This window comes from Paenibacillus sp. MCAF9, from assembly GCF_052114265.1.
In the GTDB taxonomy this organism is placed as follows: Bacteria; Bacillota; Bacilli; order Paenibacillales; family Paenibacillaceae; genus Pristimantibacillus.
This window is the reverse complement of the sequence record NZ_JBFREL010000009.1, coordinates 1-115,343: the sequence shown is the minus strand read 5'-3', so window position 1 is coordinate 115,343 and position 115,343 is coordinate 1. Positions and strand designations below refer to the sequence as shown.

Below are 115,343 nucleotides of genomic sequence, written 5' to 3'. Positions count from 1 at the left end.
GAACAAAGCGATGGAGCTGGGATTGCCTCATTACTCCATCTACAGTCTAAAAGTAGAAGAAAATACGTTGTTCCATAAGCTCTATGAGCGCAACGAGCTGCCTTTGCCTCCAGAGGAAGAAGAGTTTAATATGTTTATTTTGCTAATGGACATGTTGAAAAAAAATGGATACGGACACTATGAGATTAGCAATTTCGCCGAACCAGGTTATGAGAGCCGCCATAATTCCACTTACTGGCGCAATGAGCCGTATTACGGCCTCGGAGCGGGCGCGCATGGCTATGTCAATCGCATGCGTCATGTCAATTTAAAAGGGATTACACCGTATATCGATGCGGCTTCAAGCAAGCTTCCGCGCCTTGAAACGTTTGAAGTTACTGAAGCTGAAGCGATGGAGGATTTAATGATGGTTGGGCTCAGGCTGCTAAGCGGAGTTCCGGCATCACGCTTCTCGAATCAGTTTGAAGGCCAGAAGCTGGAGGACAAGTTCGGTGATGTTATTCATAAATTAATGAAGGATGGCCTGCTCGAAGCTGAGCAAACGGAAGACGATATCATTTATCGGTTGACTGACAAAGGTGTGCTTCTCGGGAACGAAGTTTTTGGTGCTTTTATCGGATATAACGGCTAAAATACTCTTGAGAAAAAATTCGTTGTGGTGTATATTTATTCATATTGATTTTGATCTTGCACCGGGTGGAGGCGAATGCACAAATGCAGGCAGTACAGGTCGTATGTCGGAAAGCAACGTCTAATGATATCGAGACTTTGTTTGAATTAATTAAAGGTTATGCAGAGCAAGGCATTATGCTGCCTCGCACTCGGGAAGCGCTCGAATATATGATAGATACATTCGTCGTCGCGGAAATTGGGGAAGAAGTTGTCGGCTGCGGTTCACTGCTGCGGCTCGGGAAAGAATTGGTTGAGATTCGCTCGCTTGGCATGTCGGATGGCTACAAGGGCGTAGGGATCGGCAGCAAGCTGGTAGAAGCGTTGATCGAACAAGCTAGAGAGCAGCAAATTCCGAAGGTGATGGCTTTAACTTATGCCGTGTCCTTTTTTGAGAAAAATGGCTTCAAGGTCGTTGATAAGGAAATTTTCCCGGAAAAGGTTTGGAAGGATTGCATCAACTGTCCAAAGCAGCTTGCTTGCGATGAAATAGCTGTTCTGAGAATGCTGAATTAAAGCACAATTTCCGAACGTTCCTACTTTTATTGAAAATAAACCACTCTCCTTTAGCGCTTGCATTAGGACTATTGGGAAAGTGGTTTTTTTGTTTCATTCAACTAATATGTTAGTTTGTCCGAACTCGTTGATAGTAATGCTGCGCGTTTTGGTATATAGTCAAGGTAGATGTTTATTGTCATATAGAGGAGAAATAAAAATGAGCCAAAAAAAAGATCAAATTGTAGCAGTAGAGGATAAACTAAAGCATGTAACGACAGTGCTTTTGAAGAAATGGGCAGGATTTAGCGGGTTTTATGGTTTTAAAGCAATGGGTTACGATGAACTGTTCGCTATGCTAAATACAAATGGCTGGAAAGTTATTATAGATGACTCCGTTTCACCTTATCGTATTGTAGAGCTATACCAAGGTGAAAATCGCGTGAGAAGAGAAAAGTTTGCAACAGATGAAGCAGGAAGAGTTCATAAAGTGTAATTGATTGTAGAATAAGCCGCTGTGCCAACATATATTGCTGGCACAGCGGCTTTCTTTAAGCCACAGCGGAGTTTCCTTGTGTCATTAAATCGTTTATAAGATGTTTAAATTGAATTAGGCGCATGAAAAATGCCGAACTGACTTGACAATCGACAAGCTGGTTTGGTATTTTTGTAGTAATGATTAGCACTCGATTGGATTGAGTGCTAACGAAGGTACATCGAAATAACGGATTTGACATTTACGTAGGGGGAATTCGAATGCTGACGGAGAGACAACGGATGATTTTACATGCAATAGTGGATGATTATATTCGCTCGGCTGAACCAGTAGGCTCACGCAGTATTTCGAAGCGCGGCGACGTTGGCTTTAGTCCGGCAACCATTCGCAATGAAATGGCGGATTTGGAGGAGCTGGGCTTCTTAGAACAGCCGCACACGTCAGCAGGGCGTGTTCCATCAACGAAAGGTTACCGTTATTATGTCGACCATTTAATAAAGCTTAGCGAAGTAGATGAGAAAGACATTGGTGTGGTTCGCTCGTTCGTAACGGACAAAATGAATCAAATGGAGCAGGTTATTCAACAAACGGCGATGATTCTCTCCAATTTAACCAATTACACATCTATTTTGCTTGGACCTGAAATGTTCAGCACATCGCTTAAGCATTTTGGCCTTGTGCCGCTTGATCAAACATCAGCAGTTGCTATTATTGTGACGAACACTGGACATGTTGAAAATCGGACGATTTCAATTCCTGACGGCCTGAAAATGGACGATATGGAAAAGGTCGTTAACATTTTAAACACAAGATTGGTTGGCGTTCCGCTGATTCGTCTAAGGTCGAAGCTTTACACTGAAGTTGGGCAAGAGCTTGAAAGGCATGTTGATCATTATGAACAGCTGCTGCAGGTACTGGATCATGCATTGCAGAATGAGGATGAGCACCGAATCTTCTTAGGCGGAACAACCAATATGCTGACACAGCCTGAATTCAAGGATGTAGACAAAGTAAAAACGATTTTGGATTTGCTTGATGAGACACCAGCCATAATGAAAATGTTTTCCGGCCTTCCGTCAGGTATACAAGTACGTATCGGGACAGAAAATGACCATAAGGCAATTAGCGATTGCAGTCTTATCACAGCAACCTATGCCATTGATGGCCAATCGCTGGGAACGATCGGCATTCTAGGACCAACGCGAATGGAATACGGCAAAGTCATTAGTTTGTTGGATATTATATCCAAGGATATGGCGGTTCTTCTTGGCCGCTGGTATAAGTAATTAATGATATTTTGCCAAGTTTACTTCGTAAACTTTTTTAGGAGGTGATTGCATGAGTACGAAAGAACAACATAATGAGGCAGCCGAGGCTGTAGAAGAAGTGGTATCTGCTGAGCAATCAGATCAAGCAAGCGAGGATACTGTAAACGAGGCTGTGGAAGAAGATTCGCGTTATGCGGAGCTTGTGAAGCTGGCTGAGGAGAAAGAGCAGCGCTTCTTGCGCGCACAAGCGGATTTCGATAACTTCCGCCGTCGTACAATGAAAGAAAAAGAAGAACTCGGACAGTACGCATCGATGAAGCTAATCGGTCAACTGCTTCCGGTTGTAGATAATTTTGAGCGCGCTGTTGCAGCCGCATCTGTCAACGGTGATTTTGAATCACTTGCGAAGGGTGTAGACATGATTTTTCGTCAGCTCGAGTCAACACTTGAGCAGGAAGGCCTTAAAGCTATGAACGTAGTTGGCGAGCCTTTTAACCCTGAATTCCATCAAGCGATTATGACTGTAGATTCCGATGAGCATGAAGAGGGTATCATTGTTGAGGAAGTTCAGAAGGGCTATATCTTGAAAGACAAGGTATTGCGTCCAGCGATGGTTAAAGTAAGCAGTTAAACGGTAAAACTTTTGCTCAATAAATGAGACAAAGCAAGCTGTTATTAGGATAAAATATAAAAATTGTAGGAGGAACTATAGCTATGAGTAAAGTAATTGGTATTGACCTTGGTACAACAAACTCTTGCGTAGCAGTAATGGAGGGCGGAGAAGCAGTTGTTATTCCTAACCCGGAAGGCAACCGCACAACTCCTTCCGTAGTAGGTTTCAAGAAAGATGGCGAGCGTGTTGTTGGTGAAACAGCAAAACGTCAAGCAATCACAAACCCTGATCGTACAATCAGCTCGATTAAACGCCACATTGGTACGAACCACAAAGAAAAAATTGACGATAAAGATTACACACCACAAGAAATTTCTGCAATCATTTTGCAAAAATTGAAAGCTGATGCTGAAGCTTACTTGGGTCAAACGGTAACGCAAGCCGTTATTACGGTTCCTGCTTATTTCAATGACAGCCAACGTCAAGCGACTAAAGATGCTGGTAAAATTGCTGGTCTTGAAGTTCTTCGTATTGTCAACGAGCCAACAGCTGCAGCACTAGCATACGGCCTTGAGAAAACAGAAGATCAAACGATTCTTGTTTATGACCTTGGCGGCGGTACATTTGACGTTTCCATTCTTGAGCTTGGCGATGGCTTCTTCGAAGTTAAAGCGACAAGCGGCGACAACAAACTAGGCGGAGATGACTTTGACCAAGTTATCATCGATCATCTTGTTGCTGAATTCAAGAAAGAGCAAGGCATTGATCTCTCCAAAGATAAATCAGCTGTTCAACGTTTGAAAGATGCTGCTGAGAAAGCGAAAAAAGAACTTTCCGGCGTATTGACTTCAGCTATTTCTCTTCCGTTCATTACAATGGTTGACGGCGTTCCTCAGCATTTGGAGCTTAGCCTTACTCGCGCGAAATTTGAAGAGCTTGCAGCTTCCCTTGTAGAGCGTACGCTTGGACCTACTCGTCAAGCGCTTAGCGATGCGGGAATGTCCCCAAGCGATATCGATAAAGTTGTACTCGTGGGCGGATCGACTCGTATTCCAGCGGTACAAGAAGCAGTTAAAAAATTGATCGGCAAAGAACCGCATAAAGGTGTTAACCCGGATGAGGTTGTAGCTCTTGGCGCAGCTGTACAAGCGGGCGTATTGACTGGCGATGTGAAAGACGTTGTATTGCTTGACGTTACTCCATTGTCGCTTGGTATTGAAACAGCTGGCGGCGTGTTCACTAAGATGATCGATCGCAACACTACGATTCCTACAAGCAAATCGCAAGTGTACTCCACATATGCGGACAATCAACCGGGCGTTGAAATTCACGTCTTGCAAGGTGAGCGCTCGATGGCGGCAGGCAACAAAACGCTTGGTCGTTTCACATTGAACGATATTCCTCTTGCACCACGCGGCGTTCCGCAAATCGAAGTTACTTTCGATATCGATGCGAACGGTATCGTAAACGTGTCTGCTCTTGATAAAGGAACAGGCAAGAGCCAAAAAATTACGATTACATCTTCAAGCGGTCTCAGCGATGATGAAATCAACCAAATGATGAAAGATGCTGAGCTTAACGCTGAAGAAGATCGCAAACGTCGCGACCTTGTTGAAGCAAAAAACAGCGCTGACCAATTGGTTTACTCCGTTGACAAAACAATTAAAGATCTTGGCGATAAAGTTGATGCTGCTGAAATCGAAAAAGCTAACGCTGCAAAAGAGAAAGTAGTTGCAGCACTTGCAACAGACGATCTTGAGCAAATCAATGCAGCTGCTGAAGAGCTGACTGAAATCGTTCAACAGCTTTCAGTTAAGCTTTATGAGCAAGCTTCACAAGCAGCTGAAGGTGCTGGCCCAGAAGCTGGCGGCGCTGCAAAAGGCAAAGACAATGTAGTAGACGCCGACTATGAAGTGGTTGACGATAATAAATAAAGTGTAGCGAGCGAGAGGTCAAAGACAGGCGCTACCTGGCTTTGACCTCCTTTCGTGCTTATAGAGGAATCATAGGATATATAGCGGAGGTGAGAACAGGTGGCAAGCAAACGCGATTATTATGAGGTTCTTGGTGTTGGCAAGGATGCATCAGCAGACGATATTAAAAAATCATACCGTCAGCTAGCACGTCAATATCATCCCGATGTAAATAAAGCTGCAGATGCAGAAACGAAGTTCAAGGAAGTTAAAGAAGCTTACGATGTACTAAGTGACGATGGAAAACGTTCAACGTATGACCGGTTCGGCCATGTTGATCCAAACCAAGGTATGGGCGGCGGAGGCGGCGCTGATTTCGGCGGAGGCTTCGGCGATATTTTCGACATGTTTTTTGGCGGCGGAGGCGGCCGTCGTGATCCGAATGCACCGCAGCGCGGAAACGACCTGCAATATACAATGACAGTTGAGTTTAAGGAAGCAGTATTCGGCAAAGAAACCGAGATTACGATTCCTAGAACAGAAACTTGCGATACCTGTCATGGTGATGGAGCTAAGCCGGGCACGAAGCCGGAGAGCTGTTCGGTTTGTAAGGGCAGCGGACAGCAGGAGGTTGTTCAAAATACGCCATTTGGCCGTATGGTCAACCGTCGTGCTTGTACGAATTGCAGCGGCACAGGCCGCGTAATCAAAGATAAATGTACAACTTGCCATGGCGCGGGTAAAGTGAAGCGTCAACGCAAAATCAACATCCGTATTCCAGCCGGCGTAGATGACGGAGCTCAAATCCGTATGTCTGGCGAGGGTGAGGGCGGTCTTCGCGGCGGTCCTGCGGGCGACTTGTACATTGTTATCCGTGTGAAGCCGCATGAGTTTTTTGAACGTGAAGGCGATGATATTTATTGCGAAGTTCCGCTTACATTCGTGCAAGCAGCACTTGGCGATGAAATTGAGATTCCTACGTTAACGGAGAAAGTGAAGCTCAAGGTGCCAGCTGGCACACAAACAGGCACTTACTTCAGACTCAAAGGCAAAGGTGTTCCTAAGCTGCGTGGATACGGTCAAGGCGATCAGCATGTGAAGGTTACTATCGTAACACCAACGAGCTTGACGGATGATCAGAAGGACCTGCTTCGTCAGTTTGGCGGGCTAAGCGGTGATTCCGTATCGAATGATCAAGAACATCATGAATCTATATTCGAAAAAATGAAAAAGGCGTTCCGCGGTGAATAACCCGGCACGTCTTTTTTTTTTTTTTTTCTTCCCGCGGCTGTATAGAATACGGTGGATAAACATACTCTATTCGGGTAGGAAAACCATACATCAACACACAACCGGAGGGAACTAATACGATGACAGACAATAACAACAACAATAACAGCTTGGAGAAAACAAACTTTGGCAACCTGCCTGTAGGCGAAAACGAAGATGTGGAATTTTCTGAAGAGCTTGCAGACGAAGCGGATCGCAAAGCTGCTCAGCGTGCAGCTGCAGCTGATGAGCGCAACGAGCAGGCATAATGAGCCATATTGAAATCCAAGCGACCTTCGAGGGTGAGGGTGCTGCTCAGGAGACGATGCGGAAGCTTCAAGCGCTGCGTGCAATTGAAGTGAACGGGTTGATTGACAGCGGATTGCTGACGGCAACCGTAGATGATGAAGTCGCCGAACGAGCGCTTCATCTTATTAAACAAATGGGCGGCAACGCAAATACAAATATTACTTAAACAAAAAAAGGGACTGTGGGCTAGTATAGCCTTCAGTCCCTTTCATTCGTTAGACCATTAAATATGAGCAGCTTCTAGAAGCTCCAACTGTGCAGGGCGCAGCGATTGGACGAGAATGTCACGCCATTCGCTGTACTTGTTATGCTTTCGAACCGCAGCGAATGGTTCAGTTCGTTTCGTTAGCGGATTTGCCAAATCCAGCTCAATTCTGCCAGGGGCGCCTTGCATCGTTATGATTCTTGTGCCAAGCAGCAAAGCTTCGTCAACATCAACTCTATGCATTCTTTTTGGACGCTTTCTACCAGCGCTTGGAATATGTCCTCTTTTGAGCGAAAATATTTATAAACGTTGCCAACGCTAATGCCGGCCGTTGCAGCAATATCAGCTATCTTGGTTGCTGCCAAACCTCGCCGTGCTATAACATGCATCGCTGCTTCTAGTATTGTCGCTGCCGCTCATCACGCAGCTTCTGATCTTTTTCAATATTTCTAGGTGACATAATTGCAGTAAACCTCCCGACGATAAAAAGCTTGCTGGAATTGTAATTATCCTCTTCCTCATTCCGTAACGATTGTAGCATAAATACAGCAGTCGGCCTCTTGTGTCATTTTTTTGTGCAAAGGCACTACTCTGGTGTACAATAGATGTTAGGTTTTTAAAGCGAAACGTTTGTCTAGTCGACCGCGGTCGGCGATAGCCGTTTACGATTGGCATTGGAGGATATTACATATGAAATGGTTTGAACTTACAATTTCTACAACTGAAGAGGCGCAAGAGATGATATCCAACTTTTTGCATGAGATGGGAGCAGGAGGCGTATCCATTGAAGAATCGGGTACACTCAGCAAACAGCGTGATACATCATTTGGACAATGGTACGAAACGCCGCTTAACGATATTCCAGAAGGCCAAGCGATCATCAAGGGCTATTTTGGAGAAGACACCGATACCGATGCGCTAGTTGCAGCGATTAGACCTCGTGTCGAAGAGCTTCGTGAATATGATATTGATCCCGGAACTGTAGAATATATCGTTGCAACTGTAGATGATGAGGATTGGGCTACTGCATGGAAGCAATATTTCAAGCCGATTCGCATTTCAGATAAGTTAACGATTAAGCCAACTTGGGAAGAGTATGAAGCAGGTCCGGATGAGCGCATAATCGAGTTGGATCCAGGAATGGCTTTTGGAACAGGGACACACCCAACCACCTCATTGTGTCTGCAAACGCTCGAGTCTGTCATTCGCGGCGGAGAAGAAGTCATTGATGTCGGCACAGGCTCGGGAATACTCGCTATTGGAGCTTGTCTGCTTGGAGCGAAGAGCGTACTTGCAGTTGACCTTGATCCCGTCGCTGTTTCCAGTGCCAAAGAGAACGTGTCGCTAAACAATCTTTCCGAGAAAGTTGAAGTGCGGCTTAGCGATTTGCTTGGTGTAATTAAGGAAGAATCTGCTGGAGGAGAACAAGCAGCTGCGAATGGCGCTTTCAGAGTTACCGTGCCTGTAGATCTTGTTGTTGCTAATATTTTGGCAGAAATCATCCTGATGTTTGTGGACGATGTATATGCGGCATTAAAACCAAACGGAATTTATATTGCTTCCGGCATTTACAAAAATAAAGAAACCGATGTAGAAGAAGGATTAATTCGTCATGGATTTGAAATTATTGAGAAGCGCCGCGATGAGGATTGGATCGCAATCGTAGCGAGAAAGCCACAGGTGATTTAATGGACTTGCAAAGCTTTTTGCGATTTCCGCTGGAGGATTTGCCATTTATCGTATTGGCTTTAATTATTGCATTTACCGTGCATGAGTTCGCTCATGCTTACAGCGCTTATAAATTCGGTGATGATACTGCTTATAATGCTGGACGTGTAACCCTAAACCCGCGTGTGCATTTGGATGTACTAGGGACGCTGTTGATTCTCATTGCCGGATTTGGATGGGCGAAGCCCGTACCGGTAAATCCAAGCAAATTCAAAAGCCCGAGAATGATGAGCATTGTAGTGACCGCAGTAGGACCGTTAAGCAATTTGCTCATGGGTACGATAAGCATTTTTATTTATGTTGCGATTTTGGCTTCAGATATTTTAAGCGGAGCATCTGTCGGTGTGGATGCAGCTGTACATCGATTTTTTGATTATTTTATTTGGTATAATTATTTGTTGTTTATTTTTAACCTTATTCCGCTTCCTCCGCTTGACGGCTACCGGATCATCGCAGATCTGTTGCCGCTAAAGCTTCGTTACAAAATGGATCAAAATGTGCAGTGGGGAATGTTTATCTTTTTATTAATCGTATTTATTCCACCGCTTCGTAAAGTAACACTTGATCCTGTACTTGGGTTAGGCGCAGATCTAATGAACAATACGTTTAAGTGGGTTTACCAGATTTTCTTATAGAGGCTAGGCGGCCGTTCGCAGGCTGCTGGCAACGGTTTCTGATAGATTTAGTGAAGACAAACATGTTATTATGAAGGATGGAATTTGTTTAAGGGTGGTTGGAAAAAGATCATGCAACGATATTTCATAGCGGCGGAGCAATTTAGCGACTCTGAAATCCGCCTAATCGGCGACGATGCGCATCACGCCGCAAGGGTTATGCGCACGAAGCCAGGCGATAAGTTTATTGTCAGCGATGGGGAGTCGCGCACGGCGCTTGTCGCTGTGCTTGAAGCATCTGCAACACTCGTAACAGCAGAAATTGTTGAGATGCTAGGCAATGATAGTGAGCCGAAATGGGCAATAACGCTCGCTCAGAGCTTGCCTAAAGGCGACAAAATGGAGCTTGTGATACAGAAAGGAACGGAGATCGGCGCTTATGCATTTGTTCCCTTTCAGTCCGAGCGCATGGTCGTTCAATATGATGCAAAAAAGGAAGCAAAGCGCATAGAGCGTTGGAGTAAAATTGCGAAGGAAGCGGCAGAGCAGGCACATCGCAACCGTGTTCCGGCGATTGAGCCGCTGCATAGCTGGCGTGAGCTCATAAAGTCTATGTCCAATTACGATTTGGTTTTATTTTGTTATGAGCGTGAAGGACATCTTGCCCATGGCAGAGGCGTTCGCACAGCGATTAACGAATGGACCGAACAAGCAGGCGAAGTGAGCTCGCCGAAAGTGCTGCTCATTATTGGTTCTGAGGGCGGCTTCACGGATCGTGAAGCGGACGAGGCAGAAGCAGCTGGTGCTGTGCTGGTTGGACTAGGCAGAAGAATATTACGAACGGAAACAGCGGGCATCGTAGGATTAACCTGCTTATTATATGAATCCGGAGAAATGGGAGGAGCGTAACAACTATGCCAACAGTCGCATTTTATACGCTGGGCTGCAAAGTAAACTTCTATGATACAGAAGCGATATGGCAGCTATTTAAAAACGAAGGTTATGAACAGGTCGATTTCGAATCGACTGCTGATGTTTACTTAATTAATACATGTACGGTAACCAATACGGGAGACAAGAAGAGCCGTCAAATTATTAGACGGGCTGTTCGTCGCAACCCCGATGCTGTCATTGCGGTCACGGGCTGTTACGCTCAGACCTCTCCAGCAGAGATTATGGCTATTGAAGGCGTTGATCTTGTCATCGGGACACAGGACCGGGAGAAAATTATGACGTTTGTGAATCAAATTCACGAAGATCGCCAGCCGGTTAACGCCGTCCGCAACATCATGAAGACTCGCGACTTTGAGGAACTGAATGTACCGGACTTCTCGGAGCGGACGCGTGCGTTCTTGAAAATTCAAGAGGGCTGCAACAACTTCTGTACGTTTTGTATTATTCCATGGTCACGCGGTTTATCCCGCAGCCGTGCTTCAGAAAGCGTGCTAGAGCAAGCTAGACAGCTCGTTGCATCCGGCTACAAGGAAATTGTGCTGACGGGCATTCACACTGGCGGCTATGGCGATGATATGGAAAATTACAATTTAACAAGTCTGCTATGGGACTTGGACAAGGTAGAGGGACTTGAGCGCATTCGAATTAGTTCGATCGAAGCAAGTCAAATCGACGATGCGATGATTGATGTGTTGAACCGTTCCAGCAAAATGTGCCGCCATCTGCATATTCCACTCCAAGCAGGTGAAGACTCCGTATTAAAGCGGATGCGCCGTAAATATACGACTGCAGAATTCGCAGCAAAAATTAAAAGATTGCACGAGGCAATGCCTGGCGTTGCCATTACAACGGACGTTATTGTCGGTTTCCCTGGAGAAACGGAAGAAATGTTCGAAGAGGGCTTCCGCTTCATGGAAGATTTGAAATTTGCTGAAATGCATGTGTTCCCTTATTCGAAACGGACAGGTACGCCTGCTGCTCGAATGGACGAGCAAGTGGATGAAGAAGTGAAAAATGAGCGCGTGCATAAGCTAATTGATTTGTCTGAGAAAATGCAGCTTGCGTACGCAGAGCAGTACGTTGGCCATGTTCTCGATGTTATCCCAGAGCGCGATTACAAGGGTGCCCCGGGTACTGGACTTGTTATGGGCTATACGGATAACTATATCCAGGTCGTATTTGACGGCACAGAATCGCTGATCGGCAAGCTTTGCCGAGTGAAAATCACGGAAGCAGGAGTCAACGAATGTCGCGCCAAGCTTGTTCGTGTGATGGAAGATCATCCTGCCGCAGCGAGCAGCATGGAGCAGCACACCTTCGTGCTGGAGCGTCCGGAAGCGATAAGAGCCTAGCTATAGCTTGACAAAATGCGGGGATTCCTTTGCTTATCGATTCCTTTTGTGGAAAAGATGGAGGAATCCTTTGCTGCATATACAATCTGTTTAATGCTGCAAGGGGGAAACGGACATGAAGGAAATTTCAGCAGGCGGTGTCGTTTATCGCCGCACCGAGGAAGGAAAACTGCAAATCCAGCTCATTCAGGATCGTTACGGAAAAGTTTCGCTGCCAAAAGGAAAAATGGAGCCCGGCGAAACGATTGAACAAACCGCTTTGCGTGAAATCGTCGAAGAAACAGGTCTTGAAGGGGTGATCATCGCTCCGATTGATCAAATTAAATATAAATATGAGCATGAAGCCTTCGGGATGGTCGATAAAGAGGTTCATTATTATTTAGTTGAGGCTGTTGGAGGATCTCTGCATGCGCAAGTAGAAGAGATCCGCGGGGTCGATTGGTTTGAGCCTGGGGAAGCTTGGAGACGTCAAAAGCAATCCGGATACGATAACAATCATCGCATCGTTGCAGGAGCATTCCAGCTGCTTGGTTTGCAAACGGATTAGTGCTAAGTAACGGGATCAAGGCGCCTAAATGTGGGCAGATAGCAAAATGGCAGAGCGATCAATGAGCTTAGAATGTTGAAAATTGTTTGCGTATGAGCGATTTGCCCTGCTGCAGACGAGGATATCCATTCCGATATCGTCGCAAGCTCGCCGATGAACGGCATAAACAGCAATGCGCCTCCAGCGTTTAAGATGACATGCGACCAAGCCACATACTGCCCTGCCTTAGTCCCGCCTATAGAGGCTAACAATGCTGTCGCACAAGTCCCGATGTTTGCGCCGAGAACGACGGCGATACCAAGTTCAATGGGCATTGCGCCTATAGATACGAAACCCATAATGATACCAATAACGGCTGCGCTGCTATGAACAGCAGCTGTAAGAAGCGCACCCGCTGCGAGCCCCCACCATAAGCTCTCATTTGCTTTTCCAAGAAACCAGCTGAACATGGGGCTGTCTTGGACGGCAGAGCCTACGCCTTGCATCATCGTCATTCCAGTAAGGAGCAGAGCGAAGCCGCACAGCACGACAGAGGTCGAACGAACTGCTGGAAGCCAGCGCGCGTTCCGAACAGCAGGAAACAGACGTAATTCTCCTAGTAAAGCCGTTGCCAGCCACATTCCGATCGAGAGGATGAGCAAGGGAACGGCAAGTTTATTTAAATTTAGACCGATTAGCTCTGTCGTTATGCAGGTGCCAATATTCGTACCGAGTATTATGCCTAGTGTACGCGGGAATGTAAGCAAGCCGGCATTGACCATTCCAATGGCAATAACCGTTACGGCTGTGCTGCTTTGTAGAAAAGCAGTCGTGACCGTACCGATTGCTAGTCCGTGAATCGGGGTTGCAGTTGATCGTTTTAGGATTCCGGTCAAATAGGGACCGGCTAATCGATGCAGCGCCAGCTCCATCAGCTTCATGCCGCACATGAAAACAGAAAACCCAAGCAGCATTGGGATGAGTATAGTCTGAACCATGGTTTGGACTCCTTATTATTTATTTCAATTTTTGATTCGTAAATATACATATGCTGCAAGCAAGACAAGCATGACTAGCAAGTCCAATGAGGGGAAGCGAGATAAACGTGAGCAATCCAAAAATATTTCTTCTAAAAGCAAGGAAAAAGAGGCTGGAGCAAGGACATCCATGGGTCTATGCGACAGAAATTGATCGTTTGGAAGGCGATGCAGTGCCGGGTGATTTGGTTGATGTGGTTAACCATCAAGGACGTTATTTAGCAACAGGCTATTGGAATCCAAAATCACAAATTACAGTAAGAATCGTAGCACATACACCAATCGCTGCGATGGATGCAGGCTTTTTCCGTGATCGCCTTCGGCAGTGTCAGGAGCATCGCCGTCGCTTCGTTGCGGATGCCGATTGCCGCTTAGTTTACGGGGAAGCGGATTTTCTTCCTGGGCTTGTTGTTGACCGTTTCAACAATGTGCTGGTGCTTCAGCTTTTGACTCTTGGAATGGATGTAAGAAGAGAAGCGTTGATTGAGGCGTTGATTGACGTATTTCAGCCTGTCGGCATCTATGAGCGCAGTGATGTAGGTGTTCGAGTGCTTGAAGGATTGGAAGAGCGGACAGGCGTGCTTTACGGCGATTGCCCATCCATTATTGAAATTGAGGAAAATGGCTTGAAGCTTGAGGTTGATATTGTTGAAGGCCAGAAAACAGGCTATTTCTTCGATCAACGTGAAAACCGTGCTGCCATTGCTCCGCTTATGAAAGGCTGGGGAGGCCGGAGCGGTATTCATCTCGTAGAGCGTGAAGCACTGGAATCAGGCTCTATTCCAACCGAGGCAAGCGTTGTAAGTAAATCAGCTGGTACATCCGATTTAGTGCCGGTGAACGCGAATGGCAAAGTGGTTACTTTTCCTTTCTGGGATGGTGCATCGGTGCTTGAATGTTTTGCCCATACAGGAAGCTTCACACTGCATGCTTGTAAATATGGCGCCAAGAAAGTAACATGCTTGGATGTTTCGGAGCACGCCATCGAAACCGCAAAGCGCAACGTTGAGCGCAACGGGTACTCCGATCGGGTCGAGTTTGTTGTCGCAGACGCTTTCGATTATTTGCGCGTTCAAGTGAAAGGGCTCGACGAGAGAAAGCAGCGTGCTCTTGGGGGCGTGGATACGTCTAAGAAGATGGAAGGCGGAGCGGGACGGACCTGGGATGTTGTTATTCTTGATCCGCCGGCATTTGCAAAAACGAAAAGTGCAGTAGCAGGCGCATGCCGCGGCTACAAAGATATCAATTTACAAGGCTTAAAGCTTGTGAATGAGGGCGGATATTTAGTTACGGCGAGCTGCTCGTATCATATGCGTCCTGAGCTGTTTTTGGAAACGATCCAAGAAGCGGCTGTAGATGCAGGCAAGCTTCTTCGTTTGGTTGAATGGCGCGCGGCAGGCAAGGATCATCCTCAACTGCTCGGCGTAAATGAAGGGCATTACTTGAAATTCGCAATATTTGAAGTACGAAGCAAATAATTGATTTAAACGAATAGACGGGAGAGTTGCACATGTCGCTTCGCTTTGTCATCGGGCGTTCGGGAGCCGGAAAAACATCCTATTGCTTGAATGAAATAAGAAAGCAACTGCAAGGTCAACCGGACGGACCGCCGCTCGTCATGCTTGTACCGGAACAGGCTACCTTTCAAACCGAATATGCGCTGCTGCAGAGCGGTGAATTAAACGGGACGATCAGGGCACAGGCGCTTAGCTTTCGGCGCCTTGCCTTTCGGGTCATGCAGGAGACGGGCGGAACGGCGCTCGTTCCGATTAACGATACGGGGAAGCATATGCTTCTCTACAAGATCGTACATCGGCTAGGAAAGCAGCTTGAGCTGTTTCAAAACGGTGCGGAACAGCCTGGATTCATCGATAGGCTTGCAGAGCTTCTAACAGAGTGGAAAAGGTACGGAATAGATTCCGAGCTCTTACAGGGCAAGCAGGACGCTTCTAAGGCAGAAGCAGGCCAATCAACATTGCTAAAGCGCAAGCTGCATGATTTGCAGCTCATTTATAGTCAGATGGAGCAGGAACTCGCGGGCATGTATATTGACGCCGAGGATTATTTGCGTTATTTGCAAAATGGTTTTGCTAATGCCTCTGCTATGAACGGCGCGCATATATGGGTGGATGGATTTTATGGATTTACGCCAACGGAATATGAAGCGCTAGGAACGTTGATCGGTTCATCCGCTCAGGTGACGGTCACACTTACACTAAATAGAACTTATGGAATAGGTGAGCTGCCGCATGAACTGGATCTGTTTCATCCAACAGCCGAAACCTACAATAAGCTGATGGAGCTGGCTGCTCAATATGAGGTTGAGGTCGTTTCTCCCATATTGCTAGATGAAATTCCTCCTGTTCGGTTTAAAAGCAGTCCAATGCTTGCTCATCTCGAGAAGCATTATAGCGAGAGAATACCGATGCTTATTGCTGACAAAACGATATTGGACGAAGAAGATGCACGCTGCGGCTTATCGCTGCATGCCGCTGCGAATCGACGTGCCGAGGTTGAGGCCGTTGCACGCGATATCGTTCGCAGAGCACGTAAAGAAGGGCTGCGCTGGCGGGATATTGCAGTTATGGTACGAAATGCGGAGGATTATACCGACTATATCGGACTAGTCTTTGCTGATTACGGCATTCCTTATTTTGTCGATCAGAAGGAGAAGGCGGTCCATCATCCTTTGATTGAGTTTATTCGGTCTGCGCTTGAAACCGTCTTGTTTGGCTGGCGATACGATGCGGTGTTCCGCTGCATTAAGACGGAGATGTTGTTCAAGGTTGACGGAAGTTTGCCTAGAGACTGGTTCGATATGCTGGAAAACTATGCGCTCGCTGCAGGCATTGATGGTTGGAAATGGCTTGATCATAAGCGGTGGCATCCGTTAGTTCCTGTTTCGCTTGATGATGACGAGGATATAGAGACCAAAATCAGCGAAAAGGCGCAGCGTGAATTCAATATCGTACTTGCTGCCAGAGAGGTTGTTGTTCCTCCTCTTCGCCGCTTCTCTGATGCACTGAATATGGCCGAAAATGTTCAAGGGATGTGCGAGGCTTTATATCGTTTGCTGGATGAATCCGAAGCAGCAGATAAGCTCGAGCGCTGGAGCATTCAAGATACTGGAGCAGGGAAAACACAAAGAGCAAGAAGCCACAAGCAGCTTTGGGACAGTGTCATGCAGCTTTTGGATCAATTAGTTGAACTGGCTGGAAAACAGACCGTAACACCAGAATTGTTCGCCGGCATGATTGAGGCGGGGCTTGACAGCTTGAAGCTTGCTGCGGTACCTCCAGCGCTGGATCAAGTATTGATCGGCAGCATGGACCGAACAAGGTCGGGGCATATACATGTATGTTACGTGCTAGGTGCAAATGACGGCATCATGCCAATGCGTGTGAAAGAAGACGGCATTCTTACCGAATCGGAGCGGGAACGTTTGGCTGATGATGGAATCGTAATGGCCCCAGGGGTGCGCAGGCGCCTGCTTGATGAGCGATTTATGATCTATAACGCATTGACCACGCCAAGCAAGCATTTATGGCTTAGCTGGGCACAAGCCGACGAGGAAGGGAAAAGCTTGCTGCCTTCGGAGATTGTAAGGCATGTCCGTCAGTTGTTCCCGGGCATAGCCGTTCAAAGTATCGCAGCAGAGCCATCGCCAAGCTTGCCATTGTCCGAGCAAAGAAAGTTCGTATCGCAGCCGCAGAGAACGATGTCCTATTTGATAGGAGCTATTCGGAAATGGCAGCAGGGAGCAGTTATTGCGCCTTTCTGGTGGGATCTATACAATTGGTACGCGGTTCGTCCGGAGTGGCAGCAGAAGCTTCAGCTGCTGACAAGCTCCTTAACTTATGAGAACCAAGAGCAGTTCCTTTCTAAGGATACAGCACGAGAGCTTTATGGAGCGAGGCTGCAAGTTAGCATATCGCGCATGGAACGGTTCGTATCGTGTCCATTTCAGCATTTTGCCATACACGGCTTAAAGCTCAGGGAAAGAAAGCTTTACCGGCTGGATGCCCCTGATGTTGGTCAATTGTTTCACGCTGCTCTAAGTAAGGTGGCGACGAGCTTTGGTGGACGCTGGGGAAAAACATCGGAAGCGGAGCTTAAGGCGGTCGTCTCGCAAACGGTCGATGATTTAGTTCCTAAGCTGCAATCACAAATCTTGTTAAGCAGCAGTCGTTTTCAATATATCGCTCGCAAGCTGAAGGAAATTGTTGGCCAAGCAGCGCTTATGCTGGGTGAACATGCGCGAAGGGCGCAATTCCATCCCGTAGGGACCGAGGTCGATTTTGGCCCTGATGGGAAGCTGCCTGCACTCCGCATTCCGCTTGAGGCGGGCGGTGAGATAGAGATTATCGGCAGGATCGACCGTGTTGATGCTGCAGAAACGGAGGAAGGTCTGCTGCTGCGCGTGCTTGATTACAAATCGAGCTCGACGCATCTAAGACTTGAAGAAGTCGCCCATGGGCTTTCCCTGCAGATGCTGACTTATTTGGATGTACTGGTTACACATGCATCGGCATGGCTTGGTCGACCTGCTTCTCCGGCCGGTGTACTTTATTTTCATGTGCATAATCCAATTCTGGCGCTGACCAACAGCATTAGCCCTGCTGAAGCAAGCGGTCAGCTCTTAAAGCGATTCAAAATGCGTGGACTGGTTACGGCTGATTCGGAAACCGTTAGACTGATGGACGATGAGCTTGACACTGGCTATTCAGAGCTGCTGCCCGTTGCTTTGAAGCGGGATGGAAGCTTTTATAGTAGCTCTTCGGTCGTCTCGAATGAGCAATGGGATGTGCTTCGCCATTCTGTCAGAAATACAATCAGCCGAATTGGCAGCTCGATACAGTCAGGTGATGTTTCAATTGAGCCTTATCGTATCGGAACAAAAACACCTTGTCAGTATTGCGATTATAAAGCGGTTTGTCAGTTTGATGCTCAGTTCGACGGAAACGAGTATAGGAAGCTGAGCAAACCTTCTAAGGAACATATATGGCAGCAGCTAGAGGGGGAGTAATGGATGATGCACACTGCAAAGGATTCGCCCAAGCCGGAAAATAGTACATGGACCGATGATCAATGGGATGCAATCGTTACAAGCGGCTCGAACATCCTTGTAGCTGCTGCAGCGGGTTCTGGTAAAACAGCCGTTCTCGTTGAGCGAATCATCCGTAAAATATCAGCGAACGCCGATGTTGACCGTCTGCTCGTTGCAACCTTTACGAAGGCGGCTGCAGCGGAAATGAAGGATAGGATTCGAAACGCTTTAGAGCTTGAATTGGAAAAGCAACCCGATTCGGAGCATTTGCGACGACAACTGGCTTTAATGAATAGAGCGTCGATTACGACACTACACTCGTTCTGTATGGACGTCATTAGGCGTTACTATCCGTTAATCGGGCTTGATCCTGGCTTTCGTATTGCAAACGAGACCGAAAGCGAGCTAATGCGCCTTGACGTTCTCGATCAGCTATTTGAGCAAAAGTATGAAGGGGCTGGCGACAACGGCGCTTTTCTAAGGCTTGCCGATCGTTATGGCGGTGAGCGCGGCGATGAGCCTTTGTATAGGCTGGTTCAACAATTGTTCGACTTTGCGCAAAGCCATCCATGGCCTGAATATTGGCTTAGGCAAACCGCAGATGCCTTTAATATCGCGGATGTCGCAGCGCTGCAAAACAGTACGTGGGTTGTCAGTTTAATAGGCGACATTGAGATGGCTTTAGAAGGAGCGAGCTCGCTGCTGCACCAAGCCTTAGAGCTAACACGACAACCTGCTGGCCCAGCACCTTATGCGGCTACCTTTGATGATGATTTGCAAATCATTAGAAGTCTCTCGGAACTGGTACATTCCATGCCCTGGGAATGTTGGATAGCGCCTTTTCAGTCCATCGAATTCGGCAAGCTGAAGGCGATGCGCGGCGATGAATATGACAAGTCCCTTCAGGAGCAGGCGAAGGAGCTGCGCGATCAAGCGAAGAAGCTGATCACTTCACTTTCTGATGAGTTATTTGGCAGAACTGCGGAGCAGTTTTTGGAAGAGCTTCAGGAGCTTGCTCCTCTGATGAAGGCATTATCCGAGCTTGTTATCGAATTTGGCCAAGGCTATGAAGCGGCTAAACGAGCGAAGGGAATGCTCGATTTTGGTGATTTGGAGCATTATTGCTTGCGTATTTTGCGTGATCCGTCTTCTACACCAGAGCAAATGCTGCCTTCGATTGCAGCGATTGAATTCCAGCAGCAATTCGATGAAATATTGCTTGATGAATATCAAGATACGAATATGGTGCAGGAAGCAATCGTTTCGTTAATTGAACGGCCAGGTGCTGGCAACCGGTTTATGGTTGGCGATGTTAAGCAAAGCATTTACGGCTTCCGCCTTGCTGAGCCGAAGCTGTTTTTGCAAAAATATAAATCGTATCTGTCTCGTCATGAGATGAACAAGCGATCGGAAATAGATGAGTCTGACGCTCTGCGCATCGATTTGGCGCGCAACTTTCGCAGTCGATCGGAAGTTGTTGATGGCGTGAATGCGGTTTTCCGCGCCATCATGCGCGAGACTGTAGCTGAAATGGATTACGATGAGCGAGCAGAACTCGTATGTGGCGCTACCTACCCAGATCCAGTGCCAGCCGATCGTTGTCAAGTTGAGTTTGCCGTATTGAATAAAGCGGATGCAGATGACGAAGAGACAGCTGATGCCGATAACTCAGAGTCATCAGAGGGACAGGGTGAGGGAGAGCAAGGAGAAAATGGAACGCTCCTCGAATCAGCTTCCGAGCTAAAGGCGGCGCAGTTGGAGGCGCGCTGGATCGCTCAGCAGCTGCAATCTCTTATCGACAGCGGATTCCAGGTTTATGATGGCAAACGGCGTGAGAATCGACCTATGCAATGGCGGGATGTCGTTATCTTGTTAAGGGCGACCCAGCAGTGGGCGCCAATTATCATTGAGGAGCTGCAAGGAAGCGGTATTCCTGCGTATGCGGAGCTGAGCAGCGGCTATTTTGAAGCGACGGAAGTCGAGACGATGCTTTCCTTGTTAAGAGTTATCGATAATCCGTATCAGGATATACCGCTTGCGGCTGCATTGCGATCGCCATTATTTGCATTAAACGGTGAGGAACTTGCAAGAATACGCATCCAATCTGCGAAATCAACGTATTATGATGCGGTCCTTCAAGCAGCAGGCGATTTGTTTATGGATGAGGACACGCGCAGGAAGCTTTCGCTTTTCTTGGACAGCTTGGACCGCTGGCGTGAGGAAGCAAGGCAGGGCTCGCTTGCTAATTTGCTATGGGAAATCTACCGCGAGACCGGGTATTACGATTTTGTAGGCGGCTTGCCGGGAGGGACGCAGCGCCAAGCGAATTTGCGTGCGCTGCATGACCGGGCTCGGCAGTATGAAGCGACCTCGTTCCGCGGTTTGTTTCGATTTCTAAGATTTATCGAACGTATGCGCGATAGCGGCGGTGACTTGGGTACTGCAAGAGCGCTCGGCGAACAAGAGGATGTCGTTCGCATCATGTCCATTCATAAGAGCAAGGGGCTTGAGTTTCCCGTTGTATTCGTAGCAGGTCTAGGCAAGCTGTTCAATCAGCAGGATGTGCGAAGTGCCTTCTTGAAACACAAAGAGCTCGGTTTCGGACCTCGTTTTGTTGATCCTGCTCTTCGCATTAGTTATCCTACACTTCCTTATTTGGCTATCCGAAGAGCCATGCGTAAAGAAATGCTAGCAGAGGAAATGCGTATTTTGTATGTTGCGCTAACCCGTCCAAAGGAAAAAATGTTTCTCGTCGCGACTGTAGCGGATGCCGAAGCCAAGCTTAAGCGATGGCTTTCTTCCGTCGATGCTTCAGGTAAAATGTCTGATTTCCGGGTTGCTGCAGCACGCTCATTTATCGATTGGCTAGGTCCGCTAGCGGCTAGGCAAATCAATGACAGTCAGCTGGCTGACTATAATGCTCCGAACTGGCATGCTGGTGTTGTTTCTGCTTCTATATTCGGCACTGAAGCCGCAGCAGCGTCAGAGACGGAGCTGCAGGACCAGGACAAGGAAGAACGGCTTCAAGCGGTTACTTCACTTTCGCTTCTTGAGCATGTAGAAGCAGATGATGAGCTGCGTGAGCGGTTGGATTGGCATTATCCGCATCAAGAAGCGGCGGCACTCGCTGCCAAAACATCGGTTACGGAAATGAAGAGGTTATATTCGGAAGAGCAGGAGGATGCTGTTCCATTGGACGAGCTGAATCAGCATCAGGCGAATACACATCTTCAAGAAGCTGCAACTGCTCCAGAAGCATCGTATACGTTCCGACTGCGCCGTCCAGCCTTTATGGAGGAAAAGTCGCTTACAGCAGCTGAGAAGGGCTCTGTTAATCATTTGCTTATGCAGCTTGTCTCCCTCACTGAGGAAATAGATGAACCGTTGCTTAAACAAACGCTTGATCATATGATTGAACAGCGTTTATTAACAGTAAAGCAATCGGAGGCAATTGATTTGCCGAACGTCGCAGCTTTTTTCCGAAGCGAGCTTGGACAGCGGTTGTTAAACGCTGACTGGGTGCGAAGAGAGGTTCCGTTCAGCTGCATGTTCCCTGCTAAACGTGTTTATCCGAATTCAGATCTAGATGAGCCGATATTGATTCAAGGGGTAATAGATTGCTTGTTCGAGGATGCTGCTGGAGTCGTACTGCTCGATTATAAGACGGATCGCATTTATAAGGAGCAATGGGTGGAAGCAGCGGAGCGGCATCGTTTCCAGCTGGAGTTGTATGCCGAAGCAATCGAATCTGTTCTCGGGAGAAAAGTGGATGAGAGCCATGTCTTTTTCTTTGACGGGGGTCAATCCGTTCACCTTAAGAGAACAAACCAAATCTAAAAGGAGGCTGTGAAGTTGGAACCACAGCAAACGGGCAAACGCTCTATCGCGCTGCCGATAACTCTCGTTATTCTTGTATTCAGCTTAATCGGCAATGTTTTTTTGTACTCGCAATTTTTACAAAATAAACAAGAAAACAATTATGTAAAAGGCCAAAAAATATTTAAAGCAGCGATTGGTTCTAAAGATTATGTAGAAAAAATGCTCCCGCAGCTGGATGCTTTGCTTCAAAGTAAAACTTTAGACGAACGGTATGCCATTGCATTTCTTTCAGGTCAAGCAGCTGCGAGCGGCCATGCTTTGGTGGAATTTACTGCAGAAGCAGCAAGCGTGATCGCAGAGCCGGAAAAAATCAACAACGAGCTTACCTTGGCCTATGTAACTGATGTCGACAAAGGCTTGCAAACGATTGGTCACTATGATGGTGCTTTGAACGAAACCGATGCCGCGTACATTCAGGGATTAAAAAGCGCGTTTGAAACCATATCAGGTATATTGAGTGGTTTTAATACAAATATAGGGGAGAGCCGCATTGCAATTATTCGGTTGTCCAGCGGGCTTGAATGGGCTCGGCTTGTTGAACAGATGCAGGCTGTTATGAAGGAAAAATCAGCTGAGATTTCGAAGTAGCAGCTTGGATTCAGTCGCTTTTTTGGAAGGGCACCTTCGAAGTTTTTGCGGGTTATCTTTAATGATTGGACTAGCGGCTAAAATTTCGGTATGATATGGTAAGGAAAGCGAATAGGGGGTGAAACCTATGGACTGTATTTTCTGTAAATTAATCGAGGGTGCAATACCGTCGAAGAAGGTATTTGAGAATGACAGAATTCTCGCATTCCACGATATACAGCCAGCTGCTCCTGTACATATTCTTATCATTCCTAAGAAGCATATCGCAACGATGAATGATGTTACCGATGAAGATGACGAGGTCATAGCCGAGATGTTCGCGGTAGCTCGTAAAATCGCAAAGGAACAAGGAATTGCGGAGTCAGGCTATCGACTGGTCAACAATGTTAATGCCGACGGAGGACAGCTTGTTTATCATCTGCATATCCATGTATTGGGGGGAACGAAACTTTCTTCTCGGGTTGTAGATATCTAAAGTTGACACTGCCTTTTGGTTTGACATATAATGAAATTTGATAAACCGTGTTATAGCTCTGGACGGTCTGTTTCGGAGGGAGGGAAAACTGGTGTCTGAAACTAAAGTTCGCAAAAACGAAACTATTGATGCTGCGCTTCGCCGCTTTAAACGTTCCATCGCTAAAGATGGTGTTCTAGCTGAGGTGAAAAAACGCAAGCATTATGAAAAGCCAAGTGTAAAGCGCAAGAAGAAGTCTGAGGCTGCGCGCAAGAGAAAGTTTTAGGAGGATCCTTCCATAATGAACCTGAGCGAAAGATTGACCGATGATATGAAGCAAGCCATGAAGAATCAGGACAAGTTTAAACTTTCCGTTATTCGTATGATGCGCGCGTCAGTGAAAAACTTGGAAATCGATCTCAAGCGTCCATTGGACGATAACGAAGTGCTTGATATATTGAGTCGCGAAATCAAACAACGTAAAGATTCCCTCCAAGAATTTAAAAAAGCCAGCCGCGATGATTTAGTAGCGGGTCTTGTGGTCGAAATTGAAATTATTAGTCAATACCTTCCCGAACAGCTGACTGAAGAAGAGATTCAAGAGATAGTAACGCAGACCATCCATGAACTCGGTGCTTCTTCCAAAGCCGATATGGGAAAAGTTATGAGTGCCCTTTTGCCTAAAACAAAAGGACGCGCTGACGGTAAACTAGTAAATCAGCTCGTTCAGCAACATCTCAACTAACTAAACATACGGACTCACAAAACACCCCTTAACGGGGGTGTTTTTTTGTACGTTTCAAGAGTAAATGGTATGATGTGGAGAAGGCTGCCTGAAACGTTTTCATTTGTCAAACGTAGTAGAAAGCAAACATGAAAAAAAGGAGGAACCTTCTTGCACATGAATCGATGGCGAAGAAGTATGTCCGCCACTCCAATCGCATTGATCGCAGCGGTGTTAATGGTGACGCTTGCAGCATTATTTGGTTCACCGGGGGAGAAAGCAAAGGCAGCAAATGAAGTTGGCCCAGCAGTGTATGTGATTCCCGTTAAACAAACGGTGGAATCGGGGCTTCAATCCTTTTTGGAGCGAGCCTTTAAAGAAGCTGAGGAAGCAAAAGCTGAGCATGTGATTCTCGTTATTAATACGCTTGGCGGGAAAGTCGTAAACGCAGAGGAAATTGGTCATCTTATAAGGGAGAGCGCCATTCCTACTACGGCTTTTGTAGAGGGGAAAGCCGTATCAGCAGGCACTTATATTGCTTTAAATGCTGATAATATCATCATGCAGCCGGGCAGTACGATTGGTGCAGCTGCTGTAGTGGATGGCTCAGGGACATTAGAGGATAATCCCAAAACGATTTCCTATTGGACCTCTGAAATGAGCGAGTCAGCAGGATTGCAGGGTCGCGATAAGAGTATCGCTGTCGCTATGGCGGATCCGAATGCAATGGTGGAGCTGAAAGACAAGCTTGGCAGAGATAAGCTAAAGGGAGAAATTCTTACCCTGTCAGCAAGTGAAGCTGAGAAAGTCGGATACTCTGAGCATACAGCAGCGAACGTTGATGAAGCAGTCAAATGGCTGGGCTTGGAAGGCAGAACACAAATTGAGGTTGTTCCGTCACTTGCGGAAAATGTAGCTAGATGGCTGCTCAATCCAATCGTTATGACGATTTTGCTCATACTTGGCATTGCAGGTATCGTTATTGAAATGATCATTCCAGGCTTTGGAGTACCGGGCGTTGTCGGAATATTATCGTTTGCCCTTTATTTCTTTGGCCACTATGTTGCAGGATTTGCCGGAATGGAATCGGTCGTGCTGTTCGTAATTGGAATAGCCTTGCTCATAATCGAGGTGTTTGTACCAAGCTTTGGGATTTTGGGCTTGCTCGGCAGTGCTGCGTTGGTAGCAGGAGTCGTTACCGCTGCTTCAGACCCAATGACGGCTTTCATATCGATCGTCATTGCGTTAGTTGTTGCCACCATTCTAATCGTTATTTTTATTAGAATGAACAAATCCAGAGGTATTTGGAACAAATTTATATTGCGCGAGAAGCTGACAACGGAGCAAGGTTTTGTTTCTGCGGATATAAAGGATTCACTGCTCGGATTGCAAGGGAAAACAATTACTCCGCTGAGACCGGCAGGAACAATTGTTATTAATGACAAGCGAATTGATGTCGTTACCTCTGGAGAGTTTATCGATACGAACCGAACGGTGACCGTCATTAAAGCGGAAGGTACTTGGGTCGTTGTCAAAGAAGTAACAAAATAGAGAAAACGAATATACAAATGGAGGTTGGAACAAATGGATCCTATCGTATCTTTTTTAATTTTGGCTGTCGTTGTTATTATCGTACTGTCCGTATTCTTAAGCTTTTTCCCGATTATGCTATGGGTATCTGCATTAGCATCGGGCGTTAGAGTTGGAATTATTACGCTCGTTGCCATGCGTCTTCGCCGCGTCGTACCAAGCAGAATCGTCAACCCGTTAATTAAGGCAACAAAAGCAGGTCTGGGACTTAACATAAACCAGCTTGAGAGTCACTTCTTGGCAGGCGGTAACGTCGATCGGGTTGTCAATGCGTTGATTGCAGCGCAACGTGCGAACATTCCACTTATATTCGAACGTGCGGCGGCTATCGATTTGGCTGGTCGTGATGTACTACAAGCCGTACAAATGAGCGTTAATCCGCGCGTCATTGAAACACCAATCGTAGCTGCGGTTGCGAAGGATGGTATTGAAGTGAAAGTAAAAGCTCGTGTTACGGTTCGTGCCAACATTGAACGCCTAGTCGGTGGTGCGGGTGAAGAAACAATTATTGCTCGTGTTGGTGAAGGGATTGTAACGACTGTAGGTTCTGCTGGCTCACATAAAGACGTTTTGGAAAACCCGGACATGATCTCTCGCACTGTGCTTGGCAAAGGGCTTGACGCAGGTACAGCGTTTGAAATATTGTCGATCGATATCGCGGACGTTGATGTAGGCAAAAACATTGGTGCACATCTTCAAACGGAACAAGCGGAAGCGGACAAAAAAATCGCTCAAGCAAAAGCCGAGGAGCGCCGTGCGATGGCCGTTGCTCACGAACAGGAAATGAAAGCAAAAGTCGTAGAGATGGAAGCGCGCGTAGTAGAGTCGGAATCACAAGTTCCACTTGCCATGGCTGAAGCGCTTAGAAGCGGGAAAATTGGCGTTATGGACTATATGAACTTGAAAAACATCGAAGCGGATACCCATATGCGCAGCTCTATCGGCAAGCAGGACAGTTCTACGGACATTAAAGACGGCCGATAAAGTCGATGGCCCAGTTATTTGGTTGGATCAAGTTGGATCAACGTAACTGAGCCTTGGAGGTGAAGGCAAGTTGAAGATTATAGAATTTCTGATGAATAACATATTTATCGTAGTCGTTATACTGGGTGCGCTGGCTTCGGTATTCGGCAAATCCGGCGCGAAGAAGAAGCCTGGTCAAATGCCTGACTTTGGCGGCGGAGGGCTGCCGCGTTCATTGTTCCCGCAGTCCGGAGAACTGGAGCAAGAGGTAGAGCGACCGCAACCGCAACCGCCGCAGGCAGCTGGAGGAACGGTTTATCGCTCTGTAACTGAAGTTGAGCGTTCTTCTGATATGAATTCGACGCTTTATAGCAGAGAGAGCGCAGAAGCGCCGCAAACAGCTTCTCTGCAGCGCGCGCTTCAAAGAGCAGCAGCTAACAAAGAAACAACACAGGCTGCAGCACAGCGCAATTATGGAAGCCAGAGCATCAATGCAGCATCCATTCGATCCGATGATTTGCGGAAAGCAGTTATTTGGGCCGAAGTATTAGGACCGCCGCGCTCGAAAAAACCTTTTCGAAAATAAATTTAAACCGCCTAAGCGCTGCGCTTAGGCGGTTTTTTTATTTTGGAGCCATAATTATAGAGTGGTTCGCATATTTTGGTACAGTACATGAAAATCGCCATTCCTTTGCTTTACTTTTAGCAAACCTTGAAGGAGGCAAAGAATCGTACATGCGCCACATAAAAAAGAGATTTCGCAAAATGACAGCAGAGCTGCTTGATATGCCGCATGATGTCGTATTTGATTTGCCGCGATTAACAATGATTGGAGACTGCCAATTATATATCGAGAACCATCGTGGTGTTGTTCATTTCTCTAGTGAGCGATTGAGACTCGCGCTAAGCAAAGGCCAGTTGGAGGTTACGGGAAGCTCTCTAGTTATCCGCACCATTTGGACAGAAGAAGTGTTTATCGAGGGACAAATTACGAATATTCAATTGATTCCATGAAATAGATAAGGCGATTTTCTTTATCAATAGCTGAGGTAATGGAGGGGAATGGACGTGAGCGGACAAGGTGCAAATTGGTTAAAGGGTATGGTCACCATTCATATTCGGGGGGGACAACCTGAGCAGCTCGTCAACCGAGCGCTGGCTGGCGGCTTGCAGCTGTCTTCCATCAGATGGACAAGCAGCGGCTTGCTTGAATGTGAGCTGTCAATCAGTGATTTTTTTGGCCTTCGTCCGTATTTAAAAGAGACAGGCTGTCGTGTTCATGTAACGAAGCGAAAAGGCTTGCCTTTTCTGCTGGTAAAAGCAGAGCGCAGAAAGCTTTTTGCGGCTGGCATCGTGTTGTTTTTTGCGATTATCTTTATGCTCTCCTCGCTTGTTTGGAGCATCGAAGTGCAAGGCAATGTCAAGCTCACAGAGGATCAAGTACGGGCTGCAGCCAAAGAGGAAGGCTTATATCCTATGCAGTGGTCATTCCGTTTAACCGATGCTGATGTGCTGTCCAAGCAGCTTGTTCGCAAGCTTCCAGGCTCAACCTGGGTTGGCGTGGAAAAAAAGGGGACAAAGGTTATCATTCAAGTGGTTGAATCAACCATACCGGATAAGGCTTCCTTGAATACCCCTCGACATCTGGTCGCATCTGATGATGCTGTTGTTACGGAAATTATAGCGGAGGCGGGACGGCCCGTCGTTCGGAAAAATACGAAGGTGAAAAAAGACCAAATTTTGATCTCGGGAACGATTGGGGGAGAAATGAATTCACGCACTGTCGTTGCCAAGGGCAATGTTCGTGGGCTTGTTTGGTACGAATTTGAAATTTCTTCACCGCTTGTTCAACAGGTTAAGGTGTATACTGGAGATAAAGAGACGAAATGGTTTGCAGTCATCGGCTCAAGAGCTCTTCAGCTTAGCGGATACGGTGATTCTGCTTTCGGAAAATCCGAATCGATTAAGCATGAAGAGAAGGTATCCTGGCGCAATTGGTCGCTGCCAATTGGTAGAATGAAGGAGACCATAATGGAAACCCGAATGGAAGACCGCACGCTTACTGAAGAAGAAGCGAAGAACGTCGGTATTCTGCAGGCTAAAGCCAAATTGCTGCTTAAAACAGGCAGCGACGCAGTCATCCGCGATGAAATTGTTTTGCATGAAAAGGCGGACAATGGTAAAGTTTATATGAAAGTTCTTTTTGAAGTCGAGCAATCTATCGTTAAGGAAATGCCACTAGTCCATATGCAGGGAGAATGAGGATTGTTGCAAATTGAAACGAAAGTAGTAAAGATACCGCTCGGCAACGCAGCGGAAGGACTTGGAGTATTCGGACCACAGGATAATTTTTTGCGTCTTATTCAAGCGCAAGTAGAGTCTTCGATTACATCGCGTGAAGCGGAAATTGTCATATCAGGTCCTGTAGAAGAGGTTGATTCGTTAGAACAACTATACAATGTGCTCTTACAGCTCGTTCGCGGGGGCTATAAGCCATCAGAGCGTGATGTTGCATATGCACTAGAGCTTGCCAGATCGATGCAGGCAGAAGAGCTGTTGGACTTGTTTAAGAAAGAAATTACAACTACCTTCCGTGGTAAGCCGATTCGGGTAAAGACGATCGGTCAACGCCATTATGTAAAGACGATACGCAAGAAGGATATCGTGTTTGGAATAGGCCCAGCCGGAACAGGTAAGACATATTTGGCCGTTGTGCTCGCTGTCGCTGCTTTGAAGGAAGGCTCGGTAAAAAGAATTGTTCTTACGAGACCTGCCGTAGAAGCGGGAGAAAATCTCGGCTTTTTGCCAGGCGATTTGCAGGAGAAGGTTGATCCTTATCTTCGTCCTTTGTATGATGCGCTGCATGATGTGCTTGGACCTGATCAGACGGTCAAAGCGCTCGAGCGCGGTATGATTGAAATTGCTCCGCTTGCTTATATGCGCGGCAGAACGCTTGACGATGCGTTTATTATTTTGGATGAAGCACAAAATACGACGCCTGAGCAAATGAAAATGTTTCTAACAAGACTAGGATTTAGTTCTAAAATGGTTATAACAGGAGACGTTACGCAAATCGATTTGCCGCGGGGCAAAAACTCCGGCTTAATTGAAGCTCAGCGGATTCTGAGAGACATAGAGGAAATTGGCATCATCCTTTTCTCAGAGCAGGACGTCGTTCGTCATTCGCTCGTTCAAAAGATTATTGTTGCCTACAACTGGGATGCTGAAAACAAAGCCTAGAAAGGGATGTCTGCTGCATGAACCAAAACCAGACCGGAAAACAAGGGAACTTGCGGCCGTCCAAAACGGCGGGTTGGAAGCAGAGTGCAGCCGTTCGCTGGGTGCTGATGTTGATGTTTGTGCTGCTATTCTATTTCAGCTTAGCTCCGCATCTCGTTCCTGAAACCTATGATATTCAGGAGGGCGCTGTAAGCGAGAAGGACATCAAAGCGCCCTTCCAAATTAAAGACGAGAAGGCCACTAGACAAGCGGAAGAGGATGCAGCCGAGAAAGTCGATGTCATCTATTCGATAGTACCGCTACGCAACGAGGTGCTGGTCGACCAAATCTTTGTTCGAATAGAGCAGCTGAATCAGGACGATCAAGTAACCTTGCAAAATAAGATTGATATTTATCGCAATGAAATTCCAGGCCGTTATTCGGAGTATATTGATACCTTTGTTAAGCTGAATAAAGGCCGTGGAACGTATAACAACACGCTGCTTGAGGAAATGGCGCTTATAGCAAAGGAGCAGCAATACACCATTCCGGAAGAAACCTTTTACAAGATGCCCAATCTAACAGCAGAAACGCTAACCGAGATGCGCGATGTAGCTCGGGATATTGTGCGTAAACTGACAGTAGAGCAGCTTCGTGATGCGGAAACCGCTCGAACACAGGTTGCGGAACTTGTTAATGCAAGCTCGCTATCAAGCCGGACAAGCAGAGAAATTGTGCAGGAGCTTGCGAGATTTGCCATCATGCCAAACAAGTTTCTGGATAAGGAAGCGACGGACGAGGCTAAAGTGCAGGCTAAGCAAAACACGCCGCCTGTCGTAATTAAAGAAGGTGAGCTGATCGTGAAGCGCGGTCAGACGATTACTCCTGAATTGTACAAGCTGCTCGTTGATTCTTCGTTGCTGCAGGATCGTAAGACTTATTGGCCGCAGTTCGGATTGCTAATCATGTCTGTGATGTTTATCGTCGTCATTTACGCGTATTTGCATCAGTCTGGAAGTATCAATGGGATTAAGCCCAAATATAACAACTCTTCTCTTTTGATGTTATGGCTCATCTTTCTGATCAATATTATTACGATGGAGATTACTTCGTTGACGCAGACGGATGCTGCCCCTTATGCGGGTTATTTGGCTCCTGCTGCTCTCGGGACGATGCTGATTACATTGCTGCTAGATATGCATCTAGCCATGATCAGCTCCATAATATTTGCAATAATGGGCAGTATTATATTGAACACGAGCCAGCATCAAATTTTTGATTTCCAGTACGGCTTTGTCATTATTGTCGTTTCGTTTGCTGCCATCTTCTCGATTCATAGAGCGAGTCAGCGATCAACAATATTGAAGGCCGGAATAATGGTGAGCTTATTCGGCTCCTTGTCTGTTTTATCCATTTTACTGCTGTCTGAACAGCTGGAACGGGCTCATTTCATCTATTCTGTTGCTTTTGCGTTTGCTAGCGGTTTGATTACTGCGGTGCTTGTCATTGGACTGATGCCGTTCTTTGAAGTTACATTCGGCATTTTATCTGCGCTTAAGCTTGTAGAGCTTTCGAATCCCAATCACCCGCTGCTTCGCAAGCTGTTGACTGAAACGCCGGGAACCTATCACCATAGCGTAATGGTGGGCAATTTGTCAGAAGCGGCAGCAGAAGCAATTGGGGCAGACGGCTTATTATGCCGGGTTGGTTCGTTTTACCACGATATTGGAAAGACGAAGCGGCCGAATTATTTTATCGAAAACCAATCCAATATTGAAAATCCGCATGATACGATTGATCCTAAGTTAAGCAAATCAATCATTGTTGCTCATGCGAGAGACGGCGTCGATATGCTTAAAGGGCACAATATCCCTAAGCCGATTCGCGATATTGCAGAGCAGCACCATGGAACAACATCGCTGAAATTCTTTTATTACAAAGCGATAAAACAAGCGGAAGAACAAGGTGTCGAACCTGCGTTTACGGAAGATGATTTTAGGTATCCTGGTCCGAAGGCACAGTCAAAGGAAGCGGCTGTTGTTGGCATTGCTGATTGCGTGGAAGCAGCGGTTCGCAGCCTTCGCAACCCGACAGTAGAGCAGGTAGAAGCAATGATTAACAAAATTATTAAAAGCAGGCTGGATGACAATCAATACAATGAATGTGATTTAACGTTGAAGGAGCTGGACAAAATTGCGCATTCACTTAAGGAAAGCGTAATTGGCATCTTCCATTCACGTATTGAATATCCGGATGATGTGAAAACAAAGGAGCGTTTGTCATGAGCTTGCAACTCGGTTGGAGCAATGAGCAGGAAAAGCTGGAAATACCCGAGGATTGGATTACAAAAATAGAGCAGTTGCTGCAATTGGCTGGTGAAGCGGAAGGCATTTCCGATGGTGAGGTATCTTTAACATTCACAAACGATGAGGAAATTCATCAGCTGAATCGTGAATATCGCGGAATTGATCGTCCAACCGATGTATTGTCATTCGCTATGCAAGAAGACGGCGTAGATGAGCTCGATATTATTTTTGAAGTGGACAGCGAGGATGAGAAGGACCCGATCTCAGGCATGCTTGGCGATATTATAATAAGCGTGGATACGGCTCTTGCTCAAAGCGAGGAGTACGGTCATTCCTTGGAACGTGAAATCGGCTTTTTGTTTGTTCATGGGTTTTTGCATTTGATCGGTTACGATCATCAGGATGATCAAACCGAAGCCGAAATGACCGCTAAGCAAGAAGCGATTTTGCAGCAGGCTGGCTTAACTCGTTAATGCGAAAAGTTATATCTAGTTTCGCAGTTGCAATATCCGGCATAGGTTTTGCTCTTCGGACTCAAAGTCATATGCGGTTTCACGCGATTGCCGCCGCTGTGGTGTGCTGTTTAGGATTTATGCTATCACTTAAGCCGCTTGAATGGGCGATTATTTTAATGGCGATCGCCCTCGTGATAAGTGCTGAAATGATAAATACGGCAATTGAACAGGCGGTTGATCTAGCAAGCCCCAATATTCATCCAGTAGCTAAAGCTGCTAAGGATGTTGCTGCTGGGGCGGTGTTAGTTGCTGCTGCAATTTCTGCAATTATAGGGCTGCTCATCCTTGGGCCGCCCTTATGGCATTTAATAATGGATTAAAAAACGGGGAATGGCGGGATATTTATGGTGGTTTTTGAAGGTTTGTCGGAGTCTTACACTTCGCTAATGAATGCGGCTAAGGAAGCGATGTCAAGAGCATACGTTCCTTATTCAAATTTCCAGGTTGGAGCAGCACTGCTTGACGATGAGGGCCAAGTCCATTATGGTTGCAACATAGAGAACGCAGCTTACAGTCCAACAAACTGTGCGGAGCGTACCGCATTATATCGCGCAGTAGCGGATGGTAAGCGACCAGGACAATTCCAAGCAATAGCTGTTATTGGCGATACGGATACTCCAATCGCGCCATGCGGCGTTTGCCGCCAAGTTCTAGTTGAGCTATGTCCGCCAGAAATGCCTGTCATTATGGGGAATTTAAAAGGTCAATGGACGATCTCAACCGTTTCAGGCATATTGCCGGGTGCCTTCACGCCGGCTTCATTAGATAATAGGGAGCGTTAAACAAGAATATGAATCAAAAAACATCAAATGAACGCAGCAACAAAAAATTTCGGTCCGGTTTCGTAGCTATAATCGGCAGGCCAAATGTTGGTAAATCAACGCTGATGAACCATCTTATCGGCCAAAAAATTGCGATTATGTCAGATAAGCCGCAAACGACACGGAATAAAATTCATGGTGTTTATACGACAAATGACACACAAATCGTGTTTCTTGATACACCTGGTATTCATAAACCACAATCCAAGCTTGGAAATTATATGATGCAAACCGCGGAAAGCGCGCTTCGTGAAGTGGAAGCAGCGCTCTTTCTGATCGATGCGTCAGAGGGACTTGGCGGCGGTGACCGTTTTATTATTGAACAGCTGAAAAAAGTGAAAACACCTGTTTTCCTAGTAATGAACAAAATCGATAAAGTAGAGCCTGAACAGCTTCTGCCGATGATTACACAATATAATGCATTGCATGAATTTGCGGAAATTATTCCAATTTCAGCGCTTAAGGGCAATAATGTGGAAACCTTGCTTGAACAGCTGACTCGTTATTTGCCAGAAGGACCACAGTATTATCCAGCTGATCAAATAACTGATCACCCTGAGCAATTTGTTTGTTCGGAGCTTATTCGCGAGAAAATATTGCATATGACGCGTGAGGAAATTCCGCATTCAATCGCAGTAACAATTGAAGATATGCGTGTAAAGGAAAATGGAGTCGTGTATATCGGCGCGGTTATTTTTGTAGAGCGTGATTCTCAGAAGGGGATCATCATTGGCAAAAAAGGCGATTTGCTGAAGGAAGTTGGCAAACAAGCGCGAAAAGATATCGAAGCGCTCCTTGGCTCACGCATCTTTCTCGAGCTGTGGGTAAAAGTGAAGAAGGATTGGCGCAATCAGGAGCGTGTGCTGAAGGATCTTGGTTACCGGAACGAATAAGCATAATTGACGTATTTTGTTAAGGATAGACATGAGCGGTTTATCGCATCCTATTAACGTCTGAAGCAGCATTTCAGGGGACGGAAAGGGATGAATACGTATGCGGAATTTTTCGTGGAAGTATTTTACGTTGACCGGGGATGTCGAGTCTTTCATGTTATACAAGGAAATAAACCAATACGGAGCAGAGGGCAGCTCCGATGCGTTAGTAGGAAATCAGGATGAGCTTGCCGAGCTGGACCTCGAGGACACATCTGTCTAACGTATCAATGGCATTATTTGAATCGGTTGATCAAGTATTGAAGGTTTTTTGTTTCTAACAGCTAAACGTATGTTTGCCGCCATGGGACGGTAAACATACGTTTCTGCTTTCAGGGGAGAGTTTGCATTATGTTGTATCGTGTCGAGGGAATTGTACTGCGAAGCATGGATTACGGGGAAGGCAATAAAATTGTTACACTGCTGACGAAGACAAATGGAAAAGCGGGTGTACTTATACGCGGAGCGAAAAAGGTGAAAAGCAAACATTCTTCGCTCGCGCAGCCGTTTACATATGGAGAGTTTGTTTATTTCCGAAGCAGCGGGCTTGGCACGCTTAATCATGGTGAGATTATTGAATCTCACCATGTTTTGCGTGAGAAGCTTGATTTAGCTGCTTATTCCTCTTACGTAGCAGAATTGACGGATCGTTCCATACAGGACGACGAGGCAACGGGCTTTCATTTTGAGCAGCTAAAAGCATGTCTTTCAGCACTTCAAGAAGGCAAAGACCCGCAAATCGTTTCTCATCTTTATGAAATGCGCATTTTGGACTTGTCTGGTTATGCTCCTGCACTTGATGAGTGTGTAAGCTGCGGAAACGTTGTAGGTCCTTTTAAACTTTCTCCCTATGCGGGTGGAATATTATGCTCACGATGTACCGGCAAAGATCCTCATGCGGTTTCGCTAGGGGAGGGTGCTTATAAGCTGCTTCGTTTGTTCCGCAGGATGGATATGAGAAGACTTGGTTCAATTCAAGTGAAGCCTGAGACAAAAGCAGAGCTTAAAATTGCTATGCGTAAGCTGTTAGATACTCATTTAGGAATGCAGTTGAAATCGCGTAATTTTCTTGACCAGCTCGATAAATTGATGTAAAGAAATTCATTTCTTGAAATGGGTGCTTTTGGTTTGTTATCGGTCTCAAGACGGAGGGAAGGCTCATTCCTCTGCATGATTTCATCATCTAAGAAATTGATTTATGATAGATGAGGTTGTTTGAGATTCATAGTAATTGGAGGGGTTGACCTGATGTCTACAGGACAAAATAGACTGGGCTTTGTCGTGGCCGGACTTTTGCTTGGTATACTGGTCGCATCAATCGATAATACGATTGTATCGACCGCAATGGCAACGATTGTATCCGATCTTGGCGGCTTGGACAAATATGTGTGGGTTACATCTGCATATTTGGTAACAGAGATGGCAGGCATGCCGATTTTCGGGAAATTGTCTGACATGTATGGGAGAAAACGTTTTTTCGTTTTAGGTATCTCTTTATTTTTAATCGGCTCTGTTCTTTGCGGAACGGCTGAATCGATTACGCAGCTGACTATTTACCGTGCTATTCAAGGTATTGGCGGCGGTGCGATGATGCCAATTGCTTTTGCAATCGTATTTGACATTTTTCCAGCAGAGAAACGCGGTAAAATGGGTGGATTGTTCGGTGCTGTATTTGGTACCTCAAGCTTGTTTGGACCGCTTGCAGGCGCATACTTAACGGAATATATCAATTGGCGCTGGATCTTTTACATCAATGTACCCATTGGTCTTGTGGCACTTGCTTTTATCGTTATTTATTACAAAGAGTCGCTTTCTCATTCCAAGCAAAAGATCGACTGGTGGGGAGCAACGACACTTGTGGGCTCTATCGTCTGTCTCATGTTTGCACTCGAGCTCGGTGGAACTGAGTTTGCTTGGGATTCAGCGCAAATTATTGGTTTATTTGCTGGCTTTGCCGTTTTACTCGGCATATTTCTTTTTGTGGAAACGAAGGCAGCAGAACCAATTATTTCGTTTAATATGTTCAAACAAAGACTGTTTGCAGCAAGCACGGGAGCAGGCTTATTCTACGGAGCGGCGTTTATTACAGCAGCTTTATATATCCCGATGTTTGTCCAAGGCGTATTCGGCGGAACAGCGGTTAGTGCAGGTTTAACTTTGCTGCCTATGACCTTGGGATCAGTTATTGCGGCGCAGCTCGGTGGTTTATTAGTCAACAAAATGTCCTACCGCAGCGTCATGATGATTTCAGCTGTTATATTTATTACAGGTATTTTCTTGCTATCCACCATTACGCCGGAAACTACAAGGTTTATGTTGTCCGTGTATATGTTCTTAACTGGATTTGGTATCGGCTTCTCATTCTCTGTGCTTGGAATGTCCTCCATTCATGGATTCGATATGCGGCAAAGAGGTAGCGCCACATCTACGATGTCCTTCATTCGTTCATTAGGCATGACAGTAGGGATTACGGTATTCGGCATTATTCAGCGCAACCACTTTACTAAGGGGATGACAGATGCTTTCGCAGGTGGAGAAGGAGCGGCTCCGATGACGGAAAATGCACGTGAGCTGTTATCACCGGAGAAGCGTGCGGAAATACCGGCTCCAGTCATGGAGAAGATTGTTGCCGCTTTGTCAGATTCAGTATCAACCACGTTTGTTTGGTCTATTGTTCCCGCAGGCTTAGCATTAGTTTGTGTTTTGATGATGGGGAATACGGGTATGAAAGATATTATCGGCAAACGTGATGGAAAAACGGCTAATACAGATGAGATTCGTGCACATTAGCGGCTTTACTATGATACCTAGGAACTATGTTTGACAATTGGCATAAAGAAGCATAAAATAATGCAATATGAATATTGGGCAGTGATGGAGAAAGTAATCGTTTTAAGCCGACTTGGTTAGCGAGCTGGGGAAAGTGAAAGCCCAGACGGTCAAAACGATGAAAAGGCACTCCGGAGTCGTATACAAGCAAAGAGGGTTTGCTCTTAAGGAGCTGACCAAGTAGGGTGGAACCGCGGGATTACAACTCTCGTCCCTACGTCTGGGAGCAGGCGTAGAGACGGGAGTTTTTTGCGTATAAACACCTTTGCCTGCTTCGCTTTTACGGACACAAAACAGAGGAAGAAGGAGAGGGTCAGTTATGAATTTTCAAAAAATGATTTTGACTTTGCAGCAGTTCTGGGCTGAACAAAATTGTATTCTCGTACAGCCTTATGACGTTGAGAAGGGTGCAGGAACGATGAACCCTATGACGTTTCTACGCTCGATTGGTCCTGAGCCTTGGAATGTTGCCTATGTGGAACCATCAAGACGTCCAGCGGACGGTCGATACGGTGAGAACCCAAACCGTTTATACCAGCATCATCAATTCCAAGTTATTTTGAAGCCATCGCCTGACAATATACAGGAGCTTTATTTGGAAAGCTTGAAGCAGCTAGGCATTGATGCACTTGAGCATGATATCCGTTTCGTTGAGGATAACTGGGAATCGCCAACTCTTGGCGCTTGGGGTTTAGGCTGGGAAGTATGGCTGGACGGCATGGAAATTACGCAATTCACATATTTCCAACAGGTTGGCGGCATTGATGCTAATCCTGTCGCTGTTGAGATCACATATGGTATGGAGCGTTTGGCTTCTTATATTCAACAAAAAGAGAATGTTTTTGATTTGGAATGGGTTGAAGGAGTAACCTACGGTGACGTCTTCAAACAACCAGAGTATGAGCATTCCAAATATACATTCGAGACATCGGATACAGCAATGCTGTTCTCTTTATTTAACATGTATGAGCAGGAAGCTCAAAAAACGATGGAGCATCATCTTGTGTTTCCAGCGTACGATTACGTATTAAAATGCTCGCACACCTTTAACCTGCTCGATGCGCGCGGCGCAATCAGCGTAACGGAAAGAACGGGCTATATTACACGGGTAAGAAATTTAGCGCGTGCTTGCGCATCGACATACTACGAGGAAAGAGAACGTCTTGGATTCCCTTTGCTGAAGAAAGGAGTGGAGCAGCATGACTAGAGATTTGTTGCTTGAAATCGGACTTGAGGAAGTGCCTGCTCGGTTCGTGCGCGGTGCGATGAACCAGCTAAAGGATAAAATGGTGAAGTGGCTTTCGGACTCAAGAATCGAACACGGCGCTGTAAATGTGTATGCTACACCACGCCGAATTGCTGTTCTAATCAACGACGTAGCTGAAAAGCAAACGGATATGAATGAAGAAGCCAAAGGCCCTTCTCGTAAAATTGCTCAAGACGACCAAGGCAATTGGAGCAAAGCTGCTCTTGGATTTGCTAGAAGCCAAGGCGTTGAGCCTGAACAGTTGTATTTCCAAGAACTAGCTGGCGTTGAATATGTTTATGCTACCAAAAGCAGCATCGGTACAGACACAGCAGCGGTACTGCCAGATGGCTTGCTCAGCTTGATTACTTCGATGTCTTTTCCGAAAAACATGCGTTGGGGCAATCATGAGCTAAAGTTTGTTAGACCGATCCGATGGTTGGTTGCACTATTTGGTCAAGATGTGATTCCTTTTGAAATTACAGGGGTACAAACTGGCAATACAACACGCGGACATCGTTTCCTTGGCAATGATGCTACTGTACAAGAGCCTGCTCAATACACTCAGCGCCTGCGCGAGCAGCATGTTCTTGCTGATGTTAGCGAACGTGAAGAGCTGATTGTAGCTCAGATCGATCGTCTAGCCAAAGAAAAAGGCTGGGAGATTGCAATCAAGGAAGATTTGCTTGAAGAGGTTGTTTTTCTAGTTGAATATCCAAACGTATTGTTTGGCGGCTTCGACCCAGCATTTCTACACATTCCGCAGGAAGTGCTTATTACATCTATGCGTGAGCATCAACGGTATTTCCCGGTATTCAACAGCGAAGGTGAGCTTCTTCCGTTTTTCGTTACGGTTCGCAACGGCGATCTTAAGTCGATCGAGCTAGTATCGAAAGGCAATGAGAAAGTACTTCGCGCAAGACTTTCGGATGCCAAATTCTTTTATGAAGAAGATCATAAGCTGACGATAGAGCATGCTCTTTCGAAGCTTGAGAATATCGTATACCACGAAGAGCTAGGCTCAGTAGCTGACAAAGTAAGACGCATTCGTGCAACAGCTGATCTTCTGAGCAAGCATTTACTGATTGATGAGCAAACGTCCAGCGACATTAGCCGCTCCGCTGATATTTGCAAATTCGATCTCGTATCCCAAATGGTTTATGAATTTCCTGAACTGCAAGGCATTATGGGCGAAGATTATGCTCTTAAAGCAGGAGAGCGAGCTTCAGTGGCGAAAGCCATTAATGAACATTATCAGCCGCGTTTTGCCGGAGATCTAGCTCCATCTGAATTAACAGGAGCAATCGTAAGCTTATCGGACAAAATCGATACAATCGTTGGTTGTTTCTCGATCGGCATCATTCCGACAGGCTCGCAAGATCCTTATGCCCTTCGTAGGCAAGCAGCAGGTATTGTTCAAATTATTTTGGCGCACGGCTTGAAGCTGGAGCTAAACGATTTGTATGATGCGGCACTATCCGTACATGAGAACCGCGGCCTTAAACGCGGCGCTGCTGAAATCCGCAAAGATCTTTTTGATTTCTTTGCGCTTCGCGTTAAGAACGTATTGTCCGAGCAAGGCGTTCGTTATGATGTTGTAGATGCCGTTATGGCTTCTGGTTTTGCAGATCTGAAATCGACCATCGAGCGTGCGAGCGTCGTTCAAGCGCTTGCTGCAAGCAGCGATCGTACTGAATTTAAGCTAACTGTCGAGCAGTTTAACCGTGTCAGCAATCTCGGTTCCAAAGCTGCTGGTGCAGCGGTTGATCCAGCTTTGTTCACAGAACAGGTGGAAACAGAGCTGTATCAAACATGGCAAGCGCAGCGTCCAACGTTTAAACAAGCGATTGAAGAGGGAGATATTTCAAGAGCGGTACAATCTTTATCATCGTTGAAGCCGTTTATTCATAACTATTTTGAGAATGTTATGGTCATGGCGCCTGATGAGGCTGTTCGTGCGAATCGATTGTCAACGCTTGCTGGTATCGCAGAAGATATTGCGATTATCGCAGATTTCTCGAAGCTCGTTTGGTAATTGAGTCCGTAAGGAGGATGATAGATCATGTCTCGTTCTAATCCCGAAGTAATCGTATATGTCGTCTCCGATGCAGCTGGTGATACAGGGGAGCTTGTTGTACGCGCAGCAATCGCGCAATTTCATCCACTTCATACCGATATCCGCAGAGCCCCTTTTGTAACGGAAGAGGCAGGCTTGCTGCGAATTATTGAGCAGGCGCAGCAAGTTGATGCAATAGTGATCTATACACTCGTTATTCCGCATCTTCGCGACAGCATGAAAAAGTTTGCAGAGGCATACAGCGTTACCGCGATCGATCTTTTGGGATCTTTTATCGAGACGCTGGAGAAGCGGACTGGGCGGAAATCGCGTCAAGAGCCTGGTCTTAATCATGTGCTTGATGCCAATTATTTCAAAAAGGTAGATGCTGTAGAATTTGCGGTAAAATATGATGACGCGAGAGATACATCCGGCGTACTAAAAGCGGATATTGTACTCGTTGGCGTATCACGCACGTCAAAAACTCCATTATCGATGTACCTCGCGCATCAGAAGTTCAAAGTTGCTAATGTGCCGCTAGTCCCTGAGCTAAAGCCGCCAGACGAATTGTTTAAGCTGCCAAAACGCAAAATAATTGGGCTTACAATAGGTGTTCCATACTTAAATACAATACGGAAAGAACGCCTTAAAGCACTTGGCCTACCGAATAATGCATCTTATGCGACTCCTGATCGTATTGAAAAGGAACTGCTTTATGCCGATACTATTATGAAGCAGCTAGGCTGCGTTGTGATTGACGTATCACATCGAGCCGTAGAAGAGACAGCAAGTTTGATTATGGAATATGTACGTTTGCCATAATGTCAAGCAGAAGGATTTTTTAGAGTTATGCCGTATATAATAGTATAGGAAAAGAATTTGAAACCGAGCGGTGATTTTCTATTCGTCAACAAAAACCTACCATTGTGGTCGATGCGGATGCATGTCCGGTAAAAACGGAAATAGGTGAAACGGCAAGACTCTTTTCTGTAGCAGTGCTTATGGTTGCTTCTCACGACCATCGGCTGGAGCCTCAGCCAGGAGTGGATATTGTACAGGTAGACCGAAGCAATCAATCTGTCGATCTATACATTGTGAACCATATTGTGCGTGGTGATATTGTCGTTACACAAGATTTTGGACTGGCATGCATTGCAATCGGCAAAGGCGCTGTCGTATTGTCTCCTCGCGGAGAACAATATACCGATGAGAACATTGATTATTTGATGGAACGTAGACACGAACTTGCGAAACGTCGCCGTACCGGAGGCAAAACAAGAGGGCCAAAAGCGATGAACAACGACGATCGTGCACGGTTTCAACAAAAGTTGACAAAAGTTTTACGAAATGAGCAGGAGAACCATGACGTATAGCGAATATTATTTACGTGTTACTAGGATGAAGGTGATGAACGATGACATACGGTAATAAAATACCGGAAGAGGTCATTGATGCGGTTCGCAAGCATTATGACATCGTAGAGACGGTCGGGAAATATGTTCATCTCACGAAGCACGGCAAATATATGAAGGGGTTATGTCCGTTCCACTCGGAGAAGACTCCCTCATTTACAGTGACGCCGGAGCTCCAAATTTACCATTGCTACGGCTGCGGTAAGGGCGGCAACGTTATTCGTTTTTTTGAGGAAATGGAAGGTTATTCGTTTCCTGAAGCTGTTCGAGTGCTGGCGATGGATGCGGGAATGCCTGTAACCTGGGCATCACCAGATGGAGTGAAATCCACGCCGCATGATGCAGACCGAGCCAAGATCATTGAGGCGCATGAACTGACAATTAAGTTATATCATCATGTGCTGAATAACACGAAGCAAGGACAAGAGGCAAAGCAATATTTGCGCGATCGCGGACTTAGTGATAAGCTGATTGATCATTTTATGATTGGTTACGCTCCTGAGGAATGGGACTTGCTGGCCCGGTTTTTAACGAATCGTGGATTTGATCTTGCATTGATGGAAAAAGGCGGATTGCTTTCGGCTAAATCTGACGGGAGTGGATATGTGGATCGGTTTCGAAATCGCATTATGTTTCCGATATGGGATCGAGACGGCAAAGCTACCGCGTTTGCGGGTCGCATTATAGGCGAAGGACAGCCGAAATACTTGAATACCTCGGAAACGATGCTGTTTACGAAAAGCAGAACACTTTACAATCTGCACTATGCGCGGCCATCTATTCGAAAGAGTAAGCAAGTTGTATTGTTTGAAGGTTACATGGACGTCATTAAATCATGGAGCGCTGGCGTGAAAAATGGAATTGCTACGATGGGAACGGCTTTGACCGAAGAACATTGCGCTATTCTAAAACGACAAGCCGAAGAAGTCATTGTATGTTATGACGGTGATGATGCAGGACAAGCAGCAGCATTCAAATCAATTCCGATGCTTGAAAGCGCAGGCCTCAAAGTATCGGTGGCGATGCTTCCGAAAGGAAAGGATCCCGATGATTATATAAGCGAATATGGTCCGGAGTATTTCTTGCGAGAGATAATGGATCAACCGGTATCGGTGACAAAATTTAAGCTTATATATTCAAGGAAAAACCATATACTGCTAAAAGAAGAAGGTAGAAAGAACTATCTGCTTGAAGCGGTACAAATTGTTGCAGAGCTTGATTCTTCAACAGAACGCGAGGTCTACCTGAAGGAAATTTCACGAGAGTTCGAAATCTCACTGGATGCTTTGAAACAGGACTGTCATCAAATTAGACAGGAGCTGCAAAAAAAGAAACCGCAAGGGGATAATAACGACAATTCGTGGAATAATGGTAGGAATGAAAAGCCCCGAAAGTCTGGACCACCTACTCTTATGCCTGCTTTCACACATGCAGAACGAAGGTTGCTGCACGTTATGATGCGGGATCGAGAGGTAGCGCAATCGGTTCATGAACGACTCGGCGATGCGTTTAATGTAGAGGATCACGCAGCTCTTGCTGCTTATTTATACGCTTATTTTGCTCAAGGCTATGATCCGGATGTTAGCCGCTTTATTGCAACGCTGCATGATGACCGATTAGAACGTACAGCTGCATCGATTTTGATGATGGACGGTGACTTTCCGTTCGATGATACGATGATGGACGCATATATCCAGGACATTATTAAAGTACCGCAGTATCGTGATATTGAACGCAAGAAAGAAGAAATGGTGCGTGCTGAGCGTACCGGAGATTTTTTGGCAGCAGCACAAATAGCAAGTGAGATTATAACCCTAGAGAGACAGCTCAAAGGACGACAGGAAGATCGTTTCTAGGGGGGAGGGAGTCGGAATATGGCGAATGATCAACATACTGAACTAGATACCGAACAAAAACTGGATCATGTGAAGGACCAATTGATTGAGCAAGGCAAAAAGAGGTCATCTTTGACGTATAAAGAAATTATGGATAAGTTGGCTCCGTTCGATCAAGACCCTGAACAAATTGATGAATTTTTCGAACAGCTCGATGATTTTGGGATTGAGGTACTGAACGAAAATGACGAAGAAAATCCACTCGCTGCCCAAGGGGAAGAGCAAGAGCGCGAACAGGACGACTTTAACTTTGATGATGATCTAGCTTTGCCGCCGGGTATAAAAATTAATGACCCGGTACGTATGTATTTAAAAGAAATCGGTCGGGTTCCACTTCTTTCTGCAGATGATGAGGTTGAACTTGCACAACGTATCGAGAATGGTGACGAGGAAGCAAAACGTAGACTTGCGGAAGCGAACCTGCGGCTTGTTGTCAGTATTGCTAAACGTTATGTAGGTAGAGGCATGTTGTTCCTTGATTTGATTCAAGAGGGCAATATGGGACTTATTAAAGCAGTTGAGAAGTTTGACCATCAGAAGGGCTTCAAATTCAGTACGTATGCAACATGGTGGATTCGTCAAGCGATTACTCGCGCCATTGCCGACCAAGCACGAACCATTCGTATCCCGGTTCATATGGTGGAAACGATTAACAAGCTAATTAGAGTATCACGTCAATTGCTCCAAGAACTTGGACGCGAACCGACACCGGAGGAAATTGCTGCGGAGATGGAGCTAAGCACCGAGAAGGTTCGCGAGATTATGAAGATCGCACAAGAACCGGTATCGCTTGAAACTCCAATCGGGGAAGAAGATGATTCTCACCTAGGTGATTTCATTGAAGACCAAGAAGCTCTTGCTCCAGCAGATGCTGCTGCGTATGAGCTGCTTAAAGAGCAACTGGAAGACGTACTCGATACATTGACTGAAAGAGAAGAAAATGTACTTCGTCTTCGCTTCGGACTTGATGATGGACGCACGAGAACGCTTGAAGAAGTTGGCAAAGTATTTGGTGTTACGCGTGAGCGTATTCGTCAAATTGAAGCCAAAGCACTTCGCAAGCTGCGTCATCCAAGCCGCAGCAAACGTTTGAAAGATTTCCTCGAATAAAAAAACTTGATGTTTAGTATATTGACCTTTCTGCTCGTGCAGCGAGGTCTTTTTTCTAAAATGCCAACCTCATACATACGGACTTGTGCAGACAAGTCGACCGAAAGGATAGCGGGATTTTATGAATCAGGATCGTCGGCAAATTATCGTGAAAGAAATTGATCATTGGCGCCGAAGCAAGCTGCTGCCAGATCAATATTGTGACTTTCTGCTGAATTTGTATGCTGATCAAGATACGATCCAAACAACTAAAGAACAGCATCATACAGTTGGAAAAGCAATCGCTGCAGTACAACGAGCAACAGGTATGCAATGGCTACTTACATTTGGAACTTTTACCTTAATTTCCTTTGTTGTGCTTTATTTTAACGAATTTCATCCGTTATTGCAAATGGCTGTTGTGGTCGGCGCGGTGGCTGTTTTTTTACTTACGGGACAGCGACTTCGCAGCCGCAATGAGTCAGCTGGATTGGCAATAACAAGTACGGGAATGCTCCTCCTTCTAGGCGGGGGATTGTATATGTTGAATTTGCATGCTATTGATCATTGGGGCTGGAAAACAAGCTTATTAGCCTTTTGTTCGATCTTTTGGGTTGTTTACGGAATTAAGGCTCGCATTCCTGCCCTTCATTTAAGTGGATGGTTGGCGGCTATACTTGTTTATGCGTGGCTGCTGTCACAATTTATGCTGGATTCGAAATGGTATGAGGTGCAGCTGTACTGGCTGCCTATCGCTTGTTTATTTGGCTGGAGCAGTTGGTTTGTACATCGCTGGTCGAAGCCGGTATCTGCTGTTCTGTTTGCAACCTGCGCGCTCGTGTGGTTTATGCCTGAGCTATACTCGGTCATGTTCGTAAATGACGCGATTCTGTTGCAGCTGCAGCTCATTGTCAAAATAGCGATAGGCGGCATAATATTATTTTCAATGCGAAAACAATGGATGGTGTGGGTTGTATAATGTTAAAACTATCAAGGCGTCTGCAGAAGATTGCAGATTACGTAACCACGGGCTCGCGTGTAGCTGATATTGGCTCGGATCATGCGATGCTCCCCGTATATTTGCTGCAAATCGATAAGTGCCCTACAGCGATCGCAGGAGAGCTGAACCTCGGTCCCTATGAGGCAGCGAAGAAGCAAGGTGCTGCTGCTGGAATGACTGCTCGTTTGACAGTCCGACAAGGCGATGGCCTGAACGTGCTTCAGCCTGGTGAGGCTGACACAGTCACAATCGCCGGTATGGGCGGCAGCCTTATGAGCGATATATTGGAGGCAGGCCATGCGGCGGGCAAGCTAGAAGGGGTTGTAGAGCTTGTGCTGCAGCCTAATGTAGGTGAAGAAGTCGTACGCGAATGGCTATTGAAGCATAATTGGTATTTAGCTGCAGAAAGCATTCTCGAAGAAGACGGAAAAATTTATGAAGTGATGCACGCCATACGTGCATCGGATGCTAAAGCGCGCAATAGCGAGCTTTATGATGGCAGCTTCTTGAATGTTAAGCTTGCGGCTGACAAGCTATTTGGTGTTTTGAAGCAAATGGGTCCGCATTTGCTTCGCGAGCCTCAGCCTGTATTACTTAAAAAATGGCGTCATGAGCTGAATAAACTTGAGCGTATTTGTGATCAGCTGGCTGGATCAGAACTTGCAGAATCAGCGAGTAAACGCGAGCAGTTTCAGTCGGAGATGAACGTGATTGAGGAGGTTTTACAATGCTTGCCAATGGACAAACCGTGATCCAGTTAATGGAGCAGCTTGCGCCTAAGCATTATGCGGTTGAGAATGACAAAATCGGCTTGCAGCTTGGCACATTAAATAAACCGATTAAGAAGATCCTCGTTGCATTGGATGTGACGGATGCTGTTGTTGATGAAGCGATCGAGCAAGGTGCTGAGCTTATTATCGCTCATCATGCGATCATATATCGGCCGCTTGCCAAGCTGGATACATCAACTGCGGCAGGGCGCCTATACGAGAAGCTTATCAAAAACGACATTGCCGTTTATATTTCACATACCAATCTTGATGTGGCAGATGGCGGAATAAATGATTGGCTCGCTGATTTAATCGGTATCGTGCCGGATAACCGTCAGTGTTTGGAGGAAGTACATACGGATAAGCTGTACAAGCTTGTTGTATTTGTACCAGAGAGCCATCACGAGCAAGTACTTGAGGCTATGTGGCGTGCAGGAGCAGGTAAAATTGGCAGCTACAGCAACTGCAGCTTCAATATAAAGGGGACAGGAACATTTATTCCTGGACAAGGAACGAACCCGTTCATTGGCGAGGAAGGAAAGCTGGAGCATGCTGATGAGATTCGGATTGAAACGATCGTGCCTCACAGTGTCCACCGTAAAACGGTCCAATCTATGCTCAAAGCACATCCGTATGAAGAGGTTGCTTATGATTTATATTCAGTCGATTTAAAGGGCAGATCATTTGGACTGGGCAGAGTCGGCAAGCTAGCCGAGCCGACGACACTGGGTGAGCTTGCAGAACAAGCGAAGCAATTGTTTGATGTTCCAGCAGTGAGAGTAATTGGAGCACTCGACCGAGTCATTCGCAAAGCCGCTGTACTCGGAGGAGCAGGCGGCAAGTATGTACGCCATGCTGTATTTTCCGGTGCTGATGTGCTTGTTACTGGAGATATTGATTATCACACGGCACATGATGCGCTGGCTGCAGGAATGACGATCATCGACCCTGGTCATAACATTGAAAAAGTGATGAAGCAGAAGGTTGCAAATTGGTTGAATGAACAGCTTGTGAGCAGTAAATATGAAACGACAGCGGTTGCTTCTTCCTTGAGCACAGAACCGTTTACTTTTGTATAGTTAAATTATTGTTAGATTGGAATGACATTGAGGGTTGAGCTTTTATGAAATACCTTGTATACTTAACGATGCCACGGAAAGTTTGACAGACAATCGCTGGCGGCCTTGTTGCCGCGAGAGGAAAGTCCGGGCTCCGCAGGGCAGGATGCTGGATAACGTCCAGTCAGCGCGAGCTGAAGGATAGTGCCACAGAAATGGACCGCCGATGGCCGGCTTTTAGCCGGAACAGGTAAGGGTGGAACCGTGGTGTAAGAGACCACGAGGAGCATAGGTGACTACGTTCCTGGTAAACCCCATCTGGAGCAAGACCGAGAGGACGCCGCAGCCCCTAAGCTGCAGCCTTAGCCTGAGGCGCGTCCGGGTTGGTTGCTGGAGCCGTATAGCAATGTACGGCCTAGATAGATGATTGTCGCTTCATCGTGGGAGGGTCGTTCCCGTTTGGACCACCAGAAGTACAGAACCCGGCTTACGACAAACTTTCCGCACGACCTTACACTTACAAACAAAGAGCACCCATCGCATGCGATGGGTGCTTTATTGTGTTTGCTGAATTACTTCCCGTACTTATTCATAATCCGATCAAGCCTTCTTTTTACCTGATCGGGATAAGTTTGCAGCGCTCCACCGTATTTTGAAGCAGCTTGCAGCGCTTTATCAACATCGATTTCTCCATAGCCAAAAAAATCGTCTTTTCCTTTGGCGCCTAAATCAATAGCTGATTTTCTCATAATTTCCATAACCTCAACGTTGGATAGCTCAGGATTAATGGACCGAATCAATCCTGCCAATGCCGCAACATGGGGACTTGCCATAGATGTGCCGGACAATGCCGCATATTGACTTCCAGGATAGGTGCTCGCAATACTGTCGCCAGGTGCAGCAACGTCTATATAGTCGCCATAGTTAGAAAATGAAGCTTTTTCTTTGCTGCTGTTGGTAGCCGCAACAGCGAATACTTCCGGATATGCGGCTGGATAACCCGGTCGATCCGTATTATCGTTGCCGCTGGCTGCAATCATGACGACGTCATGGTCATAGGCGTATTTAATCGCGTCGTGAAGAAAATCTGCCTGCGCATAGTTGCCTAAGCTCATATTAATGACCTTGGCTCCATGATCGACGGCCCAAATAATACCTTGAGCAACGGAATAAGTGGAGCCTGCACCGCTGCTGTCCAATACTTTAACAGGCATAATTTTGTTGTACCATGATAAACCGGCAACACCTTCATTATTGTTAACGGTAGCGCCAATGATGCCAGATACATGGGTTCCGTGGCCAACATCATCATCGGGAGCCGCATTTTCATCTACAATATTTTTGCCTTCAGCAAGCTTACCCTTCAAATCCGGATGATTGCTTTGCACGCCGGTATCAAGCACAGCAATAATAACCTTGTCGCTGCCTTTAGATAAACTCCAGCCCTTTTCCGTCTCAATTGAAGGCAAATTCCATTGATACTCTGAGTACAAAGCGTCATTTGGAACGATTGCGGCTGAGCTCTCATTTGTCATATACAAATAATGTGGTTCTGTATATTCGGTATTCCACGTTTGCTTGAAATAACGGACGAGCTGATCCGTTTCAATATTTCTTGAGCGGAAAATAAAAGTATCCCCGACTTGTTTAACCCACTCCGCATTTATATCGCGTTTTACCTGTTCAAGCTCGCTGCCCGAAAGAGGCTTAACGAAATGGACAACAACGTCGCGAACATGATAATGACTGGCATTTCCGTTATCCTCGCCAGTACGAACAGTCGTATCGATCGTTGAGTTTGGTTTCACTGATTCGATTTTGTAATTTCCTTCAGCCGGATAAGGTACAAGTCTAAGGTTGCGCTTTTGATGATGCTCTACGGATTTCAAAATATCTTGTTTGATTACACCGACAACACCGATTCCACTATGCTTGGAGTCTGGCACACCCAGCACCATATAACGGCTTCCATTTTTGGCCGTGAAAGAAGGGGATTCAAACTTGGCTCCTTTGCTAACTTGTGATTTTGCTTCAGAAACATAAGATTTGACTTTCTGATCCTCTGTTTGTGGAAGGGCTCCTCGATCAACGCTGCGATTGCCCGAAATCCAGCTAATATAAGCCATGTGCGCATGCTCATGCATCATATGCTTGATTTGTTGATCAGCTTCGTTTTTTGATCCCATACTGGAGCTCATCAGCTTTTGAAAATCTTTGGAGCACTCCGTGGAGCAAAGCATCGCTGTCGCTTTCATATCGGATTGCAGTGCAGCAATTTTGAGCGTATGCTCGCGTTTTGCAGAAAAACTAGACGTTTGCGGCGGTTTTTTCACGTCTTTAGGGGCAAATATCGGCGTCATTGGTATAAGCAGAGCAGCTAAGGCTAAAATTGTAAGGCCACCAATCCATTTTCTATGCATGCCTGAAACCCTCCATTGATCGTTCTAAATTAGAGCTAAGTCTAATCTATAGGTTCGGATTCCAAGGCTTAAAATATGCGAACGAAAGCGTGAATCGCCAGTACCACTTAAATGTAATTTGTGGTACGATAGTGATGATTGTAGTTTTTACGTGTGTTTGGATTATGAAAGGGGAACTACCTATATGCCAACTGCCAACGTCAAAGCACTAACGGAATCAACTCGCACAAAGCTAAAGGATGCGTTAAGCCAACTGGAACCGTTTCTGAATAACAATTCCTTGCCCCAATTAACCGGCGAAGATGATGGAGAAGAAGCACATACTTTTTACAAAGGCCTTTTATCCGATTTGAGACATTTATTGGTCTTTTCTGAAGTCTCGGTTGAAAAGCTGGGAGTATTGCTCAGACGGCCCAATTTTGATACAGATTATGCGGAACGCGTGCTGTATGAGGTTTACCATCAATGCGTAAGCGCGTTTTTCTATCCGAAGAACGAATGTTATTCTGAAGATGGCCGTTATGCTTATACTGGCCAAGATGCGATTCGTTTCCGCTTTAAACCGAATCGTGATTCTCGTGGTATCGTACTTAGTGTTTCCAAGGTTTTTGAAGAACTGCGTGATGAATTAGCGTATTACGAAAATGATTACATGACTCAGCGTCGTATGCAAGGACAAAAATAAGGCAGAATGAATCACCTCCGGTCAGGGAAACTTGATAGTGGAGGTGATTTTTTTATGCCAAAAGGCGTGTCTTGTAGTGTCGCTAACTGCAACTTCTGGAAAGATGGCAATAATTGTGGAGCTAGTGAAATCAACATCGAAATCGATCAACATGCAGGCGCCAATTTTAAAGAAGAATTTGCTGCGGATGACCTCGGACTATTTCATCAAGATCAAGCTGAACAATCAAAGTCAACATGCTGCCTTACCTTTAAACCAAAGGAGTGAAGGTCGATGGGTAAATATGAAGACGATTATAAACAATTGTTGGATGATCGAGATCGATCGGAACGAACAAGCCATCCAGTTGTGGGGACGGATCGCTTGATTGATGTAAATGAAGAAATGGCTGCTGATTTTGCAATAAGCAATCCAGCGGTTCATACGGAGCGCAGAGAAGACCGTTATGAGGAGAGAGAAGAGCGGGCACATGCAGATGCCGAGTCCGGAGGTTATGCTCTTGGATGGGTATCACTTGTGTTTGCAATTGCGTCTTGGTTTCTATGGCCTGTACTCATTGGTGCAACATCAGTCGTACTTGGCTTTATAGCATACCGACAAGGCGCACGCGGACTAGGCGGTTGGTCTATGGCGATCGGAGCTATTGCATTAATGTTAAATTTAATTATCGTCCCTTTTTATTACGCGATCACCTAACCGAATAAAAAAAAGCTCCTTCCCGGTAAATCGGGATGGAGCTTTTTTTATTTTAGAGCTTGCTCACGGTGCTTTTGTACTTCCACATTCAAAGCAAGCATCTCCCGATCCAAGAGATGAATCATATCGGCAGAGCCTTTGAGCTGCTGTTGTATATGTAGCGGAATTTGCTCATTAAATTTATAATAGATCTTATGCTCGAGACTTGCCCAGAAATCCATGGCAATCGTTCGAATTTGAATTTCTACAAGCACATTTTCGGTTCGATCGGTAAGGAAGACAGGTATTTCAATTAGCAAATGAATGCTCTGATAACCATTTGGCTTCGGGTTGATGACATAATCCTTGAGCTCAACGACGCGCACGTCGCTTTGCTTGCTAATCATGTCGACGATTTGATAAATATCGGTAGAGAAGGAACAGATTACGCGCACACCAGCAATATCCCGAATATGCTCTTTGGCATCCTCAAGAGTAATAGGGAGTCCTTTACGCTGAAGCTTCTGCATGACGCTCTCTGGCGCTTTGATTCTGGTCTTCATATGCTCGATCGGATTGTAATCATGAATAAATTGAAATTCTTCATTTAGAATGTTAAGTTTTGTTTCTACAGCATCGAGCGCAAATTTATAAGTTAGAAAAAAATGAGCCCATTGCTTTAGTTGATTCGTTTTCATACGCAGATCACTCCTGATATAACAATTATATATATGTGATTATTAGCTGGAACGGTTTCGACTTAAGCGAGAATCGTTGTATTATTATAATGGTCGATATTATATGCCAAGTCAAATTTATAGCATACTTAAAAGTCAACAGACGGGAGAGTTAATCATGATCATTGACATTCATAACGTATCGTGGGAACAAAATAACAATAAAATTTTGGAACAAATAAGCTGGAAAGTAAACGAAGGAGAGCATTGGTGTTTGCTTGGACTGAACGGGTCTGGCAAAACAACATTGCTGAATATGATTAACGGCTATATATGGCCTTCTGAAGGCAGTATGGCGGTTCTTGGAAAAAAATTCGGAGAATTTGATTTGCGCGAGCTGAGAAAAAGCATTGGTTGGGTTAGTACTTCATTGCAGCAAAAGCTATATGGCTCTGAGACTGCTCTGAAAATTGTTCTTAGCGGCAAATTTGCAACAATTGGACTGTATGATCAAACCGATTCTGCTGACATGATCCAAGCAGAAGAATTAATGAGAACACTTGGCTGTACAGCTTTAATGGAGCGAACCTACAACACGCTGTCACAAGGAGAGAAGCAGCGAGTGTTGATCGCAAGGGCGCTGATGGCTTCTCCGAAGCTGTTAATACTGGATGAGCCGTGTACAGGCCTTGATGTATTTGCACGCGAGCAGCTGCTCCAGATGATAGCTGGTGTGGCAGGCGAGCAGAATGCTCCTACCATTATTTACGTGACCCATCACGTGGAAGAGATATTGCCTTGCTTTGCAAAAACGCTTTTAATTAAGAAGGGAAAGGTATTTGCAGCAAATGACACTTCTGAGGTGCTGACATCCGCACTTATGAGTGATTTTTTTGGAGTGCCTGTCCATATCGAGAAGCGTCATAGCCGAAACTGGATTACTGTTGAGGGGGATTTATGGAATTAGTATTGCAAGAGCCGCAGTTTCAGCTGCAGCAGCCTCCTGAGCCAAAAAGATGGAAAAAAATAATGGCTTGGTTAAAAAACCGATTCGAGCTTAGAAATGAACGAGATCATTATATAGCGAGAATTGCTACAGGAAGCACAGCTCTATTTGCGTCACTAGCGATGACGGCAGCCGCCCTTGGCATGCCGACTGGACTTGGTACGACAATTGATATTTTACTTTTTTTAATTTTGAATATCGTTGCTATGAGTCTAGCAGCGAACTTGCTATCATTTATATATTCAATGTTGTATTTACCTATACCGCGCAGACTTGCGGCTGTATGGACATACGCTTCGATAGAGGCTTATCTGATTTTGTATTATGCTGAGCTAGGCATACTCATGTCGATTATCATTGCGTTAGCTTTCACCATCATAGGGGCTGCTGCGGGCTGTTTGCTCGGTATCCTCTTAAAGTTGAAAATAAAGCGACGGAGCAAATTTTTGATTATGGTGGGAGCAGCTTCTGTTGCAGCGATCAGCTATCTGTTTGTTTATTGGCCAGGAACTGCAGCTATGTCTCAAACGGCTGACGCCTTGCTGGACAGTGATTCCATTCGCAATACAATAAATGCGCCTGATCCAGCTGAGAATGGGAAGTTTGCATTTCAGGCTTTCACTTACGGAAGCGGGCTGGATAAGCATAGAGTCATTTTTGGCAAAGAGGTTGATGTTCGATCTACGGCAGTTGATGCTTCAGCTTATATTACAGAATGGTCAAAACTGAAAACAAAATTTTGGGGATTTGACGAGCATGCTCTGCCTTTAAATGGGCGTGTCTGGATGCCGGAGGGTGAAGGACCATATCCAATTGCACTTATCGTACATGGCAATCATTTGATGGAGGATTTCTCTGATGGGGGTTATGGCTATTTGGGAGAGCTGCTTGCTAGCCAAGGCATAATAGCCATTTCAGTAGATGAGAATTTTTTAAACTATTCCGTTTGGTCAGGTATACCTAATAATGATATGAAAGTACGCGCTTGGGTACTTCTTAAGCATTTGCAGCAAATTAAACAGTTGAACGAAGAAGTCGGCAATCCTTTTACCGGAAAAGTTGACTTAAGCAGGGTTGCATTAGTTGGTCATTCTCGCGGCGGCCAAGCAGTAGCTATGGCTTCTGATGCGGATCGCTGGTTTAAAGACGACAAAACATTAGAGAGCTTAAATGATGTTGTAATCGAGTCTGTTGTGGCAATCGCACCAACAGATAAGCAAGTCGATAATAAATCGGCTCAGCTGACAGATGTAAATTACTTGACGCTTCAAGGGGCGCGAGATGCGGATGTAAACAATTTTTACGGTGATCGACAGTACAGCAGAACGAAGTTCCAAGAGTCAACAGATAAGTTTAAGGCAGCTCTTTATATCGCGGATGCTAATCACAGTCAATTTAATTCTGATTGGGGGAGAATGGATGAGCGTCCGCCGGGAGGCCTGTTTTTGAGTCGTAAGGAGCTGCTTGCAGCTGAGGATCAGCGTCAAGTTTCCAAAGTGTATGTATCCGCATTTTTGCAAGCTACTTTGCTAGGAGAAAACAGCTATAAGCAGCTTTTTGAAGATTATCGGTCTGGACTTGATTGGCTCCCAAATACTGCGTATACCAATCGATTTGAATCGTCCGATTTTACAGAGATTGCTAGGTATGATGATGGCAAGCAAAAAACAGCGCTGAAGAATGGCGGCAAGGCGAGCGTTGCTGGAATGATCGATTGGAGCATCGCATCAGCTGAAGACCGCGATGGCAAAAACAAAGGTACAAAAGGAATTGAGCTGGAATGGTCGGAGCCTGGGGCGGAATATGCTTTGGAATTATCGCCAAAAACGATTGATCAAGCCGCAGAAATAACGGAGGGCAATCTTGTATTTTCGATGGCAAATCTTGAACGTGACTTGCTTGCTGTAGAGGATAAAGACAAAGCGGATGCTGCTAATAACGCATTAGAACTCACTGAACCGCCGCCGCTGCCGGTCATAGAGATTGAGCTTACGACGACTGAAGGCGAGAGTATAGAGCTAGGCTTAGATAAAGTTATGCCTGTGGCGCCGCCAACGTATACTGCTTTTATGGCTTTCCCTTGGCTGGAGGAGCGCATTAAGGATGAGAAATACAAAGAATCTTCGGAGCCTATATTTCAAACCTACACGCTGCCGCTTGAGCTGTTCAGCTCAGACGGATTAGCGATAAAAGCGGATGAGATTAGCCGAATTACGTTTCGTTTCGTAAGTGGATCAGGAAAAGTAATGATAGATGATATTGGGTTTACATCATAGTGAGTTAATAGGAAAGCGGGATGCCTGGCAGTTGGCATCCCGCTTTTACAACCTTATATGAATCATAAGTTACGAGCTTGTCCAGATGGCATCAGACCGGAAGACTTTCCTTTTCTTCTTTAAAGGTAAAGTTTCTTGCAGCATATAAGAATGGTGTCGAACAAAGGGATACGATAAATTTGATGACATAAGTCGATAAGAAAATAGAGAGCCAAAGCTTGCTGCTATAGCCTGGTGCGCCTGCAAAAGCAATGGTGCAAAATATGAATGTATCGACTAGCTGACTTACCATAGTACTCCCATTATTACGAATCCAGAGCTGATTAGGAGCCGGACATAAACGTTTTAAAGTGGAGTAAATTTTGACGTCCAAAAATTGGCTCACAAAATATGCGCATAAGCTTGCTAGTGCAATTCTTGGCATTAGTCCGAATAACGTTTCCATAGCACCTTGAACCTGCAGAGGAAATTCTTCATTTAACGGATTAAAAAGAAGCGCCATCTGCATAATAATGGTCGAAGTAATAAGCGTGAAGAATCCGAACCAAACGGCTCTTTTGGCCGCTTTTTCGCCATACTTTTCATTAAGAAGATCTGACGCCAAGTAGATAGTTCCGTACATCGTATTGCCAAGCGTTATAGCAATAATCATGCCGAAGGCATGGATATCGATTGTTTTGACGACTTGAATGTTGGCTAACACGGTAGCCATTCCTATCCAAGCGTAAATGCCTACCCGGCCAAAAAAACGATACGAAAGAAGAAATAACGAAAAATGCACGAGCATGAAGATCGCGCCAAACCATAAATTAAACATGTTTCTTGTTACCTCCTAGTTTTGATAACGCGGGAGTTTTCGAACCGCGAATTGCTTGACTAATAAGACTTCTGAGTTGTTTTTCTGCCTTTGTCATTATAAACGCTTCTTAGGAGCGGAGCAATAACTTTTGATTGTTGTTTCATTTAGGCGGCAGAAGATGGTAAAATGGATGTTACGTTTTAAAACATGGTATGCCAAAGACTTGGTTAACCTTACTAATAGTTAAGGAGTGGTAAAGTGACTAATTCTAACGAACAATTGGAACAAGAGCAGCAGCGTGTCATTGACGTGACGGATCTCATCCGCACTCGGATAGAACAATTCAACAATCAGCTTGGCGGCATACGCGAGGATATCGTTGATTTCCGACGTAATTTTTGGGATGATGTAACACTAAATTTTGAGGATGCGGCGGAATCAGCAGAGTCGCATGCCAGCATGAAGCAGCAAGCAGAGGTACTCTCAGAGCGTGAAAGAAGCCATCGCCATGCTGAGGAACAGCTAAAAACACTTTATAAGCTTGAGCATTCTCCATACTTCGGTCGAATTGATCTCCAGGAGGAGGGGCAGTTCAAATCAGAGCCGATTTATTTAGGTGTAGGCTCCTTGCTGGATGAAAGCGGATATGAGTACCTTATCTATGACTGGCGGGCTCCCGTGTCGAGTCTTTATTACGATTATGGCCCGGGTCCTGTGCAGTACGAAACACCAAGCGGATCGATTAAGGGCGAAATGTCGCTTAAGCGTCAATTTATTATACGTGATGCTGAAATTCGCAGTATGTTCGACACAGGTGTCACAATCGGGGATGAGCTGCTTCAGGAAGTGTTAGGCAAGCAGTCTGATGCCCAAATGAAAAGCATTGTAGCTACGATTCAGCGCGAGCAAAATCGCATCATTCGCAACGAGCGCGCAAGGCTTCTTATCGTTCAAGGAGCTGCGGGCAGCGGAAAAACGTCAGCCGCGCTTCAACGAGTGGCCTATTTGCTTTATCGGTATCGCGGCTGGTTAAATGCGAACCAAATCGTTTTATTCTCACCAAACCCAATGTTTAACAGTTATGTGGCGACCGTATTGCCTGAACTTGGCGAGCAAAATATGCAGCAAACGACCTATCAGCAATATCTCGAGCACAGGCTAGGACAAACGTTTGCCCTGGAGGACCCATTCTCACAAATGGAATATACGCTCGCAGCGGTTAATGAACAAGGCTATGATGCGAGAATAGCTGGAATTACTTATAAATCAAGCAATTCGTTCATGCATTTGATTGATCATTATGCTGCCGAGCTTGGTCAAGAGGGGCTAGCTTTTAAAGCAATTACGTTTATGGGACGAAAATTGATTTCTGCAGCAGCAATCTCGGAGCAGTTTTACAGTTTGGAGCGCTCGTCTTCCATTGGAAACCGGATACGCCTTACGGCGGAATGGATTCTGAAAGAGCTGACGAGGTTAAGCCGTGAAGAACGGGATCAGGACTGGGTTCAGGAACAGATCGAGCTTCTGGATCAAGAGGCGTATGCGAAGGCGTTTGAAGATCTGGAACGGAAAAAACATTTTGCAGGAAACACATTTGACGATTTTGACGCCGAACGTGATTATTTAGCCGCGATGGTTGTGCAGAAAAAATTCAAGAAGCTGCGCAGACGAGTGAAGCAATTATTGTTTTTGGATGTGCCGGGGATTTATAAGAGACTATTCGAGGATAATGCGAATATATTGGATCGATTTAAAAACAGCGATCATCAAGTACCTGAAAAATGGAATGAAATTAGTGAGCAAACGATTGCAAAGCTCAATCAGAAAGAGATTTATTATGAGGATGCTACTCCATATTTATATTTAAAAGAAAAGCTTGAAGGATTTCAAACGAATACATTGGTTAAACATTTATTTATTGATGAAGCGCAGGACTATTCACCTTTTCAGTACCACTATTTAAAACGTATTTTTCCAAACTGCAAAATGACCGTGTTGGGTGATCTCAATCAGTCCATATTTGCTCACGCTGTAACAGGTAATGGTTTTGAGCCGTTATCTGAGCTCTATAGCGAGGAGGAGACGGAGCAGATCATTTTAACAAGAAGCTATCGCTCGACGAAGCCGATTGTGTCATTCACCAGCCGAATGATTGAAGGCGGTGATCAGATAGAGGCCTTCAACCGAGATGGCGCTGAACCAACAATCACTAAAGCAGATAGCGAAATGCAGCTCATAGAGGTAATGCAGGAGAGAATGAATCAGCTGCTGCTGGGCGGTTATCAATCGATTGCGGTCATATGTAAAACGGCGGAAGAAAGCAAACGCATGCATGCGTCTTTGCAGCCATACTTTCCAAAGCTCCGCCTTGTAGAAAAGGAAACCGTTACGTTTGAAAAAGGAATTATTGTGATTCCTACTTATTTAGCCAAAGGCGTCGAGTTTGATGCAGTTGTCATTAGCAATGCTAGCTATGAGATCTATTCACGTGAAAGCGAAAGAAAGCTGTTCTACACGGCGTGTACGAGAGCGATGCATGAGCTCCATATTTTCCATACTGGTGAGCTCACGCCGTTCATCAGTTAACCTTATTTTCTAATCTCTGACCAAATTTCATGAACATCCACTTGAAGCTCCGAAGCTATCAGCTCTGCTGTAAGTCTTTGGGGCTTCAATATTTTCCCGTTGCGGAGCTTGGAAATGGTTTGAATGGAAATACCGGTTGATGAGGATAGATAACCGACGGTTATATCTCTTTTGGCCATCCATATGCGCAGTTTCATCGAAGCTTCGATACAATCATCGATAGGACGCAGATCCCAGATGACGAATGCAAACTCAAGTACGTCGCCAAATCCGTCAATAATGGGTGTAAACGAAACGGACAACTCAAACTCGATTCCGCTTAGCTTGCTTGTCTTAATCGTAAGACTGCGCTCTTTTTTTTGCAGGTGAGCCTCTTGTATTATTTTTAAAATTTTACCATGATCCGTTTCCGCAATAAATTGCAGCAGCGTTTCGTCCTGCATTTGCTGGTTAGGCTCAATTTGAAAGGGAGCAAGCCTGTCTCTTAGAAAACGCACATGATGATGTCTATCAATAATTCCGCTGATCAACACTTTATTTCTTTCTGCTTGCTGTTCAATCCAATTGTATGGTGATAGATCTTCGAATATAATGAAGGCATAAAGGAGTTTATTATCAATGCTCCTTGGCAAAGGCTGCAGGTCAATGCGTACAGAAATTTTTCGTTTCGATTTGGTGTAAATAATAACTTCGCTTCTCATCACTTGCCTTGAAATGTTGATCTTGTATTTATGAAGCAAATAGCTGCTTTTTTTGGATTGCAGCTCTTTTAGCGTATAACCGCATAATCTAAGGAAAGCTTGGTTCGCATCCTCTATGCGCACCTCTATTTCATTTTGACTCATTAGCAGCATAGGCTGATTCATGATCTGAAAGATATGATGGTAAACCGACAATACGAAACACTCCTCTTAAACCCATTCCACGACCCTATAATCAAATAAAAGTATAAAATAGTCGTTCTAAACAAACAAGTCAATGAATTTGGCATTTCGTATTATGTTTCAAAAGTGTTTCATAAGTTTAATTAATTAAACTTGATCGCTGAAACGATACCTTTATGGTGCAAATAGTCATAAGTTGAATCTAAATCAACTGTAACACTCCGCCAGCAGGCTTTATTCTCATTCCGTTTCCCGATAATATGAAAGCAGACAGCCTCAAGTGGAAAAAATGAGCAGAAGGCTAACACACAGGGGAGACAGAATATGAACCATTGCATCATAGAAAACTGTACGAAGCCGATCAAAGCCAAAGATTTATGTGCAATGCACCATCAACGTTTGCTGCGTCACGGTGATCCTTCCATTGTAAGACCGCGCAGAGTGAAACAAGTTACCAATTGCAAATGGATTAAATGTACTCAACTCTCAAAAACGAAAGGTTTTTGTGCTAAACATTATTACATACAGCGAACGCTGAGTCCTGAAAAAGATTGATGTTACGTAATCTGACACGGATTAATTATTATTGTCGAAATCTATGAAAACGACTGTGTTTTTTTTCAAAACCATGTATAATGTGGATAAAGTGATTCGTGTTTAGATGATTAAAGTACTTGTAATTAATCATCCAACAGGGGGTGAAAGCAAGAATGGTTCAAACGGCACCTATCGGATTATCCATGAAGGATCTCTATTTATTCAACGAAGGAAGTTCATACCACAGTTACCGTTTTATGGGTGCCCACCGTGTTGAAATGGATGGTAAAAAAGGTGTTCGATTTACGGTTTGGGCACCAAACGCAGCTGAGGTTCGGGTTATTGGCAAATTCAACAAATGGATTGGCAATCGTCATGCAATGGCAAGGATCGGAACGACTGGCGTCTACAGCTTGTTTGTCCCTGGCATTGGTGAAGGCGAATTATACAAGTATGAGATTGTAACCATAGAAGGCAAAACCATTAGAAAAGCTGATCCGTACGCTTTTTTTGCAGAGCGTCGGCCTGGAACGGCATCCATTGTATCGCATTTAGACGGCTACAAATGGGATGATGCAAAATGGCAGGAGAAAAAGCGCGAGCTTCCTCCATACACGAATCCGCTGCTCATTTATGAGGTGCATGCAGGTTCGTGGAAAATTAAAGGCAAAGAGGATTATTACACGTACGAGGAATTAGCAGATGACTTGATCCCGTATACAGCTGAAATGGGTTATACGCATATCGAGCTTATGCCGCTGTCTGAGCATCCTCTAGATCAATCTTGGGGCTATCAGATTACGGGCTTTTATGCAGCGACGAGTCGTTACGGATCTCCGAAGCAGCTGATGCGATTTGTAGACAAATGCCACCAGCATGGACTCGGTGTTATTTTGGATTGGGTTCCCGGACATTTCTGCAAAGATGATCATGGGCTGCGTCTCTTTGATGGAACACCTATTTTTGAAGGGGCAGATGCCAATCGAGCGGAGAAGCCGCTCTGGGGGACGCTTGCCTTCGATTTCGAGAAAAAAGAAGTCGTCAGCTTTCTTATTTCAAATGCCATCTACTGGATGGACTTATTTCACATTGATGGGTTGCGTGTTGATGCTGTCGCCAGCATGATCAATTTACACATGGACAAACCGCCGGAAATGCATACTTACAACTATCTGGGCGGCCCAGACAACCTAGATGCTCTCCGCTTCCTTAAGAAGCTTAATGAAACTGTGTTTCATTATTACCCCGATACCTTGATGCTCGCAGAAGATTCTTCCGCATGGCCCGCTGTTACATCACCTACCTACAAAGGCGGCCTCGGATTTAATTTTAAATGGAATATGGGCTGGATGAACGATATGCTGCGTTATATGGCACTGGATCCGGCTGAACGTTCGCATCATCACCATCTCATTACATTCTCACTCCTTTATGCTTTTTCGGAAAACTATGTATTGCCTCTATCGCACGATGAAGTTGTCCACGGCAAACGTTCTCTGCTAAACAAAATGCCTGGAAGCTACGAAGAGAAATTCGCACAATTACGTTTGTTCTACGGCTATTGGATTACGCATCCTGGTAAGAAGCTGTTGTTTATGGGCAGTGAATGGGGGCAGTTCGATGAATGGAAGGACGCCGACATGCTGGATTGGATGCTGCTCGAATATGATATGCATCGCAGCATGCACCATTATGTGAAAGCTCTTAATCATATCTATACTGATCAGCCTTCATTATGGGAGAGAGACAGCCAGGCGGATTGCTTCGAATGGATTGATGTTCATAATGCAGCACAATCCGTCATATCCTTTATCCGCCGCGGAAATACTGATTTCTCCGTTGTTATTGCTAATTTTTCTAGAAACGATTATAAACAGTTCCGTATTGGTGTTCCAGAGCCAGGTTTCTACAGCTCTTTAATAAATAGCAATGAGAAGCCATTTGGCGGAACGGTAACACAGGCACAACAAGGCTACACTAGTGAAAACGTCGCTTGGCACGGTCACAATCAAAGCATTACGCTTCACTTACCCCCCCTGACATTCCAGATCTTCAGCTTAGATCCGGGGAACACAATTTGAGAGGGAGTTGGTGTCCATGGGCCGAAAAGAAATGATCGCTATGCTGCTTGCAGGAGGCGAAGGGAAAAGGCTGGGCGTGCTGACAAAGGATTTAGCTAAGCCTGCAGTCTATTTTGGCGGCAAATACAGAATAATTGATTTTACGTTAAGCAATTGCGCACACTCGGGAATTGACACTGTGGGCGTACTGACGCAATATCAACCGCTGGAGCTCAATCGTTATCTTGGCATTGGCAGTCCATGGGGACTTGACCGCCGCGATGGCGGCATGACCATTTTGCCGCCATTTATGAAACAAAAAGGCGGCGTATGGTATAAAGGCACGGCAAATGCAATTTATCAAAATATGTCCTTTATTGAACCTTACAATCCTGAGTATGTACTTATCATTTCAGGAGACCACATTTACAAAATGGATTATGATTTAATGCTCCAGCATCATAAGCGTTCAGGAGCAGACGTGACGATTGCCGGGATTGAGGTAGATTGGAAAGAAGCAAGCCGTTTTGGTGTTATGCACATCGATGATGAGGATCGAATTACGGCTTTTGAGGAAAAACCGAAAAACCCGACTAGCAACATCGCTTCCATGGGCGTTTACATTTTTACATGGTCCGAGCTCCAAAAGTATTTGATATATGACGAAGCAAGCCGCAGCTCCAGCCACGATTTTGGCAAGGATCTTATTCCAGCCATGATGAGAGACGGAAAACGGCTGCATTCTTATCCGTTCAAGGGCTATTGGAAAGATGTTGGTACAATCGAGAGTCTTTGGGAAGCGAATATGGATTTACTCGCCGATGAGCCTCCGCTTGAGCTTGCCGATGCCGATTGGCGCATTTATTCGGTAAATCCAAATCAGCCAGCACAACATATTGGCGCAAGTGCACAGATATCTTCTTCTTTAATAACAGAAGGGTGCATGATTGAAGGGGTTGTTGATCGCTCGGTATTGTTCTACGGCGTCAAAGCAGCCAAAAACACAGTCATTACGGAATCAGTCGTCATGCCTAATGTAAGAATAGGCGAAGGCGCACGCATTTATAGAGCGATTATTGGCGAAGGAGCCGTCATTCAAGCGGGTGTAACGATTGGAAGCCCAGATGATGATGCCATTACCGTTATTGCAGTGGATCAATATGTAACGAACGAACATTTGCTGCAGGAGGTGGAGCACTCATGAAGCATAAAGTCATGGGCGTCATCAATTTAATTCATGAAACTGATGAGCTGGAGCATTTAACACAAAGCCGCTGCCTTGCTACTGTCCCCTTTGGCGCGAGATATCGTTTGATTGATTTTGTACTGTCGAGCATGGTTAACTCCGGAATCTCCAAGGTTGCCGTTTTTGCGCATACGAAATACCGCTCACTTATGGATCATTTGGGTTCAGGAAAGCATTGGGATTTGCAGCATCGTCAAAGCGGATTATTTGTGCTCCCGCCAGCAACTGACGACATTCAGGAAATTAGCCGTGGAGATTTGTACCATTTCTATCAACAGCGTGATTATTTTAATCGGTCATCACTCGACTATGTTGTCATTACACGCAGCCACATGGTTTGCAATATCGATTTCGAGAAGGTTATCGATTTTCATTTGGAGCGGGAAGCTGACATCACCGTTGTGTGCAAGCAGCAGGCTGATATATTAATGGGCAAAGCTCGTAAAGTGAAGTTGAATGACGAAGGCAGAATCACTGCCATTCAAGATCACTATGGCCGGATGTCTAGTGACATCAATTCTATGGAAATGTACGTTATGCGCAAAGAGCTGCTGATGGAACTAGTAGAGACCTCGCTTGCTCAAGGCCAGGATCATCTGGTTCGCCACGCGATATTCTCTAGATTGAATCAGCTTAATGTATATGGGTATATGTATGAGGGATATTTGGGTGTAGTTAATACGCTTAGCAGCTATTATCGCAATAATATGAATTTATTAGATCCGGATGTTTGGAAGGAACTATTTTATCAGCCGGGTTCTATATTTACGAAGGTTAAGGATGAGCCGCCTGCCCGGTATTTGGGTAATTCCAAAGTTACGAATTCGTTAATTGCAAACGGCTGCCGTATTGAAGGTACCGTAGTGAACAGCATTATTTTCCGCGGCGTACATGTACAGAAGGGCGCTATCGTAAGCAATAGCATCGTTATGCAAAATGGCGTTATCGGAGAAAATAGCTTTTTACAGCACAGTATTTTGGATAAAGACGTTCGCGTTGAAGCGGATCGTGATATTAGGGGAGCGGCAAGCTCGCCATTCTTAGCAGGAAAACGGAAAATTATTTAATATAAGCAATCGTTACGCTCATCCTATTCAAGCTTTTATTTGCCGCGAAAAAATGCAATTTACCACGATCGGAAAATAAAATCAGATTCCAGTTGGGTTCATGCATTGCTGATGCGGCGTCCATGAGAAAGGAGAATCCTATGAACATTTTGTTCGCAACCTCAGAAGCTGTACCGCTTGCGAAGACTGGCGGTCTCGCCGACGTTGCAGGGGCGCTCCCCAAGGCGCTGAATAAGCGGGGCGTTGATACCAGAGTTGTATTGCCGAAGTATGCACAAATTCCTGCTGCACTTACCTTGCAGTTTGAGCTTGTCACTCATTTTAACGTGTCGTTTGGCTGGCGCAATCAATATTGCGGTTTGCTTAGAGCGGAGTTTGACGGCATTACTTATTATTTAATCGATAACGAGTTTTATTTTAAAAGAGATGGGCTTTATGGTTACGGGGATGATGCGGAAAGGTTTGTATTCTTCTGCTTTGCTGTGATGGAAGCGGTACGGTATATGGAATTCCATCCGGATATCGTTCATTGCCACGATTGGCAAACGGGACTCATTCCGTTTCTCCTAAAGACAAGATATTATTATGATCCGGCTTGGGCGTATACCAAATCCGTATTTACGATTCACAACTTAAAATATCAAGGTTTATTTGGAATTGATCTCCTGAAGGATTTGCTTGGAGCCGGTGATGATATGTTTCTGGAGGACAGCTTGGAATTTCATGGAGCAGGCAGCTGTATGAAAGGCGGCCTCGTGTATGCCGACAAGCTGACGACTGTGAGCGGTACGTATGCTCAAGAAATTCAAACCGATTATTTCGGCGAGAGGCTAGATTCTTTGCTCAGGTATCGTTCAGGCGATTTAATCGGGATTGTGAATGGCATTGATGATGAGCTGTTTGATCCGATGAATGACGAAGCTATTGCCATTCCTTTCCGAAATGCCTTGAATCGCAAAAGAAAAAACAAAGTGGAGCTCCAGCGTGAGCTAGGGCTCACGCAGTCCGAAGATATACCGCTTATCGGAATCGTTTCAAGATTGGTGGAGCAAAAGGGCTTTGATTTAATCACGGCAACATTTGAAGAACTGCTCCAAGAAGATGTGCAATTTGTAATATTAGGTGCGGGTGATTGGCAATATGAGCAATTTTTCAATGATGCCGCTTCTCGTCATCCGGGTAAGGTTGCTGTATGGATCGGTTATGATGATAGACTAGCGCGCCGAATTTATGCAGGCTCGGACATGTTCGCCATGCCTTCGCAATTCGAGCCATGCGGCTTGAGTCAACTTCTTGCGCTGCGCTATCGTTCCGTCCCGATTGTCCGTGAGACAGGAGGACTAAAGGACACGGTACAAGCCTATAACGAATATACTGGCGAAGGTAACGGCTTCAGCTTTACGAATTACAATGCGCACGACTATATGAATACCGTGCGCAGAGCGCTGGCTCTTTATCGTAATCAGGAAGTCTGGAAGCAAATCGTGAGTAATGGCAGCAACGAGGATTACAGCTGGAATCGGTCTGCCAAAGCCTATATATCCGTTTACTCACAACTTTTAGCGCATCGAAAGGAGAACGAAGAATCATGGCCCGTCATCTTGTAATCGGCAACGGTAAGATGCTCCTTAATTTGGATCAACATTGTTTTATTCGGGATATTTATTATCCATTCGTTGGGCAGTTAAATCACGTAGGCGGACAATATTGCCGCTTAGGCGTATGGGTAGAAGGTGCCTTTAGCTGGCTGGATGAGCCGGGATGGAAGTTTGATCTAGATTATATTGAGGATTCTTTGGTTACGAATATTACGGCTAAGCACGATGGTTTAGGCATCGAGCTTTATATGAACGACGGGATTCATCAGCGGGAATGCATTTATATCAAACGGGTAGTCATTCGTAATAAAACGAATGATACAAAAGAAGTACGCTTGTTTTTCCATCAGGACTTGATGATCGACGGGACAGAGGTTGGAGATACCGCTGTTTATTATCCTGAAAATCACACGCTGTATCACTACAAACGCAATAATTACTTTATGTTCAACGGTTTCTCAGATGAAGGCGGCATGACGCAGTATTCTACAGGAATCAAGAGGTTCCAGTCCGCTGAAGGAACATGGCGTGACGCGGAGGACGGCGTGCTTATGGGCAATTCGATTGCCCAGGGTTCCGTTGACAGCACGATCAGCTTCCGAACAGTCGTCGCTCCAAACAGCGAAAAAACCATTTATTATTGGATGTCAATCGGCCAAAATCTTGAGGAAGTCAAAGAGCTGAACCAGTATGTTCAGGAGAATCATCCGGAGAAGCTGCTTAGCCGGATGGTTATTTACTGGAAGCACTGGCTTCGCCGAGCAGAATCAGACCTTGGTGATCTGCCGCATGATGTGGTGAAGATGTTCAAACAAAGCTTGCTTCTCGTAAGAACACAGGTGGATGAGAGAGGCGCTATATTAGCTGCCAATGATACGGATATACTGCAATACAATCGAGACCATTACAGCTATATGTGGCCGCGTGACGGCGCTCTTATTGCAGATGCGATGTCTATGGCAGGGTATCAGAGTGTAATAGCTCCTTTTTTCCATTTTTGCGCACAGGCATTGTCGCCTGAAGGGTATTTGTATCACAAATACAATCCAGATGGAACAGTAGGCTCAAGCTGGCATCCGTATATCGTGCAGGGCAGCAGAAGATTGCCTATTCAAGAGGATGAAACCGCACTCGTGTTATTCGCATTGTGGAAGGATTACTCGCGGAATCAAGTGATTGAGCTGCCGCAGTCCTTATATAGCAACCTGATTCGCAAGGCTGCTACTTTTTTGACCTCGTACATGGAGCCTTCCTTGTCACTGCCGAAACCGAGCTATGACTTGTGGGAGGAGCGCTACGGCATCTGGACGTATACCGCCGCATCTGTATATGGCGGTTTAATGGCTGCATCGTTTTTCACGGATCTATTTGGCGATTATGAGCGCAGCGATCTTTACAAAAGCACAGCAGAAACAATTAAACATGGAATTGTAACTAATTTGTGGGATGAAGAAACCGGCCGATTCGCCAGAGGACTTATTCAGAAGGATAATCGCTGGGTGAAGGATATGACGCTCGAGAGCAGCTTGTTTGGCGTTCTGGAATTTGGCGTGCTTCCTGTTGATGATTATCGTGTCGTGCAGACGATGCATGCCATTAAGGAAGGGCTGCAGGTCAAAACCCATATCGGAGGCATTGCCCGTTACACGAACGATTATTATTTCCAGCAAACAGGTGAAATTGACAAGGTTCCAGGAAACCCTTGGATTATTTGTACACTATGGGTAGCTAACTTTGAGATTGATTCCGCCAAAACGCTTCAAGAGCTGGAAAGCCCGCGCAGTACGCTGCAATGGGTATCTGATCATGCACTGCAAAGCGGATTGCTGCCGGAGCAGCTTAATCCTTACGACGGAACGCCGCTATCAGTAGCGCCGCTAACTTGGTCGCATGCAACCGTCGTACACAGCGTGAGCAAATATGCAGAGAAATATAAACATCTTCGTCTGGAAGCGGAGGCTAACGGTTTACTTTAAAGTTTTCATAACTGGAAGCGAAATGAAAAGAAGAACCTGAGTGCTGTAATCTCGCATTCAGGTTCTTTTTTGTTCTATTTTTACGAAAGAGAATCGCTGAATAAAACAAGTATTACTTCTCAATCTATCGATTAATTGCAGTTCATTCGTATAGAAACGGGTTGAATAATTGCTGTAATAACGATATTGTAGCAATTACAGGGTAAACGATTATTAAGCCAGATGTTGTTTTGGCAATTGTATGCGGAGGTACAAGGATGAGTACAAAATATGTTATCGGTGTTGATATAGGAACGACAAGCACGAAGGCAGTACTCTTTACGGCCAAAGGTGTCATAGTCGCAAGCCATGGTATTGAATATCCGCTGCATTCTCCTTCGCCAGCTATTGCGGAGCAGGACCCGGATGAAATTTTTAATGCTGTGTTAGGCACTATTGGTCAAGCTGTTGCGAAAAGCAACGTGCAGCAAGAAGATATTTTATGTGTTTCATTCAGTTCGGCAATGCATAGCGTGATCGCTGTGGATCAACAAGGGACGCCAATATCAAGATGCATAACTTGGGCAGACAATCGGAGTATCGAGTGGACGAATAAAATTAAAAATGAATGGAATGGCCATGAAATCTATTTGCGGACTGGCACTCCCATTCATCCGATGTCTCCGTTATCCAAGCTTACCTGGCTGCGTCATGATCATAAGGAGTTATTCGATCGTACATACAAATTTATTTCGATAAAAGAGTACGTTTTCTTCAAGCTGTTCGGACGTTATGTCATCGATTATTCGATTGCATCAGCAACAGGCCTGTTCCATTTGAACAATTTGCAATGGGATGAGGAAGCGCTTCGTGTTGCTGGCGTTACGGCAGATCGGCTTTCGGAGCTTGTGCCGACGACGTATAAGCTGGAGGGGTTGGAAGAGCAGTTTGCGAAGCTGATGAATTTGCAGCCAAACACACCATTTATAGTAGGCGCTAGTGATGGCGTACTCTCCAATTTGGGTGTTAATGCGATTAAGCCTGGCGTAGTTGCCGTTACAATCGGTACGAGCGGTGCTATACGAGCGGTAACGGACAAGCCTGTAACTGATCCGAAGGGCCGTATTTTTTGCTATGCTTTAACTGAGAAGCACTGGGTTATCGGTGGACCAGTGAATAACGGGGGAATGATTTTTCGCTGGGTTCGCGATCAGATCGGTACGGAAGAAGTTATTACAGCTAAAGAAAGAGGTATCGATCCCTATGAGCTGCTGACGGAGCTCGCTGCGAAGGTGAAACCGGGTTCTGAGGGTCTTATATTCCATCCTTATTTGTCAGGCGAACGCGCTCCGCTTTGGGATGCGAATGCGCGTGGTTCATATTTTGGACTGGGACTGCATCATAAGAAAGAGCATTTAGTTCGCGCAGCGTTAGAAGGAGTCATTTATAATTTATATAGCGTACTCATGGCACTTGAAGAATTAACGGGTAAGCCTACTCAAATTCAAGCAACAGGAGGGTTTGCGAGGTCAGAGCTATGGCGCCAGATGATGGCTGATATATTTGATCAAGAATTGCATGTGCCTGAGAGTATTGAAAGCTCTTGTCTTGGCGCGGTTATTCTGGGGTTATACAGCTTGGGCGAGGTGGATTCACTGGACGTCGTTGCAGATATGGTAGGAGGTTCGCATTTTCATTTGCCCAATAAACAAAATGCCGAAATTTATGCCGAGCTCATGCGGATCTACATCCGAGTTTCTCGTTTATTAACCGAGGAATACGCAAATATTGCAGCTTTTCAACAAAAATATGTTTAATTCATATCGCCAAAACAGCCGAGCAGCTATGCCGGCTGTTTTTAAGTCGTATAGTATTAAGTGCCGTATTTCTTCAAAATCGACGACAGCGTAAGCAGCGGCCATATATAGTTGTTGCTCGGATAATGAACATAAACGCTGCCTGGCATAGCTGCTCCTGTTGGATAGGTGTAGGTCCAATCTCGACGCTCAAGCGATTGGAGCAATGCTTCTACGCCTTTTTCCATTGCGGCATTAGGTTTAGCATAAACAGCGATTAATGCGTCGAGCGCCCATGCGGTTTGAGAGGGGGTGCTAGCATGGAGCGGGACATAATGCTTTACTTTGTCGCTCAAGCAGGACTCGCCCCAGCCGCCGTCTTCATTCTGAATAGATAGAAGCCACTTGATTCCCTTCTTAATGGCGGGATGGTCGTCTGGCACCCCAACTGCTGTCATTCCTTTAATTGCAGCACCTGTACCATGTGTATAGGCAATACCCCAGCGGCCGTACCAGCTTCCATCCCTCATCTGCTGTGAGAGCACCCATTGCACACTATTATCGAGCCAGCGATGCCCGATTGTCATGTCAAGCTCATCCCCAAGAAAACCAAGAACACGACCTGTTAAATCGACAGTAGAAGGATCGGTAGAAATGTCAGAGGAGCCTTCAAAAGTGAAGAAGTTGGCTGGCAGCTGGTTGCCTTCGCGCTCGAATGCAGGCCAGCCGCCATCTTCGTTACGCATCGCTAGCACCCAGTTTAAACCTCGCTGCCAGTTGGCGTGCAATCCATTTGCTTCGGTCGTATAAGGCCGTATAGCACGAAGAACAGCGGCGCTGTCATCAACGTCTGGATACAAAGTATTTACGTTGGAAAATCCCCAGCCTCCTGCAGGAGTGTTCGGTAATCGCCTAGTCCAATCTCCTAAACGAACCTGCTGCCTTGCTAACAAATAAACTCCAGCTTTCTCGAGGGCAGGCATGTTTGGTGAGGTTCCTGCTTCACGAAGAGCGTAAGTCAGCATGGAGGTGTCCCAGACTTCAGCAGATGCGACTTGAAGATGAGGCCTGTCGACGCACATGACTGAAAGGATACCTGCCAATAATCGATTTACAGCTGGTGAATCCGTGGAATAACCTAGTGAAAGCAAAGATAAAATCATCAAAATCGTTGCAGTAGAGAAGGTTAGAAGCGTTCCATTGGGCTCAAGTCTCTCGAACATAAAGGCTTCAGCCTTCTCATACGACGTTGAGGAGCTGGGTGGAAGCAGACTGGATAAAGGCAAGCTGGATATAAATTCATTCAACGCAGATATCCAGGTCGTATCATTCGAAAATTTGCGCGAGTCGTTAACAAATAGCTGATAAAGCTCGGGCATTGTGCTCGTTTTGCGGACAAATTGTTTGTTCGCCATAATGATAGTCGGTACAAGGTGGACACGCGCATGACCAGAGAGTGAGAATAGATCAAGGCCGATTCCGAGATCGGAGAAAAAAGCTTCAAGCGGAATGCGCAGCATACGCGGCCATTCCGCTTGACCTGTTGCGGCAAAGATAACCTGCGTGAGCAAGGATCTAACCTCGGATAAACCGCCGCGCTTCAGAATAAATTGCTTAGCCCTTACCATACGCGGATCAGCTTCATAGTAGTAACCTGCATAAAGCAGTGCAAAATAAGCCTCAGACGTTGCGTCCAAATTGCCCTCGGACTCGTCAGGATAAACCTTCCAAGCGCCGTTTTCCTCTTGTTTAGAGGCAATTCGAGCTGCAAGCATGTGAATTAACCGCTCATCTGCTCTGCCTAGCAGGCGCAGCAAAATGATTAAATAACTATCCGTCATCGTCCCAGAATCGAAGCACATCCGCCATGCGCCGTCCTGCGACTGCTGGTGAATAAGCTCTTCCGTCATTGCATCTATCCTTGCGCGGATTCGTTTCATATCCATGTGGCGCAATCATCCTTTGCAACTGTCGTTGCTTAATATATATGCGCTAATCAGCAAGCACAGTCGAGGATCGCCTAATAGGAATAGACGGCTTGTTTATACTGTTTATTCATTAAGGGTTAGAAGCCGTTGGAGCAGCATGGATACAGCCATTGTAGCTGCTCCATCCTTATGTTGGATGATAGAAAAATCACGTTCAAAACGCTGCTTGCTCAACCGAAGCTGAATCAATTCTCCCGATTCTAATTCCTTCTTTACTACCCAGCGCGACAGCATCGCTATTCCTAAACCGGATACAACAGATTGTTTGACACTTTGGCTGCTATTAAAAATGTAAGATCGTTTTTGGTTTATTTGCGCATCACGTATGAACTGGTCGCTAAAAGCGCGAGTGCCAGAGCCGGCTTCTCTCAATACCCATACTTGGTTTTGCAGCATTTCGGCATCAATGAAGCGCTCCGCTGCGAGCGGATGTGTAGAAGGAGCGATCAGAATCATTTCATCTTTCATGTAAGGGGAAACGACTAAATCTGACGCGCTGGTATCGCCTTCAATGAGACCAATATCGAGTTCGTTGGATCGTACTGCTTGAACAATTTCCTCCGTATTCCCAATTGTTGTTTGTATAGTAACAAGCGGATATTGAACAGCAAATTCAGCAAGCCGGCTTGGGAGAACATATTCACCAATCGTAAAGCTGGCTCCAATCTGCAAGCTGCCCGTCACTTTATCCTGTAAAAGCTGTATGTCCTGCTTCGCTTCCTCATATAAAGATAAAATTTGCTTCGCCCGCTGGTACATAATGTCACCAGCTTCGGTAAGCCGAACCTGCTTAGGTGAGCGATGCAGCAGCTTCGCTCCAAGTTCATTTTCTAAATTTCGAATATGCAGGCTTACCCCTGGCTGAGAAATATTCAATAGATCTGCAGCTCTTGAAAAATGACTTTGCTCCGTTACGGTAACGAATACTCGAAGCGCCTCAATGATCATTATTATCCCTCATTATTGATTGCGATTTTCTTGAATATAACATAACTATAAGGAAAAAACGAATGAATGGCAATTTAATCATTAGAATTCCTGATGATAAGGATAGGGAATAGGTATTTCACTTTGTCTGCTCCGAGCCTTATAGTGAATGCTACAGGAACACTTGCTAAACACAAGATGCAGAGGTGAAATCGATGATTATAAAAAATGTTTTTATTCGTCATTCGAATAATGGTTTTGGTTTTATACAAGGATTAGCGTATACGTTGGGTATTGCAATAGCAGCGAAAGGAATCGCGATGCTTCCTTTTTTTAACGTTATGGGTCAGCTGGTTGTCGCTATTTTATTAGGGATAGCCTGTCGTGCATGGATAGGCTTGCCAGCGCAAGCGACGAGCGGCATAACGTTTTCAAGCAAAAAACTGCTGCGATTCGGAATTATTCTGCTGGGGCTTCGCCTGAATTTATATGATATTTTACATGCAGGGCCAAAGGTATTTGTGCTTGCCGTTATTAACATTGTATTTACGATATTTGTTGTGTATGGAATAAGCAAATGGATGAAAATAGATAAAAATTTAGGCCTTCTCACAGCCTGCGGTACAGCTATTTGCGGTGCAGCAGCTGTTGTAGCAATAGCTCCACAATTGAAGGCAAGTCCAAATGAAACGGCTGTGAGTGCGACAACGGTTGCTATTTTAGGAACGCTATTTACGCTAGCCTATACCGTATTGTACCCCGTGCTTGATTTAAGCAACGCAGGTTATGGCATCTTCTCGGGTGCAACGCTGCATGAGATTGCACATGTTATTGCTGCAGCGGCTCCTGGAGGACAAGAAGCGATTGATTTGGCTGTTATTGTAAAGATGACTCGTGTTGCGCTGCTTGTACCAGTCGCGATTATTATTGGAATTTGGAATGGCCGTAAAAGCAATAAAGCACAAAAAATGAGCTTAAAGCAATTGCCGATTCCATGGTTTATCGTTGGATTTCTTGCCATGAGCGGAGTTAATACGTTAGGCATAATTCCTGCCGCAGCTACTGCGAATCTGATTGTCGCCGCTTATTTTCTAATTGCAATGGCAATGGCAGGACTTGGTCTCGGCGTCGATTTTGTCGTATTTAAGAAGCTTGGAAAAAAACCGTTTATTGCGGGATTCATTGGCTCTGTGCTGCTAGCTGGGCTCGGATTGCTGCTCGTGCATATTTTTCATTTGGCATAAAAAAAGACAAGAAAAAGTCCGCAGGCATACAGTGCCTTAGCGGACTTTATTTGCTCAACCTTGAGAGAGAGCGGAATTTTGACGAGGGTACTGCCGAATATGCTTGATTCGTGATTCTCCGTTCAGAGTCACTCCATTGCCGATCTGAATGCTCGCTGCTGAGCCGGATGCAATGACTTGTATGTATCCGACTGTAATATTCGGCGCACAATTGGTTCGAAACAGCTCAATACCACCAGAATAATCAAATTCCGGATCATTGATAACCGGCAGCGGGCGTGAAAAAATCTTATAGGATTCAAAAAAAACTTCGCCTGAAGTCAGATGATCTTCTTTCCTCTGCACCGCTAGCGCTCGAAGCTTGGCACTCGTCACAGCGCGATCACCAAGCTGTACAATACCTGCCTGACCAACGGTTATTATACGCAAGAACCCAACAGTTGCGGTTCGAACATGAAAGGTATTGATAGATTGATCATTGATTAGATTCATGATAACACCTAGCTTCCCCCGAAAGCGCCGCTAGACTCTTCTTCCGGAAGCGGAAACGGAGCAATCGGTCCAACGATGACAGATTCAGGCGGTGTATCGAACATCGAATATAAATTTACGTTATCGGTGTCCCCAACTTGCAGCATCGATGCACTGGATACGCCGAGCACTTCAATTTGACCAACACTAAGCAGATGATTAACAACTTTAAAATACAGCATTATGACATTCCTCCGGTAGATGGGGAGTTGTTTTGCAGCTCTCGCATATAGGCGAGCAATGCAGCGTCGGCGTCCCTTTTTGTTTTGGACAGTACGGTAGCCGTGACCGCATTGTTATCAATCGCGGCTGATTGAGCATCGCTGCCTCGATCTGTTTTTTGCATATAGTACTGAATGCGGGCAGGCACTTGTTTGCGGACATCATTTATAATAATTTGCCGATGATAAGGATCTAGTGGAATTTGGAGCTCGTTTTCGTAGGAAAGCAGCTTTTGCTGAGCTTCCATATCCAAATAGCGAGTCATCCCAGCATAAATATCATTGTATAGCCCATTTTGCGGCGGTGCAGGTGAGGTAGCCGCTGGGAAAGCGGGCGTATTTGATACGGTCATCTGTTCAATGCTTCCAGGGATAGAATCATCTCCGATGCCTGGCGCGGTCATCCCAATATTCAGTGTGCCGTCCAGCTTCTCAACTTTCAATTGATCAAAATGATATTGAATGCCGTCTATATGGTAAGTAGGGCGCGCTTCGAGCTGCTTTACTTGTTCACATAATGCGTTGACCTTTGCTTCTAGTGCATCCAGCCGCTCACAATGCTCGTTAAGCTTATTTTGTACTTCAAGTGACCATATTTGCCACGGGGAAAGTGGATTGTTTTGCTGCATGAGACTTGCACCTCCTACTCATAATGAGTTCTAATTTCCGCTTAAGTAGGGTTAGGCAGTGGGACGAAGGAAAGCGGATTATCTGAGGATAACTCTGGAGCAGGCTCAGTGAACCCGCCCGAATTATAGAGCTGTGACAATGAACGTATGGATCCGGCACTGCCGACCTGCAGGACGGAGCTGTTCGATACGCTGTCGACACGTAGCTGATGAATTGTAATTTGCTGATGAATGGTCAGGCTCATATTGCACTCACATCATTATTCGAGCTATCTTGCACATCCGGATCAAGGGTGTTTGTTGCGCTGACAGCGTTATTTGAGTTTGTTAAGCTTCCTGTTAGGAATGATCCTGATCCTGCATACGTCTTGGAAGTGCTATTTGGCGACACTTCCAGGGCGTCTCCAAATTGAATAATGGAGCCGGAGCCAACGCTAACAATTTTGACAAAACCTACGACAGCTGGCATGAGCATCCTCCCTTTGTATAGATGATTTTTGATAAATGGAATGTTTATGGTATAGCTTATGCGGCATTCGCCCAGACGTTACTATCCAGAAAGTATCCTGATACCCTCAAGGCGCATATGCTGGTAGAAGTGCTGGAAGGCGGGTGTTTGCTGTGGCATCTAAATGGGATGATATGGAACGGTGGATGGAGAAGCAGCAGATGCCGAAAGGCTTTGAGCTGCTGCGCGAACCGGCTTGGGTAGAGCAATATGTGCGTAAAATGATGACAAAAGCACTGCCCGAAGCGGCTGGTGTTATGATTGGAGGAGGCTCAGCCGCCTTTTCCGAAACACGTCATTTTTTGAATGTGAAGATTACATTGCCGGAAGGCTTCGATAAAGAGCAGCTTCGGTTGTTCGTAAGGGAAGATCGGCTGCGCCTGGATGGACTGCCGAGTGGTAAGCCGGAGACGATCAAGCTGCCTAAGTTTGTGAAGCCTAAGGTGTGCAAAACTTTAGTGAAAGACAATTTTATGCACGTGAAGCTTCAGAAGCGGCCAACCAATCGTACCTACCATGAAGCGATTATTCGCTGGTAGATAACGTAGGAGGAACAGGAAGGGCACAAATCTAGATGAGATGTGCTCTTTTTGTCACGAAATCGACAGGTATTACAGCTGGCTAAAGGCTTCGCTATCCCTTATAATGTCTAATGAACATGTACATATTAGTAAAAAGGGAGTGTGTTCAGTGTCCTTAGTCGATGTAAGCAGTGTTTCTGCTTCGTTATTCATACTTGGAATCGTTTTTTTAATGCTTATTTTCGGTTTGCTGAGCTTTGGTATCCTGCGGATGTTTCAGCAAAAATTTCGTACAGGCTGGTTTAGTTTTGCAGGAGCGGTCGTGAGTTTTGTAGTCTTCATGTACATATTAAATAAGTGGTATCTATAATTTTTTATAGCTGATCACGACCGGAGGTAAGGGCTTGACCTGGACAATTATATGGTTTTTTATAAACATGCTGTTCGTCGTTTCCATTATCAGTTATATGTTTATGCATCGTTCGTACTCGGAATCGAAACGGCTCTCCAATGATTCCGCGTTAATTAATAAGCTCAATACTAGGCGAAAGCTGGTTGGCATTATTAGTATCTTGTTATTTGTAGCGATGTCAGCTAGTTTTATGATCAACATGAGATTAAATGGTTAAATGGAGGCTCTCATTGACGAGAGCTTTTTTTAAATATAAGACTTTATAAGTTTTATTGCTTATAATGGACTTATATAATTCTCCGCGAAACGAATGCTAAGCCTCCATAGGCAGCTTTAGCCATCGTTTTAAGTTTGTTCGTTATTATGGAGATATACAATTTTTAGTCCGGAGGTTCGACATATGCATACGATGGAAGACATTATACGACGCATGTCTAGTCAAGGATTGAGAATAACGGATCAAAGGAAAACGCTCGCAAAGCTTTTTTCTGAGACACAGGGTTATTTGGCTCCGAAGGAAGTCTATGAATATATGGGGAAATCGTATACGGGATTAAGCTTTGATACCGTATACCGCAATTTGCGAGTGATGGAAGAGCTCGGTGTGCTGGAGCAGGTTATTTTTGAGGATGGCGGTAAGTTCAAGCTGCATTGCAGAGAGAATGAACATCATCATCATATGATTTGCCTGCAGTGCGGGATGACGTATCCCATTACTTTCTGCCCAATGGAGCAAACGAATGTTCCTGAAGATTTCCGAGTTGTGAAACACAAATTCGAAGTGTTCGGATATTGCAAAGACTGCATACAAGACGAGTCAGCAGTTAGCGAGGCCTAATGCCAGAGAAACGGGTAATGCGAAGAGTGACTCAAGCTCCAATACTCTTTTATCGCAAAGTGATTTCACCGTTGACCCCGCCATCTTGCCGTTTCTATCCGACCTGTTCGATGTATGCGCTCGAAGCGATCGAGAAGCATGGAGCGGCTAAGGGCTCTTGGCTTGCTATGAAGCGAATTGCCAGGTGCCATCCCTTTAATGCTGGTGGTTATGATCCCGTTCCGCCTGCAAAAGACAGCAACCTAGATGCTCCTTGACAGAGAGGGCTCTATTTGGGTATATTTTGATTTATAAGTGGTAAAATAAGTTTTGGTTTTATTTATATGTCCGAGGAATGGATAAGTACAATAGCAGAACCTTTTCAGAGAGCCGGGAAACATGGTGCAAGCCGGTAAGGGACTCCATTGGAAAATGGTCCGGGAGGATTCGCTTTCGAGCTTCAGCGGCAGCGCTGGGTAAGGGAGCGACGCGAAGCTGGCGTTAACGGCGCAAGCCGCCATGCAGGCGGCACACGAAGCTTTCTTGAAGTGACGGTTTAACCGCTCATTTCCGGATTGAAATTTGGGTGGTACCGCGTGAGTTCAAACTCTCGTCCCATGATGGACGGGAGTTTTTTGCGTTTTTTTAGACTAATGCAATAGGAGGAGTAAAAATGACGAAAAAAAATACGTTTTATATTACAACACCGATTTATTATCCGAGCGATAAGCTCCACATTGGACATGCCTACACGACGGTGGCTGGTGACGCAATGGCACGTTATAAACGTCTGCGCGGCTATGATGTATGGTATCTGACGGGTACAGATGAGCATGGACAGAAGATTGAACGCAAAGCAAAGGAAAAGGACCAAACCCCGCAGCAATTTGTTGATGATATCGTTGTAGGCATTAAAGATCTGTGGGCGAAGCTGGAAATCTCCAATGATGATTTCATTCGTACGACGGAAGAGCGTCATAAGGTTGTTGTTGAGAAAATTTTTGCTCAGCTGCTCAAGCAGGACGATATTTATAAAGGCACGTATGAAGGCTGGTACTGTACGCCTTGTGAGTCGTTTTTCCTCGAGCGTCAGCTGGTTGACGGCAAATGCCCAGACTGCGGACGTGCGGTTGAGCTTGTAAAAGAAGAAAGCTACTTCTTCCGCATGAGCAATTATGCTGATCGTTTGCTGAAATATTATGAAGACAATCCAGATTTCATTCAACCGGAATCACGCAAGAATGAGATGATCAACAACTTCATTAAGCCGGGCCTTGAGGATTTGGCTGTATCGCGTACAACGTTTGATTGGGGTATTAAAGTGCCTGGAGACGCTAAACATGTCATTTACGTGTGGATTGATGCGCTTTCCAACTATATCACGGCATTAGGCTACGGAAATGAAGGCGATGATCAGAAATATCGTGATTTCTGGCCGGCTGACGTACATTTGGTCGGAAAGGAAATTGTTCGATTCCATACGATTTATTGGCCAATCATGCTGATGGCGCTCGATTTGCCGCTGCCTAAGAAGGTGTTTGCACATGGCTGGCTTCTGATGAAGGATGGCAAAATGTCAAAATCCAAAGGCAATGTTGTCGATCCAGTTATGCTGATCGATCGTTACGGACTGGACGCGCTTCGTTATTATTTGCTCCGCGAAGTGCCGTTTGGTGCAGACGGAACATTTACGCCTGAAAATTTCGTTGAACGAATCAACTTCGATTTGGCGAATGATCTTGGTAATCTGCTTAACCGAACGATAGCGATGATCGATAAATACTTTGACGGTGTAATCCCGCCATTTGCAGGCAGCGTAACCGAATTTGATGAATCGTTGCAGAAGCTTGCGAGTGAAACGATCGTTCAGGTAGAGTCAGCGCTTGAAAATATGGAGTTTTCCGTTGCGCTGTCATCCCTTTGGCAGCTTGTAAGCCGCACAAACAAATATATCGACGAGACACAGCCATGGACGCTTGCTAAAGATGAGTCCAAAAATGGACAGCTAGCATCGGTTATGCATCATTTGGCGGAATCGCTGCGAATCGTATCGATTCTGCTGCAGCCGTTCTTGACGCATTCTCCAAGGGAAATGTGGAAGCAGCTTGGGCTTGAGCAGGGCGAACTAACGTCATGGGAGAGTACGAAGCAATTCGGTTCGCTGCCGGGTGGAACGAGAGTAAGCAAGGGCACACCATTGTTCCCACGCCTCGATACGGCAGAGGAGTCTGCTTTTATCGCAGCAGCAATGAGCGGCGGTACACAGTCTGAGCAGCCAGCTGAGCAGCCAAATGCTGTGAAGGTAGCGGATGAAGCACCACAGGCTGCACCTGAGAGCAAGGATGAAATTGCAATTGATGACTTTGCAAAGGTAGAGCTTCGCGTTGCTCAGGTTATTTCTGCAGAGCCAGTTCTCAAAGCAGATAAACTGCTGAAGCTTAAATTGGATCTTGGGTACGAGCAGCGCCAGGTTGTTTCCGGCATTGCTAAGTTTTACACTCCGGAGCAAATGGTTGGACGGAAAGTTATTTGCGTTACAAACTTGAAGCCGGTTAAGCTGCGCGGCGAAATGTCGCAAGGAATGATTCTTGCAGCATCACATGGCGATCAGCTTACACTTGCAACGGTTCCTGACAATATGCCAAACGGCGCTGTAGTGAAGTAAATTCATTTGTTCAAATACGGAGGCACCCCTGAAGTGTTTAACTTCTGGGGTGCCTTTATGTTTTGCTGCTCTTCAAAAATAGCATCAATCATAATTCATATCATTTTGGTCAATAAAGATAATCTATATGATTAAATTGCAGCTGTGAGTCATGATGGGTAAGAAACTTCTGCTAGCTTTTGCTAAGAAATAAGGTTGACAGTCTATTTCACGTCATCGTATAATACAAAACGTAATCATAACGATTACGAACAAGAGAGAAAGATGAATGGAGAGAAATCAAAATGAATAGACTGAAATTATTGACAAGACCTATGGCGCTTAGTTTTCTTTTATCAGCTATGCTGCTTTTTGCAGCGGCTTGCGGCAATAATACGAATCATTCAGGCTCATCAAACCAACCAGCGAACAGCAGCACGGGAACTGGTCAAGCAGAGGGGAAACAAGTTAGTGTCGTTACCAGCTTCTATCCATTATATTTTCTAGCATCGGAAATTGGCGGAGATCATGTCAAAGCGGTTAATCTAGTAGCTTCAGGCGTAGAGCCGCATGATTGGACACCAAAGAGCCGCGATCTTGATACGGCGTCGAAGGCGCAGCTGTTTCTGTACCATGGAGCGGGACTAGAAGGCTGGGTTGACGGATTTCTGAAAGGCCTGTCCAAAGACAGCAAAGTTGTGACCAAAGAAATCAGCAAAGGCATTCCATTAATTGAGGGTAATGAAGATGAGCATGATCATGAACATGAAGAAGAACATGCTGATGAAGAATCACATGAACATGGCGGCTTGGACCCGCACACTTGGGTTAGTCCAAAATCAGCCCTTACATTAGCTGAGAATGTGAAAAACAGCTTAATTGAAGCTGATAGCGCAAACCAAGCAGATTATGAGAAAAACTATGAGGCACTAAAAGGAAAGCTCGAAGCAATCGATGCGGATTACACGGCAAAGCTTGCACAAACATCGAACAAAAACATCGTTACCTCGCATCAAGCGTTTGGTTACTTAGCTCGTGATTACGGATTGAAGCAAATTTCAATCATGGGACTTAGCCCTGACGCTGAGCCGCGTGCACAGGATTTGCTCAAAATTGCGAAGTTTGTTAAAGCAAACGATGTAAAATATATCTTTTTCGAAGAATTAGTTTCAGATCAACTTGCCAAAACGCTTGCAGGCGAAGCGGACGTTGAGACAATGGTGCTTAATCCGCTCGAAGGCCTAACGCCGGATCAAGAAAAAGCGGGAGACACATACTTAACCCTAATGGAACGAAACTTGCAAAATCTTGTGCAAGCATTACAATAGAGCAAAAGGCAAACCTGCGGAGCTGAAATATGCTCCGCATTGCTGTGAGGAGATAAATTATGGCGCAATCAAATCGAATGACAAATGCGGATGCAAGCTGCCACCAAGAGGTTATTTCATTGGAGGACGTCTCCTTCTCTTATCAACAGCAGACGGTTATATCAAAGCTAAGCTTCGCGGTGAAGGAACGGGACTTTATCGGATTAATCGGCACGAATGGCGCTGGAAAAACGACGCTGCTGCGCATGATCGTTGGATTGATAAAGCCAACTAGCGGAACGATCCGTTTGTTTGGTGAGAAAGTAGACAAATTTAAGCAGTGGGAGCGCATTGGATACGTCCCACAGAAAAACACATTAAATCCGTTGTTCCCAGCCACCGTTCGGGAGGTCGTCTTGTCAGGCCTTTATGGGCGAAGCAAGCTGTTTAAGAAAATAAGCAAAATGGATTATCAAAAATGTGATGATGCTCTGCATGCAATGGGGATCGAGGATATAAAGGATAAACGCATCGGCCAGTTGTCGGGCGGCCAGCAGCAGCGTGTATTTCTTGCAAGAGCGCTTATAAATAACCCATCGCTGCTTATTCTAGACGAGCCGACTGTTGGGATAGATACAGAGACACAGGAAAGCTTCTTTCATATGATTAAGCATATGCATCAACATCATAACATTACATTTCTAATGGTTTCTCATGACCTTGACATGATTCGCTCGTATTTAGGACAAGAGCCAGCCAGTGGAAACGGGAAGCTCAAGTTTCATATTAAACATTCGCACGAAACGCAGGATTGTGTAGAAAATGATCTTGCACACAGCCTGAAAGGGCTAAGGGAACAAATGGAGAGCAGGAAAGAGGTTGTTTTGGTTGGAGATCGTAACTAGTGAATTTTTTCAAAGGGCTCTTATTGGCGGACTTCTAATCGGGGTAACGGCTCCGCTAATCGGCTTATTTCTTGTGCTGCGCAGGCTTTCAATGATTGGCGATACGTTATCGCATGTGTCTATTGCTGGAGTAGCGCTAGGTTTCTTGATTGGCGTGTATCCAATTGCTATGGGATTTGTGTTTGCGATTATTGCCTCTTTTGCTATTGAGAAGCTTCGGAAAGCATATAAATCATATGCAGAGCTGTCCATTGCCATTATCATGTCAGGCGGAGTCGCGCTCGCATCATTACTATTCACGATGGGCAAAGGATTCAACAGCAATGTGAATAGTTACTTATTTGGAAGCATTTATACTTTGAGCACCACTGATCTTTACGTTATAGGCGTCGTTACACTGATTGTTCTTGTTGCGATCAGGCTTCAAGTAAAGGAGCTATTCCTGCTTACGTTTGATGAGGACGCGGCAGCAGTGAGCGGCTTGCCCGTCAAATTTTATAATGTTATGATTAGCGTGCTTACTGCTCTAGTTATTAGTGTTTCTATCAAAATTGTAGGTGCGCTGCTTGTATCGGCCTTGCTGACTATACCAGCCGCATGCAGCTTGATCATTGCCCGCAGTTTCCGTCAAAGCGTTATAACGGTCGTCATTATTGGCGAGATTGCCGTTGTATTAGGCTTACTAATCGCGGGTGTATGGAATTTGGCACCAGGCGGTACCATTGTATTATTGCTAATTGCTGTGCTGCTGTTGCTGCTCGTTTTCCGCCGTGGCATGCGACCAGGCAGTTAATGAGGATTGGAGTGAGAGGGTTTGTCCGACATTAACATTTGGCTGGCCTTAGGGGCTGGCTTTGCATCGTTCATATCACCTTGCTGCTTACCGCTTTATCCTTCGTATTTATCATACATAACGGGAATATCGGTAGCGGATTTGAAGGGCAATTCACATGCCAAACAAAAACGCATGCGAACGATGTCACACACGCTGTTTTTCATTTTGGGCTTCTGTACCGTGTATTATGCATTAGGCTACGGAACGAATGTATTTGCTGAGTTTTTCAGCGAATATCGTGATCTGATTAGGCAATTATCAGCGATATTGATTATTTTGATGGGACTATTCCTAATCGGATTATTTCAGCCGCAGCTCCTGATGAAGGAACGAAGAATGAATCTTATTCCGAAAAAAGCGAACTATGTCAGCTCCTTTATTTTTGGAATCGGCTTCTCCGCAGGCTGGACCCCATGTACAGGTCCCGCGCTTACTGCGATTTTAGGTCTTGCAGCATCGGAACCTGGCACATGGTTTCAGCTAACGACTGCCTATTCATTAGGCTTTGCGATTCCTTTTTTTGTACTTGCCTTTTTCCTTGGTACGGCAAGATGGATACTGAAATATTCAGCTAGCGTAATGAAGGTTGGCGGAGCTGTTATGATTTTGATGGGTGTATTATTGTTTACCGATCAAATGACCAAAATCACGATCTGGCTTAATATGATTACGCCGGAATGGTTGAAATTTTAAGCTGATATTTCTCTCTTACGTAAAATATTCAATTTTTGCTTCGGGAAAATGTTCAAAGATGCGCTCCGATAAATACATGCGGAGCGCATTTGCTTGTTCATCGGGATAAACGTATTTCCCTTGACCCCAGCGTCCCCATTTATATTTGCGTTTTTCAATATCCATCTCAAGCTTTGTCCGTGGATACCGCTTTTCAATAACTGCTTTTGCCGTTTTTGTAAAACGATGCTGAATGAGTTCAAATGTAAGGTCTTTGGTCACATCCTGCGGGAGTTTATCTGCAAGTGAGGCTATAAGCTCGCCATAGCCTTCCTCCCAGCCATCATGCCAAATAATAGGGGCAATAATGAAGCCCATTGGATAACCTGCCCTAGCGACCTTTGCGGCGGCCTCAATGCGTTGATCAAAGCTTGATGTAGCAGGCTCGAAATGCTTGATTACGTATTTGGCATTTACGCTAAATCGGATACGGGTATGTCCATTGTGCTTTGCATCGAGAAGGGAATCGACATGATGAAACTTGGTCACAAACCGAAGCCGTCCATGTTCTTGTTCCCCCATAAAATCAATAAGCTCGCGAAGGCTGCCTGTAATTGGCTCCAGTCCGACGGGATCGGATGTACATGCGGCTTCAAAGCGGGTAATTTCCGGTTTTCTCTCGTCGATGTACCCCTGTGCTGCCTCTAGAATATCGTCAATATTCACATATACACGGATATAAGGTTTTGCACCTAAGGTTGTTTGCAAATAACAATAATGACAATGAGCCATACAACCGGTTGCTATCGGAATGGCGTATTCCGCTGAAGGCTTCGAAGTATCAAATTTTAAGGTTTTGCGTATGCCGACGACAAGCGTTCTTTTGGCGATCTTGTATTGTTCAAGCTCGGTATCGCCCGGTAAATTCGTAATCCGGTTATGTGAGGTTGTCATCCGGTAAGGAATGCCTTCTTTTTTGACCCATTCAAAAATACGCTGCCCTTTGGGATAATCGAGCGCAGATGGTTCAAAATAAACAAGCTCGGGAACAAAGGAGAGGGTGGAGCGATCTGGTTTAGGACGATCAATAATTGCAGTGCTCATAGCTCATTCCTCCTGTAGATTCATCACAATCAACATCATCTTATTGTGTGAAGGATGAGCGAAGCTGAAACTGGTAAGTTCAAGTGTTATTTGCGCTTCTTTATCTATTTTGGAGATGGGCTTGGGTTGCAGTGAACACAATGAACAGTGTATGATACAATAAGTAACGCCTGTGAAATAGGTGAAGAAGTATGGTTAGGGGGTTCTTCAGTGCCGACACCGAGCATGGAAGACTACTTGGAAAGAATTTATAAGTTGATTGATGAAAAAGGTTATGCGCGTGTCTCGGACATTGCAGAAGGACTAGAGGTGCATCCTTCATCGGTCACCAAGATGATTCAAAAGCTTGATAAAGATAATTATTTGATCTATGAGAAGTATCGCGGGCTGGTCCTGACCAATAAAGGGAAAAAAATGGGCAAAAGGCTTGTTGATCGGCATCAATTGTTAGAGTCATTCCTAACGACGATTGGCGTACAAGACGAGAATATTTATCAGGATGTTGAAGGAATCGAGCATCATCTTAGCTGGGACTCTATAACCTGTATTGAAACTTTAGTTGAATATTTCCGAAGAGATTCTCAGCGTATGGACGAGCTTCGTGCCGTGCGTGCGGAAATGGACAGCGAGTAATACATATCGATACGAACGAGAAAGCAAAAAGGACCGAGGCAATGATGCCTCGGTCCTTTTGTTTGCTTTAATGATATTTAGGTGTTTCGTCATCTTCCTTGCCGCCTTCAATGACACGAAACGGCACGGTCTTGGAGCGGTTCTTGTTCGTTCTCGTTTTGCTTGCAGGAGCACGTCTTTGTGTGACATGTACTCCTCCTTGCCGCGTATTGTAACCTCTTAAGAAAGAAGGCGGATATTTATATAGCAAGAAAATGCCGCCAAGCACCACAATGGGAATTAGAAAGGTTATTGGGCTTTGGATAACGCTGTAAACGAGACCGATCAACAGCAGCGCCAAAAACGATATGGACCAAACATTCCATTTGCTTGGTATTCTGCTCATTGTAATTCCGCCTTTCCTTTTTCAATCGAAATTATTTCATTTGTTTGTCTAGTTCAAGCATGCGCTTGAAGGAAGCAATGGATACCGCAACTTGCTCATCACGCGGTTCTTTGGTCGTTAGAAGCTGCAGCCATAGTCCTGGATATCCGAGGTAGCGCAGCACTGGAATTTCACGCAAAGCATTTGTCCAGCGAAGCACCTCGTAGGAGAGGCCAAGAACGAGTGGAAGCAGTAAGATACGGATGTAGACGCGTTCCCAAATGGTGTCCCAAGTAAAGAAAGGCAACGAGTAGACAACAACACCTACAATAACGGTGAACACGATAAAGCTTGAACCGCAGCGGTAGTGAAGGCGGCTGTACTTCTGTACATTTTGAATCGTAAGCTCTTCACCAGCTTCATAAGTACTAATTACTTTATGCTCAGCTCCATGATATTGGAACAATCGCTTAATTAACGGTGTCATGGAAATGAAATACAAATAAGAAAGCAGCAAAATAATTTTGATAAGTCCTTCTAATAAGTTATGACCGATCTTATTTTCAAATACCCCTGAGAAAAGAAGTTCCTCAAGCGCTGCGGGTGCAGCAGTGAAAATAAGTTTGCCGAAAATAAAGGAAAGCACGCCAGCGACAGCTACGCCAACAATCATGCTAAGACTCCAGCCTTGCTTTTTCTCTTCCTTTACTGCAGCGGGTTGTTGATTGCTGTCTGTTTCTTTACCCTCACCGGCTTCATCCTCAGCGTAGGCTTCCATAGAGAAGTTCAAATGCTGGGAGCCTTTGGCGCTTGATTCAAGAATACCTACAACGCCTCGAACGAGAGGGATTTTTTTCAAAGCTTGAATCCAGTTCTTCGTTGTGCGTGGTACTTCATAAAATACGATTTCATCATTTTTGCGTCGGACAGCTGTTACGTTAACGTGTTTGCCAGCAAACATAACGCCTTCAATAACCGCTTGTCCGCCATATATGCTTCGGGAGTCTTGCGGCAAGTGCTTGTCACCTTCCTTGATTGGAATATCGTCTTAGCTGTTGCGACGAATGTACCTTATCTTTGTATGTCTATTGTACTTGATCTATCAGTCAATTGCCAACGTCAGCGTACATAAAGGAAGGGATAGGCAAGTTGACGGTAAAGTATGGTTATCCATCGCTATTATTTCACATACTAAATCGGACAACTATGGAAATAAGAGTGGAGGCTCAGCGTAATGGCTAACAATAAACATCGAAACCAATATGATAAACAGGATCATGTAACAAACCCGTGGCTTTACGCAATCAAAATCGGTTTTTTTGCTGGCTTAATTTGGGGCGTTGTACGCTGGATGTTCTTTGAGATGAATTTTACGAAGGTGCTTCCCGGATTTGTGGCAGATCCTTTTTTTAAAGCTTCTTTTCTAAAAACAGGATGGGGAGAAGTTGTAAGTATTGGAGCTTTTATTATTTTTTCTATTGTGGCTGCCTTTCTATATAAAGTTATACTTGGGAAGCTGCGAGGACCTTGGCCGGGTATCGTGTACGGATTGGTTTGGTGGGCGATTTTGTTTATTGCAGTGGGACCACTGCTCGGCGTTATGCCAGGCATCACGAAAGCGGGCTGGAATACGCTTTACACAGAGCTGTGTGTCTTTCTTCTATGGGGTGTATTCATTGGTTATTCGATTGCTTTTGAGTTCACGGATGAAGCATCAAGGGAGCCTGCGAAAGCTCAGTAGCGAGTTCTACTTCTCAAGCGGCAGACATTTGTGGTAAAATGGCTAATGATCTTTGAACCTATGATGGATTCGGTTGCTTGGGAGGTGCATTCATGCACAAAATTGTTGTTTTAAACGGACCGAACTTAAATATGCTCGGCATTCGTGAGCCTGGCGTATACGGGACAGAAACACTTGCAGACATCGAATCGCTCTTGAAGGATAAAGCTGAGGCGCTTGGCGTCTCCGTTGAATTTTTCCAAACGAATCATGAGGGCGATATGATTGATCGAATACATAGTGCGTACGGCAAGGCAGACGGCATTGTCATCAATCCTGGTGCTTGGACCCATTACAGCTACGCGCTTCGCGATGCGCTTAGCACCGTTGATTTGCCGATTATCGAGGTGCATATGTCGAACATTCACAAGAGAGAAGCGTTCCGTCATACGTCCGTCGTTGCTGCGATTGCAGTCGGTCAAATTGCCGGCTTCGGGTCTGACAGCTATGAGCTTGGTCTAACTGCGCTCGTGCGTCACTTGAACAAACAGTAATAAGTTAAGAGAGGGTGAAGCGGTTATGGCAAACGATAGAGTAAAACGACTTCGGCAGCTGATGGAAGAACATCGCTTTGAAGCGATACTAATTGGAAGCGAATATAACCGTCGCTACATAAGCGGATTCACTGGTTCGTCAGGCATGGTGTTGATTACGCTAAGCGAAAGCTTTTTGCTGACGGATTTCCGCTACCGCACACAAGCGCCGCAGCAGGCGGTCAATTTTCAAATTGTTGAGCATGGTTCGAACCCGCTTGCGGATGTGCTTGAGCTGCTAAGGCAACATAAGCTGTCGAAGCTGGCTTTTGAACAAGACCATGTCGTATACAGTGAATTTACAGCTTGGTCGAAAACATTAGACGGTATCACGCTTGAGCCTGCTTCAGGATTAGTGGAACAGCTTCGCTACATTAAGGACGAGGCAGAACTTCAAATTATGCAGGAAGCTGCCGATCTTGCGGACAGCACTTTCAAACACATTTTGAAGCTCATTCGACCAGGAGTTCGTGAAACGGATATCGCACTTGAAATGGAAGTTTATATGCGCAGCCATGGCGCGACTTCTTCTTCCTTCGATACGATCGTAGCCTCAGGCGAGCGCTCTGCGTTGCCGCATGGAGTAGCTAGCGAACGAATTATTGGGAATAATGAGTTTGTAAAGCTTGATTTCGGAGCTTATTACAACGGTTATTGCTCCGATTTGACACGCACAGTCGTGGTCGGCACTCCGACAGCTAAGCATCTCGAGATTTACAATATCGTGCTTGAAGCGCAGTTGCATGCACTTGAGCATATTAAGCCAGGCATGACCGGTCGTGAAGCGGATGCGCTAACTCGCGACATTATTACGAAATACGGTTATGGCGATCTATTTGGACATGGTACCGGACACGGTCTAGGCATGGAAATTCATGAGGCCCCTAGGTTGTCCAAGTTCAGTGAAACGATTTTAACCCCCGGCATGACGGTTACGGTAGAACCCGGCATTTACGTACCAGGCTTCGGCGGCGTACGCATTGAGGATGACATCGTTATTACGGAAACCGGTATTAAAATATTAACCTCATCCCCGAAGGATTTAATCACTCTGGGTTAAGGACTATTCATTCAGGAGGGAATCAGCAATGATTTCAGTAAACGATTTTAAAACAGGCTTGACCGTGCAAGTAGACTCCGATATTTTTACAGTTCTAGACTTTCAGCACGTAAAACCTGGTAAAGGCGCTGCATTCGTGCGCTCTAAGCTGAAAAACCTTCGCAACGGCAACGTTGTTGAGAAAACGTTCCGTGCAGGCGAGAGCATTGGCCGCGCGATCATCGAAAACCGTGAAGTGCAATATTTGTATAACTCCGGTTCGGAGTATACCTTCATGGATAACGAGACGTTTGACCAATTTAACTTGGACAAGAAACAGCTTGAGTGGGAGCTTAACTTCCTGAAAGAAAACATGAACGTTAACATTTCGAGCTATCAAGGCGAAATCCTTGGTATTCAAATGCAAAACAGCGTAGAGCTGAAAGTTATTGAAACAGAGCCGGGCGTGAAGGGCAACACAGCGCAAGGCGCAACAAAAACAGCTAAGGTTGAAACTGGCCTTAACGTTCAAGTTCCACTGTTCATTAACGAAGGCGACGTTTTGCTGATCGATACTCGTGAAGGCAAATACATCTCGCGCGCTTAGTAAGCAGCTTGACTAGTGTAAACGGCTAAAGCCATCCTTGGAGGCTAGCTTTCGTTTCGCGGAGAAATATAAGCTGTTTATAAGTGTGCTAACTTATAAATTCTTATATTTAAAACCGTCCGAAGGATTTCGGACGGTTTTTTTTGTAAGAGAATATACCCATAGGTAAGCGCAATGTGATATAATATTGACTTGTATGTATATGTCAGGTTTAGGAGTGAATCGGCTTTGTCGTTAATCGTGATGAAGTTTGGCGGCAGCTCCGTTGGAACGCCGGAGCGGATGCAGCGTGTAGCAAAACGTATTATTGAGAGGCAGCAAGAAGGCAACGATATCGTTGTTGTTGTTTCTGCCATGGGAGATACGACAGACGATTTAATCGATCAGTCGAAACAGCTAAATCCAAATCCGCCGGCGCGGGAAATGGATATGCTTTTAACAGTTGGAGAGCAAATTTCGATAGCCTTGTTATCGATGACCGTACATCAGCTTGGTGCAAAGGCCGTTTCCTTCACGGGTTGGCAAGCAGGCATTCGTACAGAAGCGGTGCATGGTAAGGCGAAGATGACGAATATCCATCCAGAGCGCGTGTTCAAAGCGCTTGAAGAGGGTAATGTAGCTATTATTGCAGGTTTTCAGGGGATGACGGAAGAGGGAGAAATTACAACACTCGGCCGCGGCGGTTCTGACACGACTGCAGTTGCAATGGCAGCTGCGATGAACGCAGACGTTTGCGAGATTTATACCGATGTTGACGGAATTTACTCAACGGATCCTCGCGTAGTCAAAAATGCGCGCAAGCTAAATGAAATCTCTTATGATGAGATGCTAGAGCTAGCTAATTTAGGCGCTGCTGTATTGCATCCGCGTGCGGTGGAATACGCTAAGCATAACAATGTAAAGCTAGTTGTACGTTCAAGCTTTACTCAAAACGAAGGTACAAGTGTGAAGGAGGAAGCGGTCATGGAGCAAGGCGTGGTCGTTCGCGGCATCGCGTTTGACAAAAATGTAGCAAGAATCAGCATTATGGGAGTTGAGGATGTTCCTGGCGTGCTGGCAAATGTGTTCGGCGCACTAGCAAACAACGGCATCGATGTGGACATTATCGTACAAAGCGGTGTTCAGGACGGCAAAGCCGATTTCTCCTTCACGCTTTCAGGCGATGATAAAGATAAAGCGATCTCCGTTATCGAGGGAATTCGCGGCACTGTTCCTTTCCGTGAAACGACATCGGAATCCGATCTTGTAAAAATATCGATCGTAGGTGCTGGCATGGTCAGCAATCCAGGCGTAGCAGCGAAAATGTTCGAAACCATATCTTCACTAGGTGTAAGCATTAAGATGGTAAGCACATCTGAAATTAAATGTTCTTGCGTTATTAATGCAGAGCCGCTCAGCGAAGCTGTACGTGCACTTCATACTGCGTATGGTCTTGATACAGCAGAGCAGGCATTTGTAGGCGGCCCTCAGGATCGCCGTTAATCTAATAGAAATAACAAAAGCGTGCTTCCTCGTTAGGGAGCACGCTTTTTCATGTTTTTATTAACTTGGAATTTCATCCATTCCTCGTTAATTGATCACCGTTCAGTCTAGGTACTTCTTGATAGATATCGATAGCGGAGCATGCCTCTATGTCTTTTTTCATTCCTAGCTTTATCAGTTTTTTTCCGGTCATTCCGTTCATGATCGTTTCTTTCACTTGAGTGGAGCGATTTCGGTACAGAGCGAGCATCGCACAGCCAAAGTCATCCATCTCTATAGCGAAGTGGCTTAAGCCTTGAAGTCTATCAAGTACAAGGCCGGCACACAAGCCATCTTCAATAGCAAATTCATCGTGACTCCCCGCGCACAAAATAACGACATCTCTCCGCAGCTCGATCGCTGCGCGAGCGCAAGCCTCCGCATTTAGAAGCGATGCCGTCAACACATGATCCGCCCTCATTGATTTATGGATTGCCCTTGTTCCGTTCGTAGTCGTCAAAATAATTCGCTTGCCAGCGACGGCAGACTCGGTGTATTCCTCTGGCGAATTGCCAACATCAAAACCTGCGATTTTCCGGCAAAACCGTTCTCCTCCAAGCAAATCTCCCGGTCGCTGAAGTGCTCGCGCTTCCATTACCGTTTCAGCAGGAATGATGCATGAAGCTCCCGCAGCAATAGCGGTAACAATTGTGCTTGTAGCTCGCAAAACATCGATAATAATTGCCGTTTTATGATGAAATCTTGCCGAGCTCGCTTCGTTCACACTGGATATAACCTGCACTTGCATCGTTGTTTCTCCGCCTTTCTCAAACTCAATTCTTTATGATATGCGCCTAACAACGTGCCTGTGCCCGGCATGAAAGACAGACAAGCCAGCATATGATTAAGGAATAGTCGATTCATTGAAGGGAGGTTATCCATTCATGCTAAATAAAATTGTATTAACGATGGCTTCACTGCGGCTGACGTCTGGAACAATTGAGATCTGCGCTGCACTGCTCATGCTTCGTTTAAACCAAATTGACAAGGCGCTAGTAGTAAACTCATCACTTGCTTTAGTAGGCCCGCTTATTCTAATAGCTACAACAACAGTGGGGCTCGTCGGGATGTCTGATAAGCTGTCACCAGGCAAGTTTCTTTGGGTAGGAGCGGGCGTCATTTGCTTGATGATCGGTATTTTGAAAAAATAATAGATTCAACTCTAGCATTTATGAAATGGGGCAGACATATTTTCGCAATACAAGCATACAAATAGGAACTACGAAGGACAAACATCCGGGAGTGATAATCATATGCTGGCACGCGTATCACATTTATTGCCTTTGGAGCTGAAGACGCTGCTGGAGCGCCTTCCTGAACAAATGCAGGAGCAGCTGGAGGAAATTCGGATTCGAGAGGGACGACCGCTAGAAATAGGGTTCCGCGGACAGTCTCGATTTATGATGATTGACGGGACGCTGCGTCAGGCTGCCGACGGAGCATACAAGCCTTCGGCAGACACATGTCGCAAGCTGCTCGAACGCATTACCAACTATTCCTTGTATGCGATGGAGGAGGAACTGAGAAGGGGATTTATAACGGTTTCAGGCGGACATCGCATTGGACTAGCGGGCAGGACGATACTCGACAGCGGCGCTGTGAGGGGTATCCGCGATATTGGCGCATTCAATATTCGAGTTGCTAGAGAAGTGATCGGAGCGAGTGCGCTTCTCCTGCCCAAACTAATCGATCGGACGAGAAAAACGCTGCATTCCACTCTCATTCTAGCTCCGCCGCAGCAAGGTAAAACAACACTCGTACGAGACATTGCGAGATCAGTCAGCTATGGGTTATGGCCAAGCCTAGAAGCAAGCGGATGGCAGGGCCGAAAGGTAGGGATTGTAGATGAGCGTTCAGAGATTGCAGCCTGTGTTCGCGGTATTCCAACATTTGATGTTGGACCTAGAACCGATGTTATGGACGCTTGTCCGAAGGCAGAAGGCATGATGATGCTGCTTCGCTCAATGTCGCCAGAGGTCATGATTATTGATGAGATTGGACGGCCTGAGGATGCGGAAGCCATCCGAGAAGCAAGCCACGCGGGAATTAGTGTAGTCGCAACCGCGCACGCCTACGATTTGCAGGATGCTAGAGGCAGGCCGGTGCTGCTGAAGCTGCTGGAAGAAGGAGCGTTCACCTACGTGGTGGAGCTGAAGCGCACAGATCAAGGTATCATGCACCGCGTCGTTCCTGCTGAGGCAGTCGCTGAACGAGCTCTTGCACGCGAGCCAAAGCCGCCTAATCGGCAGCTTGCGGATACTGCACCTTCATTTTCTGGTCGATTCCGAGCTGGTGACCCGTGATAAAGCTGTTAGGTGCGGTTTTGGTCCTGTTTGCAGGCACGATGATAGGCTTCCAGCAAGCAGCGAAATTCGCCGAACGTCCAAGGCAGCTAAGACAGCTGGCACATGCACTGCAAAGGCTGGAGACAGAAATCGGTTATGGTCATACTCCATTGCCAGAAGCACTGGAGAGGACAGCTTCTGCAACTCCAGAGCCGTTAGCAACCATTTTTCGCAAGGCAGCAAACGGGGTTTGGGAAACCGAAAGCTTTACCTTCAGCGATAGCTGGGAGCAAGCGATAAAGTCACAATGGGATGCAACATCGATGCGAAAAAACGAACAAGCCGTACTTATACGTTTAGGAACGACGCTTGGTATAAGCGATAAGGAAGATCAAATGAAGCATATACATCTTGCGTTATTGCAGCTGAAGGCTGAGGAGGACGCTGCGAGAGACGATCAGGGGCGTTACGAGAAAATGTGGAAAAGTCTCGGAATTTTGATCGCCGTTCTGGTCGTCATTTTGATGGTGTAGTGGGGTGCCGCATTGATGAATATGGATGTGAGCGCCATTTTCCAAATTGCTGGAATCGGAATTGTTATCGCAATGATACATTCGGTGCTGAAGCAAATGGGAAAAGAAGATATGGCGCACTGGGTAACGCTAATCGGATTTGTTGTCGTTTTGTTTATGGTTGTTCGAATGCTTAATGAATTATTCCAAGAAATTAAATCGATTTTTTTGTTCCAGTAGACTTCATCATTTAGAAGTGATTGCAAGCAGGTGAGCCAAATGGAAATGATTCAAATCGTTGGTCTTGGTCTGATGGCTTCGGTACTCATTATTGTCGTTCGAGAGCAAAAACCGATGTTCTCCTTTTTGCTCGCCGCGTTTACGGGATTGTTTATATTCCTGTATTTGATCGGCAAAATCGAAATTGTCATTTCCGTGCTTGAGGATCTGGCTAATCGATCAGGTATCCCTTCCATTTACTTGAAGACGATCTTGAAAATAATCGGAATCGCATATATTGCTGAGTTTGGAGCACAGATCGTCAGAGATGCAGGGCAAGAAGGAATTGCCTCAAAAATTGAATTTGCCGGCAAAGTGTTTATTCTTGTTATGGCAGTCCCTATTATCAGCGTCATTGTCGAGACAGTAATCGGGCTGCTTCCGGATGGGGGTTGAAGCGAATGATGAAGCTGACTCCTGCACGTGAACGGGCCAAGCTGTTGCTGTTCATCTTTGTATCCATGATCATTTTATCAATCGCTCCGACAGTTACCTATGCCATTAGCGGCGAGAGCGCAGCGCCGGTTTTGGATAATCAAGCTAACGCGGATGAGCTTGCAAAGGAGCTGACAACCCAGCAGATTGGCGGATTGGAAACGGGTGCTGTTGAGTCTTACTGGAACAATCTCCGAAGCGAGTATGGCGGTTTTTTCCCAGAGCAGCATATTCCAAGTTTCATGGAGATGATTCTTCCAGGAGGTGATGGCCTAAAGCTAACGGATATGCTGAGCGGCCTGCTGAAGTATTTGTGGCATGAGGTGCTCTATAATGGCAAGCTCCTTGTGACAATAGTAATGCTGACGGTGTTCAGTATGGTGCTCGAAACGCTGCAAAATGCTTTTGAACGAAACGCGGTCAGCAAGGTAGCCTACTCGATTACGTACATGGTGCTTATCATTATCGCGGTAAACAGTTTCCATGTCGCAATGGGTTATGCAAAAGGAGCAATTGAAAGCATGATTCAATTTATGCTTGCGATGGTCCCTCTGCTGCTAACGCTGCTTGCTTCAATGGGCAACGTAGTCACCGTATCGGTTTTACATCCATTGATTATTTTCATGATTCATGCCGTAGGAACACTCATTTACACGCTAGTGTTTCCATTATTGTTCTTTTCGGCCGTGCTTCATATAGCAAGTGCTTTATCAGAAAAATTCAAGGTTACCCAACTAGCTAATCTGCTGCGAAACATTGGAGTAGGCGTTATGGGAGTGCTGCTGACCGTTTTTCTAGGAGTCATCTCCGTACAAGGGGCGACAGGAGCGGTTACAGATGGCGTTACACTGCGAACGGCTAAGTTCGTAACAGGGAATTTCGTCCCTGTTGTAGGGAGAATGTTTTCCGATGCGGCGGATACAGTCATCTCTGCTTCCATGCTTGCGAAAAATGCAATTGGCTTAGCAGGTGTCATTATTCTGCTCTTCATCAGCGCATTTCCTGCAATCAAAATTTTGACGCTAGCGCTCATTTATAACATTGCTGCTGCTGTCATGCAGCCGCTGGGAGAATCACCGATCGTCACCTGCCTAGAGACGATCGGCAAGACGATGATTTACGTATTTGCGGCTTTGGCTGCTGTCAGTCTTATGTTTTTTCTTGCGGTTACGATCATTTTGACTGCAGGCAATGCGGCGATGATGGTCAGGTAAGGAAGGGGACGAGAGGTGTGATTGCTTGGTTAAGCGACTGGCTGAGAGATATTATTGCAGTCATTCTTCTGGCAGTGTTCGTCGAGCTTCTGCTCCCGAACAAAGCAATGCAGCGCTACGCTCGGCTAGTAGTCGGCTTGTTCATCCTTCTGACGATACTCTCACCCATATTGAAACTTATACAAAGCGACATTGGAGCCAAGCTGGATGAAGGAATGGACAATTGGAGCAAATCTGCCATGAAGGTTGAATCGCAAATGAGCGGATTAAACCAAATTAAACGAGATGCTCAGGCGATGAGCGATAAGCGCAGCCTGGAGGCTGCAAAATTAACGGAACGAACATTGGAAGCTTCCATTCGAAATGAGCTCGTCGAGCGGACAAAAGCACCTATAGCAGAGGTTGATGCCGTATTGAAATGGACTACCGTTTCCGGCAAAGCAACTCCCTATATTAGTGAAGTAACCGTGACACTCAAAGCAGCAGATAACAAAAAAAGCACGTTTAAGGAAGAGGCTTCCGTGGAAGCAGTGCAGCCCGTTGTTGTAGATGTTGATATAGCGCCTATTGAAGGTGGAAGCATAGTTCCAAGCGGTGTAGATGATCAAGCTGCTCTGGAAGCATCTACGGAAACGGAAAAGACGGAAGGGAATTGGTCAAGAGCTGATCCAGCGACTTCAGCTGCAATAAGCAGCTTGATTTCGAAGGGGTGGGGGCTTGCTGAGGATCAAATCATCGTAAGACAACCAGCGGATCAACAAAAGGCGAAGTGAGAGGTTCAAAGATGGAGAGGGGGTAAGGCGCGGTGGCCAAATGGCTTGATGGCATAGAATCAGCGGTTGGCGGCGGTCCTGGCGGTCCAAAGCGAGTGCGGACACTGCGAATTTTACTAATCATTGGGGGGATTGGAGCAGCACTAATGATTCTAAATTCATTTTTACCCTATAAAGGAGTTGAGCCCTCTGTGCAAGAACCTAATCCGCCGCCTCAATCGGAGGCAGCTTGGGGCAATTCGGTTACCTCAGGAAGTTCAGTGTTCGCCACTCTCGAAAATTCCTTAGAAGTAAGGCTGAAGGAAATATTAGAGAAAATTGTAGGCGTTGGAACGGTTGATGTACTTGTAACTCTCGATTCTACCGAAGAAAGCATCCTAGAACGAAATACACAAGAATCGCAGCAAATTACGGATGAGAATGATCCGAACGGCGGCAAGCGGCACATTACATCAATGACAAAAGACGGACAGGTCGTACTGTACGAAGTGTCTGGAGACCAAAAGCCAATTATTACCAAAACGATTAACCCGCGCATACGCGGTATTCTCATAGTTGCCAAAGGTGCTGAAAACGTAACAGTCAGACGTCTCATTACCAATGCGGTGGAGAAGGGCATCAACGTACCGGTTAATCGAATTTCTGTTGTACCAAGCAAACAATAAAACCAAATTGAAATGATGGGGAGGGTGTTCTAATGAACACGAAAAGACAAACGGTATGGCTTGTATCAATGCTCAGTTTAATGGTGGTATTATCAGCGTATTATTTATTCACGCAAGATGTGGAAACGCCTGATGTGTTGACGGATGGCTCGCAAACAGAGCAAGCGGCGCAAAATGCGACAGAAGCTGCAACAAGCGGCAATGGTATCGTTGTAAACGAGGTGGAGAAGCCAGTTGATGGAGCGGTTTTGAGCGAAGCTGATAAAGAAACTTTGAAACAGATTGATGCGCAAGGATTAGCAGCAGGCGGCGTATTTAGTGAATTGTTAGCCAAACGGGAAATGAAATACAACGAAGTTGATAATCGGGTGATGGCAGCAGTTAATGATACACTAAAAAAACCGGAGGAAGCATCTGCTGCAATAGCTGAGCTTGACATGCTGGAGGAGAAGCACACGAAGCTCACAGGCATTGAAGCAGAGCTGCTGAAACAATACGAAAATGTAGTTATCGACGAGCAAAGCGATAAATACAATGTAGTGGTTTCAAGCGATAAGCTTGAGAAAAAGCAAGCAGCAGACATTATTAAGCTGGTCATGAGCACGCTTGATGTCGATGCTGATCAAGTATCCGTACAATATGTATCGGTTAAGCAGCCTCAATAGCTCTACCATCAAGAAAAGGCCTTGTCCCTTCGGCATATTAGCTGGAGGGGGCAAGACCTTTTTTTTGGCTGTCATGCTCGAATAAACAAAAAATGATTCGTGTTCAGGCTTGTTTATGATATAATGTTAAACGTTATGTGAAAGAATTGGTTATAATGGCATGGACACCATTTAGGTGTACAAGCTATGGAAGCAATCTTGCTATCGCAAATTTAAGGAGTGAAAATATTCATGTTCAAATTGAGCGAGATCAAAGAGTTGATCAAATTGGTTGATCAAACTTCCGTTCATGAGCTGGAAATTGAAAACGAAGGGACTCGCCTGCTCATCCGCAAGCCTGGCAAAACAGAAGTGGTGAATGTGCAAGCGGCCCCAATTACGCATACATACGCGCCTGCACCATTACAAGCTCAGCCAGCCGCTCCAGCAGCGCAGACTCAAGCCGTACAAGAAACGGCGCCAGCTCGTCCTTCAACGGATCATTTGCACCAAATCGTATCTCCAATGGTAGGAACGTTCTATAGTTCTCCTACTCCGGAAGCGGGAGCTTTCGTAAAAGTAGGCGATCGCGTAAATGATAAGAGCGTCGTATGTATATTGGAAGCTATGAAGCTGATGAATGAACTTGAAGCAGAAGTTAAAGGCGAAATCGTAGAAATTTTGGTTTCTAATGGTCAGCTCGTTGAGTACGGCCAGCCACTATTCCTTGTAAAGCCTGAATAATGTAGTGAGTTGACGTCCGAACAGGGAAACTGTCGTTTGAAAGGGGTTCCTACGTGAAATTTCACAAAATATTAATTGCAAACCGCGGTGAGATTGCTGTACGTATCATTCGCGCTTGCCGCGAATTAGGTATTAGCACTGTTGCCGTTTATTCCGAAGCGGATCGTGATTCGCTTCATGTACGGTTAGCCGATGAAGCCTATTGTATCGGGCCCACGGCATCCAAAGACAGCTATTTAAACTTAACGAATATTATGAGCGTAGCTACAATAACCGAGTGTGATGCTATCCATCCGGGCTATGGTTTTCTAGCTGAAAACGCTGACTTTGCTGAAATATGCGAATCATGCAATATCACCTTCATCGGGCCATCGCCGGAAGCCATTAATAAAATGGGCGACAAAGCGGTTGCTAAACTGACGATGAGAACGGCTGATGTGCCAATCATTCCGGGTTCTGACGGTCTTGTTGAGAATATGGATGAAGCTATCCGTGTCGCTCGCGATATCGGCTACCCCGTTATTATTAAAGCAACAGCGGGCGGCGGAGGCAAAGGCATCCGAATAGCGGATGACGAGACAACGCTAGTAGCGCAAATTACGACTGCACAACAGGAAGCTCAAAAGGCTTTCGGAAATGCGGGCGTTTATCTGGAAAAATATTTGACGGGCATGAAGCACGTTGAAATTCAAATTATGGCTGACAAGCATGGCAATGCTGTTCATTTGTTCGAACGTGATTGCTCTGTGCAGCGCAGACGCCAGAAGCTCGTCGAAGAGGCGCCTTGTTCTGTTCTTACTCCTGAACTACGGGATAAGATGGGACAAGCAGCTGTTCGCGCAGCTTTAGCTGTAAATTACTCAGGCGCAGGAACATTAGAGTTTCTACTTGGCCCTGATGAGAAGTTCTACTTTATGGAAATGAATACGCGTATCCAAGTTGAGCATCCCGTAACGGAGATGATCACTAACGTGGATTTAATTAAAGAAATGATTTCTGTAGCAGAGGGCAATCCACTTTCGTTCTCACAAAGTGATTTGAAAATTACTGGCTGGTCCATCGAGTGCCGGATTAACGCAGAGGATTCCGAAAGGAATTTTATGCCTTCTCCTGGACTGATTCCCTTTTACTTGCCGCCCGGCGGCGCGGGTGTACGTGTGGATAGTGCAGTTTACCCTGGCTATACGATTTCACCGCATTACGATTCGATGATTGCTAAGCTTATCGTTTGGGGCTCAACCCGCGAAGAAGCCATTGCAAGAATGAAACGGGCATTGTCTGAATTCGCTATTGATGGCATTCGGACAACCATTCCTTTCCATTTGAAGCTGCTGAATCACCCGAAATTCGTAAGCGGAAACTTCGACATTAAGTTTCTTGAGGAGCACGATATTAACGCTCCTGAATGAAGATACGACAAAGATGTGAACAAGTAGTATCGTTTGTCATATTTCTTACCGAATGTTATAGTATATTAACAAGATGCGGTTTATTGCTTGGCCTTGACGCCGAGTACGCGCAACTTTAAGGAGGTGTACAGCCATCATGAGTACGATAGCTGCGGAGTATGAGAAAACGGACATTGGCACGATTCAAATTGCACCTGAAGTCATCGAAGTTATCGCTGGATTAGCTACGATTGAAGTGGATGGAGTCGCTGGAATGAGCGGCGGATTTGCAGGAGGCATCGTAGAGCTTCTTGGACGCAAAAATTTATCCAAAGGTGTTAAAGTTGAAGTGGGTCAGCGCGAAGCTGCGGTAGATGTATCCATTATCGTTGAGTACGGCAACCGTATTCCGGAGATCGCTTCGGAAATTCAACGCAATGTGAAACGTTCTATCGAGATGATGACGGGACTCCACGTTGTTGAAGTGAACGTACATATTCACGATGTACATTTCAAGACGCCTGATAAACCAGAAGAAGAAGAAGTGCTGCACCGAGTTAAATAAATAAAGATGTTTTAATTAAATCCCGTACAACCCCCTCGTGAATGGGCATGCCGCTCGGCGCAAGGGGGTTTTCATTCGGCTTGGCAGGAGGAGGCGCTACGCATGATTAAGGTCGTGGACAAGCTGCTTTTGTTTTTGTATAGCATCGTGATTGGATGTTTATCCGTTTTTCTGCTATCCATAGGATTTGGCTGGATATCGCGAGATTTATTAAACGATTTAATAGGCGATTTATATCGTATCGACTCCATTCAAATTACGCTCGCAGTTGTCGGAGTCATCCTATTCATTCTTAGCCTAAGGTTTTTTGTCGTATCTCTTTATCGCGGATCAGCTACAGCTCCGTCAATTGATCAAAGAACTGATTTCGGAGATATTCGCATCTCACTTGAAACCATTGAAAATTTGACATTGAAAGCAGCATCGCGCCAGCGCGGCGTTAAGGACTTGCGTGCTCGCATTCGGGCAACGGATGCTGGACTTGATATCGTAATACGCGCTGTAGTAGATGGAGAAAGTTCCATACCGGTGCTTACGGAAGAGATTCAACGTACGGTGAAAGAGCATGTAGAGGATATTGCCGGTATACCCGTAACGAACGTTGCGGTATATGTTGCGAACATCATTCAAACGGGGACATTTAAGAGTCGCGTGGAATAGAGGTGAGTTTGCTCATGTGGAGGGAATTCTGGAACATCTATCAGAAGCGTATGATTGGCGCAGCGATAGGGCTGTTTTTCGGATTGCTATATTTGTTTGTCGGTTTTTGGGACATGCTTTTTGTAGGGCTGCTCGTCTCAATCGGTTATTGGATCGGCTTACAAAAGGAAACAAGCGACGGACCTATTTTTCCATGGCAGCGGCTTTGGTATTCGTTGTTGGAAAGATTTCGACCGTTTAAATGATCCTGTGGTCTCCTCCGTACTCCGGATTTCGGAAAGCCGCTTATTCGGGGCAGGGAGGAGATCATAGGTTTTTTTTGAAATATTGGCTTGAACAATTGAGTTTACAAGAATAAAACCATTTTATCGGCATGAAACTGCCGCGGAGGTCACATGAAACGTAGATTAGCACGAGAAATAGCGATTTCAAGCTTATACCAGATGGAAATGAATGAAGTTACGGCTTCAGATGCAGTGGACATGCTTGTGGAAGAAATGAGTTTAGATAATGAAATGGGTGCCGATCCTGCTGAGATAGGCAGTACAGATGCGTTCGCACGTGAGATTGTAGCTGGCGTGATGGAGCATAAGCAAGCCATTGACGGTATGCTTCAACAATTTTTGACAGGCTGGCATATTGATCGTTTATCCCGCGTAGATCGCCAGGTTCTAAGGCTTGCTACGTATGAGATGGTATTCCGCGATGATGTTCCGCCGAAAGCAACGATCAATGAAGCGATTGAGCTTGCCAAGCATTTTGGCACAGAGGAATCCGGCAAGTTTGTAAACGGCGTACTTGGAAAATTGCTTTTGGAAATCGAAGAATTAAAATCATAATGGATATGAAATTAATCAAACATTCATCGATGTAAAAGGAGACTGGAGCTATGTGTGCACAAATCATTGAAGGAAAGAAAATATCCGACCTTATCCGTGAGGAGATGATTACGGAAACTGCAGCCTTGAAAGAAAAGGGAATTATCCCAGGTTTGGCAGTCGTACTCGTAGGCGAAGATCCTGCCTCAAAAGTTTACGTTGGCTCTAAGGAAAAAGCTTGCCAGCAGCTTGGTTTTTATTCAGAGGTACATCGTTTAGACGCAGACACAAGTGAAGAGGATTTGCTTGCTGTTATTGAACGTTTGAACAATCAGTCTACGATCAACGGGATTCTAGTTCAACTGCCTCTTCCAAAGCATATTAACGAGAAGGCTGTTATTGATGCGATTGCCGTTGAAAAAGATGTTGACGGCTTCCATCCGGAAAGTGTTGGCAATTTGGTTATTGGCGACGACAGCCTGCTGCCTTGTACACCTGCAGGAGTAATTGAGCTTATCAAGCGCAGCGGCGTCGACATTTCGGGGAAACATGCCGTTGTTATCGGAAGAAGCAATATTGTGGGCAAGCCTGTTGCCATGCTGCTGCTTCGTGAGAATGCTACAGTTACCATCTGTCATTCTCGTACCGCAAACATGGAGGAAATTGCTAAACAAGCAGATATTCTTGTTGTTGCAATCGGGAAGGCAAAAGCTATTGACAGTAAATTTGTTAAGCCAGGGGCAATTGTTATTGATGTCGGCATTAACCGTTTGGAGAGCGGCAAGCTCGCGGGTGATGTTGATTTTGACGATTGTTTGGATACAGCCGGCTTCATTACACCAGTACCAGGCGGAGTTGGTCCTATGACGATTACGCTCTTAATGAAAAATACGATTACAGCAGCAAAAAGGGCTAACGGAATTAAGGAGTGATGGCGGGCATGGCTGATCAGCCTCGAATTTATTCCATAAAAGAGCTTAATCGGTATATTCGCATGAAAATGGAGTCGGATACACTGCTTGGCGATATTTGGCTGCGCGGTGAAATTTCCAATTTTACACATCATTCAAGCGGACATATGTATTTTACGCTGAAAGATAGCGATAGCCGGATCAAATCCATTATGTTCGCATCCCATAACCAGCGGCTTCCGTTTATACCTAAGGAAGGTACAAAGGTAATTGCTAGAGGGAATATAACGGTTTATGAGCGCGACGGCAATTATCAATTTTATGTTAATTCGATGCAGCCTGACGGTATTGGGAGCTTGTATCTTGCGTTTGAACAGCTTAAGAGCAAGCTGAGCAATGAAGGGCTCTTCGCAGAGTCGCGCAAACGGGCGATTCCTCTTTTTCCAAAGGCTATTGGAGTTATCACATCGCCAACGGGTGCAGCTGTACGTGATATTATCATTACGTTGCAGCGCCGTTACCCATTAATACCGATATATGTTTATCCTGTGCTCGTTCAAGGGACTGGGGCAGCACCTGCTATTGTAAAAGCGATAGAAGCAATGAACCGTTTTGGCGAAGCCGACGTATTAATTGTAGGGCGCGGCGGCGGATCATTAGAAGAGCTGTGGGCTTTCAATGAAGAATCCGTTGCTCGAAGCATTTCGAACTCGCAGATTCCGATAATTAGTGCGGTAGGCCATGAAACAGATTTCACAATTGCTGATTTTGTCGCTGATTTGCGTGCCGCCACACCTACAGCTGCAGCAGAGCTCGCTGTTCCGAGCATTTTCGAATTGAAGCAGCAGCTGAATCGCCAGCAGCAGCGTCTAGTACAAGGAATTCGTTACCGTGTAAGTGATGAGAAGGAGAAGCTGCAGCGCATAAGGCGTTCACCTTTTTTCTTGCATCCGCGCAGGTATTTGCTTGAACAGGCAGAACGGCTCGATCGATTGTCAGAGCAGCTTGTTCAGCGAACAAAACGTATTACAGAACGAAGCCATATAAGATTGGCAAGGCAGCAAGCTACACTTTCTGCCCATCATCCTGGCGAGCGGGTAGCTTTCGCTGCCAAACGGTGGCAGACAGCGACGAAGCAGCTAGAGAGTGCTATGAATAATTCTGTTAAAGACAGGAAAAACAAGCTTTATACCTCTATGAAGCAGCTTGATGCCTTAAGTCCTTTAAAAGTTATGTCTAGAGGTTACAGCCTTGTGTATGATGAGCAAGAGCAACGATTAATCAAATCGATTCGCGATGTGAAAGTAGGCGACATCGTAAAGGTGAAAGTAGCAGACGGTCAGCTAGATTGTCATGTAGGTTCATTGAGAGGAGAGCAAATGGATGGCAGCAACGAATCAAAGTGAGCTCACATTTGAGCAAGCAATGGAACGACTAGATTCTATTGTATCTAAGCTTGAGAATGGCGATGTTCCTCTTGAGACAGCGATTGAGTTATTCCAGGAAGGAATGAAGCTTTCGCAGCTTTGCGGGGGTAAACTTGAGCAAGTTGAGCAAAAAATCGAACTATTGATTGAAACAGAGCAAGGCTTCCAGAAAAAAACGTTTGCAGATGCAATCGAGAATAAAGGGGAATAAGCTTGAGCGAGAGGGCAGCAATAAAAGCATATTTATCGCAAACCACGGAGCTTATTGAAGCTTCGCTAAAACAATCGTTACCAAGCTCATGGGATGTTCCCCTTCGTCTGAGGGAAGCAATGCTCTATTCCCTTGAAGCAGGTGGGAAACGCTTAAGACCAGCACTCGTTATTGCAGCCGCAGAAGCTGTTTTCAATAAGACAGAAACATTAAATGCTGCTATGCCCGTTGCTTGTGCCGTAGAGTTTATACACACCTATTCGTTAGTGCATGATGATTTGCCAGCTATGGATGATGATGATTTCCGCAGAGGCAAGCCAACCAACCACAAGGTTTTTGGTGAAGCAATGGCGATATTAGCCGGGGATGCGCTTCTGACGCACGCCTTTCATTTAATTCCACAAGCAGCTCGTCAAGGCGGTGTCGCAGCAGATGTTGCGCTTGCCATTGTCGAAGATTTGGCTAAATTAGCAGGAGCTCCTGGGATGGTAGGCGGTCAAGTTGCCGATATGCTAGGTGAGCAAGGCATTACGTCAATTCATGAACTAGAGTATATTCATCTTCATAAAACAAGTGATCTTATTGCCTTCTCGGTTATGGCTGGCGGCCGAATTGGCGGAGCAACAGAAAAGCAGCTAGAACTGCTCGCGATTTACGGACGCAACATCGGTCTTGCTTTTCAAATTCAGGATGATATTTTGGATTTGATTGGGGACGAGAAGAAGCTGGGTAAGAAGACGAACAGTGATGTTCAGCAAAATAAAGTAACCTATCCGTTCCTTATCGGAATAGAAGAAAGCAAAGCTCAAGTTGAACGGCTTACCCAGGAAGCGAAGTCTGCCGTGCTGGAAGCGGAGTTCATAGCTCCAGATCGACTGCTTGAAATTGCAGATTATCTTGTTGGGCGCGATCATTGAGTATGTGATGCTTTTTCCATTTTGGTTGGGAAAAAAAGCTCGGTATGCTATAATAGGAAAAATGTAGATGTACATGGGACAGCAATAAATGCTGTCCGCGAAAGCGAGGAAAGTAACGTGCTGCTTGACCAGATTAACGGACCTCAAGATTTGAAAGCTTTGACAACCGCTCAGCTAGAGCAACTGGCCGCTGAAATCCGTCAGTTCCTTATTGAGAAGCTTTCCGTTACGGGTGGTCATCTCGCTCCTAACTTAGGAGTCGTTGAGCTGACCCTAGCCATGCATTATTTATTTAATAGTCCAGAAGATAAGTTTATTTTTGATGTAGGCCATCAATCCTACGTTCATAAAATTTTAACCGGTCGTATGGATCGGTTTGATACACTGCGTCAATATAAAGGTTTATGCGGTTTCGTCAAACGTTCAGAAAGCGAACATGATGTTTGGGAAGCTGGACATAGCAGTACATCATTGTCTGCCGCTATGGGTATGGCGCTTGCTCGTGATCTTAAGGGTGAGAGCAATCGTGTAGTTGCAGTTATCGGCGACGGTGCTTTAACTGGCGGTATGGCCTTAGAAGCGCTTAATCATATCGGACACGAGAACAAGGACTTAATCGTTGTCTTGAACGATAATGAGATGTCCATTGCGCCAAATGTGGGTGCATTGCATCACTATTTAGGGAAAATTCGTACAGATCGTCATTATCATAAAGCTAAGGATGAGCTTCAACAGCTGCTCAACAAAATCCCGGCAATCGGCGGGAAGCTTGCTAAGACGGCTGAACGTTTCAAAGACAGCTTAAAATATTTGCTCGTTAGCGGCATTTTATTCGAGCAATTTGGATTTACTTACCTGGGTCCTGTAGACGGACATGATATCGAGCAAGTGATTGATATTATGCGTCAAGCGGATGCAATGCCAGGACCTGTTTTAGTCCATGTATTGACTGTGAAAGGCAAAGGTTATTCACCTGCTGAAGCAGATTCGTTCAAATGGCATGGCATCACGCCATACAAAATTGAATCAGGCCAAGTAGTCAAAGCAGTTGGCCCACCAGTATATACTGACGTTTTTGGTCAGATGCTAATTGAGCTTGCTGAGAAGGATGAGCGCATCGTTGCAGTTACTCCAGCAATGCCGGGCGGTTCAGGTTTGCTGCCTTTTGCAGCAAGATTTCCGAATCGAATGATCGATGTGGGCATTGCAGAACAACATGCAGCTACCATGTCTGCTGCTTTAGCGATTGAAGGCATGAAACCTGTGTTTGCAGTGTATTCGACTTTCTTACAGCGAGCATATGATCAAGTTGTTCATGATATTTGCCGTCAAAACCTGAATGTTATATTTGCCATAGACCGTGCTGGATTCGTTGGCCCAGATGGTGAAACACATCATGGTGTTTATGATATTTCATTCTTAAGACATATACCGAATTTGGTCATTATGATGCCTAAGGATGAGAATGAGCTAAGACGAATGCTCAAGACTGCCGTAGAATATAATGATGGCCCAATAGCTGTTCGTTATCCGCGAATTGCAGGATTAGGCGTAGAGATGGAAGCAGATCCGCAAGTATTGCCTATAGGCAAGTGGGAAACCGTACGCGAAGGCGACTCCACCGTTATTATGGCTATTGGACCGATGCTGCAGGTTGCTGAAGAAGCTGCAGACCTTCTCAAGCGTGAAGGCATCAATGTTCAAATTGTAAATGCTCGTTTTATTAAGCCGCTTGATGAAAAGATGCTATTATCGTTTGCTGCAGAAGGCAGGCATATGATTGTGCTTGAGGAAAATGCAGAGCTTGGCGGTTTTGGCAGCTCTGTTCTTGAGTTCTTCTCACTCAAAGGCATTTACGGCTTAACTATTCGGATCATTGGGGTACCTGATGTATTCGTTGAACACGGCTCAATTAAAGAACAACGCAAAGAAATTGGATTAACGGCTGAGAGAGTTGCAACTGAATTAAAAACGATGCAGCCAAGGCGCATGAAACGAGTTACTGGCAAACAGTAACGTCTGAGGGTGAAAGATGACAACAACAACTGCTAAAGAACGAATAGACGTATTGCTTGTTGAGCGCGGCTTTTATGAAAGCAGAGAAAAGGCAAAAGCGGCTTTGATGGCGGGTCTTGTGCTAGTAAATGACGAGCCTGTTGACAAAAGCGGTATGAAGGTGGCACGTTCGGCAGACATTAAGGTAAAGGGCGCGCTTCATCCTTATGTTAGCCGAGGCGGGCTAAAGCTGGAAAAAGCGATTCGAGTGTTTAATATTGATTTGCGAGAACGCGTTATGTTAGATATCGGTGCATCAACCGGTGGCTTTACCGACTGCGCATTACAAAATGGGGCATCATATGTATATGCTATTGATGTTGGATATAACCAACTTGATTGGTCGCTAAGACAAGATGAACGCGTTCATGTTATGGAGCGAACTAATTTTCGTTATACGCAGCCAGCTGATTTAGTTGGGCCACCTCCAACATTTGCAACAATTGATGTATCCTTTATTTCGTTAAAACATATATTGCCTGCTTTATCTACGTTATTAACGGTTGGTTCCGGTATTGTAGCTTTAATTAAGCCGCAATTCGAGGCTGGGCGTGAGAAAGTAGGTAAATCTGGAGTTGTACGTGACTCTGGCGTGCACAGAGACGTACTTCGTACCGTTTTGACTGGAGCAGCTGAGATTGGTTTTTCATTGCAGGATATTACGTTCTCTCCAATTACGGGTGGAGAAGGCAATATTGAATTTTTAGCTTATTGGCATTGGTCTGCAGAACCAAATACTGCGGTACCCGATGACAATGCATTAGCGGAGCTAGTGAAACAAGCAAATGAAACCTTTACAACGAATAAATAAATGAGAAAGGTGCCTGGCAGCGTCATAACTGCCGGCATCTTTTTTACTTTACAGCATAGTGCTCCATTTGTTAAACTATAGAAAAGCAAACAAACGTTCGGCAAACGACATAAACAGGAAAATGCCCCCAGCATAGCGAACGAATAAGTATACAATCCATTTGCGAATGGGGGATGCTGATGGGAACCTATGGTGATTTGGCAATCATGCTGGTCGCTGGATGTTTGTTCGTATTGTGGCTGTTCAGAGTGTTTCACCGCTGGCTGCATGAGCCTGCAAGTGTTAGTCGGCTTACGCTCGGCAAGGGCGGTACTCTTTCAGTAGATGATGAAAATATATTGTTGCTGGAGCAAGCTGGGTACGAAGTAACTTCAGGAAAACATTTAGTTCCGATTCCAATCAAGCTTGATGATGTGCCGCTTGGAAAGGGAAGCCGGTTATACATTGATTATATTGCGGAGAAGAATAATTGCACGTATATAGTGAAAACTGCTCGTGACCGGATGCCAATCGACTGGTCGCCGAGCGGTGTAAGAGATCGTTTGCTTGTGTATTCGCTGCTTTTGCCCGAATGCGACGGAATTTTATTCGTGGATGCAAGGGAGAAGTTGATTCGCAAAGTCACGTTTCACATCGCAGACCAATAACTCATGGAGGTTTTTTATGAAGGGGCTTCGTCAATATCGAATCAAAGAAATTATTAGCAATAGTGTGATTGAAACACAAGAGGAGCTTGTAGAAGCGCTTCGTACGACAGGTATGCAAGTAACGCAAGCGACCGTATCACGCGATATGAAGGAATTAATGCTAATTAAAGTGCCTGCAGGTGAAGGTAAATATAAGTATTCCATTCCGCAAGAGCATCAGAAGCAAAATCCTATTCATAAACTGAAGCGGGCTTTGCTTGACCATTTTGTACATATTGACTATACAGATAATCTTGTTGTTATGAAATGTTTGCCAGGGACAGCAAATACCATTTGTGCATTGGTTGATAATATGGAGTGGACTGAAGTAATGGGTACTATCTGCGGAGATGATACGATCTTGATGATTTGCAGAACCAAGAAGCAAAGCAATGAAGTAGTAGAACGATTACTTGAGCTATTGAACTAAGGAGGATGTCAGAGCCATGCTGCGTGAGTTGTCGATAAGGAATTTAGCGGTAATTGAAGAAGTAAACGTTACATTTCATCATGGATTTCATGTATTGACAGGAGAGACAGGAGCAGGTAAATCGATTCTTATTGATGCGCTAAGCTTGCTGGTCGGCGGTAGAGGCTCCGCAGACATGGTACGGTATGGTTGTGATAAAGCTGAAATGGAAGCTTTATTTGACCTTCCACGAAATCATCCTGTATGGATCGTTCTGAACAAGCTTGGTGTACATGCATCCTGTGAAGAGATGTTAGTAATAAGAAGAGAGCTGTCTGCAAATGGTAAGAGCAGCAGCCGTGTGAATGGGCAGCTCGTTACAATGACGATGCTAAGGGAAATTGGCGAATGCCTTGTCAATATTCATGGTCAGCATGAGCATCAATCACTCCTTCGAACAGAACAGCATTTAGAGTGGCTAGATCTATTTGCTGGAGACTTGCTAATTGAACGGAAGCAAATATATCGGACCATATTTTCACAGCTGCAGCAGGCAAGAACATCATTGCGCGAGCTGGAAAATTCGACTAGACACAATGTGCAAATGCTTGATTTATATCGTTTTCAAATTGAAGAAATTACGAATGCACAGCTTAAGCCGTTGGAAGATGAGCTTCTAACAGAGCAGAGGCGCAAGCTATTGTATGCAGGGAAGAGAATGGACGCCGTATCGGAGGCCTATTCGCTTTTGTATGGAGGCAAAGGGCTTGATATGGTTAGCAAAGCAGTAGCTAAGCTGATAGATATTCAAACTTATGATGCAGCGAAACTAAATCCACTTCTTGAACAGCTTCAAACTGCCTTTTATCAAGCTGAAGATGCTGCATTCCAGCTTCGTGATTATCGAGATGGCATTGAGTCTGATCCTGATCAGCTCTCGCAGGTTGAAGACAGGCTTGATTTAATAAATAGTATGAAGCGCAAATATGGGGAAACAATACCCGATATACTTGCTTATTTAGAGAGGACAATTGTGGATCGTGACAAGATCGAGAATCGTGATCAACTTCTTGAAGAGCTTAAAGCAGAGGAAATTAAGCTTTATGATCAAGCGCTGATTTTGGCACAGGAATTGTCGCAGCTTCGGGAGCATGCAGCGACAAAGCTGTCTGAAGCGATTGAGAATGAGCTAGGACAGCTTCAAATGCCAGCGGCTAAGTTTCGTGTGCAAATCGATACGACAGTCGGAGGAGCGGGTGAAACAAAGCAGATTCGCTTGCACAGCAATGGTATGGATGAAGCGATCTTTATGCTCTCTACAAATCCTGGAGAGCCGTTGAAGCAGTTAAGCAAGATTGCTTCTGGGGGAGAAATGTCGCGTATTATGCTTGCCCTTAAGAGCATTTTCGCAGAAATTGATCAAGTTCCTGTACTTATTTTTGATGAAGTGGATACAGGCGTTAGCGGACGTGCTGCTCAGGCTATCGCAGAGAAAATGTCACAGCTTGCATCAAAATGCCAAGTATTCTCTATAACCCACTTGCCTCAGGTTGCTTGCATGGCAGATCATCATTATGAAATAAGAAAACAAGTCATTGGTTCGCGAACATCTACATCTGTATCGGAACTTCTTGAAGCTGTTCGTATCGAAGAGCTTGCACGTATGCTCGGCGGAGTGGAAGTAACGGAAAAAACACGGAATCATGCACAAGAAATGCTTGATTTGGCACATAGACAGAAAGGAGCGTAATGGAAGCCAATTAGGGAATGTTTTTGTGGACATAAAACGAACGGGTGAGGGTAACTTAAAGGTACGCCATTGGCGACTTATCCTTCTTCGTCATGCGATGGAAATACAGGGAGCGTGAAATCATTGAACTCCAGTCAAAGGAAGCGATGGTTTGGCCTGGTTCTCGTTTTCTTCATTTGCATGATCGGAAGCTCCACCCCGTTTCAACATTTTGCCGCAATCCCGAATGAACTTCGTTTATTCTCCGGGCAACTGAAACGTTTACAATATGGAGTGCCCGTTCATGCTGAAGTAACGGTCGACCCTCAAATGCTTCAGATTAACGGATCAACCAGTCATTCTTTATCCGTAAATTTGAATGAACCACTGTCACTGCAGTCGAGTCAAAGCGGTCAAACGAAAATGAAAGTGAAATTATTTGGTAAAATTCCATTCAAGACTGTAAAGGTTAATGTTGTACCTGATCTCCGTGTCATTCCAGGCGGTCAAACGATTGGAGTCAAAGTTAAATCATCAGGCATTTTAGTTGTAGGACATCATCAGGTAGCTGGCAGCAACGGCATGAAACAATCACCTGGTGAGGCCGCAGGACTGCGTTTAGGCGATTTAATTGTGAAGATTGATGGTACAAGCATTAATCAAGTAAACAGGATTGCGGAGCTAAGTGAGAAGGCTGGCAATGAGAAGAAGCCGCTAGAGGTAACCTATAAGCGAGATGGGCAATTAGGCAAGACGCTTTTAAATCCAGTTTTTGATGCGGAAGATAAGGCATGGCGTTTAGGTTTATATATCCGTGATTCAGCAGCCGGCGTAGGTACATTAACGTTTTATGCCCCAGATCAGGGTGTTTATGGAGCATTAGGCCATGTTATCACGGATATGGACACACAAACTCCGATTGATGTTGGCGAAGGCCAGATTTTACAGTCCAGCGTTACGTCCATTAACAAAAGCCAAAATGGCGAGCCGGGAGAAAAAAGAGCGCATTTTGTGAAAGAAAGCAAAATATTAGGCAATGTTGAGCGAAACACTCCGTTTGGCATTTTCGGCAAAATGAATGAAGTTCCTACTCACAGTTACAGTGATAAATCTGTTCCTGTCGCATTTGCTGAAGATGTTAAGGAAGGGCCAGCGCAAATTTTGACTGTTGTGAATGGACAGAAGGTTGAGCGCTTTGATATTGAAATCGTGCATGTATCAAAGCAATCTGGTCCAGCAACAAAAGGTTTGGTTATTAAGATAACGGACAAAAGATTGTTAAGCAAAACCGGGGGCATTGTTCAAGGGATGTCGGGTAGTCCGATCATTCAAGATGGCAAATTAGTTGGAGCTGTCACTCATGTATTCGTTAATGATCCCTCTTCAGGATATGGTTGCTTTATCGAATGGATGCTGCAGGATGCAGGAGTACTGCTGAAGTCGGCAAACGGACATATCGGCGAAGCTGCATAATGGCTTGCTATTAGAAAATAACGCCCACTTGAGCTGAACAGCAGCTTAGGCGGGCGTTATTTTTAATTAAATCCATTTATCTAAAAACCGCGTCAATGCGTAAATGAGCAATGAAATTTGTCGAAGAAGAACGAACATCATCGGTACATGTAATAAATTTTTTATTATATCGAATCCCCGTAAAAAAATAAAGAAAAATAATTTTCGACAGAAGGAATTGAACTCCACATGTCGAAAACTTTAGATTAGACAACTAGTGAGCGAAATCATGAATATCATTTAAGGGAGGACCACAACTTGCATAAGATCGAAGTATTATTAGCAGATGACAACCGGGAATTTACTAATTTGTTATCGGAATACATATCCGAACAAAGTGATATGAGTGTGAGTGGAGTCGCGTATAATGGAGAAGAGGTTTTAAGACATCTGGAGGAAGCAAGAAAAGTTCCTGATGTGCTTATCCTTGATATTATTATGCCTCATTTGGATGGACTAGGTGTACTTGAACGGTTGAAAGAAATTAACCTATCTCCTATGCCCAAGATCATTATGCTGACTGCTTTCGGCCAAGAGAACATTACTCAAAAAGCGGTACAGCTTGGTGCTTCCTATTATATTTTGAAGCCGTTTGATATGGATATTTTAGCTAATCGTATTCGTCAGCTTGTTGGGAACCCAACATACTCTTCAACGGGCAGCTTCACAACTAGCTCCTCTTCAATGAAATCCAACGTCGTTCCTATCCCTAAAGGGAAAAACCTCGATGCCAACATTACGAGCATCATTCATGAAATCGGAGTACCTGCTCATATTAAAGGTTACCAGTACTTGCGTGAAGCGATTACGATGGTTTATAACAATATCGAAATTCTTGGTGCGATCACAAAAACTCTTTATCCTGCGATTGCTGAAAAATTCAAAACAACGCCATCTCGCGTTGAACGCGCTATCCGCCATGCCATTGAAGTGGCTTGGACACGCGGCAACATCGACAGCATCTCTCACCTGTTTGGCTATACGATCAACATCAGCAAATCAAAGCCTACTAATAGCGAGTTTATCGCGATGGTGGCTGATAAGCTGAGGATTGAGCATAAGGTTAGCTAAGAGGGGGAAGATTAACGTACGGTGTGGGTTTTCGGGAATGGGATGAAGTTTACAGCCAAAACAATTTTGGCGGTAAACTTCCAAAATGGACGTTCCTATACCGATAAACTTCTGAATAACAATCCAACAAATACCGCTTATTTATTGGTTCCCAAAAACCAGTAAAGGGGCGGTGTTTTTATTATGGCGTGCCCAGAGGCACGCATCTTCTAGCCGGTGAAAGTCCGGTCGTGGGAAGAGCCAAGACCTCGCGTAGCTAGGATACTTGCGTATGGCGAAATCTGTGCGTAAGAGCGTATCGACGAAAGTACCTGTCAGAGACAGGGCGAGCGACATGCCAGGCCGTAACATAAAGTGAATCCTGCCGCGTCGTTAAAAAGCCCTTGCAAGAGGAAGAAGAGGAAGTCGAGTCCCGCATAATTGGACGAAGACCAAGGAAACTGTCTAGAACTTGGAGTGACAGCGAAGAATCCTCCGGCGTATGGGGATCGGCATGGTATGAAAGAAGATGCAGTGAACTGGGGAGACCCTCCCCTGCACGGAAAGTTTTTTTTTTCGTAACGAGATGATCTATAAGCCAAAGGCGAAGTGAGCCATCTGCAGGAAGGGAGTCCGAGGGGCACATAGTACCGAGGAACGCAGGACAACACAACCTGCGGGAGGGAAGGCGCCCTGCTTTGTTCAAGCTTTTCAAGGAGGTACGAGTGAGTGAATGCCAAATGGCTAACGACACCTAAGGAAAAAGTTCAACAACTCCAAGAGAAGCTAGGTC

General features: G+C 45.4%; 117 protein-coding genes and 1 other RNA gene (1 of these 118 running past the window's edge). 100 read left to right on the top strand and 18 right to left on the bottom strand.

Annotated elements, in window-relative coordinates; translation table 11 throughout:
• The 9 genes from hemW to AB4Z45_RS16945 form a co-directional block, all read left to right on the top strand.
• On the top strand, positions 1–631 hold the 3' portion of the coding sequence (gene hemW, locus AB4Z45_RS16985; RefSeq protein ID WP_441910457.1) for a radical SAM family heme chaperone HemW. 539 nt of this gene lie to the left of the window's left edge; only the last 631 of its 1,170 coding nucleotides appear in the window; its start codon lies beyond the left edge, outside the window; its stop codon occupies positions 629–631.
• 83 nt (positions 632–714) lie between these two features.
• Positions 715–1,185 carry an N-acetyltransferase gene (locus AB4Z45_RS16980; protein ID WP_076266869.1) on the top strand — a complete coding sequence of 157 codons (471 nt, stop codon included), beginning with the start codon at positions 715–717 and terminating at the stop codon, positions 1,183–1,185.
• Between the two features lie 199 nt (positions 1,186–1,384).
• Positions 1,385–1,660 carry a hypothetical protein gene (locus tag AB4Z45_RS16975; RefSeq protein WP_441910456.1) on the top strand — a complete coding sequence of 92 codons (276 nt, stop codon included), beginning with the start codon at positions 1,385–1,387 and terminating at the stop codon, positions 1,658–1,660.
• Between the two features lie 260 nt (positions 1,661–1,920).
• Complete coding sequence (gene hrcA / locus AB4Z45_RS16970) at positions 1,921–2,946, top strand: heat-inducible transcriptional repressor HrcA (protein WP_076266871.1); 1,026 nt, start codon at positions 1,921–1,923, stop codon at positions 2,944–2,946.
• A gap of 52 nt (positions 2,947–2,998) precedes the next feature.
• On the top strand, positions 2,999–3,559 hold the full coding sequence (grpE, locus tag AB4Z45_RS16965; RefSeq protein WP_339203475.1) for a nucleotide exchange factor GrpE: 561 nt from the start codon (positions 2,999–3,001) through the stop codon (positions 3,557–3,559).
• An 83-nt stretch (positions 3,560–3,642) separates the two neighbouring features.
• Positions 3,643–5,475 carry a molecular chaperone DnaK gene (gene dnaK, locus AB4Z45_RS16960; RefSeq protein ID WP_441910455.1) on the top strand — a complete coding sequence of 611 codons (1,833 nt, stop codon included), beginning with the start codon at positions 3,643–3,645 and terminating at the stop codon, positions 5,473–5,475.
• Positions 5,476–5,574: 99 nt separating this feature from the next.
• Positions 5,575–6,705 carry a molecular chaperone DnaJ gene (gene dnaJ, locus AB4Z45_RS16955; RefSeq protein WP_076266874.1) on the top strand — a complete coding sequence of 377 codons (1,131 nt, stop codon included), beginning with the start codon at positions 5,575–5,577 and terminating at the stop codon, positions 6,703–6,705.
• 119 nt (positions 6,706–6,824) lie between these two features.
• Complete coding sequence (locus tag AB4Z45_RS16950) at positions 6,825–6,992, top strand: YfhD family protein (RefSeq protein WP_441881057.1); 168 nt, start codon at positions 6,825–6,827, stop codon at positions 6,990–6,992.
• On the top strand, positions 6,992–7,198 hold the full coding sequence (locus AB4Z45_RS16945; RefSeq protein WP_441910454.1) for a hypothetical protein: 207 nt from the start codon (positions 6,992–6,994) through the stop codon (positions 7,196–7,198). The genes AB4Z45_RS16950 and AB4Z45_RS16945 overlap by 1 nt, the downstream gene beginning before the upstream one ends.
• A gap of 57 nt (positions 7,199–7,255) precedes the next feature.
• Here the strand turns inward: AB4Z45_RS16945 and AB4Z45_RS16940 are convergent, their stop codons facing one another.
• On the bottom strand, positions 7,256–7,480 hold the full coding sequence (locus tag AB4Z45_RS16940; protein ID WP_441910453.1) for a hypothetical protein: 225 nt from the start codon (positions 7,478–7,480) through the stop codon (positions 7,256–7,258).
• The gene (locus tag AB4Z45_RS16935; protein ID WP_441910511.1) at positions 7,429–7,641 is read right to left on the bottom strand and encodes a TetR/AcrR family transcriptional regulator; all 213 of its coding nucleotides are present in this window, start codon (positions 7,639–7,641) and stop codon (positions 7,429–7,431) included. Before AB4Z45_RS16935 ends, AB4Z45_RS16940 begins: the two co-directional genes overlap by 52 nt.
• A 286-nt stretch (positions 7,642–7,927) precedes the next feature.
• Between AB4Z45_RS16935 and prmA the strand changes: the two genes are divergently transcribed.
• The 5 genes from prmA to AB4Z45_RS16910 all read left to right on the top strand — a co-directional run bounded on the left by prmA (position 7,928) and on the right by AB4Z45_RS16910 (position 12,432).
• The gene (gene prmA / locus AB4Z45_RS16930) at positions 7,928–8,926 is read left to right on the top strand and encodes a 50S ribosomal protein L11 methyltransferase (RefSeq protein WP_441910452.1); all 999 of its coding nucleotides are present in this window, start codon (positions 7,928–7,930) and stop codon (positions 8,924–8,926) included.
• Entirely contained in the window at positions 8,887–9,600 is a 714-nt protein-coding gene (locus AB4Z45_RS16925; RefSeq protein WP_441910451.1) for a site-2 protease family protein, read from the top strand. Before prmA ends, AB4Z45_RS16925 begins: the two co-directional genes overlap by 40 nt.
• A gap of 111 nt (positions 9,601–9,711) precedes the next feature.
• Positions 9,712–10,488 (top strand): RsmE family RNA methyltransferase, encoded by a 777-nt coding sequence (locus AB4Z45_RS16920; RefSeq protein ID WP_339203463.1) that lies wholly within the window; start codon positions 9,712–9,714, stop codon positions 10,486–10,488.
• A gap of 5 nt (positions 10,489–10,493) precedes the next feature.
• Positions 10,494–11,885, top strand: coding sequence for a tRNA (N(6)-L-threonylcarbamoyladenosine(37)-C(2))-methylthiotransferase MtaB (gene mtaB, locus AB4Z45_RS16915; protein WP_441910450.1), 1,392 nt, complete (start codon positions 10,494–10,496; stop codon positions 11,883–11,885).
• A 115-nt stretch (positions 11,886–12,000) separates the two neighbouring features.
• Positions 12,001–12,432 carry an NUDIX hydrolase gene (locus AB4Z45_RS16910; protein ID WP_076266880.1) on the top strand — a complete coding sequence of 144 codons (432 nt, stop codon included), beginning with the start codon at positions 12,001–12,003 and terminating at the stop codon, positions 12,430–12,432.
• 2 nt (positions 12,433–12,434) lie between these two features.
• Here AB4Z45_RS16910 and AB4Z45_RS16905 read toward each other — a convergent pair whose 3' ends face one another.
• Complete coding sequence (locus tag AB4Z45_RS16905; protein WP_339203459.1) at positions 12,435–13,409, bottom strand: Na/Pi cotransporter family protein; 975 nt, start codon at positions 13,407–13,409, stop codon at positions 12,435–12,437.
• Between the two features lie 107 nt (positions 13,410–13,516).
• Here AB4Z45_RS16905 and AB4Z45_RS16900 point away from each other — a divergent pair, with 107 nt between their 5' ends.
• The 31 genes from AB4Z45_RS16900 to rnpB all read left to right on the top strand — a co-directional run bounded on the left by AB4Z45_RS16900 (position 13,517) and on the right by rnpB (position 48,346).
• On the top strand, positions 13,517–14,926 hold the full coding sequence (locus AB4Z45_RS16900; protein WP_441910449.1) for a class I SAM-dependent rRNA methyltransferase: 1,410 nt from the start codon (positions 13,517–13,519) through the stop codon (positions 14,924–14,926).
• Positions 14,927–14,958: 32 nt separating this feature from the next.
• Positions 14,959–18,474, top strand: a complete 3,516-nt coding sequence (addB, locus tag AB4Z45_RS16895; RefSeq protein WP_441910448.1) for a helicase-exonuclease AddAB subunit AddB — start codon at positions 14,959–14,961, stop codon at positions 18,472–18,474.
• 3 nt (positions 18,475–18,477) lie between these two features.
• Positions 18,478–22,332, top strand: a complete 3,855-nt coding sequence (gene addA, locus AB4Z45_RS16890; protein WP_441910447.1) for a helicase-exonuclease AddAB subunit AddA — start codon at positions 18,478–18,480, stop codon at positions 22,330–22,332.
• A 15-nt stretch (positions 22,333–22,347) separates the two neighbouring features.
• A complete protein-coding gene (locus AB4Z45_RS16885) occupies positions 22,348–22,962 on the top strand; it encodes a hypothetical protein (protein ID WP_441910446.1) in 615 nt (204 codons plus the stop codon).
• A 127-nt stretch (positions 22,963–23,089) separates the two neighbouring features.
• Positions 23,090–23,437: a histidine triad nucleotide-binding protein gene (locus AB4Z45_RS16880; protein ID WP_441910445.1), complete on the top strand. Its 348-nt coding sequence runs from the start codon at positions 23,090–23,092 to the stop codon at positions 23,435–23,437.
• Positions 23,438–23,528: 91 nt separating this feature from the next.
• Positions 23,529–23,702 carry a 30S ribosomal protein S21 gene (gene rpsU, locus AB4Z45_RS16875; protein ID WP_005547957.1) on the top strand — a complete coding sequence of 58 codons (174 nt, stop codon included), beginning with the start codon at positions 23,529–23,531 and terminating at the stop codon, positions 23,700–23,702.
• 15 nt (positions 23,703–23,717) lie between these two features.
• Positions 23,718–24,161, top strand: a complete 444-nt coding sequence (locus AB4Z45_RS16870) for a GatB/YqeY domain-containing protein (protein WP_076266886.1) — start codon at positions 23,718–23,720, stop codon at positions 24,159–24,161.
• A 156-nt stretch (positions 24,162–24,317) separates the two neighbouring features.
• A complete protein-coding gene (locus AB4Z45_RS16865) occupies positions 24,318–25,691 on the top strand; it encodes an NfeD family protein (RefSeq protein WP_441910510.1) in 1,374 nt (457 codons plus the stop codon).
• 33 nt (positions 25,692–25,724) lie between these two features.
• Positions 25,725–26,714 carry a flotillin-like protein FloA gene (floA, locus tag AB4Z45_RS16860; RefSeq protein WP_076266888.1) on the top strand — a complete coding sequence of 330 codons (990 nt, stop codon included), beginning with the start codon at positions 25,725–25,727 and terminating at the stop codon, positions 26,712–26,714.
• Between the two features lie 70 nt (positions 26,715–26,784).
• On the top strand, positions 26,785–27,279 hold the full coding sequence (locus AB4Z45_RS16855; protein WP_441910444.1) for a hypothetical protein: 495 nt from the start codon (positions 26,785–26,787) through the stop codon (positions 27,277–27,279).
• A 149-nt stretch (positions 27,280–27,428) separates the two neighbouring features.
• Positions 27,429–27,707 (top strand): sporulation protein YqfC, encoded by a 279-nt coding sequence (gene yqfC / locus AB4Z45_RS16850; RefSeq protein WP_076266890.1) that lies wholly within the window; start codon positions 27,429–27,431, stop codon positions 27,705–27,707.
• A 54-nt stretch (positions 27,708–27,761) separates the two neighbouring features.
• Positions 27,762–28,955, top strand: a complete 1,194-nt coding sequence (yqfD, locus tag AB4Z45_RS16845; RefSeq protein WP_441910443.1) for a sporulation protein YqfD — start codon at positions 27,762–27,764, stop codon at positions 28,953–28,955.
• A gap of 6 nt (positions 28,956–28,961) precedes the next feature.
• Positions 28,962–29,933: a PhoH family protein gene (locus tag AB4Z45_RS16840; protein WP_054026960.1), complete on the top strand. Its 972-nt coding sequence runs from the start codon at positions 28,962–28,964 to the stop codon at positions 29,931–29,933.
• A gap of 17 nt (positions 29,934–29,950) precedes the next feature.
• Positions 29,951–32,197: an HD family phosphohydrolase gene (locus tag AB4Z45_RS16835; RefSeq protein ID WP_339203443.1), complete on the top strand. Its 2,247-nt coding sequence runs from the start codon at positions 29,951–29,953 to the stop codon at positions 32,195–32,197.
• Positions 32,194–32,691, top strand: a complete 498-nt coding sequence (gene ybeY / locus AB4Z45_RS16830) for an rRNA maturation RNase YbeY (RefSeq protein ID WP_076266893.1) — start codon at positions 32,194–32,196, stop codon at positions 32,689–32,691. The genes AB4Z45_RS16835 and ybeY overlap by 4 nt, the downstream gene beginning before the upstream one ends.
• On the top strand, positions 32,691–33,053 hold the full coding sequence (locus AB4Z45_RS16825; RefSeq protein WP_076266894.1) for a diacylglycerol kinase family protein: 363 nt from the start codon (positions 32,691–32,693) through the stop codon (positions 33,051–33,053). Before ybeY ends, AB4Z45_RS16825 begins: the two co-directional genes overlap by 1 nt.
• A 24-nt stretch (positions 33,054–33,077) precedes the next feature.
• Positions 33,078–33,515 carry a cytidine deaminase gene (cdd, locus tag AB4Z45_RS16820; protein WP_441910442.1) on the top strand — a complete coding sequence of 146 codons (438 nt, stop codon included), beginning with the start codon at positions 33,078–33,080 and terminating at the stop codon, positions 33,513–33,515.
• Between the two features lie 8 nt (positions 33,516–33,523).
• Positions 33,524–34,447: a GTPase Era gene (gene era, locus AB4Z45_RS16815; RefSeq protein ID WP_054024225.1), complete on the top strand. Its 924-nt coding sequence runs from the start codon at positions 33,524–33,526 to the stop codon at positions 34,445–34,447.
• Between the two features lie 100 nt (positions 34,448–34,547).
• Positions 34,548–34,709, top strand: coding sequence for a YqzL family protein (locus AB4Z45_RS16810; RefSeq protein ID WP_441910441.1), 162 nt, complete (start codon positions 34,548–34,550; stop codon positions 34,707–34,709).
• Positions 34,710–34,837: 128 nt separating this feature from the next.
• A complete protein-coding gene (recO, locus tag AB4Z45_RS16805; RefSeq protein WP_076266897.1) occupies positions 34,838–35,581 on the top strand; it encodes a DNA repair protein RecO in 744 nt (247 codons plus the stop codon).
• A gap of 153 nt (positions 35,582–35,734) precedes the next feature.
• Positions 35,735–37,276 carry an MDR family MFS transporter gene (locus tag AB4Z45_RS16800; RefSeq protein WP_441881072.1) on the top strand — a complete coding sequence of 514 codons (1,542 nt, stop codon included), beginning with the start codon at positions 35,735–35,737 and terminating at the stop codon, positions 37,274–37,276.
• A 358-nt stretch (positions 37,277–37,634) separates the two neighbouring features.
• Positions 37,635–38,522, top strand: coding sequence for a glycine--tRNA ligase subunit alpha (gene glyQ / locus AB4Z45_RS16795; RefSeq protein WP_076266899.1), 888 nt, complete (start codon positions 37,635–37,637; stop codon positions 38,520–38,522).
• The gene (gene glyS, locus AB4Z45_RS16790; protein ID WP_441910440.1) at positions 38,515–40,596 is read left to right on the top strand and encodes a glycine--tRNA ligase subunit beta; all 2,082 of its coding nucleotides are present in this window, start codon (positions 38,515–38,517) and stop codon (positions 40,594–40,596) included. The genes glyQ and glyS overlap by 8 nt, the downstream gene beginning before the upstream one ends.
• 27 nt (positions 40,597–40,623) lie before the next feature.
• A complete protein-coding gene (locus AB4Z45_RS16785; protein WP_076266901.1) occupies positions 40,624–41,439 on the top strand; it encodes a pyruvate, water dikinase regulatory protein in 816 nt (271 codons plus the stop codon).
• 101 nt (positions 41,440–41,540) lie between these two features.
• Positions 41,541–41,990 (top strand): YaiI/YqxD family protein, encoded by a 450-nt coding sequence (locus AB4Z45_RS16780; RefSeq protein WP_339209682.1) that lies wholly within the window; start codon positions 41,541–41,543, stop codon positions 41,988–41,990.
• Between the two features lie 41 nt (positions 41,991–42,031).
• Positions 42,032–43,885, top strand: coding sequence for a DNA primase (gene dnaG / locus AB4Z45_RS16775; protein WP_441910439.1), 1,854 nt, complete (start codon positions 42,032–42,034; stop codon positions 43,883–43,885).
• Between the two features lie 18 nt (positions 43,886–43,903).
• Positions 43,904–45,034 (top strand): RNA polymerase sigma factor RpoD, encoded by a 1,131-nt coding sequence (gene rpoD / locus AB4Z45_RS16770; protein ID WP_053376806.1) that lies wholly within the window; start codon positions 43,904–43,906, stop codon positions 45,032–45,034.
• Between the two features lie 121 nt (positions 45,035–45,155).
• The gene (locus AB4Z45_RS16765) at positions 45,156–45,992 is read left to right on the top strand and encodes a hypothetical protein (RefSeq protein ID WP_441910438.1); all 837 of its coding nucleotides are present in this window, start codon (positions 45,156–45,158) and stop codon (positions 45,990–45,992) included.
• The gene (locus AB4Z45_RS16760) at positions 45,992–46,765 is read left to right on the top strand and encodes a tRNA (adenine(22)-N(1))-methyltransferase (RefSeq protein ID WP_441910437.1); all 774 of its coding nucleotides are present in this window, start codon (positions 45,992–45,994) and stop codon (positions 46,763–46,765) included. Before AB4Z45_RS16765 ends, AB4Z45_RS16760 begins: the two co-directional genes overlap by 1 nt.
• On the top strand, positions 46,741–47,862 hold the full coding sequence (locus AB4Z45_RS16755) for a Nif3-like dinuclear metal center hexameric protein (RefSeq protein ID WP_441910436.1): 1,122 nt from the start codon (positions 46,741–46,743) through the stop codon (positions 47,860–47,862). The genes AB4Z45_RS16760 and AB4Z45_RS16755 overlap by 25 nt, the downstream gene beginning before the upstream one ends.
• A 77-nt stretch (positions 47,863–47,939) precedes the next feature.
• Positions 47,940–48,346: RNase P RNA component class A (rnpB, locus tag AB4Z45_RS16750), an RNA gene on the top strand.
• Between the two features lie 67 nt (positions 48,347–48,413).
• Here the strand turns inward: rnpB and AB4Z45_RS16745 are convergent.
• Positions 48,414–50,261, bottom strand: coding sequence for a S8 family peptidase (locus tag AB4Z45_RS16745; RefSeq protein ID WP_441910435.1), 1,848 nt, complete (start codon positions 50,259–50,261; stop codon positions 48,414–48,416).
• Between the two features lie 184 nt (positions 50,262–50,445).
• On the opposite strand from AB4Z45_RS16745, the gene AB4Z45_RS16740 reads away from it, so the two are divergent.
• The 3 genes from AB4Z45_RS16740 to AB4Z45_RS16730 are packed head-to-tail and all read left to right on the top strand — an operon-like array spanning position 50,446 to position 51,642.
• Positions 50,446–50,946: a YpuI family protein gene (locus tag AB4Z45_RS16740; RefSeq protein WP_076266908.1), complete on the top strand. Its 501-nt coding sequence runs from the start codon at positions 50,446–50,448 to the stop codon at positions 50,944–50,946.
• Between the two features lie 54 nt (positions 50,947–51,000).
• The gene (locus tag AB4Z45_RS16735; protein ID WP_441910434.1) at positions 51,001–51,213 is read left to right on the top strand and encodes a DUF1540 domain-containing protein; all 213 of its coding nucleotides are present in this window, start codon (positions 51,001–51,003) and stop codon (positions 51,211–51,213) included.
• Positions 51,214–51,219: 6 nt separating this feature from the next.
• Positions 51,220–51,642, top strand: coding sequence for a DUF308 domain-containing protein (locus AB4Z45_RS16730; RefSeq protein ID WP_441910433.1), 423 nt, complete (start codon positions 51,220–51,222; stop codon positions 51,640–51,642).
• A 47-nt stretch (positions 51,643–51,689) separates the two neighbouring features.
• Here AB4Z45_RS16730 and AB4Z45_RS16725 read toward each other — a convergent pair whose 3' ends face one another.
• Positions 51,690–52,319, bottom strand: a complete 630-nt coding sequence (locus AB4Z45_RS16725) for a GTP pyrophosphokinase (protein ID WP_076266910.1) — start codon at positions 52,317–52,319, stop codon at positions 51,690–51,692.
• A 157-nt stretch (positions 52,320–52,476) separates the two neighbouring features.
• Between AB4Z45_RS16725 and AB4Z45_RS16720 the strand changes: the two genes are divergently transcribed.
• Positions 52,477–53,265, top strand: coding sequence for an ABC transporter ATP-binding protein (locus AB4Z45_RS16720; protein WP_441910432.1), 789 nt, complete (start codon positions 52,477–52,479; stop codon positions 53,263–53,265).
• Positions 53,256–55,580 (top strand): alpha/beta hydrolase, encoded by a 2,325-nt coding sequence (locus AB4Z45_RS16715; RefSeq protein WP_441910431.1) that lies wholly within the window; start codon positions 53,256–53,258, stop codon positions 55,578–55,580. The genes AB4Z45_RS16720 and AB4Z45_RS16715 overlap by 10 nt, the downstream gene beginning before the upstream one ends.
• Before the next feature lie 91 nt (positions 55,581–55,671).
• Here the strand turns inward: AB4Z45_RS16715 and AB4Z45_RS16710 are convergent, their stop codons facing one another.
• Positions 55,672–56,397 (bottom strand): queuosine precursor transporter, encoded by a 726-nt coding sequence (locus AB4Z45_RS16710; RefSeq protein ID WP_441910430.1) that lies wholly within the window; start codon positions 56,395–56,397, stop codon positions 55,672–55,674.
• A gap of 240 nt (positions 56,398–56,637) precedes the next feature.
• On the opposite strand from AB4Z45_RS16710, the gene helD reads away from it, so the two are divergent.
• Entirely contained in the window at positions 56,638–58,965 is a 2,328-nt protein-coding gene (gene helD / locus AB4Z45_RS16705) for an RNA polymerase recycling motor HelD (RefSeq protein ID WP_441910429.1), read from the top strand.
• A gap of 2 nt (positions 58,966–58,967) precedes the next feature.
• Here helD and AB4Z45_RS16700 read toward each other — a convergent pair whose 3' ends face one another.
• Complete coding sequence (locus AB4Z45_RS16700; protein ID WP_441910428.1) at positions 58,968–59,861, bottom strand: PAS domain-containing protein; 894 nt, start codon at positions 59,859–59,861, stop codon at positions 58,968–58,970.
• Positions 59,862–60,559: 698 nt separating this feature from the next.
• On the opposite strand from AB4Z45_RS16700, the gene glgB reads away from it, so the two are divergent.
• From glgB to gntK, 6 genes are all read left to right on the top strand, one after another.
• Complete coding sequence (gene glgB / locus AB4Z45_RS16695) at positions 60,560–62,467, top strand: 1,4-alpha-glucan branching protein GlgB (RefSeq protein WP_441910427.1); 1,908 nt, start codon at positions 60,560–60,562, stop codon at positions 62,465–62,467.
• A 16-nt stretch (positions 62,468–62,483) separates the two neighbouring features.
• Complete coding sequence (locus AB4Z45_RS16690) at positions 62,484–63,650, top strand: glucose-1-phosphate adenylyltransferase (protein WP_441910426.1); 1,167 nt, start codon at positions 62,484–62,486, stop codon at positions 63,648–63,650.
• On the top strand, positions 63,647–64,759 hold the full coding sequence (gene glgD, locus AB4Z45_RS16685; RefSeq protein ID WP_076266918.1) for a glucose-1-phosphate adenylyltransferase subunit GlgD: 1,113 nt from the start codon (positions 63,647–63,649) through the stop codon (positions 64,757–64,759). The genes AB4Z45_RS16690 and glgD overlap by 4 nt, the downstream gene beginning before the upstream one ends.
• A gap of 140 nt (positions 64,760–64,899) precedes the next feature.
• Positions 64,900–66,366, top strand: a complete 1,467-nt coding sequence (gene glgA, locus AB4Z45_RS16680; protein WP_441910425.1) for a glycogen synthase GlgA — start codon at positions 64,900–64,902, stop codon at positions 66,364–66,366.
• Entirely contained in the window at positions 66,348–68,333 is a 1,986-nt protein-coding gene (locus AB4Z45_RS16675) for a glycoside hydrolase family 15 protein (RefSeq protein WP_441910424.1), read from the top strand. The genes glgA and AB4Z45_RS16675 overlap by 19 nt, the downstream gene beginning before the upstream one ends.
• Positions 68,334–68,590: 257 nt before the next feature.
• Positions 68,591–70,129, top strand: a complete 1,539-nt coding sequence (gene gntK, locus AB4Z45_RS16670) for a gluconokinase (RefSeq protein WP_441910423.1) — start codon at positions 68,591–68,593, stop codon at positions 70,127–70,129.
• 56 nt (positions 70,130–70,185) lie between these two features.
• Here the strand turns inward: gntK and AB4Z45_RS16665 are convergent, their stop codons facing one another.
• Positions 70,186–72,054 (bottom strand): squalene cyclase, encoded by a 1,869-nt coding sequence (locus AB4Z45_RS16665; protein ID WP_441910422.1) that lies wholly within the window; start codon positions 72,052–72,054, stop codon positions 70,186–70,188.
• A gap of 105 nt (positions 72,055–72,159) precedes the next feature.
• Positions 72,160–73,044 (bottom strand): LysR substrate-binding domain-containing protein, encoded by an 885-nt coding sequence (locus AB4Z45_RS16660; RefSeq protein WP_441910421.1) that lies wholly within the window; start codon positions 73,042–73,044, stop codon positions 72,160–72,162.
• A 200-nt stretch (positions 73,045–73,244) separates the two neighbouring features.
• On the opposite strand from AB4Z45_RS16660, the gene AB4Z45_RS16655 reads away from it, so the two are divergent.
• A complete protein-coding gene (locus AB4Z45_RS16655; RefSeq protein ID WP_441910509.1) occupies positions 73,245–74,267 on the top strand; it encodes a YeiH family protein in 1,023 nt (340 codons plus the stop codon).
• A 54-nt stretch (positions 74,268–74,321) separates the two neighbouring features.
• Here AB4Z45_RS16655 and AB4Z45_RS16650 read toward each other — a convergent pair whose 3' ends face one another.
• Genes AB4Z45_RS16650 through AB4Z45_RS16630 form a run of 5 tightly spaced genes read right to left on the bottom strand, consistent with a single transcriptional unit; the run spans position 74,322 to position 76,117 of the window.
• Complete coding sequence (locus tag AB4Z45_RS16650) at positions 74,322–74,759, bottom strand: spore germination protein GerPE (protein ID WP_441910420.1); 438 nt, start codon at positions 74,757–74,759, stop codon at positions 74,322–74,324.
• 8 nt (positions 74,760–74,767) lie between these two features.
• On the bottom strand, positions 74,768–74,980 hold the full coding sequence (locus AB4Z45_RS16645) for a spore gernimation protein GerPD (protein ID WP_441910419.1): 213 nt from the start codon (positions 74,978–74,980) through the stop codon (positions 74,768–74,770).
• Positions 74,980–75,648, bottom strand: coding sequence for a spore germination protein GerPC (gene gerPC, locus AB4Z45_RS16640; RefSeq protein WP_441910418.1), 669 nt, complete (start codon positions 75,646–75,648; stop codon positions 74,980–74,982). Before gerPC ends, AB4Z45_RS16645 begins: the two co-directional genes overlap by 1 nt.
• 41 nt (positions 75,649–75,689) lie before the next feature.
• On the bottom strand, positions 75,690–75,893 hold the full coding sequence (locus tag AB4Z45_RS16635) for a spore germination protein GerPB (protein ID WP_076266927.1): 204 nt from the start codon (positions 75,891–75,893) through the stop codon (positions 75,690–75,692).
• Positions 75,890–76,117: a spore germination protein gene (locus tag AB4Z45_RS16630; RefSeq protein ID WP_054024261.1), complete on the bottom strand. Its 228-nt coding sequence runs from the start codon at positions 76,115–76,117 to the stop codon at positions 75,890–75,892. The genes AB4Z45_RS16635 and AB4Z45_RS16630 overlap by 4 nt, the downstream gene beginning before the upstream one ends.
• Positions 76,118–76,269: 152 nt before the next feature.
• Here AB4Z45_RS16630 and AB4Z45_RS16625 point away from each other — a divergent pair, with 152 nt between their 5' ends.
• From AB4Z45_RS16625 to AB4Z45_RS16580, 10 genes are all read left to right on the top strand, one after another.
• On the top strand, positions 76,270–76,695 hold the full coding sequence (locus tag AB4Z45_RS16625; protein WP_076266928.1) for an Hsp20/alpha crystallin family protein: 426 nt from the start codon (positions 76,270–76,272) through the stop codon (positions 76,693–76,695).
• A 386-nt stretch (positions 76,696–77,081) separates the two neighbouring features.
• Positions 77,082–77,306: a hypothetical protein gene (locus tag AB4Z45_RS16620; protein ID WP_076266930.1), complete on the top strand. Its 225-nt coding sequence runs from the start codon at positions 77,082–77,084 to the stop codon at positions 77,304–77,306.
• 183 nt (positions 77,307–77,489) lie between these two features.
• Positions 77,490–77,927, top strand: coding sequence for a Fur family transcriptional regulator (locus tag AB4Z45_RS16615; protein WP_441910417.1), 438 nt, complete (start codon positions 77,490–77,492; stop codon positions 77,925–77,927).
• Positions 77,928–77,944: 17 nt separating this feature from the next.
• Positions 77,945–78,184 carry a membrane protein insertion efficiency factor YidD gene (gene yidD / locus AB4Z45_RS16610; RefSeq protein ID WP_441910416.1) on the top strand — a complete coding sequence of 80 codons (240 nt, stop codon included), beginning with the start codon at positions 77,945–77,947 and terminating at the stop codon, positions 78,182–78,184.
• A 147-nt stretch (positions 78,185–78,331) separates the two neighbouring features.
• Positions 78,332–78,466 carry a hypothetical protein gene (locus tag AB4Z45_RS16605; RefSeq protein ID WP_441910415.1) on the top strand — a complete coding sequence of 45 codons (135 nt, stop codon included), beginning with the start codon at positions 78,332–78,334 and terminating at the stop codon, positions 78,464–78,466.
• A gap of 113 nt (positions 78,467–78,579) precedes the next feature.
• Entirely contained in the window at positions 78,580–80,571 is a 1,992-nt protein-coding gene (gene metG / locus AB4Z45_RS16600; RefSeq protein ID WP_441910414.1) for a methionine--tRNA ligase, read from the top strand.
• 284 nt (positions 80,572–80,855) lie between these two features.
• Positions 80,856–81,878 carry a metal ABC transporter solute-binding protein, Zn/Mn family gene (locus tag AB4Z45_RS16595; RefSeq protein ID WP_441910413.1) on the top strand — a complete coding sequence of 341 codons (1,023 nt, stop codon included), beginning with the start codon at positions 80,856–80,858 and terminating at the stop codon, positions 81,876–81,878.
• Between the two features lie 77 nt (positions 81,879–81,955).
• Complete coding sequence (locus AB4Z45_RS16590) at positions 81,956–82,762, top strand: metal ABC transporter ATP-binding protein (protein WP_441910508.1); 807 nt, start codon at positions 81,956–81,958, stop codon at positions 82,760–82,762.
• On the top strand, positions 82,746–83,555 hold the full coding sequence (locus AB4Z45_RS16585; protein WP_339203381.1) for a metal ABC transporter permease: 810 nt from the start codon (positions 82,746–82,748) through the stop codon (positions 83,553–83,555). The genes AB4Z45_RS16590 and AB4Z45_RS16585 overlap by 17 nt, the downstream gene beginning before the upstream one ends.
• 21 nt (positions 83,556–83,576) lie before the next feature.
• Positions 83,577–84,290, top strand: a complete 714-nt coding sequence (locus tag AB4Z45_RS16580) for a cytochrome c biogenesis CcdA family protein (protein WP_339203380.1) — start codon at positions 83,577–83,579, stop codon at positions 84,288–84,290.
• Positions 84,291–84,305: 15 nt separating this feature from the next.
• Here AB4Z45_RS16580 and splB read toward each other — a convergent pair whose 3' ends face one another.
• Positions 84,306–85,373 carry a spore photoproduct lyase gene (splB, locus tag AB4Z45_RS16575; RefSeq protein ID WP_441910412.1) on the bottom strand — a complete coding sequence of 356 codons (1,068 nt, stop codon included), beginning with the start codon at positions 85,371–85,373 and terminating at the stop codon, positions 84,306–84,308.
• Positions 85,374–85,583: 210 nt separating this feature from the next.
• Between splB and mntR the strand changes: the two genes are divergently transcribed.
• Entirely contained in the window at positions 85,584–86,006 is a 423-nt protein-coding gene (gene mntR / locus AB4Z45_RS16570) for a transcriptional regulator MntR (RefSeq protein WP_053376766.1), read from the top strand.
• 67 nt (positions 86,007–86,073) lie between these two features.
• On the opposite strand, the gene AB4Z45_RS16565 is transcribed toward mntR, so the two are convergent.
• A complete protein-coding gene (locus AB4Z45_RS16565; protein ID WP_076266937.1) occupies positions 86,074–86,391 on the bottom strand; it encodes a hypothetical protein in 318 nt (105 codons plus the stop codon).
• 31 nt (positions 86,392–86,422) lie between these two features.
• On the bottom strand, positions 86,423–87,385 hold the full coding sequence (locus AB4Z45_RS16560; RefSeq protein ID WP_076266938.1) for a DUF1385 domain-containing protein: 963 nt from the start codon (positions 87,383–87,385) through the stop codon (positions 86,423–86,425).
• A 219-nt stretch (positions 87,386–87,604) separates the two neighbouring features.
• On the opposite strand from AB4Z45_RS16560, the gene AB4Z45_RS16555 reads away from it, so the two are divergent.
• The 5 genes from AB4Z45_RS16555 (at position 87,605) to AB4Z45_RS16535 (ending at position 91,811) form a co-directional block, all read left to right on the top strand.
• Positions 87,605–88,111, top strand: a complete 507-nt coding sequence (locus AB4Z45_RS16555; protein ID WP_441910411.1) for a YqhR family membrane protein — start codon at positions 87,605–87,607, stop codon at positions 88,109–88,111.
• A 92-nt stretch (positions 88,112–88,203) separates the two neighbouring features.
• Entirely contained in the window at positions 88,204–88,644 is a 441-nt protein-coding gene (gene aroQ / locus AB4Z45_RS16550; RefSeq protein WP_430057940.1) for a type II 3-dehydroquinate dehydratase, read from the top strand.
• A gap of 25 nt (positions 88,645–88,669) precedes the next feature.
• Positions 88,670–89,743 (top strand): M24 family metallopeptidase, encoded by a 1,074-nt coding sequence (locus AB4Z45_RS16545; protein WP_441910410.1) that lies wholly within the window; start codon positions 88,670–88,672, stop codon positions 89,741–89,743.
• 28 nt (positions 89,744–89,771) lie between these two features.
• On the top strand, positions 89,772–90,329 hold the full coding sequence (gene efp / locus AB4Z45_RS16540; protein ID WP_076266942.1) for an elongation factor P: 558 nt from the start codon (positions 89,772–89,774) through the stop codon (positions 90,327–90,329).
• Between the two features lie 228 nt (positions 90,330–90,557).
• Positions 90,558–91,811, top strand: coding sequence for an aspartate kinase (locus AB4Z45_RS16535; RefSeq protein WP_441910409.1), 1,254 nt, complete (start codon positions 90,558–90,560; stop codon positions 91,809–91,811).
• Positions 91,812–91,884: 73 nt separating this feature from the next.
• Here AB4Z45_RS16535 and AB4Z45_RS16530 read toward each other — a convergent pair whose 3' ends face one another.
• Entirely contained in the window at positions 91,885–92,598 is a 714-nt protein-coding gene (locus tag AB4Z45_RS16530; protein ID WP_441910408.1) for a 2-phosphosulfolactate phosphatase, read from the bottom strand.
• Between the two features lie 136 nt (positions 92,599–92,734).
• Here AB4Z45_RS16530 and AB4Z45_RS16525 point away from each other — a divergent pair, with 136 nt between their 5' ends.
• The 26 genes from AB4Z45_RS16525 to spo0A all read left to right on the top strand — a co-directional run bounded on the left by AB4Z45_RS16525 (position 92,735) and on the right by spo0A (position 114,571).
• Positions 92,735–93,001, top strand: coding sequence for a YqhV family protein (locus AB4Z45_RS16525; protein WP_076266945.1), 267 nt, complete (start codon positions 92,735–92,737; stop codon positions 92,999–93,001).
• A 102-nt stretch (positions 93,002–93,103) separates the two neighbouring features.
• Entirely contained in the window at positions 93,104–94,153 is a 1,050-nt protein-coding gene (gene spoIIIAA / locus AB4Z45_RS16520) for a stage III sporulation protein AA (protein WP_441910407.1), read from the top strand.
• The gene (gene spoIIIAB / locus AB4Z45_RS16515; protein WP_076266947.1) at positions 94,150–94,668 is read left to right on the top strand and encodes a stage III sporulation protein SpoIIIAB; all 519 of its coding nucleotides are present in this window, start codon (positions 94,150–94,152) and stop codon (positions 94,666–94,668) included. The genes spoIIIAA and spoIIIAB overlap by 4 nt, the downstream gene beginning before the upstream one ends.
• A 15-nt stretch (positions 94,669–94,683) precedes the next feature.
• The gene (gene spoIIIAC, locus AB4Z45_RS16510; protein WP_054024280.1) at positions 94,684–94,887 is read left to right on the top strand and encodes a stage III sporulation protein AC; all 204 of its coding nucleotides are present in this window, start codon (positions 94,684–94,686) and stop codon (positions 94,885–94,887) included.
• A 39-nt stretch (positions 94,888–94,926) separates the two neighbouring features.
• A complete protein-coding gene (gene spoIIIAD, locus AB4Z45_RS16505) occupies positions 94,927–95,322 on the top strand; it encodes a stage III sporulation protein AD (RefSeq protein WP_054024281.1) in 396 nt (131 codons plus the stop codon).
• An 8-nt stretch (positions 95,323–95,330) separates the two neighbouring features.
• A complete protein-coding gene (gene spoIIIAE, locus AB4Z45_RS16500) occupies positions 95,331–96,575 on the top strand; it encodes a stage III sporulation protein AE (RefSeq protein ID WP_441910507.1) in 1,245 nt (414 codons plus the stop codon).
• Between the two features lie 17 nt (positions 96,576–96,592).
• A complete protein-coding gene (gene spoIIIAF, locus AB4Z45_RS16495; protein ID WP_441910406.1) occupies positions 96,593–97,348 on the top strand; it encodes a stage III sporulation protein AF in 756 nt (251 codons plus the stop codon).
• Positions 97,349–97,380: 32 nt separating this feature from the next.
• Positions 97,381–98,013, top strand: a complete 633-nt coding sequence (spoIIIAG, locus tag AB4Z45_RS16490; protein WP_441910405.1) for a stage III sporulation protein AG — start codon at positions 97,381–97,383, stop codon at positions 98,011–98,013.
• Positions 98,014–98,045: 32 nt separating this feature from the next.
• Positions 98,046–98,678 (top strand): SpoIIIAH-like family protein, encoded by a 633-nt coding sequence (locus AB4Z45_RS16485; protein ID WP_441910404.1) that lies wholly within the window; start codon positions 98,046–98,048, stop codon positions 98,676–98,678.
• A gap of 231 nt (positions 98,679–98,909) precedes the next feature.
• Positions 98,910–99,401, top strand: coding sequence for an acetyl-CoA carboxylase biotin carboxyl carrier protein (gene accB / locus AB4Z45_RS16480; RefSeq protein ID WP_441886165.1), 492 nt, complete (start codon positions 98,910–98,912; stop codon positions 99,399–99,401).
• A gap of 53 nt (positions 99,402–99,454) precedes the next feature.
• Complete coding sequence (gene accC, locus AB4Z45_RS16475) at positions 99,455–100,810, top strand: acetyl-CoA carboxylase biotin carboxylase subunit (protein ID WP_441910403.1); 1,356 nt, start codon at positions 99,455–99,457, stop codon at positions 100,808–100,810.
• A 136-nt stretch (positions 100,811–100,946) separates the two neighbouring features.
• Complete coding sequence (locus AB4Z45_RS16470; protein ID WP_076266953.1) at positions 100,947–101,354, top strand: Asp23/Gls24 family envelope stress response protein; 408 nt, start codon at positions 100,947–100,949, stop codon at positions 101,352–101,354.
• A gap of 102 nt (positions 101,355–101,456) precedes the next feature.
• A complete protein-coding gene (amaP, locus tag AB4Z45_RS16465) occupies positions 101,457–102,014 on the top strand; it encodes an alkaline shock response membrane anchor protein AmaP (RefSeq protein WP_076266954.1) in 558 nt (185 codons plus the stop codon).
• A 14-nt stretch (positions 102,015–102,028) separates the two neighbouring features.
• Positions 102,029–102,259 carry a DUF2273 domain-containing protein gene (locus AB4Z45_RS16460; RefSeq protein WP_076266955.1) on the top strand — a complete coding sequence of 77 codons (231 nt, stop codon included), beginning with the start codon at positions 102,029–102,031 and terminating at the stop codon, positions 102,257–102,259.
• A gap of 150 nt (positions 102,260–102,409) precedes the next feature.
• On the top strand, positions 102,410–102,853 hold the full coding sequence (nusB, locus tag AB4Z45_RS16455) for a transcription antitermination factor NusB (RefSeq protein ID WP_054024290.1): 444 nt from the start codon (positions 102,410–102,412) through the stop codon (positions 102,851–102,853).
• A gap of 50 nt (positions 102,854–102,903) precedes the next feature.
• Positions 102,904–103,764 carry a bifunctional methylenetetrahydrofolate dehydrogenase/methenyltetrahydrofolate cyclohydrolase FolD gene (gene folD / locus AB4Z45_RS16450; protein WP_076266956.1) on the top strand — a complete coding sequence of 287 codons (861 nt, stop codon included), beginning with the start codon at positions 102,904–102,906 and terminating at the stop codon, positions 103,762–103,764.
• A gap of 8 nt (positions 103,765–103,772) precedes the next feature.
• Positions 103,773–105,149 (top strand): exodeoxyribonuclease VII large subunit, encoded by a 1,377-nt coding sequence (xseA, locus tag AB4Z45_RS16445; RefSeq protein ID WP_441910402.1) that lies wholly within the window; start codon positions 103,773–103,775, stop codon positions 105,147–105,149.
• Positions 105,127–105,381 (top strand): exodeoxyribonuclease VII small subunit, encoded by a 255-nt coding sequence (gene xseB / locus AB4Z45_RS16440; RefSeq protein ID WP_076266958.1) that lies wholly within the window; start codon positions 105,127–105,129, stop codon positions 105,379–105,381. Before xseA ends, xseB begins: the two co-directional genes overlap by 23 nt.
• A 2-nt stretch (positions 105,382–105,383) precedes the next feature.
• The gene (locus AB4Z45_RS16435; RefSeq protein WP_441910401.1) at positions 105,384–106,298 is read left to right on the top strand and encodes a polyprenyl synthetase family protein; all 915 of its coding nucleotides are present in this window, start codon (positions 105,384–105,386) and stop codon (positions 106,296–106,298) included.
• A gap of 117 nt (positions 106,299–106,415) precedes the next feature.
• Entirely contained in the window at positions 106,416–108,314 is a 1,899-nt protein-coding gene (gene dxs / locus AB4Z45_RS16430) for a 1-deoxy-D-xylulose-5-phosphate synthase (protein WP_441910400.1), read from the top strand.
• A gap of 16 nt (positions 108,315–108,330) precedes the next feature.
• Positions 108,331–109,164, top strand: a complete 834-nt coding sequence (locus AB4Z45_RS16425) for a TlyA family RNA methyltransferase (RefSeq protein WP_441910399.1) — start codon at positions 108,331–108,333, stop codon at positions 109,162–109,164.
• A gap of 179 nt (positions 109,165–109,343) precedes the next feature.
• The gene (locus AB4Z45_RS16420) at positions 109,344–109,811 is read left to right on the top strand and encodes a hypothetical protein (RefSeq protein WP_441910398.1); all 468 of its coding nucleotides are present in this window, start codon (positions 109,344–109,346) and stop codon (positions 109,809–109,811) included.
• 16 nt (positions 109,812–109,827) lie between these two features.
• Complete coding sequence (gene ahrC / locus AB4Z45_RS16415; protein WP_441910397.1) at positions 109,828–110,280, top strand: transcriptional regulator AhrC/ArgR; 453 nt, start codon at positions 109,828–109,830, stop codon at positions 110,278–110,280.
• A 16-nt stretch (positions 110,281–110,296) separates the two neighbouring features.
• The gene (recN, locus tag AB4Z45_RS16410) at positions 110,297–112,009 is read left to right on the top strand and encodes a DNA repair protein RecN (protein WP_441910396.1); all 1,713 of its coding nucleotides are present in this window, start codon (positions 110,297–110,299) and stop codon (positions 112,007–112,009) included.
• A 123-nt stretch (positions 112,010–112,132) separates the two neighbouring features.
• Positions 112,133–113,461, top strand: a complete 1,329-nt coding sequence (gene spoIVB / locus AB4Z45_RS16405; protein ID WP_076266964.1) for a SpoIVB peptidase — start codon at positions 112,133–112,135, stop codon at positions 113,459–113,461.
• Positions 113,462–113,758: 297 nt separating this feature from the next.
• Positions 113,759–114,571, top strand: a complete 813-nt coding sequence (gene spo0A, locus AB4Z45_RS16400; RefSeq protein WP_076266965.1) for a sporulation transcription factor Spo0A — start codon at positions 113,759–113,761, stop codon at positions 114,569–114,571.
• Positions 114,572–115,343 lie beyond the last annotated feature (772 nt).

What these genes read in the sequence shown, in the direction of transcription:
- AB4Z45_RS16980 (WP_076266869.1), top strand. Translation starts at nt 715, where the DNA reads ATGCAGGCAGTACAGGTCGTATGTCGGAAAGCAACGTCTAATGATATC.
- AB4Z45_RS16975 (WP_441910456.1), top strand. Translation starts at nt 1,385, where the DNA reads ATGAGCCAAAAAAAAGATCAAATTGTAGCAGTAGAGGATAAACTAAAG.
- hrcA (WP_076266871.1), top strand. Translation starts at nt 1,921, where the DNA reads ATGCTGACGGAGAGACAACGGATGATTTTACATGCAATAGTGGATGAT.
- grpE (WP_339203475.1), top strand. Translation starts at nt 2,999, where the DNA reads ATGAGTACGAAAGAACAACATAATGAGGCAGCCGAGGCTGTAGAAGAA.
- dnaK (WP_441910455.1), top strand. Translation starts at nt 3,643, where the DNA reads ATGAGTAAAGTAATTGGTATTGACCTTGGTACAACAAACTCTTGCGTA.
- AB4Z45_RS16950 (WP_441881057.1), top strand. Translation starts at nt 6,825, where the DNA reads ATGACAGACAATAACAACAACAATAACAGCTTGGAGAAAACAAACTTT.
- AB4Z45_RS16945 (WP_441910454.1), top strand. Translation starts at nt 6,992, where the DNA reads ATGAGCCATATTGAAATCCAAGCGACCTTCGAGGGTGAGGGTGCTGCT.
- AB4Z45_RS16940 (WP_441910453.1), bottom strand. Translation starts at nt 7,480, where the DNA reads ATGCATAGAGTTGATGTTGACGAAGCTTTGCTGCTTGGCACAAGAATC.
- prmA (WP_441910452.1), top strand. Translation starts at nt 7,928, where the DNA reads ATGAAATGGTTTGAACTTACAATTTCTACAACTGAAGAGGCGCAAGAG.
- AB4Z45_RS16920 (WP_339203463.1), top strand. Translation starts at nt 9,712, where the DNA reads ATGCAACGATATTTCATAGCGGCGGAGCAATTTAGCGACTCTGAAATC.
- mtaB (WP_441910450.1), top strand. Translation starts at nt 10,494, where the DNA reads ATGCCAACAGTCGCATTTTATACGCTGGGCTGCAAAGTAAACTTCTAT.
- AB4Z45_RS16910 (WP_076266880.1), top strand. Translation starts at nt 12,001, where the DNA reads ATGAAGGAAATTTCAGCAGGCGGTGTCGTTTATCGCCGCACCGAGGAA.
- AB4Z45_RS16905 (WP_339203459.1), bottom strand. Translation starts at nt 13,409, where the DNA reads ATGGTTCAGACTATACTCATCCCAATGCTGCTTGGGTTTTCTGTTTTC.
- addB (WP_441910448.1), top strand. Translation starts at nt 14,959, where the DNA reads ATGTCGCTTCGCTTTGTCATCGGGCGTTCGGGAGCCGGAAAAACATCC.
- addA (WP_441910447.1), top strand. Translation starts at nt 18,478, where the DNA reads ATGATGCACACTGCAAAGGATTCGCCCAAGCCGGAAAATAGTACATGG.
- AB4Z45_RS16880 (WP_441910445.1), top strand. Translation starts at nt 23,090, where the DNA reads ATGGACTGTATTTTCTGTAAATTAATCGAGGGTGCAATACCGTCGAAG.
- AB4Z45_RS16870 (WP_076266886.1), top strand. Translation starts at nt 23,718, where the DNA reads ATGAACCTGAGCGAAAGATTGACCGATGATATGAAGCAAGCCATGAAG.
- AB4Z45_RS16865 (WP_441910510.1), top strand. Translation starts at nt 24,318, where the DNA reads ATGAATCGATGGCGAAGAAGTATGTCCGCCACTCCAATCGCATTGATC.
- floA (WP_076266888.1), top strand. Translation starts at nt 25,725, where the DNA reads ATGGATCCTATCGTATCTTTTTTAATTTTGGCTGTCGTTGTTATTATC.
- yqfC (WP_076266890.1), top strand. Translation starts at nt 27,429, where the DNA reads ATGCGCCACATAAAAAAGAGATTTCGCAAAATGACAGCAGAGCTGCTT.
- AB4Z45_RS16835 (WP_339203443.1), top strand. Translation starts at nt 29,951, where the DNA reads ATGAACCAAAACCAGACCGGAAAACAAGGGAACTTGCGGCCGTCCAAA.
- ybeY (WP_076266893.1), top strand. Translation starts at nt 32,194, where the DNA reads ATGAGCTTGCAACTCGGTTGGAGCAATGAGCAGGAAAAGCTGGAAATA.
- AB4Z45_RS16825 (WP_076266894.1), top strand. Translation starts at nt 32,691, where the DNA reads ATGCGAAAAGTTATATCTAGTTTCGCAGTTGCAATATCCGGCATAGGT.
- cdd (WP_441910442.1), top strand. Translation starts at nt 33,078, where the DNA reads ATGGTGGTTTTTGAAGGTTTGTCGGAGTCTTACACTTCGCTAATGAAT.
- era (WP_054024225.1), top strand. Translation starts at nt 33,524, where the DNA reads ATGAATCAAAAAACATCAAATGAACGCAGCAACAAAAAATTTCGGTCC.
- AB4Z45_RS16810 (WP_441910441.1), top strand. Translation starts at nt 34,548, where the DNA reads ATGCGGAATTTTTCGTGGAAGTATTTTACGTTGACCGGGGATGTCGAG.
- recO (WP_076266897.1), top strand. Translation starts at nt 34,838, where the DNA reads ATGTTGTATCGTGTCGAGGGAATTGTACTGCGAAGCATGGATTACGGG.
- AB4Z45_RS16800 (WP_441881072.1), top strand. Translation starts at nt 35,735, where the DNA reads ATGTCTACAGGACAAAATAGACTGGGCTTTGTCGTGGCCGGACTTTTG.
- glyQ (WP_076266899.1), top strand. Translation starts at nt 37,635, where the DNA reads ATGAATTTTCAAAAAATGATTTTGACTTTGCAGCAGTTCTGGGCTGAA.
- glyS (WP_441910440.1), top strand. Translation starts at nt 38,515, where the DNA reads ATGACTAGAGATTTGTTGCTTGAAATCGGACTTGAGGAAGTGCCTGCT.
- AB4Z45_RS16785 (WP_076266901.1), top strand. Translation starts at nt 40,624, where the DNA reads ATGTCTCGTTCTAATCCCGAAGTAATCGTATATGTCGTCTCCGATGCA.
- dnaG (WP_441910439.1), top strand. Translation starts at nt 42,032, where the DNA reads ATGACATACGGTAATAAAATACCGGAAGAGGTCATTGATGCGGTTCGC.
- rpoD (WP_053376806.1), top strand. Translation starts at nt 43,904, where the DNA reads ATGGCGAATGATCAACATACTGAACTAGATACCGAACAAAAACTGGAT.
- AB4Z45_RS16765 (WP_441910438.1), top strand. Translation starts at nt 45,156, where the DNA reads ATGAATCAGGATCGTCGGCAAATTATCGTGAAAGAAATTGATCATTGG.
- AB4Z45_RS16760 (WP_441910437.1), top strand. Translation starts at nt 45,992, where the DNA reads ATGTTAAAACTATCAAGGCGTCTGCAGAAGATTGCAGATTACGTAACC.
- AB4Z45_RS16755 (WP_441910436.1), top strand. Translation starts at nt 46,741, where the DNA reads ATGCTTGCCAATGGACAAACCGTGATCCAGTTAATGGAGCAGCTTGCG.
- AB4Z45_RS16745 (WP_441910435.1), bottom strand. Translation starts at nt 50,261, where the DNA reads ATGCATAGAAAATGGATTGGTGGCCTTACAATTTTAGCCTTAGCTGCT.
- AB4Z45_RS16740 (WP_076266908.1), top strand. Translation starts at nt 50,446, where the DNA reads ATGCCAACTGCCAACGTCAAAGCACTAACGGAATCAACTCGCACAAAG.
- AB4Z45_RS16735 (WP_441910434.1), top strand. Translation starts at nt 51,001, where the DNA reads ATGCCAAAAGGCGTGTCTTGTAGTGTCGCTAACTGCAACTTCTGGAAA.
- AB4Z45_RS16730 (WP_441910433.1), top strand. Translation starts at nt 51,220, where the DNA reads ATGGGTAAATATGAAGACGATTATAAACAATTGTTGGATGATCGAGAT.
- AB4Z45_RS16725 (WP_076266910.1), bottom strand. Translation starts at nt 52,319, where the DNA reads ATGAAAACGAATCAACTAAAGCAATGGGCTCATTTTTTTCTAACTTAT.
- AB4Z45_RS16720 (WP_441910432.1), top strand. Translation starts at nt 52,477, where the DNA reads ATGATCATTGACATTCATAACGTATCGTGGGAACAAAATAACAATAAA.
- AB4Z45_RS16715 (WP_441910431.1), top strand. Translation starts at nt 53,256, where the DNA reads ATGGAATTAGTATTGCAAGAGCCGCAGTTTCAGCTGCAGCAGCCTCCT.
- AB4Z45_RS16710 (WP_441910430.1), bottom strand. Translation starts at nt 56,397, where the DNA reads ATGTTTAATTTATGGTTTGGCGCGATCTTCATGCTCGTGCATTTTTCG.
- glgB (WP_441910427.1), top strand. Translation starts at nt 60,560, where the DNA reads ATGGTTCAAACGGCACCTATCGGATTATCCATGAAGGATCTCTATTTA.
- AB4Z45_RS16690 (WP_441910426.1), top strand. Translation starts at nt 62,484, where the DNA reads ATGGGCCGAAAAGAAATGATCGCTATGCTGCTTGCAGGAGGCGAAGGG.
- glgD (WP_076266918.1), top strand. Translation starts at nt 63,647, where the DNA reads ATGAAGCATAAAGTCATGGGCGTCATCAATTTAATTCATGAAACTGAT.
- glgA (WP_441910425.1), top strand. Translation starts at nt 64,900, where the DNA reads ATGAACATTTTGTTCGCAACCTCAGAAGCTGTACCGCTTGCGAAGACT.
- AB4Z45_RS16675 (WP_441910424.1), top strand. Translation starts at nt 66,348, where the DNA reads ATGGCCCGTCATCTTGTAATCGGCAACGGTAAGATGCTCCTTAATTTG.
- gntK (WP_441910423.1), top strand. Translation starts at nt 68,591, where the DNA reads ATGAGTACAAAATATGTTATCGGTGTTGATATAGGAACGACAAGCACG.
- AB4Z45_RS16665 (WP_441910422.1), bottom strand. Translation starts at nt 72,054, where the DNA reads ATGGATATGAAACGAATCCGCGCAAGGATAGATGCAATGACGGAAGAG.
- AB4Z45_RS16660 (WP_441910421.1), bottom strand. Translation starts at nt 73,044, where the DNA reads ATGATCATTGAGGCGCTTCGAGTATTCGTTACCGTAACGGAGCAAAGT.
- AB4Z45_RS16650 (WP_441910420.1), bottom strand. Translation starts at nt 74,759, where the DNA reads ATGAATCTAATCAATGATCAATCTATCAATACCTTTCATGTTCGAACC.
- AB4Z45_RS16645 (WP_441910419.1), bottom strand. Translation starts at nt 74,980, where the DNA reads ATGCTGTATTTTAAAGTTGTTAATCATCTGCTTAGTGTTGGTCAAATT.
- gerPC (WP_441910418.1), bottom strand. Translation starts at nt 75,648, where the DNA reads ATGCAGCAAAACAATCCACTTTCCCCGTGGCAAATATGGTCACTTGAA.
- AB4Z45_RS16635 (WP_076266927.1), bottom strand. Translation starts at nt 75,893, where the DNA reads ATGAGCCTGACCATTCATCAGCAAATTACAATTCATCAGCTACGTGTC.
- AB4Z45_RS16630 (WP_054024261.1), bottom strand. Translation starts at nt 76,117, where the DNA reads ATGCCAGCTGTCGTAGGTTTTGTCAAAATTGTTAGCGTTGGCTCCGGC.
- AB4Z45_RS16615 (WP_441910417.1), top strand. Translation starts at nt 77,490, where the DNA reads ATGCATACGATGGAAGACATTATACGACGCATGTCTAGTCAAGGATTG.
- yidD (WP_441910416.1), top strand. Translation starts at nt 77,945, where the DNA reads ATGCGAAGAGTGACTCAAGCTCCAATACTCTTTTATCGCAAAGTGATT.
- metG (WP_441910414.1), top strand. Translation starts at nt 78,580, where the DNA reads ATGACGAAAAAAAATACGTTTTATATTACAACACCGATTTATTATCCG.
- AB4Z45_RS16595 (WP_441910413.1), top strand. Translation starts at nt 80,856, where the DNA reads ATGAATAGACTGAAATTATTGACAAGACCTATGGCGCTTAGTTTTCTT.
- AB4Z45_RS16590 (WP_441910508.1), top strand. Translation starts at nt 81,956, where the DNA reads ATGACAAATGCGGATGCAAGCTGCCACCAAGAGGTTATTTCATTGGAG.
- splB (WP_441910412.1), bottom strand. Translation starts at nt 85,373, where the DNA reads ATGAGCACTGCAATTATTGATCGTCCTAAACCAGATCGCTCCACCCTC.
- AB4Z45_RS16565 (WP_076266937.1), bottom strand. Translation starts at nt 86,391, where the DNA reads ATGAGCAGAATACCAAGCAAATGGAATGTTTGGTCCATATCGTTTTTG.
- AB4Z45_RS16555 (WP_441910411.1), top strand. Translation starts at nt 87,605, where the DNA reads ATGGCTAACAATAAACATCGAAACCAATATGATAAACAGGATCATGTA.
- aroQ (WP_430057940.1), top strand. Translation starts at nt 88,204, where the DNA reads ATGCACAAAATTGTTGTTTTAAACGGACCGAACTTAAATATGCTCGGC.
- AB4Z45_RS16545 (WP_441910410.1), top strand. Translation starts at nt 88,670, where the DNA reads ATGGCAAACGATAGAGTAAAACGACTTCGGCAGCTGATGGAAGAACAT.
- efp (WP_076266942.1), top strand. Translation starts at nt 89,772, where the DNA reads ATGATTTCAGTAAACGATTTTAAAACAGGCTTGACCGTGCAAGTAGAC.
- AB4Z45_RS16530 (WP_441910408.1), bottom strand. Translation starts at nt 92,598, where the DNA reads ATGCAAGTGCAGGTTATATCCAGTGTGAACGAAGCGAGCTCGGCAAGA.
- AB4Z45_RS16525 (WP_076266945.1), top strand. Translation starts at nt 92,735, where the DNA reads ATGCTAAATAAAATTGTATTAACGATGGCTTCACTGCGGCTGACGTCT.
- spoIIIAA (WP_441910407.1), top strand. Translation starts at nt 93,104, where the DNA reads ATGCTGGCACGCGTATCACATTTATTGCCTTTGGAGCTGAAGACGCTG.
- spoIIIAC (WP_054024280.1), top strand. Translation starts at nt 94,684, where the DNA reads ATGAATATGGATGTGAGCGCCATTTTCCAAATTGCTGGAATCGGAATT.
- spoIIIAD (WP_054024281.1), top strand. Translation starts at nt 94,927, where the DNA reads ATGGAAATGATTCAAATCGTTGGTCTTGGTCTGATGGCTTCGGTACTC.
- spoIIIAE (WP_441910507.1), top strand. Translation starts at nt 95,331, where the DNA reads ATGAAGCTGACTCCTGCACGTGAACGGGCCAAGCTGTTGCTGTTCATC.
- AB4Z45_RS16485 (WP_441910404.1), top strand. Translation starts at nt 98,046, where the DNA reads ATGAACACGAAAAGACAAACGGTATGGCTTGTATCAATGCTCAGTTTA.
- accB (WP_441886165.1), top strand. Translation starts at nt 98,910, where the DNA reads ATGTTCAAATTGAGCGAGATCAAAGAGTTGATCAAATTGGTTGATCAA.
- AB4Z45_RS16470 (WP_076266953.1), top strand. Translation starts at nt 100,947, where the DNA reads ATGAGTACGATAGCTGCGGAGTATGAGAAAACGGACATTGGCACGATT.
- amaP (WP_076266954.1), top strand. Translation starts at nt 101,457, where the DNA reads ATGATTAAGGTCGTGGACAAGCTGCTTTTGTTTTTGTATAGCATCGTG.
- AB4Z45_RS16460 (WP_076266955.1), top strand. Translation starts at nt 102,029, where the DNA reads ATGTGGAGGGAATTCTGGAACATCTATCAGAAGCGTATGATTGGCGCA.
- nusB (WP_054024290.1), top strand. Translation starts at nt 102,410, where the DNA reads ATGAAACGTAGATTAGCACGAGAAATAGCGATTTCAAGCTTATACCAG.
- folD (WP_076266956.1), top strand. Translation starts at nt 102,904, where the DNA reads ATGTGTGCACAAATCATTGAAGGAAAGAAAATATCCGACCTTATCCGT.
- xseA (WP_441910402.1), top strand. Translation starts at nt 103,773, where the DNA reads ATGGCTGATCAGCCTCGAATTTATTCCATAAAAGAGCTTAATCGGTAT.
- xseB (WP_076266958.1), top strand. Translation starts at nt 105,127, where the DNA reads ATGGCAGCAACGAATCAAAGTGAGCTCACATTTGAGCAAGCAATGGAA.
- AB4Z45_RS16425 (WP_441910399.1), top strand. Translation starts at nt 108,331, where the DNA reads ATGACAACAACAACTGCTAAAGAACGAATAGACGTATTGCTTGTTGAG.
- AB4Z45_RS16420 (WP_441910398.1), top strand. Translation starts at nt 109,344, where the DNA reads ATGGGAACCTATGGTGATTTGGCAATCATGCTGGTCGCTGGATGTTTG.
- ahrC (WP_441910397.1), top strand. Translation starts at nt 109,828, where the DNA reads ATGAAGGGGCTTCGTCAATATCGAATCAAAGAAATTATTAGCAATAGT.
- recN (WP_441910396.1), top strand. Translation starts at nt 110,297, where the DNA reads ATGCTGCGTGAGTTGTCGATAAGGAATTTAGCGGTAATTGAAGAAGTA.